General features: G+C 34.7%; 98 protein-coding genes, 2 tRNA genes and 1 pseudogene (2 of these 101 cut by a window edge). 64 read left to right on the forward strand and 37 right to left on the reverse strand.

Translation table 11 applies throughout. From position 1 onward, the window contains the following. Nucleotides 1-81 carry the 5' end (the start) of a T9SS type A sorting domain-containing protein gene (locus tag Y10_RS04365; protein ID WP_281764142.1) on the reverse strand. Its footprint begins 1,554 nt before the window's first position, so 81 of the gene's 1,635 nt are visible here — the first part of the coding sequence; it begins with the start codon at nucleotides 79-81; its stop codon lies off the left edge, out of view. Between the two features lie 258 nt (nucleotides 82-339). Here Y10_RS04365 and Y10_RS04370 point away from each other — a divergent pair, with 258 nt between their 5' ends. Next, a complete protein-coding gene (locus Y10_RS04370) occupies nucleotides 340-1,029 on the forward strand; it encodes a response regulator transcription factor (RefSeq protein ID WP_281764143.1) in 690 nt (229 codons plus the stop codon). A gap of 8 nt (nucleotides 1,030-1,037) precedes the next feature. Beyond that, nucleotides 1,038-2,126: a sensor histidine kinase gene (locus Y10_RS04375; RefSeq protein ID WP_281764144.1), complete on the forward strand. Its 1,089-nt coding sequence runs from the start codon at nucleotides 1,038-1,040 to the stop codon at nucleotides 2,124-2,126. Nucleotides 2,127-2,130: 4 nt separating this feature from the next. On the opposite strand, the gene Y10_RS04380 is transcribed toward Y10_RS04375, so the two are convergent. Then, nucleotides 2,131-3,162, reverse strand: coding sequence for a LacI family DNA-binding transcriptional regulator (locus Y10_RS04380; protein WP_281764145.1), 1,032 nt, complete (start codon nucleotides 3,160-3,162; stop codon nucleotides 2,131-2,133). Between the two features lie 167 nt (nucleotides 3,163-3,329). Here Y10_RS04380 and Y10_RS04385 point away from each other — a divergent pair, with 167 nt between their 5' ends. The 5 genes from Y10_RS04385 (at nucleotide 3,330) to Y10_RS04405 (ending at nucleotide 9,824) form a co-directional block, all read left to right on the forward strand. Next, complete coding sequence (locus Y10_RS04385) at nucleotides 3,330-5,966, forward strand: TonB-dependent receptor (RefSeq protein WP_281764146.1); 2,637 nt, start codon at nucleotides 3,330-3,332, stop codon at nucleotides 5,964-5,966. A 99-nt stretch (nucleotides 5,967-6,065) separates the two neighbouring features. After that, nucleotides 6,066-6,410, forward strand: coding sequence for a glutaredoxin family protein (locus Y10_RS04390; protein WP_281764147.1), 345 nt, complete (start codon nucleotides 6,066-6,068; stop codon nucleotides 6,408-6,410). 1 nt (nucleotide 6,411) lies between these two features. Next, nucleotides 6,412-7,719: an MFS transporter gene (locus Y10_RS04395; protein WP_281764148.1), complete on the forward strand. Its 1,308-nt coding sequence runs from the start codon at nucleotides 6,412-6,414 to the stop codon at nucleotides 7,717-7,719. Between the two features lies 1 nt (nucleotide 7,720). Beyond that, a complete protein-coding gene (locus Y10_RS04400) occupies nucleotides 7,721-8,890 on the forward strand; it encodes a glycoside hydrolase 100 family protein (protein ID WP_281764149.1) in 1,170 nt (389 codons plus the stop codon). 1 nt (nucleotide 8,891) lies between these two features. Further along, nucleotides 8,892-9,824 (forward strand): carbohydrate kinase family protein, encoded by a 933-nt coding sequence (locus Y10_RS04405; RefSeq protein ID WP_281764150.1) that lies wholly within the window; start codon nucleotides 8,892-8,894, stop codon nucleotides 9,822-9,824. On the opposite strand, the gene Y10_RS04410 is transcribed toward Y10_RS04405, so the two are convergent. After that, nucleotides 9,804-10,862 (reverse strand): glycosyltransferase, encoded by a 1,059-nt coding sequence (locus tag Y10_RS04410; protein WP_281764151.1) that lies wholly within the window; start codon nucleotides 10,860-10,862, stop codon nucleotides 9,804-9,806. The two genes, Y10_RS04405 and Y10_RS04410, sit on opposite strands and share 21 nt — an antisense overlap. 70 nt (nucleotides 10,863-10,932) lie before the next feature. On the opposite strand from Y10_RS04410, the gene trmB reads away from it, so the two are divergent. Genes trmB through Y10_RS04425 form a run of 3 tightly spaced genes read left to right on the forward strand, consistent with a single transcriptional unit; the run spans nucleotide 10,933 to nucleotide 12,591 of the window. Next, a complete protein-coding gene (gene trmB / locus Y10_RS04415) occupies nucleotides 10,933-11,607 on the forward strand; it encodes a tRNA (guanosine(46)-N7)-methyltransferase TrmB (protein WP_281764152.1) in 675 nt (224 codons plus the stop codon). Between the two features lie 58 nt (nucleotides 11,608-11,665). Then, nucleotides 11,666-12,241, forward strand: a complete 576-nt coding sequence (locus Y10_RS04420; RefSeq protein WP_309297822.1) for a LysE family transporter — start codon at nucleotides 11,666-11,668, stop codon at nucleotides 12,239-12,241. A gap of 11 nt (nucleotides 12,242-12,252) precedes the next feature. Further along, the gene (locus tag Y10_RS04425; RefSeq protein ID WP_281764154.1) at nucleotides 12,253-12,591 is read left to right on the forward strand and encodes an MGMT family protein; all 339 of its coding nucleotides are present in this window, start codon (nucleotides 12,253-12,255) and stop codon (nucleotides 12,589-12,591) included. A 29-nt stretch (nucleotides 12,592-12,620) separates the two neighbouring features. On the opposite strand, the gene Y10_RS04430 is transcribed toward Y10_RS04425, so the two are convergent. Both Y10_RS04430 and Y10_RS04435 read right to left on the reverse strand, forming a co-directional pair. After that, entirely contained in the window at nucleotides 12,621-13,949 is a 1,329-nt protein-coding gene (locus Y10_RS04430) for a sensor histidine kinase (protein WP_281764155.1), read from the reverse strand. A gap of 4 nt (nucleotides 13,950-13,953) precedes the next feature. Next, nucleotides 13,954-15,300, reverse strand: coding sequence for a sigma-54-dependent transcriptional regulator (locus Y10_RS04435; RefSeq protein ID WP_281764156.1), 1,347 nt, complete (start codon nucleotides 15,298-15,300; stop codon nucleotides 13,954-13,956). 74 nt (nucleotides 15,301-15,374) lie between these two features. Here Y10_RS04435 and Y10_RS04440 point away from each other — a divergent pair, with 74 nt between their 5' ends. From Y10_RS04440 to Y10_RS04495, 12 genes are all read left to right on the forward strand, one after another. After that, the gene (locus tag Y10_RS04440) at nucleotides 15,375-16,694 is read left to right on the forward strand and encodes an efflux RND transporter periplasmic adaptor subunit (protein ID WP_309297816.1); all 1,320 of its coding nucleotides are present in this window, start codon (nucleotides 15,375-15,377) and stop codon (nucleotides 16,692-16,694) included. 14 nt (nucleotides 16,695-16,708) lie between these two features. Next, nucleotides 16,709-17,413, forward strand: a complete 705-nt coding sequence (locus Y10_RS04445) for an ABC transporter ATP-binding protein (protein ID WP_281764157.1) — start codon at nucleotides 16,709-16,711, stop codon at nucleotides 17,411-17,413. A 105-nt stretch (nucleotides 17,414-17,518) separates the two neighbouring features. Further along, nucleotides 17,519-19,867 (forward strand): ABC transporter permease, encoded by a 2,349-nt coding sequence (locus tag Y10_RS04450; RefSeq protein WP_309297817.1) that lies wholly within the window; start codon nucleotides 17,519-17,521, stop codon nucleotides 19,865-19,867. Between the two features lies 1 nt (nucleotide 19,868). Then, a complete protein-coding gene (locus tag Y10_RS04455; protein ID WP_281764159.1) occupies nucleotides 19,869-22,313 on the forward strand; it encodes an ABC transporter permease in 2,445 nt (814 codons plus the stop codon). Continuing rightward, complete coding sequence (locus Y10_RS04460) at nucleotides 22,306-23,604, forward strand: TolC family protein (RefSeq protein ID WP_281764160.1); 1,299 nt, start codon at nucleotides 22,306-22,308, stop codon at nucleotides 23,602-23,604. The genes Y10_RS04455 and Y10_RS04460 overlap by 8 nt, the downstream gene beginning before the upstream one ends. Nucleotides 23,605-23,646: 42 nt before the next feature. Beyond that, nucleotides 23,647-24,009, forward strand: coding sequence for a nuclear transport factor 2 family protein (locus Y10_RS04465; protein WP_281764161.1), 363 nt, complete (start codon nucleotides 23,647-23,649; stop codon nucleotides 24,007-24,009). Then, nucleotides 23,972-24,394 (forward strand): nuclear transport factor 2 family protein, encoded by a 423-nt coding sequence (locus tag Y10_RS04470; protein WP_281764162.1) that lies wholly within the window; start codon nucleotides 23,972-23,974, stop codon nucleotides 24,392-24,394. Before Y10_RS04465 ends, Y10_RS04470 begins: the two co-directional genes overlap by 38 nt. Before the next feature lie 64 nt (nucleotides 24,395-24,458). Beyond that, entirely contained in the window at nucleotides 24,459-25,130 is a 672-nt protein-coding gene (locus Y10_RS04475; RefSeq protein WP_281764163.1) for a YiiX/YebB-like N1pC/P60 family cysteine hydrolase, read from the forward strand. A 268-nt stretch (nucleotides 25,131-25,398) separates the two neighbouring features. After that, the gene (locus Y10_RS04480) at nucleotides 25,399-26,526 is read left to right on the forward strand and encodes an Mrp/NBP35 family ATP-binding protein (RefSeq protein ID WP_281764164.1); all 1,128 of its coding nucleotides are present in this window, start codon (nucleotides 25,399-25,401) and stop codon (nucleotides 26,524-26,526) included. Nucleotides 26,527-26,529: 3 nt separating this feature from the next. After that, entirely contained in the window at nucleotides 26,530-26,769 is a 240-nt protein-coding gene (locus tag Y10_RS04485) for a NifU family protein (RefSeq protein WP_281764165.1), read from the forward strand. Nucleotides 26,770-26,879: 110 nt separating this feature from the next. Continuing rightward, nucleotides 26,880-27,932 (forward strand): NAD(P)/FAD-dependent oxidoreductase, encoded by a 1,053-nt coding sequence (locus Y10_RS04490; protein WP_281764166.1) that lies wholly within the window; start codon nucleotides 26,880-26,882, stop codon nucleotides 27,930-27,932. A 34-nt stretch (nucleotides 27,933-27,966) separates the two neighbouring features. Continuing rightward, nucleotides 27,967-28,296 (forward strand): 2Fe-2S iron-sulfur cluster-binding family protein, encoded by a 330-nt coding sequence (locus tag Y10_RS04495; RefSeq protein ID WP_281764167.1) that lies wholly within the window; start codon nucleotides 27,967-27,969, stop codon nucleotides 28,294-28,296. Between the two features lie 73 nt (nucleotides 28,297-28,369). Here Y10_RS04495 and Y10_RS04500 read toward each other — a convergent pair whose 3' ends face one another. Then, the gene (locus tag Y10_RS04500; RefSeq protein ID WP_281764168.1) at nucleotides 28,370-29,149 is read right to left on the reverse strand and encodes a DUF3050 domain-containing protein; all 780 of its coding nucleotides are present in this window, start codon (nucleotides 29,147-29,149) and stop codon (nucleotides 28,370-28,372) included. Between the two features lie 128 nt (nucleotides 29,150-29,277). Between Y10_RS04500 and Y10_RS04505 the strand changes: the two genes are divergently transcribed. Then, entirely contained in the window at nucleotides 29,278-31,665 is a 2,388-nt protein-coding gene (locus Y10_RS04505) for a GAF domain-containing protein (RefSeq protein WP_281764169.1), read from the forward strand. A gap of 34 nt (nucleotides 31,666-31,699) precedes the next feature. On the opposite strand, the gene Y10_RS04510 is transcribed toward Y10_RS04505, so the two are convergent. Next, complete coding sequence (locus Y10_RS04510) at nucleotides 31,700-32,911, reverse strand: Pycsar system effector family protein (RefSeq protein WP_281764170.1); 1,212 nt, start codon at nucleotides 32,909-32,911, stop codon at nucleotides 31,700-31,702. Nucleotides 32,912-32,960: 49 nt separating this feature from the next. On the opposite strand from Y10_RS04510, the gene Y10_RS04515 reads away from it, so the two are divergent. After that, nucleotides 32,961-36,677, forward strand: a complete 3,717-nt coding sequence (locus tag Y10_RS04515; RefSeq protein ID WP_281764171.1) for a metallophosphoesterase — start codon at nucleotides 32,961-32,963, stop codon at nucleotides 36,675-36,677. Here the strand turns inward: Y10_RS04515 and Y10_RS04520 are convergent. The 5 genes from Y10_RS04520 to Y10_RS04540 all read right to left on the reverse strand — a co-directional run bounded on the left by Y10_RS04520 (nucleotide 36,674) and on the right by Y10_RS04540 (nucleotide 46,297). Further along, entirely contained in the window at nucleotides 36,674-37,519 is an 846-nt protein-coding gene (locus Y10_RS04520) for an NHL repeat-containing protein (RefSeq protein ID WP_281764172.1), read from the reverse strand. The two genes, Y10_RS04515 and Y10_RS04520, sit on opposite strands and share 4 nt — an antisense overlap. 117 nt (nucleotides 37,520-37,636) lie before the next feature. Then, on the reverse strand, nucleotides 37,637-40,441 hold the full coding sequence (locus Y10_RS04525) for an alpha-amylase family glycosyl hydrolase (RefSeq protein ID WP_281764173.1): 2,805 nt from the start codon (nucleotides 40,439-40,441) through the stop codon (nucleotides 37,637-37,639). Nucleotides 40,442-40,501: 60 nt separating this feature from the next. Beyond that, on the reverse strand, nucleotides 40,502-41,707 hold the full coding sequence (locus Y10_RS04530; protein WP_281764174.1) for a SusE domain-containing protein: 1,206 nt from the start codon (nucleotides 41,705-41,707) through the stop codon (nucleotides 40,502-40,504). A gap of 16 nt (nucleotides 41,708-41,723) precedes the next feature. Continuing rightward, nucleotides 41,724-43,349, reverse strand: a complete 1,626-nt coding sequence (locus Y10_RS04535) for a RagB/SusD family nutrient uptake outer membrane protein (protein WP_281764175.1) — start codon at nucleotides 43,347-43,349, stop codon at nucleotides 41,724-41,726. An 8-nt stretch (nucleotides 43,350-43,357) separates the two neighbouring features. Further along, nucleotides 43,358-46,297: a SusC/RagA family TonB-linked outer membrane protein gene (locus Y10_RS04540; protein WP_281764176.1), complete on the reverse strand. Its 2,940-nt coding sequence runs from the start codon at nucleotides 46,295-46,297 to the stop codon at nucleotides 43,358-43,360. A gap of 222 nt (nucleotides 46,298-46,519) precedes the next feature. Here Y10_RS04540 and Y10_RS04545 point away from each other — a divergent pair, with 222 nt between their 5' ends. The 7 genes from Y10_RS04545 to Y10_RS04575 all read left to right on the forward strand — a co-directional run bounded on the left by Y10_RS04545 (nucleotide 46,520) and on the right by Y10_RS04575 (nucleotide 57,549). Then, nucleotides 46,520-47,545 (forward strand): LacI family DNA-binding transcriptional regulator, encoded by a 1,026-nt coding sequence (locus Y10_RS04545; protein ID WP_281764177.1) that lies wholly within the window; start codon nucleotides 46,520-46,522, stop codon nucleotides 47,543-47,545. 185 nt (nucleotides 47,546-47,730) lie between these two features. Further along, on the forward strand, nucleotides 47,731-49,086 hold the full coding sequence (locus Y10_RS04550; protein ID WP_281764178.1) for an MFS transporter: 1,356 nt from the start codon (nucleotides 47,731-47,733) through the stop codon (nucleotides 49,084-49,086). Nucleotides 49,087-49,093: 7 nt separating this feature from the next. Next, nucleotides 49,094-49,756, forward strand: coding sequence for a beta-phosphoglucomutase (gene pgmB, locus Y10_RS04555; protein ID WP_281764179.1), 663 nt, complete (start codon nucleotides 49,094-49,096; stop codon nucleotides 49,754-49,756). An 11-nt stretch (nucleotides 49,757-49,767) separates the two neighbouring features. Then, nucleotides 49,768-52,071 carry a glycoside hydrolase family 65 protein gene (locus Y10_RS04560; RefSeq protein WP_281764180.1) on the forward strand — a complete coding sequence of 768 codons (2,304 nt, stop codon included), beginning with the start codon at nucleotides 49,768-49,770 and terminating at the stop codon, nucleotides 52,069-52,071. Between the two features lie 8 nt (nucleotides 52,072-52,079). Continuing rightward, on the forward strand, nucleotides 52,080-54,194 hold the full coding sequence (locus Y10_RS04565) for a glycoside hydrolase family 97 protein (protein WP_281764181.1): 2,115 nt from the start codon (nucleotides 52,080-52,082) through the stop codon (nucleotides 54,192-54,194). 101 nt (nucleotides 54,195-54,295) lie between these two features. Next, nucleotides 54,296-56,140 carry a glycoside hydrolase family 13 protein gene (locus tag Y10_RS04570; protein ID WP_281764182.1) on the forward strand — a complete coding sequence of 615 codons (1,845 nt, stop codon included), beginning with the start codon at nucleotides 54,296-54,298 and terminating at the stop codon, nucleotides 56,138-56,140. 26 nt (nucleotides 56,141-56,166) lie between these two features. Then, nucleotides 56,167-57,549 carry an alpha-amylase family glycosyl hydrolase gene (locus tag Y10_RS04575; protein WP_281764183.1) on the forward strand — a complete coding sequence of 461 codons (1,383 nt, stop codon included), beginning with the start codon at nucleotides 56,167-56,169 and terminating at the stop codon, nucleotides 57,547-57,549. Between the two features lie 86 nt (nucleotides 57,550-57,635). Here Y10_RS04575 and Y10_RS04580 read toward each other — a convergent pair whose 3' ends face one another. After that, nucleotides 57,636-58,229: a hypothetical protein gene (locus tag Y10_RS04580; protein ID WP_281764184.1), complete on the reverse strand. Its 594-nt coding sequence runs from the start codon at nucleotides 58,227-58,229 to the stop codon at nucleotides 57,636-57,638. Between the two features lie 283 nt (nucleotides 58,230-58,512). Here Y10_RS04580 and Y10_RS04585 point away from each other — a divergent pair, with 283 nt between their 5' ends. Then, on the forward strand, nucleotides 58,513-59,493 hold the full coding sequence (locus tag Y10_RS04585; protein ID WP_281764185.1) for a hypothetical protein: 981 nt from the start codon (nucleotides 58,513-58,515) through the stop codon (nucleotides 59,491-59,493). Nucleotides 59,494-59,504: 11 nt separating this feature from the next. Here the strand turns inward: Y10_RS04585 and Y10_RS04590 are convergent, their stop codons facing one another. The 3 genes from Y10_RS04590 to Y10_RS04600 form a co-directional block, all read right to left on the reverse strand. After that, nucleotides 59,505-60,707 (reverse strand): MFS transporter, encoded by a 1,203-nt coding sequence (locus tag Y10_RS04590; RefSeq protein ID WP_281764186.1) that lies wholly within the window; start codon nucleotides 60,705-60,707, stop codon nucleotides 59,505-59,507. Nucleotides 60,708-60,786: 79 nt separating this feature from the next. Further along, nucleotides 60,787-61,623 carry a helix-turn-helix domain-containing protein gene (locus tag Y10_RS04595; protein WP_281764187.1) on the reverse strand — a complete coding sequence of 279 codons (837 nt, stop codon included), beginning with the start codon at nucleotides 61,621-61,623 and terminating at the stop codon, nucleotides 60,787-60,789. A 129-nt stretch (nucleotides 61,624-61,752) separates the two neighbouring features. Further along, a complete protein-coding gene (locus Y10_RS04600; protein ID WP_281764188.1) occupies nucleotides 61,753-62,211 on the reverse strand; it encodes a GAF domain-containing protein in 459 nt (152 codons plus the stop codon). Nucleotides 62,212-62,298: 87 nt separating this feature from the next. On the opposite strand from Y10_RS04600, the gene xrtF reads away from it, so the two are divergent. From xrtF to Y10_RS04620, 4 genes and pseudogenes are all read left to right on the forward strand, one after another. Continuing rightward, nucleotides 62,299-62,826: an exosortase family protein XrtF gene (gene xrtF, locus Y10_RS04605; RefSeq protein WP_281764189.1), complete on the forward strand. Its 528-nt coding sequence runs from the start codon at nucleotides 62,299-62,301 to the stop codon at nucleotides 62,824-62,826. Next, the gene (locus tag Y10_RS04610) at nucleotides 62,823-63,260 is read left to right on the forward strand and encodes an exosortase F system-associated membrane protein (RefSeq protein WP_281764190.1); all 438 of its coding nucleotides are present in this window, start codon (nucleotides 62,823-62,825) and stop codon (nucleotides 63,258-63,260) included. The genes xrtF and Y10_RS04610 overlap by 4 nt, the downstream gene beginning before the upstream one ends. Before the next feature lie 9 nt (nucleotides 63,261-63,269). Further along, the gene (locus tag Y10_RS04615) at nucleotides 63,270-63,833 is read left to right on the forward strand and encodes a helix-turn-helix domain-containing protein (protein ID WP_281764191.1); all 564 of its coding nucleotides are present in this window, start codon (nucleotides 63,270-63,272) and stop codon (nucleotides 63,831-63,833) included. A 70-nt stretch (nucleotides 63,834-63,903) separates the two neighbouring features. Continuing rightward, nucleotides 63,904-66,379 (forward strand): annotated as a pseudogene (locus Y10_RS04620) (heavy metal translocating P-type ATPase). On the opposite strand, the gene Y10_RS04625 reads toward Y10_RS04620, so the two are convergent. After that, nucleotides 66,374-68,767: a hypothetical protein gene (locus tag Y10_RS04625; protein ID WP_281764192.1), complete on the reverse strand. Its 2,394-nt coding sequence runs from the start codon at nucleotides 68,765-68,767 to the stop codon at nucleotides 66,374-66,376. The pseudogene Y10_RS04620 and the gene Y10_RS04625 overlap by 6 nt on opposite strands. Nucleotides 68,768-68,905: 138 nt before the next feature. After that, nucleotides 68,906-69,838 (reverse strand): alpha/beta hydrolase, encoded by a 933-nt coding sequence (locus Y10_RS04630; protein WP_281764193.1) that lies wholly within the window; start codon nucleotides 69,836-69,838, stop codon nucleotides 68,906-68,908. 208 nt (nucleotides 69,839-70,046) lie between these two features. Between Y10_RS04630 and Y10_RS04635 the strand changes: the two genes are divergently transcribed. The 10 genes from Y10_RS04635 (at nucleotide 70,047) to Y10_RS04680 (ending at nucleotide 78,596) form a co-directional block, all read left to right on the forward strand. Then, a complete protein-coding gene (locus Y10_RS04635) occupies nucleotides 70,047-72,494 on the forward strand; it encodes a TonB-dependent receptor (protein ID WP_281764194.1) in 2,448 nt (815 codons plus the stop codon). Nucleotides 72,495-72,564: 70 nt separating this feature from the next. Next, nucleotides 72,565-73,287, forward strand: coding sequence for a DUF4198 domain-containing protein (locus Y10_RS04640; RefSeq protein WP_281764195.1), 723 nt, complete (start codon nucleotides 72,565-72,567; stop codon nucleotides 73,285-73,287). A 2-nt stretch (nucleotides 73,288-73,289) separates the two neighbouring features. Continuing rightward, nucleotides 73,290-73,619, forward strand: coding sequence for a hypothetical protein (locus Y10_RS04645; RefSeq protein ID WP_281764196.1), 330 nt, complete (start codon nucleotides 73,290-73,292; stop codon nucleotides 73,617-73,619). Continuing rightward, on the forward strand, nucleotides 73,619-73,903 hold the full coding sequence (locus Y10_RS04650) for a hypothetical protein (protein WP_281764197.1): 285 nt from the start codon (nucleotides 73,619-73,621) through the stop codon (nucleotides 73,901-73,903). The genes Y10_RS04645 and Y10_RS04650 overlap by 1 nt, the downstream gene beginning before the upstream one ends. Nucleotides 73,904-73,911: 8 nt before the next feature. Beyond that, entirely contained in the window at nucleotides 73,912-75,450 is a 1,539-nt protein-coding gene (locus Y10_RS04655; protein ID WP_281764198.1) for a PepSY-associated TM helix domain-containing protein, read from the forward strand. A gap of 279 nt (nucleotides 75,451-75,729) precedes the next feature. Beyond that, the gene (locus Y10_RS04660) at nucleotides 75,730-76,386 is read left to right on the forward strand and encodes a DUF2589 domain-containing protein (RefSeq protein WP_281764199.1); all 657 of its coding nucleotides are present in this window, start codon (nucleotides 75,730-75,732) and stop codon (nucleotides 76,384-76,386) included. Between the two features lie 76 nt (nucleotides 76,387-76,462). After that, entirely contained in the window at nucleotides 76,463-77,074 is a 612-nt protein-coding gene (locus tag Y10_RS04665) for a DUF2589 domain-containing protein (RefSeq protein WP_281764200.1), read from the forward strand. A gap of 21 nt (nucleotides 77,075-77,095) precedes the next feature. Further along, nucleotides 77,096-77,293, forward strand: coding sequence for a hypothetical protein (locus Y10_RS04670; protein WP_281764201.1), 198 nt, complete (start codon nucleotides 77,096-77,098; stop codon nucleotides 77,291-77,293). After that, a complete protein-coding gene (locus Y10_RS04675) occupies nucleotides 77,290-77,751 on the forward strand; it encodes a DUF2589 domain-containing protein (RefSeq protein WP_281764202.1) in 462 nt (153 codons plus the stop codon). The genes Y10_RS04670 and Y10_RS04675 overlap by 4 nt, the downstream gene beginning before the upstream one ends. A 2-nt stretch (nucleotides 77,752-77,753) precedes the next feature. Then, nucleotides 77,754-78,596 carry a glycoside hydrolase family 25 protein gene (locus tag Y10_RS04680; RefSeq protein ID WP_281764203.1) on the forward strand — a complete coding sequence of 281 codons (843 nt, stop codon included), beginning with the start codon at nucleotides 77,754-77,756 and terminating at the stop codon, nucleotides 78,594-78,596. On the opposite strand, the gene Y10_RS04685 is transcribed toward Y10_RS04680, so the two are convergent. The 8 genes from Y10_RS04685 to trxA all read right to left on the reverse strand — a co-directional run bounded on the left by Y10_RS04685 (nucleotide 78,588) and on the right by trxA (nucleotide 83,439). Next, complete coding sequence (locus tag Y10_RS04685) at nucleotides 78,588-79,262, reverse strand: response regulator (protein ID WP_281764204.1); 675 nt, start codon at nucleotides 79,260-79,262, stop codon at nucleotides 78,588-78,590. The genes Y10_RS04680 and Y10_RS04685 overlap by 9 nt on opposite strands. Further along, on the reverse strand, nucleotides 79,247-79,972 hold the full coding sequence (locus tag Y10_RS04690; protein WP_281764205.1) for a sensor histidine kinase: 726 nt from the start codon (nucleotides 79,970-79,972) through the stop codon (nucleotides 79,247-79,249). The genes Y10_RS04685 and Y10_RS04690 overlap by 16 nt, the downstream gene beginning before the upstream one ends. A 1-nt stretch (nucleotide 79,973) precedes the next feature. Continuing rightward, a complete protein-coding gene (locus Y10_RS04695; RefSeq protein ID WP_281764206.1) occupies nucleotides 79,974-80,591 on the reverse strand; it encodes a hypothetical protein in 618 nt (205 codons plus the stop codon). A 33-nt stretch (nucleotides 80,592-80,624) separates the two neighbouring features. Continuing rightward, nucleotides 80,625-81,296 carry a hypothetical protein gene (locus tag Y10_RS04700; RefSeq protein WP_281764207.1) on the reverse strand — a complete coding sequence of 224 codons (672 nt, stop codon included), beginning with the start codon at nucleotides 81,294-81,296 and terminating at the stop codon, nucleotides 80,625-80,627. A 232-nt stretch (nucleotides 81,297-81,528) separates the two neighbouring features. Beyond that, a tRNA-Asp gene (locus Y10_RS04705) sits at nucleotides 81,529-81,602 on the reverse strand. A 265-nt stretch (nucleotides 81,603-81,867) separates the two neighbouring features. After that, nucleotides 81,868-81,941, reverse strand: a tRNA-Asp gene (locus Y10_RS04710). A gap of 139 nt (nucleotides 81,942-82,080) precedes the next feature. Continuing rightward, entirely contained in the window at nucleotides 82,081-83,010 is a 930-nt protein-coding gene (locus Y10_RS04715; RefSeq protein ID WP_281764208.1) for a DUF58 domain-containing protein, read from the reverse strand. A 111-nt stretch (nucleotides 83,011-83,121) separates the two neighbouring features. Continuing rightward, nucleotides 83,122-83,439 (reverse strand): thioredoxin, encoded by a 318-nt coding sequence (gene trxA, locus Y10_RS04720; protein ID WP_281764209.1) that lies wholly within the window; start codon nucleotides 83,437-83,439, stop codon nucleotides 83,122-83,124. Nucleotides 83,440-83,684: 245 nt separating this feature from the next. On the opposite strand from trxA, the gene Y10_RS04725 reads away from it, so the two are divergent. The 9 genes from Y10_RS04725 to Y10_RS04765 all read left to right on the forward strand — a co-directional run bounded on the left by Y10_RS04725 (nucleotide 83,685) and on the right by Y10_RS04765 (nucleotide 92,381). Beyond that, a complete protein-coding gene (locus Y10_RS04725; protein WP_281764210.1) occupies nucleotides 83,685-83,870 on the forward strand; it encodes a CsbD family protein in 186 nt (61 codons plus the stop codon). A 124-nt stretch (nucleotides 83,871-83,994) separates the two neighbouring features. Next, nucleotides 83,995-84,846 carry a mechanosensitive ion channel family protein gene (locus tag Y10_RS04730; protein WP_281764211.1) on the forward strand — a complete coding sequence of 284 codons (852 nt, stop codon included), beginning with the start codon at nucleotides 83,995-83,997 and terminating at the stop codon, nucleotides 84,844-84,846. Between the two features lie 451 nt (nucleotides 84,847-85,297). Beyond that, nucleotides 85,298-86,827, forward strand: a complete 1,530-nt coding sequence (locus Y10_RS04735; RefSeq protein ID WP_281764212.1) for a bifunctional GNAT family N-acetyltransferase/carbon-nitrogen hydrolase family protein — start codon at nucleotides 85,298-85,300, stop codon at nucleotides 86,825-86,827. Nucleotides 86,828-86,873: 46 nt separating this feature from the next. Beyond that, entirely contained in the window at nucleotides 86,874-87,434 is a 561-nt protein-coding gene (locus Y10_RS04740) for an HNH endonuclease (protein WP_281764213.1), read from the forward strand. 102 nt (nucleotides 87,435-87,536) lie between these two features. Next, nucleotides 87,537-89,822: a M20/M25/M40 family metallo-hydrolase gene (locus Y10_RS04745; RefSeq protein WP_281764214.1), complete on the forward strand. Its 2,286-nt coding sequence runs from the start codon at nucleotides 87,537-87,539 to the stop codon at nucleotides 89,820-89,822. Further along, a complete protein-coding gene (locus Y10_RS04750) occupies nucleotides 89,819-90,616 on the forward strand; it encodes an NAD-dependent epimerase/dehydratase family protein (RefSeq protein WP_281764215.1) in 798 nt (265 codons plus the stop codon). The genes Y10_RS04745 and Y10_RS04750 overlap by 4 nt, the downstream gene beginning before the upstream one ends. Nucleotides 90,617-90,720: 104 nt before the next feature. Further along, entirely contained in the window at nucleotides 90,721-91,068 is a 348-nt protein-coding gene (locus Y10_RS04755) for a hypothetical protein (RefSeq protein ID WP_281764216.1), read from the forward strand. 104 nt (nucleotides 91,069-91,172) lie between these two features. Then, nucleotides 91,173-91,625, forward strand: a complete 453-nt coding sequence (locus Y10_RS04760) for a hypothetical protein (protein ID WP_281764217.1) — start codon at nucleotides 91,173-91,175, stop codon at nucleotides 91,623-91,625. A 66-nt stretch (nucleotides 91,626-91,691) separates the two neighbouring features. Further along, nucleotides 91,692-92,381, forward strand: coding sequence for a hypothetical protein (locus Y10_RS04765; protein ID WP_281764218.1), 690 nt, complete (start codon nucleotides 91,692-91,694; stop codon nucleotides 92,379-92,381). 49 nt (nucleotides 92,382-92,430) lie between these two features. On the opposite strand, the gene Y10_RS04770 is transcribed toward Y10_RS04765, so the two are convergent. From Y10_RS04770 to Y10_RS04790, 5 genes are all read right to left on the reverse strand, one after another. After that, on the reverse strand, nucleotides 92,431-92,913 hold the full coding sequence (locus Y10_RS04770; RefSeq protein WP_281764219.1) for a nuclear transport factor 2 family protein: 483 nt from the start codon (nucleotides 92,911-92,913) through the stop codon (nucleotides 92,431-92,433). Next, a complete protein-coding gene (locus tag Y10_RS04775; RefSeq protein ID WP_281764220.1) occupies nucleotides 92,910-94,100 on the reverse strand; it encodes a phage head spike fiber domain-containing protein in 1,191 nt (396 codons plus the stop codon). The genes Y10_RS04770 and Y10_RS04775 overlap by 4 nt, the downstream gene beginning before the upstream one ends. Before the next feature lie 53 nt (nucleotides 94,101-94,153). Further along, the gene (locus Y10_RS04780; protein WP_281764221.1) at nucleotides 94,154-95,161 is read right to left on the reverse strand and encodes a S66 peptidase family protein; all 1,008 of its coding nucleotides are present in this window, start codon (nucleotides 95,159-95,161) and stop codon (nucleotides 94,154-94,156) included. A 110-nt stretch (nucleotides 95,162-95,271) separates the two neighbouring features. Beyond that, nucleotides 95,272-95,856: a hypothetical protein gene (locus tag Y10_RS04785; protein WP_281764222.1), complete on the reverse strand. Its 585-nt coding sequence runs from the start codon at nucleotides 95,854-95,856 to the stop codon at nucleotides 95,272-95,274. 85 nt (nucleotides 95,857-95,941) lie between these two features. Further along, nucleotides 95,942-96,106, reverse strand: coding sequence for a hypothetical protein (locus tag Y10_RS04790; protein WP_281764223.1), 165 nt, complete (start codon nucleotides 96,104-96,106; stop codon nucleotides 95,942-95,944). A gap of 142 nt (nucleotides 96,107-96,248) precedes the next feature. Between Y10_RS04790 and metG the strand changes: the two genes are divergently transcribed. Together metG and Y10_RS04800 are read left to right on the forward strand one after the other, a co-directional pair. Continuing rightward, nucleotides 96,249-98,318, forward strand: coding sequence for a methionine--tRNA ligase (gene metG, locus Y10_RS04795; protein ID WP_281764224.1), 2,070 nt, complete (start codon nucleotides 96,249-96,251; stop codon nucleotides 98,316-98,318). Further along, nucleotides 98,318-99,220, forward strand: a complete 903-nt coding sequence (locus Y10_RS04800; protein ID WP_281764225.1) for a histone deacetylase family protein — start codon at nucleotides 98,318-98,320, stop codon at nucleotides 99,218-99,220. The genes metG and Y10_RS04800 overlap by 1 nt, the downstream gene beginning before the upstream one ends. Here the strand turns inward: Y10_RS04800 and Y10_RS04805 are convergent. Further along, a complete protein-coding gene (locus Y10_RS04805; protein WP_281764226.1) occupies nucleotides 99,217-101,757 on the reverse strand; it encodes an alkaline phosphatase family protein in 2,541 nt (846 codons plus the stop codon). The genes Y10_RS04800 and Y10_RS04805 overlap by 4 nt on opposite strands. Continuing rightward, the gene (locus tag Y10_RS04810; protein ID WP_281764227.1) at nucleotides 101,754-101,894 is read right to left on the reverse strand and encodes a hypothetical protein; all 141 of its coding nucleotides are present in this window, start codon (nucleotides 101,892-101,894) and stop codon (nucleotides 101,754-101,756) included. The genes Y10_RS04805 and Y10_RS04810 overlap by 4 nt, the downstream gene beginning before the upstream one ends. A gap of 110 nt (nucleotides 101,895-102,004) precedes the next feature. Here Y10_RS04810 and Y10_RS04815 point away from each other — a divergent pair, with 110 nt between their 5' ends. From Y10_RS04815 to Y10_RS04825, 3 genes are all read left to right on the forward strand, one after another. Next, nucleotides 102,005-102,826, forward strand: a complete 822-nt coding sequence (locus tag Y10_RS04815) for a T9SS type A sorting domain-containing protein (protein ID WP_281764228.1) — start codon at nucleotides 102,005-102,007, stop codon at nucleotides 102,824-102,826. A gap of 118 nt (nucleotides 102,827-102,944) precedes the next feature. Further along, complete coding sequence (locus Y10_RS04820) at nucleotides 102,945-103,556, forward strand: hypothetical protein (protein ID WP_281764229.1); 612 nt, start codon at nucleotides 102,945-102,947, stop codon at nucleotides 103,554-103,556. A gap of 170 nt (nucleotides 103,557-103,726) precedes the next feature. Next, a complete protein-coding gene (locus tag Y10_RS04825; RefSeq protein WP_281764230.1) occupies nucleotides 103,727-104,584 on the forward strand; it encodes a T9SS type A sorting domain-containing protein in 858 nt (285 codons plus the stop codon). Between the two features lie 52 nt (nucleotides 104,585-104,636). Here the strand turns inward: Y10_RS04825 and dnaE are convergent, their stop codons facing one another. After that, nucleotides 104,637-109,016, reverse strand: coding sequence for a DNA polymerase III subunit alpha (dnaE, locus tag Y10_RS04830; RefSeq protein WP_281764231.1), 4,380 nt, complete (start codon nucleotides 109,014-109,016; stop codon nucleotides 104,637-104,639). A 182-nt stretch (nucleotides 109,017-109,198) separates the two neighbouring features. Then, nucleotides 109,199-109,564: an RNA recognition motif domain-containing protein gene (locus tag Y10_RS04835; RefSeq protein ID WP_281764232.1), complete on the reverse strand. Its 366-nt coding sequence runs from the start codon at nucleotides 109,562-109,564 to the stop codon at nucleotides 109,199-109,201. Between the two features lie 200 nt (nucleotides 109,565-109,764). Here Y10_RS04835 and Y10_RS04840 point away from each other — a divergent pair, with 200 nt between their 5' ends. Genes Y10_RS04840 through Y10_RS04850 form a run of 3 tightly spaced genes read left to right on the forward strand, consistent with a single transcriptional unit; the run spans nucleotide 109,765 to nucleotide 111,544 of the window. Continuing rightward, nucleotides 109,765-110,286, forward strand: coding sequence for a 30S ribosomal protein S16 (locus Y10_RS04840; protein ID WP_281764233.1), 522 nt, complete (start codon nucleotides 109,765-109,767; stop codon nucleotides 110,284-110,286). Between the two features lie 11 nt (nucleotides 110,287-110,297). Continuing rightward, on the forward strand, nucleotides 110,298-110,822 hold the full coding sequence (rimM, locus tag Y10_RS04845) for a ribosome maturation factor RimM (RefSeq protein ID WP_281764234.1): 525 nt from the start codon (nucleotides 110,298-110,300) through the stop codon (nucleotides 110,820-110,822). 2 nt (nucleotides 110,823-110,824) lie between these two features. Beyond that, entirely contained in the window at nucleotides 110,825-111,544 is a 720-nt protein-coding gene (locus Y10_RS04850; RefSeq protein WP_281764235.1) for a tRNA1(Val) (adenine(37)-N6)-methyltransferase, read from the forward strand. A gap of 6 nt (nucleotides 111,545-111,550) precedes the next feature. Here Y10_RS04850 and nadB read toward each other — a convergent pair whose 3' ends face one another. After that, the gene (nadB, locus tag Y10_RS04855) at nucleotides 111,551-113,083 is read right to left on the reverse strand and encodes an L-aspartate oxidase (protein ID WP_281764236.1); all 1,533 of its coding nucleotides are present in this window, start codon (nucleotides 113,081-113,083) and stop codon (nucleotides 111,551-111,553) included. 10 nt (nucleotides 113,084-113,093) lie between these two features. Further along, nucleotides 113,094-114,068, reverse strand: coding sequence for a quinolinate synthase NadA (gene nadA / locus Y10_RS04860; protein WP_281764237.1), 975 nt, complete (start codon nucleotides 114,066-114,068; stop codon nucleotides 113,094-113,096). A 149-nt stretch (nucleotides 114,069-114,217) separates the two neighbouring features. On the opposite strand from nadA, the gene Y10_RS04865 reads away from it, so the two are divergent. Continuing rightward, nucleotides 114,218-115,343, forward strand: partial view of a GH92 family glycosyl hydrolase gene (locus Y10_RS04865; protein ID WP_281764238.1) — the beginning only. Its footprint extends 1,166 nt past the window's final position; 1,126 of the gene's 2,292 nt are visible here — the first part of the coding sequence; its start codon is at nucleotides 114,218-114,220; its stop codon lies off the right edge, out of view.

Raw genomic sequence — 115,343 nt, forward strand, 5'->3', positions numbered from 1 at the left:
ATCGCCATTAACAGCAATATCCTGAGCGAAAGAAACAGTAGTTACTAATAATAATAAAAATAATGAGTAGATTTTTTTCATAGTATAATGAAATTTTAAAAATTTTTGTATTCAAAAGTACTAAAATGTAACATGATACCTTTTATATGCCGTGCGTTTTAACGATTTGATAACAATATTTGTAGGTTTCAACTTATCTGCTTTCAAATTGTTATTCAGATAGGCGAGTTTTGCAAGTTTAATTTAATGTTGTCTTTCTAAAAAGAAATAGTTAACCCAAGTTAAATTTTAATATTATATTTACTTTTGGTCAACTTTTATAATAGAAAGAGCAACATTATGAAAAAAAAGGACGTTAAAATCTTATTAGTTGATGATGAACCGGATATTTTAGAAATCGTAGGTTACAATCTATCTCTTGAAGGATATCAAATAAGTACAGCAGCAAATGGTATTGAAGCGGTATCAAAAGCAAAAAAAGAAAAACCACATTTAGTGATAATGGATGTGATGATGCCTGAGATGGATGGAATTGAAGCTTGTGAGCAAATTAGAAAGATCCCGGATTTAGCAGATACTATAATTACCTTTTTAACGGCTAGAGGTGAAGATTATTCTCAAATGGCTGGTTTTGATGCTGGTGCAGATGATTATATTACAAAGCCTATTAAACCAAAAGTGTTAGTTAGTAAAGTAAAAGCACTTTTAAGAAGATTAAAAGATAGTAATGAAGATGTGACTGACGATATTGTAAAAGTTGGTGATATTGTAATTAACAGGGTAGAGTATAAAATTATTCAAAAAGGGAATGAAATTATACTGCCTAGAAAAGAGTTTGAATTACTTTCTTTATTAGCTTCTAGACCTGGTAAAGTATTTAAAAGAGAGGAAATACTAGATAAGGTGTGGGGTAATGAAGTTATTGTTGGTGGTAGAACTATTGATGTTCATATTAGAAAGCTTCGTGAAAAAATTGGAGACGATCATTTTAAAACCATCAAAGGAGTAGGATATAAATTTGTATTGTAATTTATTGAATGAGTAAAAAGCTTAAGACGTCTTATAAGTTTGCATTAAAATCTTCTTTGTTTATAACCCTTTGTTCTTCTGCATTGCTATCTATTATGGTATTATATATAGAAGACTTTGCTTGGTGGCTTATAGTGCCGTATGCTATAGCTATTTTTGCATTTTCATTTTTGGTAATTCAATATAGAGCAGAACGCTTTATTTACAGAAGAGTGAAAAAGGTGTACGACGATGTTTCTTTGTTAGAATCTACTAGTTTTAACGAGCATCCTATTACTACCGATATGTCTACACTTACCAAGGAAATTGAAAAATTTGCAAAGGATAAGAAGTTAGAGATTGAAACCTTGAAGGTACGAGAAGAATACCGTAAAGAGTTTATGGGAAACGTTTCACATGAGCTTAAAACACCCCTATTTACAATTCAAGGGTATTTACTAACGCTCTTAGATGGGGCTATGGAAGATAAGAATATTAGGAAAAAATATTTGCAACGTGCCGCTAAGGGGGTAGATAGGCTTATTTATATAGTAAAGGACTTAGATATGATTTCTAAGTTAGAAGTAGGAAATCTTATTCTTGAAGAAGAGACTTTTGATATTGTAGAGTTAATTCAAGGGGTTTTTGAGATGTATGAAATGAAAGCAGCTAAGAAGAACATTATGCTTACGTTTGATATACCTTATGAACCTATTTATGTGTACGCAGATAAAGAGCGCATACAACAATGTGTTGCTAATTTGGTAGTGAATAGTATTAAGTATGGTAAAACTGATGGTACTACTGAAATTAGTATAGAGAATTTAGTAAAGAATAAAATAATAATTAGGGTTACCGATAATGGTGAAGGAATTGAAGCTCCTAACCTAAGACGCCTCTTTGAGCGTTTTTATAGAGTAGATAAGTCGGGTAACCGTAAAGAAGGTGGTTCTGGTTTAGGACTTTCTATTGTGAAACACATTATAGAAGCACATAAAGAAAAAATTTATGTGGAGAGTGTGTTTGGGGTTGGTTCTGAATTTTCGTTTACCCTTGAAAAATCTACCAAAGAGGCAATGGAAGCTAATGCGGTAGATGATGAGGATGACTATATCTAAGAAATTATTTACTTGTTGATTCTCTTATGATTAAATCTGTATTTAGAGTAATGGTTTTACAGACCCGTTTTCCTGCATTTCTCATGGATTCCATTTCTTCTTTTAATAGTAAAAATGCTTGTGCTCCCATTTTAAAACCGGGTTGGTCTATAGTGCTTAGTTTAGGAGAGATAACGCTAGACATAAACCAATTACTAAAACCTATTACAGCAACCTGATTAGGTATTTTAATTTGCTGATCATTTAAATAAGTAAGTGCACCAACGGCAACTAAATCGGTAATTGCAAAAATACCATCTACATCAGGGTGATCATTCATTAATTGTTTAGTGAAATCATAGCCTTCTTCATAGCAAACCCGCTTACAAGGATATACTAAAGAGGAGTCAAAAGGTATGTTATGATGGTCTAAAGCAGTTTTATATCCTAAAAATCGGTCGATAGAATTTTGTGGGTTTAAGGGGCCTCTAATATGTGCAATCTTTTTACAGCCTATATTAATTAAATGGTTAACGGCATCAAATGCAGCTTTCTTATCATCAATAATAACCTTAGAACAGTCTATTAGTTTCGAAATCTTATCGATAAGGACCAAAGGAATGTTTCGGTCGATAATTTTTTTTAAGTAGTCTTCGTCGTTAGACTGGTTAGATAACGACATAATAATACCATCTACACGTTTACTTATTAAAAGCTCTACTTGCTTTTTCTCCATTTCTTTATTCTCATTAGACTGAAGAATAATTACAAAGTAGTTTTGTCTTTCTGCTTCTTCTATAACCCCGTTAATAATACTAGAAAAAAAATGATGTACCACCTCGGGAATAATAATGCCAATAGTTTTAGATTGCTTAGTTCTAAAATTTACAGCTATTGAGTTAGGAGTATAATTTAACTCCTCTGCTATATCTAACACTTTTTGGCGGGTAACAGGACTTACATCTGAATAGCCTTTGAGTGCTTTAGATACAGTAGTTACAGAAATGTTTAGTTTTTCTGCAATAGACTTTAATGTGGGTACTTTAGATTCTTTCATTTCTATAAATATAGCATAAATGTAATAGAGAAAAAATTATTTCGAAATCGTTTTCGGTGATTTCGAAATCGTTTTCGATTATGAATTTCTCTTTTTTTGTTGACTTCAAATATATATTTACCAAAAACCAAGTGATTCAATTAGTAAATATTTAAAAACAGGCAAATATGAGATTGACATTTATGAATTTTAAAATTACAGCTTTCCTTGTTATACTTACTGCTTTTTATAGTAATGCACAAGAAGGCAGTTTATACGGAAATGTGAAAGATGAAAATGGCGAACCTTTACTTGGTGTAAATGTAACTATTGAGAATACCAATAAAGGATCTTCTACAGATTTTGATGGTAATTATAAAATCACCGATTTAGAAAATGGAGAAACCACTGTAATTGTAACTTATATAGGGTTTGTTACGCAGAAAAAAGTGGTAACAGTTGATGGAGAAACAGCTCTTAATTTTGTTTTACAAGAAGACGCTACTCAATTAACTGATGTAGTGGTAACTGGAGTTTTAAACCCTAAATCTAAATTACAGTCTAGTGTATCTGTAAGTACAGTGGGGCCGGCAAAAGTTAATGAAGCAGCACCAAGGGTTACCGCTGAGGTGTTTAGATCGGTTCCTGGTATTAAATCTGAGTCTACCGGTGGCGAAGGGAATGCTAATATAACGGTTCGTGGTATACCTGTAGCATCTGGAGGTGGAAAGTTTTTACAATTGCATGAAGACGGTTTGCCGGTAATGCAATTTGGTGATGTGGCTTTTGGTAATTCAGATATCTTTTTAAGATATGACCAAACTGTAGCTAGGATAGAGGCTATTAGAGGTGGGTCTGCATCTACACTGGCTAGTAACTCTCCGGCAGGTATTATTAACTTTATTAGTAAAAATGGTAAGGTAGAAGGTGGATCTATCACGCACTCATTAGGTGTAGACTATAAGAATAGCAGAACAGATTTTGAATATGGTGCTCCTATTAATGAAACTTTAAATTTTCATTTAGGTGGTTTTTATCGTCAGGGAGAAGGGCCTAGAAACACGGGGTATACAGCCAATATAGGAGGGCAATTTAAAGCCAACTTAACCAAATCATTTGAAAAAGGATATGTACGCTTATATTTGAAATATTTGAATGATAAAGCAGTTGGATATTTGCCAATGCCTGTACAGGTTTCTGGTACCAATGCTAATCCTGAATGGTCTTCGCTTTCTAATTTTGATATTTTACATGATACTCCGCACAGTGCTTTATTTTTAGATAACTTAAGTGTTGGAGCAGATGGACAACCAAGACGTAGCAATATTGCCGATGGAATGCGACCAGTGGCTACTTCTTTCGGAAGTGAAATTTCATTCGATTTAGGAAGTGGATGGAAATTAGAAGAACGTTTTAGATTAAATTTCAACAAAGGACGTTTTGTCTCACCATTTCCGGCAGATGTACAAACCGCTGGTAACTATGCTACAGAATTTGGGGTGTCTAACTTAACGTATGCGAACGGTGTTAATGCAGGTGAAAATTTTGACAATAATGCATTAGCAATGCGAGTGCATTTGTTTGATGTTGAAATTAACAACTTCAATAATTTTACCAATGATATTAAGCTGTCTAAAAGTTTTGGAGATATAGATGTATCTGCAGGATATTATAGAGCTATTCAAAACATATCAATGTCATGGTTATGGAATTCTTACTTATTAGAAGTTCAAGGAGAAAATGCAGCTTTACTAAATGCAGGAGGTGCTTCTACTAATGGATTATATGCATATGGCGTTCCTGCGTGGGGTAATTGTTGTACTAGAAATTATGATGCAGTATATGATATTTCTGCACCGTATGTTGGAGCTGAGTATGAAGTAACCGATAAGCTGAATATAGATGCTAGTATACGTTTTGATTTTGGTACTGCAAGAGGTACGTATGCTGGGGCAATACAAGCACAAAATTTAGATGTGAATAACGATGGTGTAATTCAAACAAATGAACAAAGTGTATCGGTAGTTGATAATGCCAACCGATTACCTATTAATTATGATTTTGACTATGTGTCTTACTCTTTTGGAGCTAATTATTTATTAACCGATTATCAATCTGTTTTTGCAAGACATAGTAAAGGGGGTAGAGCAAATGCCGACCGTTTGTTATTTGGCTCAGCCGTATTGCCAAGCGGACAAGCTATTAATGGTTTAAGTGCAGATAAAGTAACACAAACAGAAGTAGGGTTTAAACACAGAAAAGGTGATGTTACTCTATATACTACTGGTTTTCTTGCTAATACTTCTGAACAAAACTGGGATTTTGCAGGAGGTTCACCAAGAGAAATACAAAGAGAATACCAAGCGTATGGTATAGAGTTAGAAGCGTATTATACTAGAAGCAAGTTTGATATTGGTGGTAGTGTTACATGGACAGATGCTGAGATAAAAGAAGATTTTTTTAATCCTGATTTTGAAGGAAACACACCAAGACGTCAAGCAGATTTTATCTATAATGCAAATGTAGTGTACAGATTAGGAGAAGCTAATAAACATGCCTTAGGGTTTAGTGTAATTGGTACTACAAAGTCATATGCACAAGATAGTAACGAATTGGTAATGCCGGGCTATGCGTACGTGAATCCGTTTGTTAGATTTCAATTAATAGAAGGGTTAACAGCTTCGGTAAATGTAAATAATGTTTTTGATACCATTGGTATCACTGAAGTTGAAGAGGGTAGCATAACAGAAAATACAAATAATATTGTTAGAGCAAGAGCCATTAATGGTAGAACAACTTCTTTAACCTTATCATATAAGTTTTAGCATAGGTAGTATTTAGAGTTATTTGATGTAGATTGATGAAGAATGGAATGGTAAGTTCTTGATTAATAATCAAGAACTTACCTAAATTAAAATAAGAAAATGAAGGCACTTTATAAATTAATAGGAATTGTATGCGTATTTTTTTGTTTGCAAACAGGCATGGCTCAAACGGTTGATGCTACTAAGAATACGCAACCTATAATTGTATATGGTAGTAACAACTGTCATTACTGTACAGATACCAAAGATTATTTAGAGCGTCATCAAATAGCATATATATTTTATGATGTAGATACGGATACAGAAGCATTGCAAACAATGCTTAAAAAGTTAAAGCAAGCAGGTATAAGTTTGTCTAATGTAGCTATTCCGGTAATAGATAAAAACGGAGCTATATTTATGAATACAGGAGAATTTGAAGTGTTTCTTGAAAAATTAAAGTAATATGCTAGGTAAGGTAAAATTAAGCTTTTGGCAAATTGTAAATATGAATGTTGGTTTCTTCGGAATTCAATATAGCTTTGGTTTGCAACAAAGTGCTATAAATCCTATTTACGATTTTTTAGGAGCCGAACCCCATGAAATACCCTTTTTAAATTTAGCGGGACCCGTTACTGGCTTACTTGTGCAACCTATTATAGGTGCTATGAGTGATAGTACTTGGCATCCTAAATTTGGAAGGAGAAAACCTTACTTTTTTATAGGAGCCATAGTGTGTAGTATTTGTTTGTTTGCGTATCCTTTTAGTAGTTCTTTATGGATGGCAGCAGGTTTATTATGGATTTTGGATGCAGGTAATAATACGGCTATGGAGCCATATAGAGCGTTTGTTGCAGATAAATTGATTAAAGAGCAACAACCTATGGGCTTTCAGATGCAAAGTTTTTTTACAGGTTTAGGTCAAACACTTGCAAATGTGTCGTTATTTATATTTCCCTTATTATTTGTTGGTAAAACAGGATCTTTACCAACGTGGGTGTATGCGTCCTTTTTTTTAGGGGCGGTTTGCTCTATTGGTACTATTTGGTGGTCTATGAAAACCACCACAGAGATTCCTCCAACACCTGAAGAAATTGCTAAAATAAAAGCAAATAAGAAAGGATTGAAGCAGTCTGTATTAGAAATTTTTTCCGCTATTAGAGAAATGCCAAGAGTAATGTGGCAATTGGCTTTGGTGTATTTTTTTCAATGGTATGCGTTGTTTTGCTATTGGCAAAATTCATCTAAAAGTATTGCTCTTTCTGTTTGGGGCGTTACCCCTCAAAGTAACCCGCAATTGTATGAAAAAGCAGTAAGCTGGACGGGCTTAGTAAACGGATGGTATAACATAGTTACTTTTTTGGTAGCCCTTGTGCTAGCAGTGTTTGCTCGTAAAATAGGGGCTAAGAAAGTACACTTTGTGTGTTTATTGTTTGCTGCAATTGGCTTTTTAGCATTCCCCCAAATCACAAATAAAAATTTATTATTTCTGGCCATTACGGGGTTTGGTATTGGTTGGGCAAGCATTATGGGTATTCCTTATTCCATAGTATCGGCAGACATCCCTAAAGCTCGTCGAGGTGTGTATATGGGGATAATTAACATGATGATTGTAATACCTATGATTATTCAAAATCTATCATTTGGTTTTGTATTAAAGAATTATTTGAATAATGACCCCCGTAATGCCATATTATTTGGTGGTGTGTTTTTAGTTATTGCAGCGGTATTAACCATGTTTATTGGTGTAGGTAAAAAACAAAGAAAGGCGTAGTATGAAATATTATAGAGAGGCTATTGATTTATTAAAAAAGGCAAGTACCCCAAACGGATTTTTGGCAAGCGTACAAAATACGGGTAATTACCAACGAGTATGGGCCAGAGATGGTGTTATTTGTGGCTTGGCTGCTTTGGCTTCTCATGATGAAGATTTGATAATTACTTTTAAGAATACCTTAGATACCCTTGCTGCGCATCAACATGTAATAGGTACCATACCTTCTAATGTGTTGGTTACCAATACAGGGTCTGATGTTAGCTATGGAGGATTGGCTGGTAGAGTTGATGCTGTTACCTGGTTTATTATAGGTGTATGTAACTATGCCATTTTAAAGGATGATACTGCCTTCTTTTTAAAGCATAAAAAAGCTATTGAAAAGTGTTTTACTTTATTAGACGCTTGGGAGTTTAACAATAAACATTTAGTGTATGTACCCTTATCTGGTAATTGGGCAGATGAATATGTAACCAATGGCTATGTATTATACGATCAGTTATTGAGAATATGGGCGCTTAAAGGTTATTATTATTTTGAAAATGATAAAAGTACTAAACAGAAAATAGAAGCTATTACGGAGCAGGTTGAAGCTAATTTTTTTCCGAACTCTAGAAAGGATAAGTTTCATGAGAAAGCCTATGATAAAGTTTCCATTGGAGAATATCTACCCTGTTCTTTTTCGCCTAGTGGTTACAAAACATTTTTTGACTCCTTTGCACATTCTTTACTGATTATGTTAGATATAGGTGATGAAGCCTTGCAAAATGCTGTATTGGCATATGCTGATAATTTAAAGAAAGAGAGTGCTTTAAATTTATTGCCCGCGTTTTGGCCTCCTATTTTTGATGGAGACGAACATTGGGGGTTATTAAAAGATAATTGTAAATACGAGTTCAGAAATTATCCGTATGAGTTTCATAATGGTGGTAGTTGGCCTATGGTTAACGGGTTTTATGCGTTGGCTTTAATGAAGAAAAATAAACCAGAAAAAGCCATGAATATATTAGAGCATATTAATGCGGCAAATGCCTTAGAAGGGTTTTCTTTTTATGAAAATTTTAATAGTAAGACAGGAGCACCTAACGGTGTAGCTTATTGTGCATGGAGTGCTGCTGCTACAATTTTGGCACACGAAGCATTATACGATAAATTTAAATTTTTTATTTAGAGTGAAGACTATAGATATCATAAGTATAGGAGAAATATTAATAGACTGCATAGGAAGTGATTTAGGGTTGTCTTTAGAACATACAACTAATTTTCAACGTTATTTAGGTGGTTCGCCAACCAATGTAGCCATTAATGCAGCCAGATTAGGATTAAAAGCATCTTTGGTGGCTACTTGCGGAAAAGATGGGTTTGGAGATTTTATGCTTCACAAACTTCAAGAAGATGGAGTACAGACAGATTATTTAAGACGTAGTGAAGAGTATCCTACCTCTGTTATTTTTGTATCTAAATCGGTAGCAACTCCTGAGTTTATTCCGTACCGCGAAGCCGATTGTGAAATACGTTCAGAACAATTGTCTGAGGCTTTTATTGCGCAGGCTAAAGTATATCATACTACTAGTTTTGCTTTAAGTAAAAACCCTGCACAACAGACTATTTTAGAAGGCGCGAAAATGGCTTTTCAGCAAGGGGTTAAACTAAGTATAGATATTAATTTTTCAGAAAAAATATGGCCTAATAAAGAAGAAGCTACCGAAGTTTTAGGTGCTTATTTAGCCATGAATCCGTTGGTTAAAATTAGTGAAGATGATTGTTATAGGTTTTTTGGAGAGCATAAAACGGATGCAGCTATTTTTGAATATTTTCATGCTGCTGGCGCAGCTACCATTTGCTATACTAAAGGAAAGAATGGAGTAGTTATTTCAGATACTACAGAAGGTATTTATACCCAAAAAGCTATGGAGATACCAAAGGTTATAGATGCAACTGGTGCGGGTGATGCCTTTTGGACTGGTTTTCTATATGGGTATATACATAACAAAACCTTATTAGAAAGTGTTGCTATAGCCCAAAAGTTGGCATCTGTTAAGCTGCAAAACTTGGGGGGCTTACCAAAACAATTTGATGTTGAATTAATCAAAAATGGCAAATAGCTCTGCTAGGTTAATTCCGTTTTGAGGAAGTACACTAAATCCGTTGTAAATATCTATACTATCTAATTTTTTAACTGAGAAGTCTTCTTGTTTGCAGTAAGGTACCATTCCTTTTTTCTTTAGTCGTTTGGCTAAGTACTCTTGTTCGTATTGTCCGGGGGTAGGTATAAAGAAGGCTTTTTTCTCAAGTTTAGCCAAATCCATAATAGTGGTATATCCGCTACGGCTAAGTATGGTAGTGCTTTGGTTAAAGGCTTCTTCTAATTGATTTTTGGTCATATAGTTATAGATAACCATATTGTTTTCAGTAGTATGTGTTTGCTCAGGTTCTATTTTACCTTTTACCAATAAAATGTTACCTGGGTATGCTTTTAATTCTTCTAGTAAAACCTCTTCAAGCATTGTACGTTGAGGTTCTGGACCCGATATGAGCGCCATTACATCGTACACTTTGGCTGTCTCTTTCTTTTCTAACCTGCTTAAAGGTCCTATGTACTTAATATTTTTCTTATCCTTTTTTAAATGCCCAAGTTTACCAGACAGGTTGGGTTTGTCTTTAAAATCAGGTACCCAACACTCATCATATTTTTTTATAATGTTTTGGTGAATTTTAGAGCTTAACCAAGTAGTGTTACCTGTTAATACATTTAATTGGTGGGTAATAAAAACACAAGGAATCCCTTTTGCCTGAATACCTAAACGGTTGTCAGATATAATACCATCTATATTTTTTTCGGCAACCAATTTTTCTACCGCTTTACGCTCTTTGGTTATTGCAGCAAGCATTTTAGGCGAATCCCAAATCATTTTTAATTTAAAATTCTTTCCTTTTTTAGCGTATTCAATGTCGTAAGACGGAAGCTGATGAGCTTCTACCTCCGGAAATTCTTTTCTTAATAATTCAAGAGCTATACCGTCTGAGGCTATAACTGGCTCATAATATTCATCTTGCAAGGCATGTATAATAGGTATACATCTTGTGGCATGCCCCAACCCCCAATTTAGTGGAGCAACTAAAATGCGCTTCTTTTCACTCATAACCACGAAATTAATTAATTTTGAACTCTTAAAGATTTCCATAATTTTGCCAAAAAATTAAATAATTGTTTTGGGTAGTAAAAACAAGCTAAAAAGGTTCAAGGAAAATGAGACATTTTCCAACGTAATTCAGCCAACCAGAGAAGAGGCTGTGAGTGGTGCATTTGACTTAAAGGGAAATTGGAATGCCAATTTTTTTAAGAATGACAACCCTATTGTATTGGAGTTAGGATGTGGAAAAGGAGAGTACACGGTGAACCTGGCTAAAATGTATCCTGAGAAAAATTTTATTGGGATAGATATTAAGGGAGCTCGTTTTTGGAGAGGTGCCAAAACAGCAGTAGAAGATGCTATGAACAATGTGGCGTTTTTGAGAACCCAAATTGAATTGATAGAATATTTTTTTGCAGAGAATGAGGTAAGTGAAATTTGGATTACGTTCCCAGATCCGCAAATTAAATATAAGCGTACCAAGCACCGTATGACTAATACAGAGTTTTTACAGCGCTATAAAAGAGTACTTTCAGAAGATGGTGTAATGCATTTAAAAACCGATAGTGAGTTTATGCATGGCTATACGTTAGGGTTGTTACATGGTGAGGGCCACGAGGTACTTTACGCCAACCATAACATATATAAAAACGAAGGTGCACCAAAAGAGGTAACAGGTATTCAAACTTTTTATGAAAATCAGTATCTTGAGCAAAATAAACCTATCACGTATATTAAATTTAAAATAAAATAGCGGTTTGCATTTAGTTGTCCTTTTTTTTGCTACTTATTTCTCATCATTTGGTGCCTCTGTGTTACCGGGGTTATTAAATATGAACGCCGCTAAAATTAGTGCAGAAAAAGGCAAAAAGTATGCTGTGTATTTTAGTGTAGGGGTATGTATTATAATTGCTTTACAGGCATATATTGCGGTTAATATATCTAAGTTTCTTTTTAAGAATCCGCATATTATAGATTACTTAATGGAGCTTGCTTTGGTGATTTTTGCATTGCTTGCGGCATATTTCTTTTGGCATGCTAAAAAGAAACAAGGGAAGGAGAAAAAGGTTAAGTATGTTTCTGTAAGCCGCAGAAATAGCTTCTTTAAGGGGATGTTTCTAGGTGTTTTAAATTTACTAACCTTGCCTTTTTATTGTGGTTTAAATGCTACTTGGAAAGTAAGCGGATGGATTACCTATAACTGGCAAGACACCCTTACCTTTGTAGTTTCTGCAGCTACGGGTACTTTTTCTATACTTTATATCTATATTTTTTATTTTCATAAACTAGAAGTAAAGTCTAGCAAGTTTTCTAAATACTCCGATTACATTTTAGGGGTATTAATGTTGCTATTAATGGTGCTTACAATTTTTAGACTCTACTCTTAGATGTATAGGTTATGGCGTTAGCTCCTAATTTTTTTGATCGTGTTTATGAAGTAGCAAGACTTATTCCTGCTGGTAGCGTTACCTCTTATGGAGCTATTGCTAAATATTTAAGCGCGCCACGTTCAGCAAGAATGGTTGGGTGGGCTATGAATAACTGTAAAGGTAGAGAAGATGTGCCAGCCCATAGAGTTGTAAACAGAAACGGAATGCTTACTGGTAAATTTCATTTTGAAGGAACCAACCTTATGCAACAACTATTGGAAGCTGAAGGGGTTGAGGTAAAAGAAAATCAAGTGGTTAATTTTAAAGAAGTTTTCTGGGATCCATCCATAGAATTGCTTGAAAAATAGTTTACATATTTCAGATTTGCTTTGATAGCTTAGTCCATTAGGCAAATAACAAAGTGGGTTGTGTTTTCTTTGTTCTGATACACTAAATATCCACCATGAGCCTCAATAATATTTTTAGATAAGGTTAAACCAATACCAGCACCTTCTTTACGAGTGGTGAAAAATGGTAAAAATATTTTGTCTTCAATTTCTTTTGGTACTCCGGGACCATTATCAATAATACTAATATAAAGGCGGTTGTTGGTTTGTGTGGCTTCAATACGAATCTCTTTATTAGTAAGATGCGCTAATGAATACATACTATTGGTAAGCAGGTTAATGAGGGCTTGTTCCATAAGTAACTTGTCTAGTGCTAACCAATGGTTAAAATCTATATGATTGGTAAGTGTAATTTGGTGCTCTTTAAGCATTGGACTCATAAAGTTTATACAGCTGTTTATGAGTTCTTGTAACGATGTTTTTTCTCTTTTAGGAGTTGGTAACATGGCTAGCTTACGGTAGCTCTCAACAAACTTTTGCAAATGGTTACTGCGTTGCAACATGGTAGCTACACTTTGTTTCATATCTTCTAAATCTTCATCGGTCAAATGGTCTTGTGCTACCATTTCTTGCAGGTTTTGCGATAGTGAACGTATGGGGGTAAGCGAATTTAATAACTCATGTGATATTACTTTCATTAGATTGCTCCATGCTTCTTTCTCTTTTCTATCTACTACTTTTTGTATAGAGTCTAACATAATAACATAGTAATTACCATAGAGTGTTTTAGTGTTAGACGTTTGTAGTATAAAGGTTTGCGTGTTTTCATTATCTACTCTAATCTGCAAGGAGGTTTTTACCTCTTTAAAATTCTGTTCCTCTATCAAAGTGGTTAAGGCAGCTGCATGTTGCTTTAAGTACGACCATTTGGATACTTTAGGTGTTTTAAAGTGTTTAGAAAAATAGTCGTTCATTAAAAAGATATTCCAATCTTCCGCGGAATATTCTAAAATTAAAATACCTGTTTCAATATTGTTAAGCATAGAACGGTACACCATATCTTGAGAAAGGTGCTGGTGTTGTTGTACTTTAAATTGGTTGTAAAGTTTAAATAGAAAGGTGTAATTATTTCCCTTTTTATGACTGGTAAAATCGGCAGAGAAGTCATTTTGTAATATGGCATCTATAGTACGCTCGTAAAATCCAAAGGCGTTATTAATATAAGTATAGAGCTCTACCAATAAAAGTATGGTAGAAATACCTAAAAATAAAGCGGTGTAAACATAGCCAGCAGTATATAAGTACCACCCGGTTAATGCACATGCAATAATTAAAAGTGTTTTTAAAAACAGTATTTGGTGTAACTTTAGTTTTTGCATGGTTTTAATTTTCGATGCCGTATTTTTCTATTCGGCGATATAATGCGCCTCTTGATAATCCTAACTCTTCTGCAGTTCTACTGATATTATAATCGTTTTTAGCCAAGGCTCTTTCAATGGCAATTTTTTCAATTTCAGATAAATCTGCTTGTGGTAGTACAGTTTCTTCTATAGGTACATCATCTAAATCAAGATCATCAATTGTAATGGTATTGTTTTCACATAAAATAATAGCGCGCTCAATACGGTTCTGCATTTCACGAATATTACCATTCCAGCTATAGTTTTGCATATGCTCTTTGGCTGTATTATTAAATACCGCTTCAGGGTGTTCATATTTTGCTCGCATATTTTCTAAAAGAAATTCTGCAAGTGGAATAATATCTTCTCTTCTGTCTTTTAACTCAGGAAGTTGAATTTCCATGGTATTAATTCGGTAGTATAAATCTTGTCTAAATTGCTTTGAACTCACCTCTAGCTTTAAATTGGCATTAGTAGCAGAAACAATTCGTACATCTACAGGTCGTGGTTTAGATTCTCCCAGTCTAATCACTGTTTTACTCTGTATTACTTGTAAAAGTTTTGATTGAAGATGTAGCGGTACATTACCAATTTCATCTAAGAAAATAGTACCACCTTGTGCAGCTTCAAACCTACCAGGGGTGTCTACTTTGGCATCGGTAAATGCACCTTTAGCATACCCAAATAATTCACTTTCAAAAATATGCTCGTTTAAAGAACCTAAATCTACGTGTACAAAAGGCGCTGTATTACGTGTAGATTGCTCATGTATGTATTGCGCCATTACCATTTTACCAGTACCATTAGCACCAAGTATAAGTACATTGGCATCGGTTTTGGCTACTTTTTTAGCTAGTGTGTATGCCTTTTGAATTTCTTTGCTTTCCCCTATAAAGTAACGAGGAGTGATGGTAGCAGCTTTTGGAAGTTTCTTTTGCTTTCTGCTTTCTCGTACGGCATCTTTAATGATATCTTGCAGTTTGGTATTGTCCCACGGTTTTAAGATGTAATCAAAGGCTCCTAATTTTAATCCTTCAACAGCAGTTTCAACTTTTCCAAAAGCAGTCATTAAAATAATACTGGTGTTTGGCGATAATTTTTTAATCTCTTTTAAAAAGTACAAGCCTTCTCTTCCGTCTTCAAAGCCTATGCGGTAGTTCATGTCTAGTAACACTACATCTATGGTATTTTCTGCAAGCATATTTACAACCTTTTTAGGGTTGTTTAGTGTGAAAACTCTTTCATAAGACTTTTTTAAAAGCATTTTCAAAGCAAACAGTATATCCTCTTGGTCATCTATAATTAGTATGGTAGCGTCTGTTTTTTTCATAGGTTGTTCACTAGCGGACAAAAGTGTTCATTTTTGAACACTATTTAAATATTGTGTTTTATAAAACACTATTAATGAGCGTTTTATTATTTTTTAAATTTTGGTACGATTATGCCATATACTTAAACAAATTAGAACTTATGGACACAATCATTGAAGGTAAAAATAAAAATAAGAAAAATAAACGGCTAATAATTCTTGTAAGTATTTTTTTAATCTTAGCGGTGTTGAGTTTTTTGGCGCTAACCAAAAAGAGAAGCTTAAATGTAAAACGTGGAGAAATAGCTGTTAAAACAGTTACCGAAGATTATTTTGAAGACTTCATTGTTTTTCAAGCTAAGGTTGAACCTTTAACCTCTACTTTAATAAACATTGTAGAAGGTGGGTCGGTTCAGGAAATTTTTGTAGCCAATGGTGATTATGTAAAAGAGGGGCAACCATTGGTTAGGCTTTACAACCCAAATACAGAGCTTAGTTATATGCAACAAGAAACCTCAATGATTGAGCAAATAAATAACTTACATAAGGCACGTTTAGATCTACGTAATCAAGAATTGAATTTAGAAAAAGACAGGGTAGCTATTGAACATGATTTTAATGATGCAAAAAATGAGTATGAGTTAAATAAAAAACTATACGAAAAGGAAATTATAGCAAAAAACGACTGGACCATTACGCAAGAAAAATACAGATACCAACAAGAGCGTAGAAGCATTATTAAGCAAACGGTAGAGAAAGAGAAGGAAGCAAATGCTATGCAATTAACGCAAATGAATAAGTCGCTAGCCATTATGGAGAAAAGTTTGGAAATTTTAAGACAGAACAAACAGAACTTTTTAATAACGGCTTCGTTTAGTGGTAGGTTATCTTCTTTTGAACCCGTACTAGGGAAAACGTATAATGCTGGTGAAACGTTAGGAAAAATAGATGTTATGGAAGGCTATAAACTATTGGCTAATGTAGATGAGTTTTACTTAGATAAGGTATCTGTAGGTCAAAAAGGCCAAGTAGATTATAAGGGAGCCATGATACCTGTAACGGTAACTAAAGTAATACAAGAGGTAAAAGAAGGGCGCTTTATGGTAGAACTTAATTTTGAAGCAGATAAAGACTTAGAGTTACAACAAGGATTAAGTTTTGGAGTACGCTTAAAACTTTCTGAGAAAGAAAAAGCAGTGGTAATACCTAAAGGAAGTTTTTATAGAGAGACTGCAGGAAAATGGATTTTTAAACTGGAAGGTGATAAGGCAGTTGTGCAACCTATAGAGATAGGAAGAGAAAACCCGTTGTATTATGAGGTGAAAAGCGGCTTAGAACCAGGGGACAAGGTAATTACCTCTAATTATAAAGATTACGAGCGTATAGAGATTTTAAACATAGAAGAAAGCAATTAAAAAACGATACAATTATGATTCAGATTAACCAACTTTCAAAGGTTTTTAGAACCGAAGAGGTAGAAACCAAAGCACTAAATGATGTATCATTAACTATTAAAGAAGGTGAGTTTGTTACCGTAATGGGGCCTTCTGGTAGCGGAAAATCTACTTTGTTAAATATAGTAGGATTATTGGATAGTGCCTCTAGTGGTAGTTACCAGTTACTAGGTAAAGAAATGGTAGGGATTAAAGAACGTGGAAGAGCTAAAATTAGAAAGCAACAAATAGGGTTTGTATTTCAGAATTTCAACTTAATAGATGAACTGTCGGTGTATGATAATATAGAGTTGCCTATGATATACAACGGCGTAGCATCTTCTGAAAGAAGTAAAAGAGTACAAGCTATGGCAGAGCGTTTGGGCATATCTCACCGTTTAAAGCACTATCCGCAACAATTGTCTGGTGGGCAACAACAACGTGTAGCTGTAGCAAGAGCTTTAATTAACGAGCCGAAAATAATATTGGCAGATGAGCCTACCGGAAATTTGGATAGTAAAAATGGTAATGAAGTAATGGAATTATTAACCGATTTGCATGCAGGAGGAGCCACCATTTTAATGGTTACACACTCAGATTATGATGCTTCTTTTTCACAGAAGACCATTCTTATGAAAGACGGTATGGTAATGTCTGAAAAGCAACAAACTAAAAACATAGATATTGTAGTAAACAGCTAAGTTCATCATCAATCAAAATCAATTACATCAATCAGAAAATCAATAGTTATGATTAAAAACTGGATTCACATATTCTACTACAATATAAAGAACAACAAATTATTTATGTTTCTTAACCTAATAGGGTTAAGTATTGGTATCTCAGGACTCATTTTTGCCATTTTGTATTGGAATGATGAGCATGCGTATGATGCTTGGAACACTGAGAAATCAAAGGTATTTGAAGTTATCAACGATATGGGAGAAAATGGCGAGTGGTATACTAATCCGGCTCCTTTAGGACCACATTTGTTAGAGGAAAGTGATTTGGTAGCTAGCTATTGTTATTTGAATAATTGGTACAATGGCGCAAATATTTATTATAACGGAGAGAAAGAGTATAGCGAGAAAATACTAGATGCGCAATCTAACTTTTTTGAGTATTTCCCATTTGATTTTTTACAGGGTGATAAAGCCAGTGCTTTAGAACCTAACTCTATTGTGCTGTCACAAAAATTGGCAAACCGTATTTTTGGAGACGAAGATCCCATGAACAAAGAAATTACTTATAGTAATAGAAAAATGGTTGTAAAAGGGGTGTATAAGTTAAATGAAAAGTCATCGTACAAGCCAGAAGCTGTTATTAATGCAATAGATGAACGGTTAAAACACAATGAGGATGCCTGGGGTAATTACAACTTTGGACTGTTGATAAAGCTGAAAAACCCTGATTCTAAAGAGAAGGTTGCTAAGCAGATGGAAACCATTTATTATAAAAATAAGTTAGAGCCTTCAGCAAGAGATCTAGGGATTACTCCGCAGGAGTATGAAGCAAAATATGGAGGCTTTTTGATAAAGTTACAAGCGTTAAAAGATATTAGATTAGGTACCATTAATTCTGGTGTAGCAGAGGGTCAGGGGAATCGTCAGTTTTTATTAATTATGATGGGGGTTTCTATTTTAATATTAATTCTTTCTATTGTTAATTATATTAATTTGGCAACTGCCAATGCTATTAAACGTGCTAAGGAAGTTGGGGTACGTAAAATTATAGGTGCAACCAAAGTAGATATTATAAAACAGTTTTTGTTTGAAACTGCGCTTATGAGTGCTGTAGCAATTGTAATTAGTTTGGTAATTGTAGAGTTGGTATTGCCAGTTTATAATGACTTTTTGAATAAGGACTTAGTAATACAAGGTGGTTTAATTTATACACAGTTAGTTTGTATTTTTATAGTACTTATTATCATGGCAGGTGTTTTCCCTGCATTATACGTAGCTAATTTTGAAACACTAAAAGTACTAAGAGGTAATTTTGGTAGAAGTAAAGGGGGGATTTGGTTGCGTAACGGAATGCTAGTGTTGCAATTTGCTATAGCAGCTTTCTTTATTGTAGGGTCGTACATAGTGTACCAGCAAGTGCAGTTTATGTCTACCAAAGATTTAGGATTTAAGGGAGACCAAATTATAGAAATTTATTTGCGACAAAAGAATCCGGAAGCTGTTTTTCAGAGGTATGAGACCGTACGTAATGAGGTAGCTAAAATAGAGGGTGTAAAAGAAGTTTCTACAGGAATATTTGACCTAGGGGGTGGTGCCCGATCTTCTTCAAGTTTTGAATATAAAGGCAACAATATTCAGGGGCAAAACATGGCAATGGATTTTGGTATGTTAGAAATGCTTAAAATTCCTGTTATTGAAGGAAGAAATATTTCTACTGAATTTGCTTCAGATACAATTAGTTCTATGCTGGTAAATGAAGCTGCCTTACGTGTAATGGACGAGAAAAATCCGATAGGTAAATCAGTTACATGGAATGGTGAAGACTTAAAAATTATTGGAGTGGTGAAAGATTTTAACTTATTTGGGTTAGATCAAGATATTCCTCCTATGGTGTTCTTTCATGTAAAAACCATTGATTGGATGCAATATAATTTAGATAAGGTTTTTGTGAAAATTGATGCTTCTAAAATGGAGGAAACAATTGCCCGAATAGAAACCTTTTGGAATAGTAAGATAGATGATGAGTATGCTTTTAATTATGATTTTGTAAATAAAAAATACGAGCGTACTTACATGCAATATGTAAATCAGAAAAATTTATTCTCGGTATTAAATATAGTGGTAATTATTATAGCCTTATTTGGATTGTTTGCACTAGCCTCTTTTTCTATAGAGCGTAGAATGAAGGAGATTGCTATACGCAAAACGTTAGGTGCAGATACAAAGCATTTATTAATTACGCTTACCAAACAGTATGTGGTGTTTTGTGTAATAGGTTTTTTAATTGCTATTGTGCCGGTGTACTACCTATTAAGTGGTTGGTTAGAAAACTTTGTGTTTAGAATTTCTATTTCTGTATTACCTTTTGTTATAGGGTTTGTAGCCTTATTGGTGTTAACGCTTATAGTAGTGCTAGGTAGAGCCTACAGAGCTGTTAGTTTAGATATTTTAACCTATTTGAAATACGAGTAAGATGGTTAAGAACTGGTTACATATTTTTATCTATAACATTAAACATAATAAGCTATTTACATTTTTAAATGTATTGGGGCTTAGTGTAGGGGTTGCAGGTCTTATATTCTCTATTCTGTATTGGAATGATGAGCACTCATACAATAAATGGAACCCTGAGCGAAACCATGTGTTTCAGATTATTAATGATTTAAGACCTATAGAACCTAGTTTAGGCTATTGGAATACCAATACAGCAACACTAGCGGAGTATCTAGAAGAAAATTTGCCAAGCCTTACAGATTACTGCTATTCAGATGATATGTACACCGATGACATACTAAAGTATGGTAGTAAAAAGGAAATGGCTAATATCACAGATGCACAGAGTAATTTTTTTAGTTTTTTCCCTTTTACCTTTAGTAAAGGTACACCAGAGTCGGCGTTGGCTAACCGAAATTGTATAGCTATTTCAGAAAACTTGGCTAAACGACTTTTTGGGGATAAAGATCCTATGAATAAGCAGCTTATTTACGGAGAGCATCAATTAACAGTTACAGGGGTTTATCATATTCCGGGCAAATCTTCGTATGCGCCAGATGCTGTAACCAATTTAATAGAAGAGTTTTTAAATAAGGGTGAGAATGCTTGGGGAAATTTCAATTTTAATTTATTGGTAAAACTAACAGATGCTTCGGAAGCTGCTAATCTTAAAAAAGCTATTGAAGCGGCGTATTTAGAACATCGTATTAAGCCAGATGCTAAAGAACAAGGAATTACTGTAGAGCAGTATTTAGAAGAGCAAGGCGTGATTAAAGTGTTAGTAGAACCCCTTGTAACAGCAAGGTTAGAATCTGTTACCGATGGGTACCCAGAAGGTAGAGGTAATATACAGATGCTACTTATTATGATGGGGCTTTCTATATTAATACTGGTATTGGCTATAATTAACTACGTGAATTTAGCTACAGCTAATGCTTTAAAGCGTGCTAAAGAAGTAGGAGTGCGTAAAGTAGTAGGAGCTACCAAGGGTGAAATTGTATTGCAATTTATTTTTGAAAGTGCATTAATGATATTTTTATCCATATTGTTGGCACTCGTGATAGCAGAGGTAGTGCTACCCTTGTATAATCAGTTTTTAAATAAGGAATTGGTTATTGTTGGGAGTCAGTTTTATCTACAGCTTTTAGCCTTGTTTATAATTTTGGTAGCAGTAGCAGGCGTATTTCCTGCATTATATGTAGCCAACTTTAAAACCATTAAGGTTTTAAAAGGTAATTATACCCGTAATGATAACGGTATTATAGTGCGTAATTCAATGCTGGTACTACAGTTTGCCATAGCTGCCTTTTTTATAGTAGGGTCTTACATTGTTTATAGTCAAATAAAGTATGTATCTACCATGGATTTGGGCTATAATAGTGACCAAGTGGTTCAGGTATACTATAGGAATCCGTACAACTGGAGAGAAGAAGGGTATAGAGAACAATTGCTGAGTAAGTATCTAGCGGTTAAGCAGCAAATAAAGGGTATAGAAGGTGTAAAGGAAGTAGGAGCAGGCTCGTTTAGCTTTGACCATGGAAGCAATTCTTCCTCTAGTTATGAATACAAGAATGAAAGTATTCAAGCAAGTAATATGGGTATAGATTTTGGTATGTTAGAGATGATGGGGGTAAAGCTAAAAGAGGGACGGTTTTTATCTGCAGAGTTTGCGTTAGATACCGTAAGCAACATACTTATTAATGAAACTGCTGCCAGATTAATGAAAGAAGATCATCCGCTTGGAAAAGAGTTTCCATGGAGGAATAACAAAAATTTGAAAGTGGTGGGTGTGGTAAAAGATTTTCACGTAAACGGACCACAAGAAGAGATTCCGCCGATGCTATTTTTCCATTTTAAAACAGTAGAGTGGATGATACAAAATACACATCACATTTATGTGAAAGTAGAGACCTCTAAAACTGCTGAGGTGATTAACAAGTTAGAGAAGCTTTGGACTACAAAAGTAGATGTAGATTTTCCGTTTGATTATGACTTTGTAGATAAACGATTTGCTAGAACGTATGAGCAATATACCAACCAAAAAAACTTGTTTTTATTATTAAATATCACAGTGGTTATTATTGCCTTATTTGGGTTGTACGCTTTGGCTTCGTATTCCATTGAGCGCCGGATGAAAGAGATTGCTATTCGTAAAACGTTAGGGGCAGAAACTAAAGGTTTATTATTGGTGCTAACCAAGCAATATATTGTATTTGGAGTTATAGGGTTTCTGTTGGCATTGTTTCCGGCGTATTACTTTCTTACCCTTTGGTTAGAGAATTTTGTATACCGAATAGATATTTCCTATCAGCCATTTTTAGTAGGGTTTATTTGCTTAATGAGCTTAACACTAGCAGTGGTTTTATTAAAGGCATACAAAGCAACTAGTAATGTAGATATTTTAAAATACCTGAAGTATGAATAGATTGTTTTTAGCACTATATTTTTTTCTCACCAGTATTGTTGTTTGGGGCCAACAAGGTAGTTGGACCCTTCAGCAATGCCTTGATGAAGGTTTGAAGAATAACCGCGATATTAAAATTCAAAAATTGGAAGTTGCCAGAGCAATTAAAAGCCATGAGCCTGGCGTAGCAACATTACTACCTACTGTAGGGTTAAATGCCAGTCAGAGTTATAATTTTGGTTCTACAATTGACCCTGCAACCAATGGTAGGGTAAGTTCAGATATTTTGTACGATAGGTTTTATCTAAGTTCTAGTGCCTCGTTGTTAGATTTTAACAACTTAGCAAAATCTAGTGTAGATAGGGTTTCTGTAGATTTGGCTAAGGCAGACGAAGCAGTGCTTGAATATGAGTACAAATTAACCTTGTTAGAAAAATATTTTGACGCCTTATATACCCAAGAGTTGGTAGCTATTCAGCAAGAGCAGCTTGATAATACTCAATTTAATTTAACCAGAGTTACTGATGAGTTTAATTTAGGGAGACGCCCTAAAAGTGATTTGTATGATATGCAATTGAGTTATCAGCAAGAGGTAAAGAGTGTAACAGAAACGAAGCAATTGCTAAAAACCCAATTACTACAATTGTTTCAGTTAATGAATATAGATGAGGTGCCTAAGGCGGTAGTTTTGGCATCTCCTTCGGTAATCTTAGGGGTAGAAGATGCCGCAGTTACTAATAACCCTAAAATGCAACAAAAAGAGGTAGCTTATGAGCGCAGTTTAAAAAATGTACAATTACAAAGAGCAGCGTTATTACCCTCTGTTGATGCCTATTATTCGTTTTCAACGTTTTATTACAAACCACTAACTGCTATGGCAGGGAGTTCGGTTGAAAGTTTCTCATCTCAAATAGATTTTAATAAAAACCATGAAGTTGGGTTTCAACTTTCTATACCGGTTTTTAATGGGTTTAGAAATAGACGAAACATCAATGTAGCAAAAATTGAAACAGAACAGAAAAAGATAGCTACAGAAGATCAAAAGATAAAATTGCAACAAGAAATAGATTTAGAAAGCACCCGTAAAGAGCAGTATACAACCTTGCAAGAAAGTTTAGACCAAACGCTTACCTATGCAGGGAAATCGTATGTTACTTCTGAGGCTAAATTTGAAAGTAACCAAATAGAAGCAGTAACGTTTACTGCGGTTAAAAACCAATTGTTAAGTGCTAAGTACGATTGTTTAAAGAATACACTGCTTTTAAAATACTCAGCATTAAAATTAAATTTAATGCGATATAATAATTTTTAGGTTTGTATTACTATCTTGTGGATAAATTTAATACCACCTATCATGAAATTAAATCTAAAACATATAGCCTGTATATTACTACTAGCTATTAGTATAGCTTCTTGTTCTTCTAACAAACCAGATGCAGTTGCTGTAAAGTTTTTAACTGCTACGAATGATGAAAATTACGCAGAAGCCAAAAAATACTGTGACGAGGCAACTGTGGAGTTATTAGATATGGCAAGTTCTTTTGCCGGACTAAACGAAAAAGAAAAAGAAGCATCTGAGGTTATCATAGTAGCTACAGATGTAAAAGATGATACTGCAGAGGTTACCTATAAAACGGCTCCGGATGCCGAGGAGAAAATGTTGAAACTAAAAAAAATAGATGGAGACTGGAAGGTATCTTTGGCTAAAGAAGATTAAAAGAGTAAAACAGCAATGTGGAAGAAACTTCCTGTTGCTGTTTGTTGTTTTTTTAGTGGTTGCATGTTCATTTACAGCAGCACCTGAAGATGTTGCCTTAAAGTTTTTAGATGCTACTGCTGAATTTAGGTTTGAAGAAGCAAAAGAATACTGCGATGAAGACACTGCTAAGTTTTTAGATTTGGCTGCGGGGTATATTAAAATGTCTAATGAACAACCAGAATCTTTAGATTTTTTTATTACAGAAACTGAAATTGATGGCGATAAGGCTTCCGTAAGTTACACTACTAGTAAAGGTACCGATGAACAAACCGTTTATTTACGAAAGGTAGAAGGCGACTGGAAGGTTTCAATGGGAAAAGAGAATTTAGAGAAAGAGCAGTAGATGGTTGCTAAATTTAGCTAGCAAAAGTATGCAGTAGCTAAGTGTATTAAATGTAAAAGGAATTTTGAAACAGAAGTTTATAAAGGGCATACTATGGCTGTTGGTTACAGTAACAGGGGTGTTTCTTATTTACAAACTTTTCTTCTGGGTAGATGGTACTATAGAAACTACACAAGTATCAAAAGATAAAGCCATTGTTAGATTTTCTGAAACTGAAATGCAGCAATTGCAACCAGGAGATATTATATTGCGTAGGGGGTATGGTTTTATTAGTGACATGGTAGCTAGGTCTTTTACTAATAATGGCTATGAAGTAACCCATGCTGGTATTCTTATAAATGAAAATAACGAATGGAAAGTATATCACTCCTTGTCTAGTGATGTTGCTGATAAAGACGGCGTACAAAAACAATCGTTGAATACTTTTTTAGATCACTCCTATCCTGATAAATTGCTAGTGGTTCGGTTAAAAAAATTTACTACAGAAACGGAGCACCAATTAACAACTTTGGTAAAAGCGTATGAGCAAGCACAGATTCCGTTTGATAAAAATGGTAATTACAATGATGCTTCTGAAATGTTTTGTACCGAGTTTATTATTCAGGTGTATGGTAAAGATTTGAAGTTACTTGAGTTACCTGAAAACGAACAAGACAAAAAAGACTATTATTACTCCTTGTCTAGTTTGTATGATACCCTATGTTTTGATAAGGTAATTAATAAATTCGCTAAATAATAGCATTGTGTACTTCTATAATTGCTTGTGAAAAGCTAAAAAAAGGCCTCTTCTATATCGGGTAACGCATACCTATATTAAAGTAGCAAATAGATGTTACGTTGGTTTTCTGATGTTTTGTAACTTAGGTAACAAACTGATAAAAATCATATAATTATGAGTTTTTAATAAGCTATATTCGCTTACCATCTAATACATAGATATGTTTCTTTTAAAAAATTTAAAGCGTATCTTTGTAGCTTAGAATGAGTTTAAATAATGCAGTAGCATGAAATTAGATAGAAAAGATATAATAAAAGCCCTAGAAAATATAACTGTACCAGGCGAAGGTAGAAATATGGTAGAAAGTGGTGCAGTGCAAAACGTAATGACTTTTGGTGATGAGGTTGTTGTAGACGTAGTTATTGGTAACCCTAGTTTACAGGCCAAAAAGAAAACCGAAGTTGAAATCATGAAAATTATTCATGAGAAAGTATATGAAAAGGCTAAGGTTAAAGTAAATATTAAGGTAGAAGCTCCAGAGAAACCTGAAATTAAAGGAAAACAAGTACCTGGAATAAAAAACATTATAGCAGTAGCCTCTGGTAAAGGAGGAGTAGGTAAATCTACAGTAACCGCTAACTTGGCAGCTTCATTGGCAAAAATGGGCTTCAAAGTGGGCTTATTAGATGCCGATATTTACGGACCTTCTGCACCTATTATGTTTGACGTTGCAGATGAGAAACCTTTGGCTGTAGATGTAGATGGAAAATCTAAAATGAAGCCTATTGAGAATTACGGAGTTAAAATACTTTCTATAGGTTTCTTTACACAACCAAATCAGGCAGTGATATGGCGTGGGCCAATGGCGGCAAAAGCCTTAAATCAGATGATTTTTGATGCTGCTTGGGGAGAGTTAGATTTCTTATTGTTAGACTTACCTCCTGGAACAGGAGATATTCACCTAAGCATTATGCAGTCGTTACCAATTACAGGTGCTGTAATTGTTAGTACACCACAAAACGTTGCATTGGCAGATGCCCGTAAGGGAGTAGCTATGTTCCGTCAAGATAGTATTAACGTACCTGTTTTAGGAATTGTAGAAAACATGGCATACTTTACACCAGAAGAATTGCCAGATAATAAGTATTATATTTTTGGTAAAGAAGGAGCTAAGAATCTTTCTGAAGATTTAGAAATACCTTTCTTAGGAGATATACCATTAGTACAAAGTATTAGAGAAGCTGGTGATGCTGGTAGACCTGCTGCTTTACAAGAGGGTACTCCACTTGTTGAGGCCTTTGAAGAATTAACAAGAAATGTAGTTTCTGAGGTAGTAAAAAGAAATACAAGTTTACCACCAACAGAGGCTATTAAAATAACAACCATGGCAGGTTGTTCAGCTGTTAAAAAATAAATTATGACTACGGAGGAAATAAGATTAAACGTTGAAAAGGCGCTAGATGAAATTCGCCCTTTTTTAGAAAGTGACGGAGGAAACATTTCCTTGGTTTCTATTGATGATGACAGATTGGTGAAGGTTAGATTAGAAGGTGCTTGTGTGGGTTGTTCTGTAAATCAAATGACGCTAAAAAGTGGTGTTGAGATGACCATTAAAAAATACGTACCACAGATTGAAGAGGTTGTTAATATAGCATAATACTAATTACTATATACATAAAGGTACACTAGAATTTTGTGTTGTAGTGTACTGTTATGAATTTTTTCAAATGAAGGAAAGAGGTATTCTTTTCTCCGAAACTTATTTACATGATTACAACAGATATACTTATTATTGGAGCCGGCCCTACGGGATTATTTGCAGTTTTTGAAGCTGGATTATTAAAAATGAAGTGTCATTTAATTGATGCTTTACCACAACCAGGAGGGCAATTGGCAGAGTTATATCCTAAGAAACCAATTTTTGATATTCCCGGATATCCTGAAGTTTTAGCAGGAGACCTTGTAACCAATTTAATGAATCAGATTAAACAGTTTCAACCTGGTTTTACCTTAGGAGAAACTGCTGAAACTATTGATAAGCAAGAGGACGGTACTTTTATAGTTACTACCAATAAAGGAACACAACACCACGCCAAAGCAGTTGCAATAGCAGGAGGGTTAGGTACTTTTCAACCAAGAAAACCGATCATTCCAAACATTGAGCTGTTTGAAGAAAAAGGAATTGAATATTTCGTAAAAGATCCTGAGCAATTTAGAGATAAGAAAATTGTAATAGCTGGTGGTGGAGATTCTGCTCTTGATTGGAGTATCTTTTTATCGGAAGTGGCTTCTTCTGTTACTTTGGTGCACCGTAGAAATGAATTTAGAGGAGCTTTAGATTCTGTAGAAAAAGTACAGGAATTAAAAGCAAAAGGAAAGATTAGTCTAATAACACCTGCTGAGGTAGTTGCTTTAAAAGGTGACGAGCATTTACAGTCGGTTACTATAGAAAAGGCAGATGAAACTGTTTCTTTAGATGTAGATTACTTTATTCCTTTATTTGGGTTAACACCAAAATTAGGGCCTATAGCTAATTGGGGACTAGAAATTGAAAAAAATGCCATTAAAGTAAACAATGCATTAGATTACCAAACCAATGTGGAAGGTATTTATGCTATTGGAGATGTTAATATTTATCCTGGTAAATTAAAGCTTATCTTATGTGGTTTCCATGAGGCTACTTTAATGTGCCAAAGTGTTTATAACCGTATTAACCCTGGTAAACGCTATGTACTTAAATACACTACCGTTTCAGGTGTAGATGGGTTTGATGGAAGTAGAAAAGAAGCAGAGAAAGCAGTTGTAAAAAGTATAGACTAGGTTAACTGTTAAATTGCTATAAAAGAAAGAATTAATGAGTGATATTAAAATAACAATAACTGACAGAGACGGGGTGCCTCACACAGTAGATGCACCAACCGATATGAATATGAATGTAATGGAATTGGTAAGAGCTTATGAGTTGGCTCCTGAAGGTACCATTGGTATATGTGGGGGTATGGCTATGTGTGCTTCTTGTCAGTGTTACATACAGTCAGACCATGACATACCAGAAAAAACGCCCGATGAGGAAGCTATGTTGTGGGAAGCTTTTAATGTGAAAGATAATAGTAGGCTAGGTTGCCAAATACATCTAACAGAAGATTTAGATGGGCTAGAGTTAGAATTGGCTCCAGAAGCTTAATATTGGAAACAATATAAAACAGAAAAGGCTATATCTACCAGATATAGCCTTTTTTAATGCTGTTTGTTTATGCTTATACTGTAGTTTGCTCTGAAATGATGTTGTTATAAATACCATCCCAAAGTTTAATTCTTACTTCAAGGGCATCTATAGATATTTCGGTAGCTTCTTTCCATTTAGTTTCATCAGTACCACATAGTTCACTTACCATTTGTAATGCCATTGGGCCGTGTTCATCTTCATCCAGTTCAATATGTCTGTCAAAATAATACACGAGCTTTTCAATATTCAATTCAGGGAAGTGTAGTTGCATTTCCTTTAAAATGGCGGTAAACATATCTGGTATAAGATCTTCCCTTCCAAAAGTAAAGGCAGCAGCAATTTTATGAGGCTTTCCTTCATCAATTACGTCAAACGTAAATTTCAAGAATTGTTTAATACTTTCTTCCAGGGTGCTATTGGCTATAGCGTCTTGTATGCTAGTGCCGTTTGCTAAAGCACCTAAAAAATCTTTTACGGGTGTTGTATTAGCGCCACATTCTATCATGGCATCTAAATACATTTCGTAATGGCTTTGTCTTTTACCTTCTTTATTTATATCGGTTTCCTCTGCTAAAACAATCTCGTTAATCAAGTAACGTGTTTCAGGATTCCCATAAGGTAGCCAAGGAGTTGTAGTACAAGTTAATTGTTGTTGTAAAGCTTTTAATAAGCTCATAAAGTCCCAAACTGCATAAACATGATGTTCTAAAAAAATCTTAAGGTCTGCAGGGGTTACAATTTTTTTGTATAACTTATGATTTAGTAATCTGTTTCTGTGCGAAGAAATTGATTCATTGAGTTTTGCGATCATTATGAATTTAAATTTTGCCAAAAATAAAATTTATTCATGGCTCGCTGTTATTTTTTAAGAATTTTAACGACAAATAAAGTTGAGAAGCTCCTTAACTAAGGGTGGTGTAATTGTTATATTTGTAGTCTATGAAAAGTTTAGAGCAAAATATGCCGTTTAAGTTTTTGATAAGTTGTGAGAAGTTGTTTGCTCATTACGAAACTTTGGTGGATAGTGATAATGAATTGGTAGCTAATAAGGCTACCTACATAATGGGCATTGCGGAGAAATATCCAATATTGAGGGAAGGTTTTGATGATGTTTCGTTACTTAAAGAATTAAAAGAACCTTTAAATATCTTACTGAAAGATATTTTTGCGCCTACGTTGAGTAGGAATGAAATAAAAATAGCATCCACACCATTTCAAGAGGTGGTGTTATATTCTTCTGATAGGTTTAAGAATATTTTAGAGAATTCTGCTGGAGGCATAGGGTACGAGCCTGAAATACGAAATATGCTTGAGGTAGATAAGTATATTTTTGGATGTTGTGCTATTTTAAAGGCATATTACAATATTACGGTAGATTTTGGTAGGCCATTATATTACGATATACCTGATAAAAATGGTATTATGAGACATTATAGAATAACTCATAATGCTGATTTTATTGAGATTTTCCCAACAGAGAATGCAATTGATTTAACTGAGGATGATATAAGCGTTTTATTAAATAACTTTAATGATATTGAAGTTTGGAAAAAATATTTTCCTGTAAATAGCTATGTGTGTAAAGGGTTTGTCATTTCTAATATGTTTGATGTAACCCTAGATAATGCCATATCAGAGTTAAAAACAAACCTTTTAGCATTAGATAAGAGCAGCCAGTTGTTTGTAAACAACTTTCAGGAGATTTTTAAATCTATGTTTAATATTCCAGATATTAAAATTGGATTTACGCTGTATAATGAAGAAGAGCAGAGTTTTGAGCGTTTGCCATATAATGGGGTAAGGAGTATGATTGTTTGTGAAAAAAGTCATTACGATTGCCATACCGCTCTGTGTGATGAGTCTTATGAGGCCTTGATAGTAAATAACACCTATTTTGCTATTACCAATGTGCCTAAATTTTATAATAAAAACCCAGAGAAAGAGCCTTATAAATCTTTGTATAATGCTGGTATAAAGAGTGCTATTTTAGCTCCTATTTCTAATCAAGGAAAGTTACTAGGTATTATAGAGTTAGGATCTCCTAGAATTTTAGAATTAAATTCTATTAATGCAAATAAGCTAGATGATGTAATTCCGTATTTAGTAATTACTATTTTGAGATCTAAAACGGAAGAAAAAAATCTTATTGAAGCAATTATTCAGCAAGAGTGTACATCTATTCACGAAAGTGTATTCTGGAAATTCGAAAGAGAAGCTAGGCGCTTCCTAAAAGAAGTTAATACCGGTAGGTCTACAAGCTTTCAAGAAATAGTTTTTGAAGATGTGTACCCGCTTTATGGACAGATAGATATTAAAGAATCTTCTAATGCTAGAAATGAAAGTACGAAGAAGGATTTATTGATTCAGTTAAATCTATTGAACAAGATATTTGATGATGTTTCAAAGCAAGAGTCACTTCCTATTTATGATGAAATAAAATATAGGATTAAAACCTTTATTACTGATTTACGTAAGGAATATCAAAATGATAGTGAACAGATTATTTTAGATTTTCTACAAGAGGAAATAGAACCTGTGTTGGATCATTTGGTGCTTATAAATACATCATTACAAAAATCAATTAAAAGTTATAGAGAGTCCCTTAATGAAAGTGGTATTATCTATAAGTATAGAAAAGACTATGATAACTCAGTTGGTAATATCAATAAAGCCATGGCTGCTGTTATTGATGAGAAACAAGTAGAGGCACAAAAAATGTTTCCGCACTACTTTGAACGCTATAAAACAGATGGGGTAGAGCATACCATGTACATAGGAAAGTCTATTTCTAATGATAAGAAATTTAGTGAGCTTTATCTTAATAATTTAAGATTATGGCAGTTGCAGGTAATGTGTGATATGGAAAATGAATTTTACCAATTACAACCAGAGTTGCCTTTTAAAATGAAAGCAGCCTCTTTAATTTTAGTGCATAACACAACCATATCTATTAGGTTTAGATTAGATGAGCATAAGTTTGATGTAGATGGTACCTACAACGCTAGGTATGAAGTAATTAAGAAGCGTTTAGATAAATCTTTAATTAAAGGCACTAATGAGCGTGTTACTCAAGAAGGTAAAATAGCCATTGTGTATGTTTCTAAAAAAGAAGAGCATGAGTATCTACGTTATATAAAACTATTACAAGTACAAAAGTACATTTCTGAAAATGTAGAAATGGTAGAATTAGAGTCTTTACAAGGGGTAAGTGGTTTAAAGGCTATTCGAGTAGAAGTACTTTATACAAGCAATGACCCAGAGCAAATGAATAAGTATTTTACGCTACAGGAATTGCCAGAATTAAAAACTAAATCGGTACTGAAATAATATTGAATAAAATTACTTCAACTTTCAGATCTTGCTAATTAGCAAGATCTGAAAGTTCTCTTATATTTCCATATAAATTATAAGCCACACCAAAGGCAATTACAGAAATAACTATACCTATCATGAATATGGTGTAGGTAAGTCTTAATATTTTGTATTTTTTATGAAGCACTAACCCTAAGTAATATAAGTCACGGGTAAGACTGGTGTATAAATAATCTTTGTCTTTTACCAATTCTCCAACTGCCCACTCATAATCATTTAATTTCATTTTATGAAAATTACCAAAGAATAATAGGTTTACCTTTTTGTTGGTAACATCTTCTTTAGAGAATTCTCCTTGCGTAACATTGGGTCTAGTAGCTAGTACCGAAAGTATCATGGAAATAACACTAAATAATAAGAAAATACCTGTTGGAATTACTAAGTAACGATTATAGGGGTTGTCTAGTTTAGGAAAAATACTAGATAGTGCAAGCGAAATAATAATGGCATTTACCGATAATAAAATATTTGCCTTAGAGTCTGCAATAGCACTCAATTCCATATGGTTTTTAAGAGCTACCCTAAACATGGTTTGCACCCCACGTTCTGGGCTTTCATTTTTGTATTTAACCTTTAGTTTCTCTTTTTTAGCACGCTTTTTTGCTTTCTTCTCCTTTTTAATTAAAGATTGAATGTTTTTATCTTTTTGCTCTTGCCATAAATCTATTGCGCAATTGGTATAGAAACGGTGTTTAGAGCTTAACATTTTAATGTTTACGGTACGCCATTCTTCAATAGATAATTTTTTAATATCTCTAAGAATAAGCTCTTTTCGTAAAAGTTCTGTAGTTTCAAGATAAGACTCTTCTCCAAAGTGAGAAGTATCTGCATCTCTAATAATCATCTCAGGTAAGTTTTTGGGTTCGTGCCCAAATTTGGTTGCTAAAATTAAGCTACAAATCAACTCAACTTGGTCTTCAGGATGATTATGCTCTGTTAAGTATGCTTTAGCAATTTTACTACTCTCTTCCTCATGGTTTTTGCCACCATCTACCGTATAGCCGGTATCATGAAACCAAGCGGCTATAACTAAACTTTCACGCTCTTTATCATTTATTTCACATTTTTCAATCAATACTTTAGTACCTTTAACTACCTGATGTGTATGACGTAGGTTATGGTATAAAAAAGTCTCATCTAGCCCTTTGGTTAGAAGGTCTGTTACATAATTACTTATGTTATCTATCAATTGTTGATTCATTTTCAGCAAGAATTTCATCCAAATTATAAAAAAAAAAGATATACCCTTTATGAAACTGAAAAGATACTCCGTTTTTGGCTTAGTTTTAATAATTTTTAACGCTTGTGCAACATATAAAGCACAGTATCTTGATGAGGAAGAGACCAAACAGGTTTCGTATCCGGTAGATAGAAAATTGGAAAAACGTTTTTTTCTAATTGGCGATGCCGGGAATGCACCTATGGGTGGTACTACCCCTGGATTAAAAGCCTTGCAATCGGTATTAGATACCATGCCAAATCAAGACTACGCCTTATTCTTAGGAGATAATTTATATCCGTTAGGTATGCCTAAAAAAGACGATCCTGATAGAGCTCTGGCAGAATACCGATTGGATATTCAAATAGAAACTATGAAACAATTTCCTGGAGAAATTATGTTTATACCAGGTAACCATGAATACTATAGTGGTGGCATAAAGGGATTAGAACGCCAAGAAAAATACATTAATAAAAAGTTAGAAGATAAACAGAAACAGAGCTTTTTCCCAGAGGATGGATGTGGATTTACTCGTGTAGAAATTAGCGATGATATTCATCTATTAATATTAGACTCTCAGTGGTTTTTAGAAGATTGGGATAATAACCCAACCATTAACGATAAGTGTGATATTAAAACAAGAGATAAATTGTTTTTAGAAATTGAAGATGCACTAAAAGATTACCAAGATAAAACAATCATTTTTGCTATTCACCATCCGTTATACACAAATGGACCACATGGCGGGCAGTTTGCTTTTAATAAGCAAGTATATCCTTTTCAGTCGGGTATACCAATGCCTGGAGTGGGTAGTTTAATTACCCTAGTAAGAAAATCTGGTGGTATTTCTATTCAGGATCGTATTAATGAACGTTACAAGCAATTAGCGGATAGAATTATAACACTAACCAAAAACTCTGATGTAGACCGTATCATATTTGTTTCTGGGCATGAGCATTCTTTACAATATAGTAGAGATGGTAAGATAGCCCAAATTGTATCTGGCGCGGGGTCTAAAACTTCTGCTACTAAAATTTCAAACTTTGCTGAGTTTACTTATGGAAAAGAAGGGTTTGCTATTTTAGATGTTTTTGAAGATGGATCTTCTTGGGTACGTTATTACGGAGCCGAAGGAGAGGGTGCTAAGTTAATGTTTGAAACGGAAGTACACCCTGCTGAGTCTACCTTTAAAGTAGATACATTGCCTACTACTTTTCCTCAAACTATAAAAGCTTCTGTTTATAATACAGACGACACAGAGAAATCTAAACTTTATAACGATTTATGGGGTTCTCACTACAGAGAAGTTTATGGTACTAAAATTACTGCTAAAACAGTAGATTTAGATACATTAAAGGGTGGGCTTACTCCGGTTAGAAAGGGAGGAGGTCATCAATCTAAAACTTTGCGGTTAGTAGATAAAGAGGGAAGAGAGTTTAATATGCGTGCTTTGGAAAAAAGTGCGGTTAGATTTCTGCAAGCAGTAGCTTTTAAAGATACATATATAGAGAATGATTTAGATAATACCCTGCCAGAAGATATCTTAAAAGACTTTTATACAGCACAGCACCCGTATGCGGCCTTTTCTGTGGCAGATTTAGCAGATGCCATTAATGTATACCATACCAACCCTAAATTATATTACGTTCCTAAGCAACAAGCATTAGGTAAGTATAATGATGAGTATGGAGACGAGTTGTATATGATTGAAGAAAAACCAATGGATGAGTTTTTGTATAAGTCAGACTTTGGGAAGCCTGATGATATTGATAGTACTGATAAGTTTTTTGAAAATCTAAGAGATGATGAAAAGTACAAGTTAGATGAGGGGGCTTATATAAGAGCTCGTTTGTTTGATATGGTACTAGGCGACTGGGACAGACACGAAGACCAATGGAGATGGGCACGATTTGAAAAGGAAGATGAAGAATTATATGAGCCTATTCCAAGAGATAGAGATCAGGCTTTTTCTAGCTATGATGGTAGTTTATTAGGAACTATCAGAGGAATGGTTACCGCAGCCCAAATGTTTCAGGTATATGATGGTGAGTTGAAAAACTTAAGATGGTTTAATAAAGAACCATTACCAATGGATAGAATTCTATTACAAAACTATACTAGAGAAGATTTTAAAAGAGAAGGGGCTTATATAAAAGAGCACTTAACTGATGAAGTTATAGATGAAGCCTTTGCTAAGTGGTTCCCAAAAGAAATTCAAGATGATCATTTTGAAAAGTTAAAGAGTACTTTTAAAGAGCGAAGAGATAATATGGTAGACATTGCTAGCCGATATTATGATTTAATGAGCGAACTGGTTATTTTAAGAGGAACAGATAAAGATGATATTTTTGAAATAAATAGAAGTGGAGATGGTGAAACTACCATTAAAATTTACCGTAATATAAAAGGTGAAAAGGAGAAAAAAATGGTAGAGAAAGTTTTCTATACAAAGGAAACGAAAGAGATTTGGATTTACGGCTTGGATGATGGAGATATATTTAGAGTTACTGGTAAAGGAAAGAATCCGGTAAAGATTAGAATTATAGGAGGTCAGAACAACGATATTTATGATATTGAAAATGGTAAAAACATTAAAGTGTATGACCATAAAACTAAAAAGAACACGGTAGAGAAAAAAGGGGGAGCTCGTTTTAAGTTTACCGATGATTATAAAATAAATCTGTTTAATTATAAAAAGGATAGATATAGTTCTGCTACGTTTTTGCCTGCGGTAGGTTTTAACCCTGATGACGGAGTTAGTTTAGGCGTAAAAGCAAGTAAAACTTTTTATGGTTTTGAAACCAATCCGTTTACCTCGAAGCATTCGCTAACTGCGGGGTATTATTTTGCTACTAATGGTTTCCAATTACTGTATGATGGTGAAGTAGCTAATGTATTCAATAAAACTAACATCATGTTTGGTGGTCGTTTTACTAGCGATAATTTTGCACAGAACTTTTTTGGTTATGGTAGTGACACCCCAAATTATGATGATGATAATGGGATGGATTTTAACCGTGTTAAAATGCGTTACTTATCTGCATACGGTGGGTTAGTAAGACGTTCTAATTATGGTAGCGATTTTCAGTTAAAAGTAAAGTTTGATGGAGCAGAGGTACATAAATCTGAAGGTAGATTTATAGATAATTACGATGCAACCGCACCATTTTTTGATTGGCAATATTTTTCTTCTATAGAAGGTAATTATCACTTTGAAAGCTATGATGATAAGTTAATACCAGGCAGAGGTATGCTATTTAACCTAACTACAGGTTTTACTGCTAACTTAGAGGGTATGGATAGCAACTTTGGGTATTTAAAATCGAATGTAGATTTTTATAATGCTATTTCAAGAAGCAAGCGATTGGTTTTAAAATCTTCAGCCGCTACACATATCAACTTTGGAGACGGATTTCTATTTTATCAGGCAGCTAATTTAGGTGGTAATACAGGTTTACGCGGTTTTAGAAATCAACGTTTTACTGGTAGAAATAGTTTAGTTTTTAATGAAGATATACGTTACAGCCTAAGAGATATAAAAACTAGATTCTTACCACTTAAGATAGGGATTTTTGGTGGAGTTGATTACGGTAGAGTATGGGTGAAAAACGATACTGCTAATAAGTGGCAACATTCTTACGGAGGAGGAATGTGGGTAAATATTCTAGATTCTGTAAATACCGATTTAATGTTGTTTAACTCTGATGATGGTTTACGTTTCTCTTTTGCTTTCGGATTCAAATTTTAAGGAAGTGTAACTTCGTATAATTTGGCATCTTTTTTAGATGCTTCATCACTAATTAATAAAGTTCGGTTGTCTTTAAAGGCAACCGATTCTTTTTGTGAGTTGTCCTCTAAATCTAAAACAGTTAACTTTCCTTCAAAGAATTTACTACCCGTAAAATCACTATATATATATAAATGTTTATGGGTTAATAAGGCAACTTTAGTTTTGTCTGGGGAAATATCTGCAGCAGTAATACTTCCTGTATGGTAATCTTTACCAAAGTTATGGGTTGCCAAATAAGTAGCTTTATAATCTCCTGGAGTTGCAGGGATTGTGTATAAGAAACATCTTCCGGCGTATGGATTACTTCTATCTTTTGTAAATAAATAAAGTTGTCCGTTTAGATAAAAGAATGCTTCGCAATCAAAAATCTTGTCTTCGTCTTTTGCAGGAAAGTCTTTTTGCTCAGGGTAACTAAATGTTATTTTTTTAGCTTTCGTTTTCTTTTTTTCTATCTTATCAGGGTTGCTAATAATATAAATGGCCAAGTTTTTACGTTCACTACGGTTGTTTCCAAAATCTCCAATGTATACATTGCCATCATCATCCATGGTAAGTTCTTCCCAGTCTACATTTTTAGCATTTTCAATTTCTATTTCACGTGCCATTTTTCCTTTTTCAGAAAGTTTGTAGATGGCGTTATCGTTACCAGAATCTTCAATTACCCAATAGGAGTCTTTACCAGTAATAGCTAGTCCGCTGTTTTCTTTAAGTTTTTTAGTTATTTTGGTAAGGGTATGTATTTGCCCGTAATTAGTACAACTTGTTAGTATTAAAAATGCTATAGCAATTAACTTTTTCATGGCTTAATTTTTTTGCAAGATAATGGATGCAATATACTTAGGCGAGGGCTTTAAGAATCTTTAACGCAAAAAAAAGGCTGCCCTAAGGCAGCCCTAACTAAACAAATCAATACAAACTTAATTTTTAAACAACTTAAAGCTATTGTATGAACCGTTAGTTCCGATAACCTTTATAATGTAGAATCCGGTGTTTAAGTGGCTAATATCAAATTTGCTATGAGCTTCAAAATCACCTTCATAATTACCAAGAAGTTGTCCGTTTGTGTTAAATAACTGCACTTTATTAGTGGCAGCAGATAAACTAAAATAGTTTTGAGCCGGATTAGGATATAGTTTTATGTTTTCAACTTCAGGGTTGTTAGTGGCTAACCCTGGTTGCTGATTTCCATAAATTCTATATTCTCCGGGAGCTAAATTCAAAATATAATCAGTTCCTGTAGAGGTTACATTTATTGTAGATCCGTCTAATAAATTATACCATGTTCCTGTATACGGGAATGTTGGTGCTACGTTTGAAGACGTAACATTAAAATTAGCTAATACTACTACATCTTTTAAATCGGTAGCTGCTAAATCATCATTCCAAACGTGTATTTTAGGTAATAAGTTACCTTGGTTAGAAGTAATGGTAAATGTTTCAGTATCAAAAACTTCTTCTGTTAATCTTAAATCTATAATTTCTGCCCAAGTATCGTATACAGATGTTCTGTTGGCATCGGTAGTATAGCCAATTTCAGAAGGAATTGGTTTAGGATTGGTACGGCAATCATTATTAATGGTTCCGTTTTCACAGTAGTTAATGCTATAGTCATACCCTAACTCTCCAAACTGCCAGAACATTTTAGGACCAGGGATGGTAAATAATACAGCCCCTAAGGTTTTCATGCGTTCTAATCCGGTTGCAGTGTTTTGCACGTTGTAAGTACCAGATGCATTTCCATAAGCAGTATTTTTAAACATCATGCGCTCCTCATCATGGCTTTCTGCAAAACCTACTAATCTAGGCTCAGCATATCCATGGTTTTCAAAGTCCATTCCGTTAAAGTTACTGTCAGATGTATATCCCATAGTGTTTTGGTTGTATGGGTCTGTATATTTACCCCAAACCATAATACCTTTATCTTCATTAATACGGTAGTCTGTCCATTCAACTTGTTCAGCATCCGTTCCTAGGTGTTCAAAAATCACATAGAAATCTGGGTCTAAAGCCCATTGGTAATCTGCGTATTGCTTTAAGATAGCTACGCGGTCTGCTTGGTAAGCATTGGTACAGTTTTCATCACCAGAAGTACAGTTGTTTGTAAATCCTTTAGTTAAATCCCAACGGAATCCGTCTATATGAAATTCATTAATCCAATGTTCTATAGTTCTTTCCACGTAGTATTGTGTAGCTGTAGATTGGTGGTTTAAGTCGTACCCTACACTATACGCATGCATAGCATTTACGTTAAGGTAAGGGTTAGCCGCTGTTGGCGAGCCATAACCATCTCCGTCAGGGTCATTCATCCACATTCTAACTAAAGGAGATCTTCCGTATACGTGATTTAAGGCAACATCAAGAATCACGGCAATACCATTTTCATGGCATAAATCTATAAATTCTTTCATGGTATCTGCAGGTCCGTAAGCTTTGTCTAAAGCTAAGTGAAACGCAGTGTTGTATCCCCATGAGATATTACCTTCAAACTCCATAACCGGCATAATTTCTATAGCGTTTATGTTTAAGTTTTTAAAGTAATCTATTTGGTTGCTTAAAGAAGTCCAGGTTTTCTCTGTGTTAAAGTCACGAATTAGTAGTTCGTAAATAATAAGGTCTTCTTTATCAGGTCTGTCAAAGTCTGTAGTTTGCCAGTTATAATCTGCTTGATTGGTTTGTATTACCGATACAGCAAATTCTTGACCACTAGGGTATACTGGCATATTAGGGTAAGTAATATTATCAATATAAGGGTCATCATTTGGTGAAAGTATTAAATCAGAGTATGGGTCGGCTACTTTTACACCATCATCAGTTCTGTACTGAAAGCTGTATACATCACCAGCAGTTAAGCCTGTAATTTCAATCCAGAATAGATCTGAATCACTGGTATCTCTGTGCATTAAATAGCTATTAGAAATTTGCCAGTTGTTAAAGCTACCAATTACGTGTACATAATTTTTGTTGGGCGCATATAAAGCCAAGGTAACTTTTGTTGGGTCTGTATCATCATAGTTAATCCCTTGAACAATACCTGTTGGTATTGCTTGCGAAGTAACGTTAGGGGTTGTAATAGCAGAGAATTGTTTGGTAATTACTTCTGAGGTTGCTACACTTGTTGCAGTAAGTTCAAAACTTGAATCTCCTGTAATGGTTTGGTTGCTTGAAAACGTTGTGGTGTTAGTAGCAGTAGCAACAGAAGTTCCGTTTCTGGTTAAGGTCCAATTAGCCGCTAATGATGTAGCAGCGCTAATAGGTAAGGTACCGCCAGAAGGTACAATAGTATTACTGTCTTCATCTGGAGATAAAGCTGTCATTTGAAAACCACCTACTTCAATAAAGTAGTCTGGTGATGTTTGTTGGCTACCATCTGCACTTCTTAATACCATTGAAATTTGGCTAATAGTACTTGTGGTAGGTACACCAAAATAGGTGTAAAGGTCTGGTGTAATATCTAACGAATACGTTGTACCAGATACTAAGGTAAAAGAAGGTTGTGTAGTGTTATTACCCCAAGAACCTACTACATTTTGCCATACGTTACCATCAACCGTAACTCCCATATGCGCATATATGGTTCCGGTGTAACTAGCTAAACCAGTTCCGGCTTTGTCAAAATATATAGTTACTGCCTGATCTGCTTCTGGTGGATTGGGAGTAGTAGTTATTTGGCTCCATCCGGTTAAAGCACATAAGAACAGTAATAATGTAGTTATGTTTTTCATAGATGTTATTTTAATTAAAAAAAGGCTGTCGTTAGACAGCCTTTTTTATAATGTTATTTATTACTCTAAAGTAATTGTAAGGTTAACAGTGTCAATGGTTAAATAATAAGTACCATCTGTACCAATAAAGGCAAAGTTACTATCTCCATCTGCAGCATTTGCAAAGTTAGCATCGATAGTATATCCTGCTGTTTCATAGTAAGGGTAGTTTAAACCAGAACCCCAGTCACCTTCAACAGTAAAGAATCTAAAGTTGTTAGCGTCTGTAGTAGATTGGAAAGTTACAGGACCACCATATACACCATCTCCTAAACAAGAAATAGTAACTAAGTTATCCCATCCCCAACCAGCGTCAGGAACACCAGCACCAACTAAGTATAATTGCTCGTTATCACATCCTTCAGATGGAGCTGGAGCAGAAAGCGTAATTACTTTATCTACTGTATTAACAGTTAATAAATATGTACCGTTAGCACCAACAAAACCAAAGTTGTTATCTCCGTCACCAGCATCTACAAAATTAGCATCAATTGTATATCCTTCAGTAGTACTGTAGTAAGGGAAATTTTGTCCAGAATTCCAGTCACCTTCAACAGTAAAGAATCTAAAGTTGTTGTTATCTACAGTATTTTGGAATCTTACGTTACCAGAGTAAATACCGTCACCAGAACATGGTAAAGCTACAGGAGTAGACCATCCCCAACCAGCATCAGGAACACCAGCACCAACTAACCAAAGTTGATCTAAGTCACATACAGGAGCACCAGTATCTACAGGAGCAGGTAAGGTTACATATAAAGCTTGAGAAGTACTAATCATTTCAGTAGTTTCTGTTGGCTCACCAACGTAGGCTCTTACTCTAAAGTAGATGTAACCAGCATCAGGAGCATCTGTATCAGGGTCGTTATCTAAACCTGCTTCAGCAGCATAGCTCATTAAGTTCCCGATAGTTACTACTGCTTCATTTCCAGAAATGTTCGTAATAACACTTTCTGCATCGGTAAAATCACCAATAATAGATTTTTGTAATTCAAATTCTACCGGAGTTTGAACATCAAAATCTGGAGTTTCCCAAGTAAAACGTTCTCCAATGTTAGAAGAAGTTTCTTGTGTTAATGTATATTCTGATAAGAATGAATTGGTAAATTCAAACTGACCAGCTGTGTCAGGTGCTGCAACAAATGAGAAGTTATCTTCATCATCAATACAAGCATTAAGTAAAAAGATACTTAAAATAAAGGCTGATATAAATTTTATTTTTTTCATGATCTGTTTCTTTATATTAATAACCAGGGTTTTGCGTTAAATTAGTATTTACTGATAGTGTGGTACTAGGCAATGGGAATAAAACTCTGAAAGCACTTGTAGCAGCACCATTAGCAGACCCTGCTTTAAATGGCCACAAATATTGTGCTGTAGTATAGTAGTTGTATCTGATTAAGTCAGTTCTACGTTGCCCTTCCCAATACAATTCTCTAGATCTTTCATTCAGTACAAAGTCTAATGTAAGATCGCCTGCATTAATGTTTCCTGAAGTATTACCATACCCACGCTCACGTAATTCGTTAATTAAGTCAACGGCTGTATTGGTATTACCTCCAGCACCACCTCTTAGGGTTGCTTCAGCATAGTTTAAATAAATTTCTGCTAAACGTATAATAGGTAAATCAGTATCTACAAAATCTCCACCTTCATCATTACCTTGGTTACCAAAACTGTCAACGTTTTTAAATTTAGTAACGGCGTATCCATCTGTAAATGTATTAGCGATGGTTGAAATGTTATAGTTTTGATCTTCAGTAAAGAACATTGCTCTAGAATCAGCCCAAGCTACTGGGTATCCATCAGTGTCGGTAGCAGTAATTGCGTCGTCAAACTTACTTACTAAAGCACTTGTGGTACGTAAACCACTCCATCCACCATTAACTCCAAAGTCAGCTGCATTCATAGAACCACCAATGGCAGCATGTACTAAGAAAGTAGTACCACCATACGTTCTTGAAGAATTACCGTCAAAATTTAAAGCAAAAATGAACTCGTTTTGCGCTCCGTTAGAATCGTTGTCTGCTAAAAATAATTCATCGTAAGCAGAACCGTTTCCGTTGGCATCGGTAGTATTAATGCTGTAAGAAGAGTTAATAACCATATTAGAATAAGTTAAACTTTCAGTATATAAGTTTTGACCAATATATACTTCAGCATTTAAGTATAATTTAGATAACAATGCCCAAGCAGCAACTTGGTCTACTCTACCATATTCATTAGCCCCGCTAGTAGGCAATAAATCTTGAATGGCTAATAATTCAGTTTCTACAAAAGAAAAGATTTCCTCTCTAGTGTTTTGTAACGGAAGTTCAGTAGAAACTACTGTTACTAGTGGAACATTAGCATACATATCCATAAGGTTGTAGTATGCAAACGCTCTTAAAAATCTTGCTTCTGCAATGAAGTATTCCACTTGCTGATCTTCGTTTAAAGCAGTTGCTTTTTCTATAAATGAATTACAGAAAGAAACTTCTTGACCTAAACGGTTGTACATAGCAGTAGAGAAGTCATTGCTAGCCCCCCAACTCATAGCGTGTAAATCAGGTAATCCTGGGTCTCCCCAGCCTACCACAGCATGGTCTGTAGTCAATTCGTTTAAGCTGAATAACATACGGGTAAATTGAGAAGTACCTTCATCAATACCACTAATATCAGGGTTACCTGCAGGTCCTGTTTGCCCTGTTAAAGCCAAACTGGCATATAATTTTGCCAAAGCTCCTTTTGCTTCAGAAGCATTTGCAAAAACATCAGTTTCGGTAAAACTATCCGGGTCAATAGGTGTTTGGTCTAAGTCTCCTGTACAAGAAGCCATAATTAACACCGCCGGTAGTACCTTTAATATATTATTAAAATATCTCATCATTGTTTTTTTTAAAAGTCTACATTAACACCAAATACAAAAGAGGTTGGTCTTGGATAGAAATTGTTATCAATACCACCAGAAATTTCAGGGTCTAGTCCGTCATAATCTGTAATAGTAGCTACGTTTTGTACAGAACCATAAAAACGCATTTTGTCAATACCTTTAATAGCTTCTTTTAAAGAGTACCCTAAGGTAATGTTATCTACTTTAAAGAACGATGCTTCCTGAATATAATAATCACTTAATAAACCTTGATCGGTTAACGATGTGAATTGAGTGTTGTAATAGTCAGTATGCAGGTTGGTAAGAATGTTATTTTCGGTAGCTCTTATAGTATGACTTTTAGCGGATGCCATATTGTTATACGCATAGTTACCAATATTAGCTCTTGTTACTACAGATAAATCCCAGTTTTTATAATTTAAATTGGTGTTGAATCCCATAATAATATCAGCATACGGATCTTTGTAGATATAACGGTCATCATCGTTAATAATGTTATCTCCGTTTCTGTCTACGTAAGCACCTTCAATTGGGTTACCATTAGTATCGTATACTTGTTTGTACACATAGTAACTAAATGGAGCATATCCCTCTTGGTGAATTTGAATTTGGTTACCAGTACCACCGTTAATTCCACCAGTATCTACAGGAACTGGTAAGCTTGTAATCTCATTATCGTTAAATGCTAAGTTATACCCAAAACTCCATGTGAAGTTTTCTGTTTGGACAGGTGTTACATTTAATTCTAATTCGATACCTCGGTTTTCCATATCACCAATGTTATCGTTGATACCATTTGAGAAGTTAGTAAAAGGAGAAACGTTTACATAAGAAATAAGGTCTTCTGTTTTCTTAAGGTAAGCACTAACCGAACCACTTACACGTTCGTTGAATAAACCAAAGTCTAAACCAACATCTAAAGTTTTACCAATCTCCCAACGTAAATCTTCGTTGTAAGCATCTGGTCTGTAAGTGTTATAATATACAGGATCTCCGTTAGCATCTACTCCCAATTGGTAATTAGCGGTGTCTTGGCTAATAGAGTAGTTTTGTAAGAATTGGTAAGGAGCTAAACCATTAACGTTACCAATTTCACCATAACCAGCACGTAATCTTAAAGTGCTAAACGTTTTAGAGTTTTCTAAGAAGTTCTCATTGTCAATATTCCAAGCTACCGAAGTTGCAGGGAAATAACCCCATCTGTCATTTGGATTTAATACGGAAGAAGCATCTGCTCTAAAGGTTACTTTTAATACATAACGGTCGTCATAAGAATACGTAGCTCTACCGAAATAAGATAGTAATACATTTCTAGACTTATCAATAAACTTAGCTATTAAACCATCTTGTTCTCTTTGGCCATCATAACTAAAGTTATCATATTCAAATTTTTGGTATGAATACCCAGCTACAGCAGTTAATGAATGCTTATCTGCCTCTCCGGTATAGGTTAAATACCCGTCAAATAAGCTATTAGTTGTTCTGTTGATATAACTATTAAGTGCTCCGCTCCAGTCTAATTGAGAAGAAGGCATTAATGGAGAAGTAATGTTTCTACCATGTGCATTAGATTTGTCTAAACCAACATTTACAGTAGCTGTTACGTTTGGTAAAAAGTGTAATTTATAATCAAATTTAGCACTACCAATAAAACGTCTCACCTCTGCAGTATCTCTGTATAGGTTTAATAGTGCCAGTGGATTTGTTTGTGCTAAGTTGTTTTGTACGGTTTCTCCATTTTGTATGTCATACCATCCCCAATAGTTGGCAACATCATCTGGACCACCATATATAGATTGAGTAGGATCAAAATCTACAGCCGACCCAATAGCTCCTCTATTAGCAAAACGGTTTTCAGTATACATTGCTCTACCATTTAATTCAATTTTTAAATGGTCGTCAAATAAATAAGGTCTTAAGTTTAACGAAGCCGTAGTTCTGTTAAAGTTATCCGTTCTTAAAATACCATCATGGTTAGAGTATGCTATAGATGCTCTTACTGGCATAAAACCTTTAATGTTACCCATAGCACTTAAAGAGTGTTCGTACCCTACAGCCTCTGTGTAAATTTCTTCTTGCCAATTGGTATTACTGTTACCTAATAAGGCTATTTGAGCATCAGTACCGTTAGCATTTACAAAAGTTCTAAACTGATCAGCGTTCATAACATCAACGTAATTTGTTGGTTTATATAACGTTGTAGAGCCGTTGTAGTTAAACTTAAATTCTTTTCCTTTACCCTTCTTAGTGGTAATCATAATAACCCCGTTAGCTGCTCTAGAACCGTAAATAGCGGTAGAAGAAGCATCTTTTAATACGGTCATACTTTCAATATCGTTCGGGTTAATAAAATCAAGTACGTTTCTTGATCCACCTACAGAACCATTATCTAAAGGAATACCGTCAACCACTATTAATGGAGAACTGCTTAATGATAAAGATCCGTTACCACGAATAATTATGCTTTGGCTTTCACCAGGAGCACCACCACCAGAGGTTACAGCAACCCCGGCAATTTTACCTGTAATTAATTGGTCTGCCGATACAATAGGTCCTTTGTTAAAATCTTCGGTACTAATTTTATTTACCGATCCGGTTATCTCTGTTTTCTTTTCAGAACCATAACCAACCACAATTACTTCGTCAAGTTGTTGTGTGTCTTCTACTAACGCAACGTTAATAGTACTTGAGGTCACTTTAACAGTTTGAGTGATAAACCCAATATACGAGAACTCAAGCATTTCGCCATCGTTTGCGTTAATTTGGTATTTACCATCAAAATCAGTTGTAGTACCTGTAGTGGTTCCAGGAATAACTACGTTGGCACCCGGAATGGGCATGCCTGTAGCACTCTCGGTTACCACTCCACTTACCGTTGTTTGCGCCCAAAATGTAATTGGGATACAAAACAACAGAAATAACATGTATTTTTGTAAAGTGTTCATACAATTGTGTGTTAAATTCATTTGTTGTTTAAAAAGATATATTTCATTTCTCGGTGTTAAATTTATGTAAAAAACTGAGGTAATCTTAATGTACGCGTGCGCGAAACATTACTTAAACGATTGAGTGTTGAAAACTTTCTTAAATTTAACATAATTAAATTTAATGAACTTTTAAATATTGATGTTTTAAAAGAATATATTGATTTTTGATAATAATATAATATGAGAAGAAAGCTTACCCTTAAACAAATAGCAAAAGAGATGGATGTTTCTATTGCAACGGTGTCTAAAGCCTTAAGAGATAGTTCAGACATTGGATTAGAAACAAGAGAGAAAATTCAAGCCTTTGCTAAGTTGTATAATTACAAGCCAAATAACATAGCTTTAAGTCTCAAAAACAGAAAAACTAAAAATATAGGGGTTATTATTCCTGAAATTGTGCATCACTTTTTTACTACCGTAGTTAGTGGAGTAGAAAGGGTGGCAAATAAAAGAGGGTACAATGTTATTGTATGCTTGTCTGATGAATCTTTTGATAAAGAGGTGATAAACATGGAGATGCTTGCCAGTGGTAGTATTGATGGGTTTATTATGTCGCTTTCTAAAGAAACACAAGCCAAAAAAGATTTTCACCATTTAAAAGAAGCTATTAATCAGGGGATGCCATTGGTGTTGTTTGATAGGGTAGCTGAAGAAATTTATTGTGATAAAGTGGTAATTGATGATGCTCAAGGAACCTACCGTGCAGTGAACCATTTAATAGATACAGGTTGCAAGCGTATAGCCCTTATTACCACTGTAGATTATGTAAGTGTGGGTAAACTAAGAACCCAAGGCTACTTAAACGCTATAGAGGATGCAGGTTTTGAGATAGATGAAAACCTTATCATAAAAATTGAGGATACCGAAGATTGTGAAGAACCTATAAGAAACCTGTTTGAAACCCAAGAGTTTGATGCAATTTTTGGGGTGAATGAAACCTTTGCTGTTAGTGCTATGCGTGAGGCACAAGTACGCGGACTCAAAATTCCTGAAGATGTTTCTGTAATTGGTTTTACCGATGGTATTTTGTCTAAATACTCTTACCCGCGTATGTCTACCATCAATCAGCATGGGGTAGAAATGGGAGAAAAGGCGGCAGAAATGCTTATTGATAAATTAGAAGAAGTAGAAGAAGACGAATACTACCGTACTGAGGTAGTGAAATCTAGCTTAACCATAAGAGAATCAACAAAAAAGATTTCTTAACATTTTCCATTCAGAAAAAAGTTCTATCTTTGTGGCATCGAAACTTATATATATTTCATTTCTCACCGTATTAAGTTTTGATAAGCAAAGCGCTTATCGTAATGTTTAATAATTTTTACGATAGTCTTCTGCGTGCTTTGGTCGCATACAGATTACCTTCTGTAAAACAATTTTCATAAATACAGATGAAAAAGCGTCATTTGAGTTTGTGGGATATTATTAGTATGAGCTTTGGGTTCTTAGGTATCCAGATGGGATTTGCCTTGCAAAATGCTAATGCTAGTAGAATCTTACAAAATTTTGGAGCAGATGTACATGAACTGTCTTGGTTCTGGATTGTTGCTCCCGTTACCGGTTTAATAGTTCAGCCCATAATAGGTCATTATAGTGATAATACCTGGACCCGATTAGGTCGTAGGAAGCCTTTCTTTTTGACTGGTGCTTTACTAGCAGCTGTAGGTTTAGTTTTAATGCCTCAGGCAGACTTGTTTATTTCTATTATGCCTGCTCTTTGGGTAGGGGCTGGAATGCTTGCCATTATGGACGCCTCTTTTAATGTGGCTATGGAACCTTTCAGAGCTTTAGTAGCAGATTGTTTGCCTTCTGATCAACGTACGCTTGGATTTAGTGTGCAGACAATATTAATTGGTATAGGAGCTGTTGTAGGTTCTGTACTTCCTTATATATTAACCAATTGGTTTGGAGTGTCTAATGTTCAGGTTAGTGGCGCAGTACCTTTAAATTTATTATTATCATTTATTGTAGGTGCCGTTGTATTGGTGGGCAGTATAATGGTTACCATTTTAAGAACCAAGGAATACTCTCCTGAAGAATTAGCTCAATTTGAAGAGAATACTAATGAAGAACCTATAGTAAAGGAAGAGAAACCTCGTTTATCAGATATTTTTACCGATTTTGGAAATATGCCTGCTACTATGAAACAGTTAGGAGCAGTGCAGTTTTTTAGTTGGTTTGGGTTATTTGGTTTGTGGGTTTTTACCGTTCCTGCTATTGCACATCACATATATGGGCTTCCTATTACAGATACAGATAGTGCCACTTATAATGAAGCTGCAGATTGGGTAGGTGTTCTTTTTGGAGTCTATAATGGTGTTTCAGCAGTATTTGCTTTTTTATTGCCAGCTATTGCTAAAAAAGTAGGACGTAAAACTACACATACTATTTGCTTATTGTTTGGAGCGCTTGGTCTTATCTCTGTTTATTTTATGCCAGATGAAAATTGGTTGATACTTTCAATGGTTTTTGTAGGTATTGGTTGGGCTAGTATTTTGGCTATGCCTTATGCGATACTTTCAGGAGCTATACCAGCCAAGAAAATGGGAGTATACATGGGTATTTTCAATTTCTTTATTGTGATACCACAAATTTTGAACGCACTAATTGGTGGTCCATTAGTAGAGTGGGCTTACGGAGGTAATGCTATCTATGCCTTACTTACGAGTGGAGTTTCTTTAATCATTGCTGCAATACTAATGCGCTTTGTTAAAGATGAAGATGATACAGCAATACAAACCAAATAAAAAATTCATGAAAACTTTAGGACTCATTTTTGACCTTGACGGGGTAATTGTAGATACAGCTAAATTCCATTTTTTAGCATGGAAAAAGGCAGCAGAAGAAGTAGGTTTTGAACTTACAGAAGAACTGAACGAGAAATTAAAAGGGGTGAGTCGTGTAGATTCACTAAACAAGATTTTAGAATGGGCAGGTGCTACTGTTTCTCAAGAGAAATTTGATGAAATGGCGGCTAATAAAAATGCTGATTATCTAACCTATGTAGATAAAATGACTGCAGATGATATTCTTCCGGGAGTAGAATCATTTATTAGAGAGGCTAAGGCTAAAGGGTATCCTATTGCTTTGGGTTCTGCTAGTAAAAATGCACCAAGAATATTAAAGCACGTAGGTATTTTTGACCTATTTGACACCATTGCAGATGGTAATAGTGTAACCAAAGCAAAACCAGACCCTGAAGTATTTCAGGTGGCGGCTAAAGCTTTGAATGTACCGTATGCGCAATGCGTAGTATTTGAAGATTCTGAAGCCGGAGTAGAAGCAGCTAATAACACAAATATGCTATCTATAGGTTTAGGAAGTAAAGATGTACTTATAGAAGCAGATCATGTTTTTGGAAGTTTTACAGAAATTACACTGGAATTTATTGAAACACAAGCAACAACAAATACATAACAACAACAAAGATGAATCAGGATTATATCATACCAGATAACTGGTCTATTATAGAAGAGGGCTTTGAGCCGGAAAGAGTTTGTTCTTCCGAGAGCCTTTTTAGTATAGGAAATGGTGCTATGGGACAGCGTGCCAATTTCGAGGAATACTATTCCGGGAACACCTTTCAAGGAAGCTATATAGCTGGAGTTTATTACCCAGACAAAACCAAAGTTGGTTGGTGGAAAAATGGATATCCGGAGTACTTTGCTAAAGTATTAAATGCACCAAACTGGATAGGGATTAATGTGAAGGTGAATGGTGAAATGCTGGATTTGAATACCTGTACATCGGTAACTGAATTCCGCAGAGAATTAAATATGAAAGAAGGGTGGCACAACCGTACTTTTAAAGCAACAATGCCTAACGGTATAGAGCTTAAAGTAGATGCGCTACGTTTCTTAAGTTTACAAGAAGATGAAGCAGGAGCTATTAAATATAGTGTTACCCTTTTAAATAGTGATGCAGAGGTTACTTTAATACCGTATGTAGATGCGGGTATTGAAAATAAAGACACCAACTGGGAAGAAAAATTCTGGGAGCCTTTAGCGGTTAACGAGAATGGGGTAAGAGGTTTTGTAACAGCACGTACGTTAAAAACCAAGTATACCGCTTGTACTTTTATGAGTAATAGTATTACTGTAGATGGAGAAGTAAAAGAGCTTACACCAGTTGCTGAAGCCACTAAAGATTTATTAAGTCATACCTACACTACTAGTGTTGCTAAAGGTAGTACCGTTAGCATCTATAAATTTGCAGGGTATGTAACTTCTATGAACCATGAAGTAGAAAAGTTAGAAGAAGCTGCTAATGCAGTTTTAGATACAGTTACCACACTTGGTTTTGACGGATTGTTACAAACACAAAAAGATGCATGGGCTAAAGTTTGGGAAATGGCCGATATTACCATTGATGGTGATGTAAAAGCACAACAAGGTATTCGTTTTAACATTTTCCAATTAAACCAAACCTACACAGGGGCAGATGACCGTTTAAATATTGGTCCGAAAGGATTTACAGGTGAAAAATACGGGGGAAGTACCTATTGGGATACCGAAGCGTATTGTATACCTTTCTATATGGCAACAAAAGATGAAAATGTTGCGCGTAGCTTACTAAAATACCGTTACAATCAGTTAGATAAGGCTATTGAAAATGCAGGTAAATTAGGGTTTACTAACGGAGCTGCATTATACCCTATGGTAACCATGAACGGAGAAGAATGCCACAATGAGTGGGAAATTACCTTTGAGGAAATTCACCGTAATGGGGCTATTGCATTTGCTATTTTTAACTATGTACGTTACACAGGAGATTATAGCTATGTACCAGAAATGGGCTTAGAGGTATTAATTGCTATTGCACGTTTTTGGCACCAAAGAGCTACGTTTTCTACCAACCGTAACAAGTATGTTATTTTAGGGGTTACCGGACCAAATGAGTACGAAAACAACGTAAATAATAACTTCTACACTAATTATTTAGCACAGTGGTGTATTAACTACGCTGCGGAAAATGTTGCTAAGATTAAAGAAGAGTATGGAGACGATTATGCTCGTATTATGGAGAAAGTAGCCTTAACAGATGCCGAAATTTCGGAGTGGAAAAAGGTAGCTGATAATATGTATTTCCCATATTCTGAAGAGCACAATGTATTCTTACAACAAGATGGTTTCTTAGATAAGGAATTAATTACCGTAGCAGATTTAGATAAGAGTCAAAGACCAATTAACCAGAAATGGAGTTGGGATAGAATTTTACGTTCTCCATATATTAAGCAGGCAGATACGTTACAAGGATTCTATTTCTTTGAAGATCAGTTTAGCAAAGAAGATTTAAAACGTCACTTTGACTTTTACGAGCCATTTACAGTACACGAAAGTTCATTGTCGCCATGTGTTCACAGTATTCAAGCTGCGGTATTAGACAGAATGGAGCAGGCATATACGTTCTATTTAAGAACCTCTCGTTTAGACTTAGATGACTATAACAAAGAAGTACACGAAGGGTTACACATTACCTCTATGGCAGGTACTTGGATGAGTGTTGTAGAAGGTTTTGGAGGAATGCGTGTAAAAGACGGTATGTTGTCTTTTGAGCCTAAAATTCCGGCACAATGGAACGGATATACGTTTAAAGTAAACTTTAGAAACCACGTATTGAAGGTAAACGTTACACAAGGTGGAACTACTATTACAGTAGACGGAGATCAAGATCTTACCATTTTGTTAAACGGTGAAAAAGCTACTGCTAAGGCAGCATTAAAAACAATATAAATTTATCTATGAAATATTTAGCAATTATTTGGTGTACTTTGTTTTTGGTTACAGCAGGAGTAGCTGCTCAAGAACTTACATCGCCTAACGGAAACTTTACTATGGAGTTTACTGTGTTAGCAGATGGTACACCAACGTATCAATTAAGTTACAAAGACCAAGAGGTTATTAAAACCAGTAAACTTGGTTTAGAGCTTAAAGATGATGCACAATCTCTTTTAAACGGATTTCGTGTAGCCGATACGGAAACTGCTAGTTTTGATGAGACTTGGACACCTGTTTGGGGAGAAGAGTCTGAAATTAGAAATCATTACAATGAGCTAGCAGTTACCTTAAATCAAACTGAAACTGATAGAACCATGATTGTTCGATTCCGTTTGTTTGATGAAGGATTAGGATTCCGTTATGAGTTTCCACAACAAAAAAACTTGGTGTACTTTGTTATTAAAGAAGAGCGCACTCAGTTTGCTATGACAGGAGACCATACAGCACTTTGGATTCCGGGTGATTATGATACACAAGAATACGATTATAACAAATCTAAACTTTCTGAAATTAGAGGAAAGTTTGATGCTGCTGTAACGGGTAATGCTTCACAAACTCAGTTTTCTAAAACAGGGGTGCAAACCGCTTTAATGATGAAAACCGATGCAGGTTTATATATTAACCTACACGAAGCAGCCTTGATTAATTATGCGTGTATGCATTTGAACTTAGACGACAAGAATATGATTTTTGAGTCGTGGTTAACACCAGATGCAAGAGGCGATAAAGGACATTTACAAGCTCCTTGTAAAACTCCTTGGAGAACGGTGATGGTAAGTGATGATGCTAGAGATATTTTAGCTTCTAGAATTACCTTAAACCTAAATGAACCAAATGCTATTGAAGATACATCTTGGATTCACCCTGTGAAATACGTTGGGGTTTGGTGGGAAATGATTACAGGTAAAAGCTCTTGGGCATATACCAATGATTATCCATCAGTGAAGTTAGGTGAAACTGACTTTGAAAATGCGAAACCAAACGGTACGCACGCTGCTAATACAGCGCATGTAAAAGAATATATAGACTTTGCTGCAAAGCATGGTTTTGATGCCGTATTGGTAGAAGGTTGGAATGTTGGTTGGGAAGACTGGTTTGGTCATTCTAAAGATTACGTATTTGATTTTGTAACGCCTTATCCAGATTTTGATGTAGAAGGAATTCATGAGTACGCAAAATCTAAAGGAGTGAAAATGATTATGCACCACGAAACTTCGGGTTCTACAAGAAACTATGAGCGTCATATAGATACTGCTTATCAGTTTATGAATAAGTATGGGTACGATGCTGTTAAAAGTGGATATGTGGGAGATATGTTGCCAAGAGGTGAATATCACTACAGCCAATGGATTAACAATCACTATCAATATGCTTTAGAAAAAGCGGCAGATTATCATATTATGGTAAATGCTCATGAGGCTGTACGCCCAACAGGTATTTGCAGAACGTACCCTAACTTAATTGGGAATGAGTCTGCGAGAGGTACCGAGTACCAAGCGTTTGGTGGGTCTAATGCAAACCATGTTACTATTTTACCATTTACACGTTTAGTGGGTGGGCCTATGGATTATACTCCGGGGATTTTTGAAATGGATATTGAGAAATTAAACCCAGATAACCATTCGCATGTAAACAGTACTATTTGTAATCAGTTGGCGTTATACGTTACCTTATATAGCCCATTACAAATGGCAGCAGATTTACCAGAGCACTACAATCAATTTATGGATGCGTTTCAGTTTATTAAAGACGTAGCAGTAGATTGGGAGCAAAGTGTATATGTAGAAGCTGAACCGGGAGATTATGTAACGATTGCCCGTAAAGCTAAAAATTCAGGAGAATGGTTTGTTGGTAGTGTGAACGGATATGACAAACGTACCTCTGAAATTAAGCTAGACTTTTTAGAAAAAGGTAAAAAGTATGTAGCTACTATTTACAGAGATGCTAAAGATGCACATTATAAAACCAATCCGCAGGCTTATGAAATTGATACCAAAACGGTGAAAAGCAATTCAAAATTAAAAATTGATGTTGCGCCGGGTGGAGGATATGCAATAAGCATTGTAGAGAAGAAATAATTTTTAAAGACAGGCTACCGTTGGTTGTCTGTCTTTTTTAATAGTATTCGTATCGCTAATCGATAGTAATACTATTCAGTAATCAGTTTAAACATACACATATGAATTTTAAAATATACAATCTATTTGTGCTTTGCATGTTGTTAGCAACAGTAGCAGTAAATGCTCAGATAGAAAAAGTAGAGCCGCCATTTTGGTGGGAGGGGATGCACCGTAGCAGTGTACAAGTAATGGTATACGGAGAAGATATAGCTACCTTAACGCCAGAGGTTAGCAATGTTACCGTAACTGCTATAACAAAAACAGAAAACCCAAACTATGTATTTTTAACATTAGATACAAAAGGGTTGCCAGCAGGTAATTATCCTATTCAGTTTAAAAAGAAAAACAAAGTAAAAACAACTTATAACTTTGAGTTAAAAGAGCGTAGAGAAGGGTCTGCTTACCGTAAAGGTTTTGATAGTTCTGATATGATTTACTTAATTATGCCAGACCGCTTTGCTAACGGAAATCCTGATAATGATACTATGGAAGCCGTGGTAGAAAAAGGAAACCGTGACGATTTGAATGGTAGACATGGTGGAGACATTGCTGGGGTTATTGAGCACTTAGATTATTTAAGTGAATTAGGAGCTACAGCACTTTGGAGTACACCTTTATGTGAAGATAATGACAAAGCTTATTCATACCATGGGTATGCGCAAAGCGATGTGTACAAAATAGACCCACGTTACGGTACTAATGAAGAGTACGTGCAGTTAGGTAAAGAGTTGCACAAACGAGATATGAAATTGATTTTAGATTATGTAACCAATCACTGGGGATTAGAGCACTGGATGATTCAGGATTTACCAACCTATGATTGGATTCACCAATTCCCTGGGTATGCACAATCTAACTACAGAATGTCTACACAAATGGACCCAAATGCTGCTGCGGTAGATGCTAGATATTGTATGGATGGATGGTTTGTACCTACCATGCCAGATTTAAACCAATCAAATCCGTTAGTAGTAAACTACTTAATCCAGAATGCTATTTGGTGGGTAGAGTATGCAGACTTAGATGGGTTTAGAGTAGATACCTATTCGTATAACGATAAAGAAGGTATTGCTAAATGGACAAAAGCTGTAATGGATGAGTATCCTAACTTTAACATTGTAGGAGAGGTTTGGTTACATGACCAAGCACAAATTGCATACTGGCAAAAAGATAGCCAAATAAGTGCTATACAAAGCTATAATACTTATTTACCATCGGTAATGGATTTTACGTTACATGATGCTATGAGTGCTTTTGGTAAAGAGCATGCAGGTTGGTTTGATGGAACTATTCAGTTCTATGAAAATTTTGTAAACGACTTCTTGTATCCAGATGTAAACAATTTATTGGTGTTTGCAGAAAACCATGATACCGACCGTTTTAACCAACGTTTTCAAAATGTAGCAGACTATAAATTAGCAATGACTATTATAGGTACCGTACGTGGTATACCACAATTATATTATGGTTCTGAAATAGGAATGGCAGGAGATAAAGGTAAAGGAGATGGAGATATTCGTAGAGACTTCCCTGGCGGATGGGCTGGCGATACCAACAATGCCTTTACTGCAAACGGGCGTACAGCTGAGCAAAATGAATACTTTGACTTTACTTCTAAGTTATTTACTTGGAGAAAAGATGCAGAAGTTATTCATACAGGTAAAACTACACAATACATTCCGCAAGATGATGTGTATGTATACTTTAGATACAATGAAGAAGCTACTGTTATGGTGGTAGTAAACAATGCTAAAGATGCACGTACGTTTAACTTGAACAGATTTGCTGAGAACATCAAAGGGGCTACTAAAGGTACCGATGTAATTAGTGGAAAAACAATGGATGTGGCAGCAGAGACCATGACTATTGAAGGGAAAACTTCATTTGTTTTAGAATTGAAGTAGTTAACTTAATATAACGATATTTAGTAATGAAAAAAATAGTTTTAAGCTTAGTAATGCTTGCATTTTTAGCTTCATGTAATGAAAATGCAAAGCCAAAGGAAACTAAAACAACTGAAGAAACTGAGGTGTTAGCTCCTATTTCTGATAGTGTATTGGAAACGGCTACCATTTACGAAGCTAATATTCGTCAGTATTCAGAAGAAGGTACATTTGATGCCTTTACAAAAGATATTCCGGCGCTTAAAGAAATGGGGATAGATATTATTTGGGTTATGCCTATTTATCCTATTTCTAGCACAAAAAGTAAAGGGAGTTTAGGTAGCTATTATGCTATTACAGACTATACTAAAGTAAACCCTGAGTTTGGTACGCTAGAAGATTTTCAGGAGTTGGTAAAAACAGCACATGATAATGGTATTTATGTAATTTTAGACTGGGTGGCTAACCACACAGGTTGGGACCATGTTTGGATTACAGAGCACCCAGATTATTATACACAAGATAAAGATGGAAACATTGTAGACCCGTTAAACCCTGAAACAGGTGAATCTTGGGGATGGACCGATGTTGCAGATCTTAATTATGATAATAAAGCGATGCGTAAAGAAATGACAGAGGATATGGCTTACTGGATTAAAGAACAACATATTGATGGTTTCCGTTGCGATGTTGCTGATAATGTACCTACCGATTTTTGGGAAGAAGCAATTCCTGCATTAAGAGCTGAGAAAGATATTTTTATGCTTGCAGAATCTGCGAAAGCAGAATTGGTACCTGCTGGGTTTGATATGCTGTACAATTGGCCAGGGTTACACACCATGAACGATATAGCTAAAGGAGAAAAAACTGCAGATGCTTGGAATGCCTTAAAGGCAGAACAAGATAGTACATATGCTAAAGGCACTATGTTTATGAACTTTATTACCAACCATGATGAAAACTCATGGAATGGTACTGTGTTTGAGCGTTATGGTGATGGTGTAGAAACTTTTGCAGCTTTGGAGTATATGACGCCTGGAATGCCTTTAATTTATAGCGGACAAGAATATGATATGAACAAGGCTTTGTTGTTTTTTGAAAAGGATACAATTAATAAAACCAAAGGAAAATTTTATCCTATTTACGAAAAGCTAAACAAGTTAAAAGCTACACACCCTGCCCTAAACGGTGGTAAAAATGCGGCTGCCTATGAAGTGTTACCTACTACTGCCGATGCAAAAGTATTAGCATTTAAACGCAGTAAAGAAGGTGATGAAGTGTATTACATAGCCAATTTAACAGCAGCACCTGTAACCGCTAAAGTAGATTTAGAAGGTAATTTTACAGAGTATATGTCTGGTAAACCTATACAAATGGGAGCTACTGCCTTAGAGTTAAAACCATGGCAGTACATGATTTTGGTTAAATAAAATAGAAACGTACTTTTCCCCCTTAACACATTATTTATAATGTAAAACGCAACCTAAGAGTTCTTGGGTTGCGTTTTTTTATTGTCTTAACTATTTAACTGCCGTATTACGTTGCCTAAGGCTATTTCGTTTTGTTTGTTACTTTCTAATGCTACAATATTGGCTTGTATAAAGGCTACAAACAATTCATCTAATTGGTTAGAATGGTTGAACCTTTTACGCATTTTTCGGTTTTTATAGAAGGTTCTTAAACTATGTATAGGTCCCCAAGGGATACCCCACCATCCTAAAAAGAAAGTGTGTATGTTGGCACTTCTGTGTAAGCCATCTAAGCAGTTAGAACAACCTATTTTTGGTTTATTAGTTCGGTGTGTTATAATAATTGCACTGGTAGTTTTACGTACCATGGTTACGTTGTTCTTAGCCGTTTTAGAGTTACAATAAGGGCAAGGCATTTTACTTAAAAGCTCGTAGTATGCTTTGTAATCTTCTTCAGTAATTGGTTTTCTAACAATATCAATAGCTTGAATTAGGTGGTCTCCTAATTTTCTGCGAGTAATCTCTGATTTTAAAATTTCTATCACCTCATCAGGTAATTCTTTCGCATCGTTTTCTGCAATGCGTAACAGTTTAGTGTTAGAAAAACGTTGGTAGTTGTTTCTAATTTCTTGTAAGCTCATATAGTGGTTACGGTTGGTTTATACATAAGCAATATACATTTATTTATCAAAATTCGCATAAAAATAAAACCAAGCGTTTCGTTTTTTCGTAGATAGAATGTAAAGCGGTTAAGCATAGATTTAAGTTATCACACTTAACATATATAACGATACGTAAGTTCATTACAGATTGCCCCTGAAAAACGGAGGGTTGGTACTACAAGTTGGTCCAGCCCTTTTTTTATATTGGTATGTTATTTTTTAACTAAATAGACTATATTTATAAGTGCCAAAAATAAACCACATGAAAAGCTTTACCATCGTACTTATTTTTCTTATTTCTTTGTTTAGCAATGCACAATCAGATGCGTTAAAAGGATGCTGGATTTTAGATAGTATTACCTATACCAATGGAGAGCCATTAGAGATTAATCATGCGTTATATACTATCTTCATGGAGTATAGGATAGAAAAGAATAAGCTTGTAATTAATAACAGTACATTTTTTAAAGCAACATTTACAAGCAACCAGATTTTAACGCCTTATAAAAAGTCTAATTATAAACTAGAGGGTAATTACTTGCAATTAACGGAATGGGGAGATGATAAAACTTATTACTATTTAAAAGAGGAAGATTATTTAGCAAAATATCCTGAGTTTATACCAAGGCAAGTAACGTACAGGGGGAAAACGCTGCTACAAGAAAATGCCGTAGTAAACCCCTTTTTTGATGAAGATATTTCTTTACATGAGTTTTTAATAAGCCATATGAAAGAATACAAGAACATTGTTCCTAGTAATAGCTATTTTAAGGCTAAATTTATTTTAACAGCCGATAATCAAATTACCGATGTAACCATTGTAGATAGTATAAATAAAGAGTTTGATGGTAAATTTTTGAAAGCTCTAAAAAAAGCGAAAGGGAAGTTGATAAATACAATTGGTAAAGATATGTTGGTTGCACATGAGTTTCGTTTTTTAGCTAGGGGGAAGTTTGTTACCTCAGAAGAACGAAAGGTTGCAGAATTAATGCTTAGGGCAGATGAACATTATTCGAAAAATTATTTTCAGGAGGCTCTTGTATTATACGAGAAGGCTTTTGAAACAGAAGAAAATAGAGCAATTATAGAAAAGCATAAACACTTTTTTTCAAGCTCAATAATTTATATGGGAGTGTGTTATTTAGTTTTAGGCGATACTGATAATGCTTGTAAAGCTTTTGGTAAAATAGGTGATAGTACCAATTTTCATGTTAGAAATTATCTGCGAAATTTCTGCCAATAAAAAATAAGTGCTTAGCTTACAAAAGCACTCTTACTTCTTTTTGTTAGTAATAGGAAAATTAATATGCCAGCTGCTAATACAAAATAGGCAATAGAGAGTCCAGATTGTTCTTGCGGATTAATACCCCATGTGAGTCCGTAACTGAAAATAGAACATAAAATATAGTTCATACCACCTACAAGTCCACCTGATAATCCTGCCATATTAGGGAATCTTCCTAAGCAGTATGCAAAGTAGTTGTTAAACATAAACCCTGAGCACACATGTACTGCAAAAGCAAAGAAAACAAGCGTAAATATATCTGCTCTAAGCGGGGTAGTTAATAACATAGCAACTATAAATAGAAACTGAATAGCATTGCCACGCTGTATTTTAGGTAAAAAATCTTTTTTCATTAATGCCTTTCCAATAAAACCTCCGGTCATCCATGCAAATCCTAAAATTAGAGAAACGTAGCCTGCTACTACTGGAGAAAACCCCATTCGGTGCTCTACTATAAATGGAGAAACAAGTCCGAATAAAATAACCATAGCATAGCAAAGACTACAAATAAACACACCATATATAAAATCAGGAGTTTTAATCATTATAAGAGACTTGTCTAGAATAGGCTTAATTTTTAGTTCGTGATAGTTGTTAATCGTTTCACCGGAAAATATAAGTTCTAAGATGAGTATAATTAAGGCATACACTCCTAAGAAAGCAAAACAAGCACGCCAGTTTACTAAATGTTCAAGGTAACCACCAATAAAAGGAGCAATAATAGGGCCTAACGACCATACAATACTCATAATACTTAAGTAGTGTTTTAGTTTTTCACCGTCGTGTACATCTATAAATAAGGTTCTTTTAGCAGTAGCAATAGCACCAGCACTAATACCTTGTATAAAGCGAGCTATCAAAATTAGTTCTATAGAGTCACTAAGTATAATTATAACATTACTGGCTATAAAAACCAACATGCTAATAATATTGAATTTATACCTTCCCCAAGCGTCTACTAAGGCGCCAGATATAAATTGAGATAGTCCATAACTTACTAGAAACAAGGTGATACTTAATCTGATAGTACTTTCTGTAGTATGCAAATCTTTTACCATAGTAGGTAAAGAAGGAATAAAAATATCGGTAGCTACTCCTGATAAGGGGATAATAGCCAATGCCAAATACGTAGCAATTTTTTTATAGCGGGGTTGTAATTTTTTCTCTAACATGGTCTGTAATTCTTTAATACAAAAGTAGACCAGTTTTTATAATTGGTAATTTAGATGATGAAACCACTTATGTTGTAAATCAAACATTTTTCAACCTTGATTGACCGGGTGTAGTGCCTGTTTGTTTTTTATAGAACTGATTAAAATAAGAGGTGTTTTCAAATCCTAGGGCATAGGATATTTGAGAAATATTCCATTCAGAGTGCATTAAAAACTCATTTGCCTTTTCAATTACCCTTTCAGAGATAAGAATAGAAGTGGTTTTACCTGTAGATTTTTTAAGTACTCTATTTAAATGATTTGGGTGCACAGCCAACATGTTAGAGTAATCAGATGGTGTTTTGTAAAGTAGCGGAGTATCGTCATCTAACAAGCTAAAGTGATCTTCTAGTATTTTGAAAAACCGATTGCTCAGGGAGTCTTTCTTCAAGCTTTTACCATCAATAACTTCAGGGCACTTAGGTAGTACCTCGTATATAATTAATTGAATAAGTGCAAATACCTTCTCTTCTGCAAATGAATAGTTTGTGGCAAGTATATCTTTAATGTCTTTAAAATATCCCTCTAGTTTTGGAAGCTGTGCTTCTTCAATAAAAATAATCTTTTGCTTACCTGGCTGAAATACAGAAAAGTTTAATAAAGCTCTATTGTTCCTTTGTGCAAAAGTTTCATTAAATACACACCGGTAACTTTCTAATAGAGGTTCTTTTGAATCCCATGCATAAGGTGTTCCTGGTTCAGTAAAAATTACGGCAGGCTTATTAATATGTACTATTTTTTCGGCATACGTAATAGTAGCTTCGTTTTTGCAAAGCGTAACTTTATAGTAGTCTCTGTGGCCAAATGGTACATGACATGAACATCGTACACCTTCAAAATTGGCAACATTTCTATTTTTTAAGTAGGGTAATGCCATAGTGTAAAGTTATAATATTCAAACGTATTTACAATAGTCTTAATTATATAAGAAAGAAAAAAAACCGGGATCATACCGGTTTGTAATGTGTGTTTGCTTTTTCTCTATACGTAAGCTTCAATACGCAGTTTAAGCTAATATTTTAGCTACTTCTTGGTTTACAAATTCTAAGAAACGTTCGTCCTCTTCAGTAAAGGGGTCTGGGGTATGAGAATCAATATCTATTTGCCCAATATTTTCTCCATCTACAAACAACGGAATTACAATTTCTGCTTTTACATACATACTACATGCAATGTAATTGTCTTGTGCTTTTACATCTGGTACCACAAAATTGGCATTGCTTACTGCTACTTGTCCACATATTCCTTTTCCAAAAGGTATTATGGTATGGTCTGTTGGTTCACCGGCAAATGCTTCTAATTTTAATTCTGGCTTATCTCCGTTTTTAAAATAGAAGCCTACCCAATCGTAATAGGCAACTTCACTTTGTAATAATTCGCATACCAAGGTTAAACGCTCGGCAATTCTTAGATTTTCATTATTTAAAAGTAAACTTACTTTTGGTTCTAGTGCTGCTAACTTCATAATCCTCTATTTTTTGGCAAAAGTAGGAGAAATAAAAATTAAGAATAGATAATTATTATAAATTTGTGATATACCAGTATAGATAGTTTGAAAGATTTTTTAACCAAATACGGAGCAGCCTTAGGTTTTTTACTTAGGTTTTTAGGAGTATATATAGTGCTAACTATGGCGTATACCTTCTATATAAACCAGTTTACTAGTACTCCAGATGGTATTACAACTTTGGTAGCTAACCAAAGTAAATGGTTGTTAGATGCTTTTGGGTATCCGGCTACTATGGTAAAAGATGCGGCAGAACCTTTTTATAAGGTAATGGTAGGTAACCACTACACAGCTCGTATTGTGGAAGGATGTAATTCGGTAAGTGTACTTATTTTATTTGTAACTTTTATAATAGCCTTTAAAGGAAGTTTAAAGCATACACTATTATATGGTTTGGCCGGTATTGCTTTTTTGTACGTGGTAAATGTGTTACGTATTGTAATTTTAACCATAGGGGTATATGAGTTGCCTACGTATACGCATACACTTCATGGGTTGGTTTTTCCGGCAATTATTTATGGTACTATGTTGGTGCTTTGGGTTTTTTGGGTAAGAAGATTTGCTAAGAAATGAGACAGTCAGTAAGAACATATATATTGGTAGGGTTATTATTCCTATTTTTGGTAGCCATTAGGGCTTTTGAAAATGTATTGTTCTACGACCCGTTTACAGCATATTTTGAGGGAAACTTTTTAAAAAAGAATTATCCAGATTTTAACGGCCTGCATCTATTTCTTTCATTACTTTTTAGGTATGCACTAAATGCCGTTATATCTTTAGGGGTATTGTATTTGTTGTTTAGAAATAAAGCGTATACCAAAGTATCACTGTATATTTTTATAGGTGCTTTTGTGTTGTTGTGTCCTGTTTATTTTGTGCTACTTTCAGGGTCATCAGACAATTACTTACTTACTTTTTATATCCGTAGATTTTTAATACATCCCGTATTTGTACTCATTTTAATACCTGCTTTCTATTATCAGCAAAAAAAGCAAAAGGTTGCGTAACTTTGCTATATGGAATTTCATATAAAAAATATGGTATGCGACCGCTGCATTATGGTGGTGCAAAACGATTTTGAAAACGCGTCTATTGCAATAGATTCCATAGCACTTGGTAAAGTGTCTACTGTAAATAAGTTGGTTGAAGCTGCTAAAATTCAACAATTAAAACAACAGTTAGAATTGCATGGTTTTGAGCTTTTAGAAACGGAAGAGGCCATATTATCAGATGCTATAAAAACGGAAATACTCAACTTTGTAGCACAAGCGGATATGGAAAGCGAAAAGCTTTCGGTGTATTTAACACATAAACTTCATAAAGATTATGGTGTGCTTAGTAAGCATTTTTCTAAGTATAACGATAGTACTATAGAGCGCTATTTGATAAAATTGAAAGTAGAAAAAGCAAAGCAATATATTAGAGAAGGCCGTTTTAACTTTTCTGAAATAGCTGCACAGCTAGGGTATCATTCTTTAAGTCATTTGTCTACTCAATTTAAAAAAGAAACAGGGGTAAGTCTATCAGAATTTAAAAGTAATCCTGATCTTCAAAGAAATACGCTTGACAAAATTTTATAAGTTTTATACATAATTTTAAAAGTAAGAGTTTGAAGCTTTCATTACTTTTGAAGTATAAAATTTGATACTAATGAAACATACCTATAAAGTTACCGGAATGACCTGCATGGGATGTAGCTCTTTTGTAGAGCGCGCATTGAATGATGTAGAAGGCGTAACCAAAGCTACTGTAGACCTTGAAAAGGCAGAGGCTGAGATAGAAATGGAACAGCATGTACCGCTAGAAACGTTACAAAAGGAACTGGGTAGTCATTACCACATACATACTACTGCAGAAGAGGCCCACCAACACCAGGAGGCTTCAAAAAAAAAATAATGTAAAGGGAAATGGGGTATACTATTGCCCCATGTTTTGCGAGGGCGATAAAACCTATGACCATCCTGGTGATTGCCCGGTTTGTGGAATGGATTTGGTAGAGCAACCTTCGCAACAAACTACTATATATACCTGTCCTATGCATCCTGAGATTGAACAGGATGAACCCGGTAGCTGCCCTAAATGCGGTATGGACTTAGTACCTAAAGAGTCTGAAAGTGCCGAGCAGAAAACCTATAAAAAATTACTTAAAAAGTTTAAGATAGCAGTAGCATTTACACTTCCTGTATTTGTTATTGCTATGTCTGGTATGCTTACCAATAATCCGTTATATGATGTAATGGATATTGCCTATTGGAACTGGGTACAGTTTGCTTTATCACTTCCGGTAGTATTTTGGGCAACACGTATGTTTTTTGAACGTGCTTGGCGTTCAGTGGTTACTTGGAATTTGAATATGTTTACCTTAATTGGTATAGGTGCTGGGGCGGCTTATGTATTTAGTATTATAGCCTTGTTAGTACCTAGTGTTTTTCCAGATCAGTTTAAGACAGACGAAGGTACCGTGCATTTATATTTTGAGGCTACGGTGGTTATCTTAACACTTGTATTATTAGGTCAGTTATTAGAGGCTAAGGCACATTCTAAAACTAATGGTGCCATAAAAGAACTGATGAAACTAGCACCTAATAAAGCAACTAGAATAGTAAATGGAGAAGAAGAGGTAATTGCTATTGATAAAATAGCGGTAGGAGATGTGTTAAAGGTAAAACCAGGAGAGAAAGTACCGGTAGATGGTAGTATTGAAAAAGGAAATGTATTTATAGATGAGTCTGCTATTACAGGAGAGCCGGTACCTGTGGAAAAAGGAAATGGAGATACAGTAAGTGCGGGTACTATTAACGGGAATACTTCTTTTACCATGAAAGCTGAAAAGGTGGGCGCCGATACGTTGTTGTCTCAAATTATAGACATGGTGAACAATGCTAGTAGATCACGCGCACCTATTCAAAAACTGGCCGATAAAATAGCAGCCTATTTTGTGCCAACCGTAGTAGGAGTTTCTATACTAACCTTTTTTGTTTGGTATTTCTTTGGTCCGCAACCTGTATTGGTCTATGGTTTTGTAAATGCTATAGCAGTTTTAATTATAGCATGCCCATGTGCCCTAGGGTTGGCTACGCCAATGTCGGTAATGGTTGGCGTAGGTAAAGGGGCTAGTAATGGTGTGTTAATTAAAAATGCCGAGGCATTAGAAGTACTCAATACCATTGACACGCTAGTAATTGATAAGACCGGTACCATTACTGAAGGAAAACCATCTGTAGAGAAAGTAGTGCCGGTAAAAGGGCAAGAGCAAGATGAGGTAGTAAAAGTTATAGCATCTTTAAATAACCATAGTGAGCACCCGTTAGGAAAAGCCATTGTAGCTTTTGCTAAAGAACAGAAGATGAATTTGGATGAGGTACAGGATTTTGAATCTAAGACGGGTAAGGGTGTTGTAGGGCAAGTAGATGATGTTGCTGTTGGGTTGGGGAATGTAAGCTTGCTGGAAGATGTAGGTTTGCAAATAGGTAGTGCTATGAGCACTGCTATAGAAAAGGAACAGAAAGATGGTAAAACAGTTTCTATTGCATATGCCAACAAAACCATTATAGGGTATGTAGTAATTACCGATGCGATAAAGAAAACTAGTAAAGCAGCCATAAAAGCGTTACAGGAAAAAGGTATTGCAGTAACCATGTTAACGGGTGATAATAAGCTTACTGCTGCTGCTGTGGCAAACACGTTGCAACTTACAGATTATATAGCTGAGTGTTTACCCGAAGATAAATTAAAAGAGGTTGAGCGTTTACAGCAGCAAGGGAAAAAGGTAGCTGTGGCAGGTGATGGTATTAATGACGCTCCTGCATTGGCTAAGGCAGATGTTGGTATAGCTATGGGAACCGGAACCGATGTTGCCATAGAAAGTGCCGGACTAACCTTAGTAAAGGGTGATTTACAAGGCATTGTTAAAGCCATTACCTTAGGAGAAAAGGTGATGAAAAATATAAAGCAAAACCTATTTTTTGCACTTATTTATAATACCATTGGTGTACCTGTGGCTGCCGGGCTGTTATATCCATTTTTTGGGATACTCTTATCTCCTATGATAGCAGCATTGGCTATGAGCTTTAGTTCGGTATCTGTAATTAGTAATGCGCTTCGATTAAGAAGCACTAAATTATAGTTTAGAAACTTTGGTGTTAACGGTAAGTACTTCTGAAAATAACTTACCGTTTTCATCCATACCTTCAATATATAAGTTGATATTGCTGTAATGTTTAGGAATAATAACATAATATTCTCCTGCTTCATTTTGTTGAACATTCGGAATCCAATTTAATACCCCGTAAGATTCAAAAGTATCTATGTCTGATTTGTTGTAAAGAGGGCTATAATACTTTTTTGACGGAGTATATCCATAATTAGTTGCATAATTTTTAAATACTTTTTGTCCATTTTTTTGTGAATCTGTGCCTCTTTTGGTAAAAATATGTATCACTCCTCCTCGTCCTCCCATACCAAAAATGGCAGCATTTTTATTAAAGAATATTTCTTCTAAGTCCCTTACCTGTAAATTAGTGAGAGAATATTGGTTGAAATCATCTACAGGGACGTTGTCTAAAAATAATACAGTACGGGCTCTTCTAAGACCACGTCTATCGAAAACATTGAAGGTTGAAATACCATCTGAACTTACTTCAAAGCCATTTCTTCGTATTAAATTTTCAAGTGATTCAGGACTGTTTTTGTATCTTGGATGATCAAAATCTAAATATGTTCCAGTTACTCTTGAATACCCTAAAGGAAAGTGGTCTGGTTCTCCATTGATTTTATTTTCGGTAACTACTACATCAGACAATATTACGTCTGATTGAATAAAGCTGTAATTATTAGCAACAGTGTCAATAATGTGGTTAGATGGAGCTGTTACGTATATATCATTTTCTAAAAAACTTAAAGGGAGTTTGTTAGTAGTATGAGGTTGTGGTAAAACGGTAAAATAAACTTTCGGTTTTTTATTTTTTTCGCGCTTGTTTATGAGTGAGAAATTAATTTCAGAGGAATCTATAACTGCTATGTTGTGTACTTCAAATTTATTGTTTTCATCTAAAGGTGCTTCTATAAAAAAACCATTTTCAGGAGAGAACAGTACCAGTTTGTTTTCGGGGTCATAAGAAAAATTGTTAATACCTCCTTTTATAGAAAAACCGTTTTCGAAAGGATAGATAGCCTTGTTTGTGTAAAAAATGTCTTTCCAATCGTAACTACTCCATCCTTGTGTTAGTAGTAATAAATCTAAATTGTAAAGTGTTTTTCTGTCTGTATTTTTAAAATAATAACTTGGGTTTTCAATAGCGCCTTTAATAAATGGAGCTAGTATAAAAGTGCTGTGGATGTTATTTTTAAAGCTGTAAGATTCTGTGTTTTCTGGTAGCGCAGACACGCTTAGGTTAAGTGAGTCCGTTGGGTTTTTAGTTTTTAAAGTAACTAAAATACTATCAGCTTCTGTAACAATATTGTTAATAGTTAGAGGTTCTATTTTAGTTCCTATAGGGTTATAAATAAGTCTTTCAGCAATAGGGTTTCCAGAAGCATCTAATAGCGTTACAATATTAATACCAGCAAACAGTTCGTCTTTTGAAATGGCAAAATCATAGGAGCTTTTGTTTTTTTCAATAGGTATATCTATAGAAGTACCTGTTCCTTCTTTATGAATAAACAGCGTGTAGTGTTGTTTGTTTAGTTTTTTACTTGTAGCAGTGTTAGTTTGAACATTAATGTTTACTAGGTCATGAATAACAGCTTCGGTTTGAATTAAAAAACCTTCTTTTTCAATATGGTTAATACTTTTTGTAATTACAGAATCATTACTTAAAGTAGCTTTCACTATATAAGAATTGTTTGTTTTAAGCTCTAGTGAAAATTTACCCAACCCAAACTGATTGGTTTTAAATGTGGTAATAACCTCATTTTTTTTATTTGTTACCTCAGCGTTTTTAATTACCGCTGGTTTACCATTGTCATCAATAATTTTTACACCAATAGTATTTTTAACACCTTCTAGAAAATGGCCACTTTCTGGTAATAGTTGTAAATCATAGGCTATAACTTCTTTCTGTTTATACTTTACCGACGATGAAATTATATTAAAGCTAGTGATATATGATCTGTCTTGCTTGAAGTTTTTCATATACTCTGTGGATGCTTTAAAATAATACGTGCCGGGAGTCAAGGTAGAGTCTATTTTAAAATTACCGTAAGAGCTACCGTTTTCTGTATAAAATGTTTTTGTAGTTATGGGTGTACCTTCATTATTAAATAAGGTAACTTGTAAATTGGAGGTAGCTAAGTATGGTTTTTCTGTTTTAGTGTTATAGATATAGGTTTTAAACCAGAGTTCTTCTCCTGGTAGGTAGGTGCTTTTATTTAGTTGTGCATAAATAGTTTCCTGCTCCAAGTTAAAATAGTTTTCATAATGTTCAATGGTTTTTGAATTAGGATTATCGCTTTGAGAAAAACAAAGTATAGGTATTATGAAAAGTAGAATAACTAAGTGGTGTTGGAATTTCATCTTAACATATTGAAAGTTGTTTGCTAAAAATAACGAAATAAAATCTGATAACAAGATAATGTTTATGCTAACAGATTTTATTTAATGTTTTTAACATTACACATCGTAAATCTAGTTTTATAATAAACATTCGTTTATTTACTTAGAAGAAGAAAGTGCTTGTATCCAATTATAGCATAAAACAGTCCATTCGCTTAATCCTTTTGTATCATATCCAAATGCAAAACCATGTCCACCTTTTGGAAATAAATGCATTTCTACAGGGACCTCTTTTTTTGTAAGTGCATCAAAAAATAATAACGAATTTTGAACAGGAACAGCACCATCATCTGTGGCATGTATTAAAAATGTAGGAGGTGTATCTGTGGTTACTTGCAATTCATTAGAGTATTGATTAATGAGTTTCTCGCTAGCATCTTTCCCTAAAAGATTTATTTGAGAACCTTCATGGGTAATGTCTTTCTTCATACTAATTACAGGGTATACCAAAGCCATAAAATCAGGGCGTGCACTTAGCTGATCTAAACTATCTGACTTAGGGTAAACTTCTCGGTTATACTGAGTACCTAAAGTACTAGCCAAGTGGCCACCAGCGGAAAATCCCATTACGCCAATTTTACCTTCTTCTAAGTGAAATTCGGTCATACGTCCTTTAATAATGCGCATAGCTCGTTGTGCATCTTGTAACGGAGCTAGGTTAGGAGTTTTTACAGAAGCATCTCCAGGCAATCTGTATTTTAAAACAAAAGCTGCAATGCCTTTAGCGTTTAACCATTTTGCAATATCGGTGCCTTCCCAATCATACGCTAAACCGCCGTAACCACCTCCCGGGCATATAAGTACTCCGGCTCCCGTAGCAATTCTTCTTGTGGGTAAGTATACATCTATGCTTGGAGTTTGTACGTGGGTAATCCAAAGAATATGGTTTGCATTAGAGGCCTCTTCTTTAGAGCTGCTGGTTACGTGGTTAGGTATATCGTTAGGCCATAGGTTTATAGTGTATTCATTTGTGGTTTGAGCATGTAATGCACTTCCTAGTACAGTACAAGCTATAAGAATAAGCGTTTTCATAAAAAGTGTATTTATTGATGCTTATAAAAGTACAGAAAACGCTGTAGTAGTTGTTTTGAAAAGCCCTAATTTTTTTGAGTCGGATTACTTTAGTCTCTTATTTTAAATTATTCTAAATAAATTTTGTGTAAGTCGTTTTTGCATTATACATTTGCCGTGTTTATTTAAACTAATTCTAAATAATTTACAGAACTCAAAAATATAACTAATGAGAAATGTGTTAGCCATTGTGTTTTTATTATTAGGGGTATATTCAGCCTCAGCACAATCAGGGAAGATTACAGGTAATGTGCAAGACGAAAAAATGCAAATGCCAATTGTATATGCTAATGTTACTTTAGTAAATACAGCTATTGGAGCAACTACCGATGTAAATGGAGATTTTACATTAAATAACGTTCCTGTTGGTAGTTATAAACTAAAAATTACCGCTATAGGGTATACCTCTTTTAGCCAATCTATAGAGGTTTCTGCAAATGAGACTGTTACTATAGGAACTGTTAACTTAAAAGAGGATACAGAAGTATTAAATGAGGTAGTGGTTCAGAATAGCAGAGCTAATAAATTTACAAAAGAAAAGAGTGTTACTGTTGCTAAAATGGACTTGAAGGATATTGAAAACCCTCAGGTGTATAACGTAATTTCTTCAACAGTGTTAGAAGAGCAGATAGTAACTAATTTTGATGACGCTTTAAAAAATGCTCCAGGTATTGATAAATTATGGGAGTCTACTGGTAGAGGTTCAGATGGTGCTGGATATTATTCTTTAAGAGGTTTTTCTGTACAACCAACTATGGTGAATGGATTGCCCGCTTTGACTAACGGAAGTCCTGACCCTGCAAATATTGAAAGTATAGAAGTAATTAAAGGACCTTCAGGAACTTTATTTGGTAGCTCACTTATCTCATATGGTGGACTTATTAATTTGAATACCAAACAACCTTTTTACGGGTATAAAGGTCAAGTTTCTTATACAGGAGGTAGTTATGGGTTAAACCGTGTAACTGCCGATGTAAATGCATTGTTAAGTGACGAGAAACAAATTGCTATGCGTGTTAATACGGCTTACCATACGCAAAATAGTTTTCAGGATGCAGGTTTTAGAAAATCGTTCTTTGTAGCTCCGTCTTTAGCGTATCAGGTAAACGATAAGTTATCTTTTCATATCAATACTGAGTTTTATACAGGGAAGAGTACCAACCAAACCATGTTGTTTTTAGATAGAGGTACCGAGTTAAGAGTACATAATCTTGATGAGTTAGGGTACGATCATAAAAGATCTTATACTAGTAACGATTTATATATAGAAACACCTTCATACAGCCTACAGGGGCAAATGCGTTATAAGATTAATGATCAGTGGACATCGCAAACAGCGTACTCACGTTCTAGCGCAAAATCTGAGGGTATCTACTCTTATATTTACGAGATTACACGATATACCCCAATGACAGAAGGGGTGGTTTTTCAGCGTTATTTTAACGATCAGAATTCTGAAACACTTGGTACAGACATTCAACAGAACTTTATTGGTGAGTTTAACATAGGTTCCGTTAAGAACAAAATGGTAGTTGGGTTAGACTACTTTAACCAAACAGTAATTAATAATGGTTCTGGCTATGTATCTAATGGTATGATTTATATTGGAGATGATCTTGCTGGTTTTAACCAAAATGTATTAGGTGTTACAGATGCAAGTCAGTATACAGATGATACAGGTGTGCTAACACACGCAGGTAGTTATGCTTTATTGGCTAATACTTCGGCTAATATATCAAAATCAAGTCAGGAAATTTATAGTGCTTATGCTTCTGATGTGGTATACATTTTACCTCAATTATCTGCTATGGCAAGTTTACGTGTAGATCATTTTTCTAATGATGAATATAACCAAACGGTATTATCTCCAAAATTCGGAATCGTTTATCAGCCTATACTAGATAAGGTTTCTTTATTTGCTAATTATATGGATGGTTTCTCTAATGTAGGGTTTGCATCAGACCAAATTGAGGGGCAAGAGGTTGTTAGAAGCTTTGACCCTGAGCATGCTACGCAGTTAGAGTTTGGTACAAAGTTAAATCTGCTAGATGGTAAACTAGCAGCTACATTTAGTTACTACGATATTAATGTGAAGGATATGGTTTATAGTATTACACAAGATGCTGTAGACCCTAATATAGCTTACAACACTATAAACCTTCAAAATGGAGAGCAAGAGAGCAAAGGTTTTGAAGCAAGTGTTATAGCAAACCCTTTTAAAGGATTCAATATTATTGCAGGTTATAGTTATAACGATAGTAAGTTGGTAGAAGGAGATGCAGACTTTATGGGAAGAAGACCAGAAAGCGCAGGTCCGCAGAACTTAGCAAACCTTTGGGCTAGCTATAAATTTACCGGAGGAACTTTAAATGGTTTCGGACTTGGATTTGGTGGTAACTATGCAAGTGAGAACAAAATTTTTAATAGAAACCTTGGGGGTACGTTTGCCTTAGATTCATACACTGTATTAAACGCTTCTGTATTTTATGGGAATGAAGACTTTAGACTTGGTTTAAAGCTTGATAATATTGCAAACAAAGAATATTATAAAGGATGGTCTACTATTAGCCCACAGATGTTAAGAAGTATATCCGCCAACTTTACATATATGTTCTAGATTATTATTTGGTGGTAAGAGTCGGATGTAACACTTGTTCTCCGGCTCTTTTTTATATAACTATAGTATGATGAGAAAAACAATTTTTTTAAGTGTATTGTTTCTATTAGTAAGCCTTCCGGCTTTTTCGCATTTTATGTGGATAGAAACCAATGCAATAGGTAATAAAGACAAAGAGCATATTGTAAAAGTACATTACGGGGAGTATTCTTATGGGGTGTATGAAGAAGTAGGAGGGGATACCTTTAATAAGGTTAAAAACTTTACTTTGTGGTTGGTAGCACCAGATGGAACCAAAGAGGTTTTAGAGGTTTCGCCAGAAGCTAATTTTTATAAGGCTACTTTTAAACCTTCTCAAAAAGGAGTATACACCGTATTGTTAGATAATAACGACATAGAAGTTATTGACTTTACGAAATATGATTTTGGTATTTTTAAAACTCATTATCACTCGGCAACTACTATAGATGTTGGAAGTGGTAACATAAACTCAGTAGCTGATAATGCTTCGGGAATTGCAGTAAAGAGAGTTGAGGCAGAAAAAGGTAAAGTGAAGTTTCAAGTGCTATACAAAGGCACACCATTAGCTAAAAATGAAGTAGCTATTTATATGGCAGACCAATGGTCTAAGAAGTTAACAACCGATGATGAAGGGTATATTACTTTTACATTACCTTTTAATACCCAGTATGTTTTAGAAACTACTATTAAAGAAGAAGTGCCAGGAGTTTTTAGAGGTAAAGCATATGAGTTTATTTGGCACTGTGCAACGTATACTATTTTAAATAATTAAAGATGTTTACCATAAGCTGTTTAATTTTACTACTTGGTTTTTTAGGCCTATACAGCACTTCTCAAAGAGCTGTGTTTGTGGTTTCTGATAATCTTTTGGCAGCACTAAAAAAAAATGTAATGACCACAAAATTAATAAGTGGTGTATTATTGTCGGTAGCACTAGTATTGTTTACAGTAGCTTTTGGCTTAGGAAGTGGCATATTATTGTATGTTATTGCCTTGATGACACTTGGGGGAATGGTAATTATTTTACAGCCTTTAGGTTTGTTTAAAACAGTACCCCTTGTTATTTTTTTAGTATGTTGTGTTATAATTGAATACATAGTATAATGCCTGCAAATAAAAAATATTTATCGCAAAGCAGAGGGCAACGCATAGCCAAGTTTACTGCTGGTTTTATTGGTGGTTATCTAGTGGCAATGTCATTTCATTTAGCCGTTGCAGCTTGGTTTCATACTGTAAATGTTGTTATAACATCTACTTTTTCAGCTTTTTTACTTTGGGCAGGTTTAATGATAGTGGCCTACTTAGGTAAAAACGGGTGGAAAATGTGGGGCTGGTATTTATTAGCTACAGCCATATTTTTAGGGATTATGTATTTAGGAATTAGTTAGCTTATCATATGAAAAACAGACCATATAATATTTTTTTCCATTTACACACCGTTAGCGGTATTGTAATTAGTGTATTGCTGTATGTTATTTTCTTTACAGGCTCGTTTTCATTTTTTAGAGATGAAATTGTGAACTGGGAGCGAAACGACCCAATGGTTTCTTCAACAGAAATGCACTTGAATATAGATGAGGCATTAGATACGTTGGCTACTAGATATGTGCTTAAAGGGAGAGATATTACTTTTAAAAAGTATTATGAAGAGCACCAGCCTGCGGTGAGTTTAGGAGCTTCTAAAGACACCCTTATAGCTGAAGCCGATAGGGCAGGAGCTTTTTTCTATCTGCATGATGAAAAATTTACAGAGCAAAGTTATCCTGAATCGTATAATCTAGGAGAGTTTTTATATCGTTTACATTTTTTTGCACAAATACCTTATCCGTATGGATATTATTTAAGTGGGTTTACAGCTTTCTTTTTTCTGTTTGCGCTTATTACAGGTATCCTAATACACTGGGATAAAATTGTAAGCAATTTTTATATTTTCAGGCCTAAAGCTAAGCTAAAGGTGTTGTGGACAGATGCCCATACTGCTTTAGGTACCATTGGCTTTCCGTTTCAATTGGTGTATGCTATTACAGGTGCTTTTTTCATGATTCAGCTATTGTTAGTAGCTCCTTATGCCGTAGTTTTTTTTAATAAAGACAAGCAAGAGTTAATGCAAGCTTTAGAATTTACAGATCCGGTTTATGAATATGCGGGTGAAGATTTAGGGAAACCATTTTCAGTAGAAAAATACATTACAGAAACCAAACAAAGCTGGCGAGATTTTAATGTAACAAAAATAGGTGTGTTTAACTATGCCGATGCTAATATGCATGTATATGTAGAGGGGCAGTTAAACCCCGATAGTAGGTTTACCGGAATAGGAAAAGTAAGTTATAAGGTAGCGGATGGTAGTGCAACAGTTATTAAGAACCCATATACAGGTAACTCTTATTTAGATGGGGTTAAAACTGCCGTCTACAGATTGCATTATGGAGATTATGCAGGCTACCCTTTACGCATTATTAGTTTTGTAATGGGTATTATTGGGTGTGTGGTTATATTATCTGGTGTATTAATATGGTTAAATGCCCGTAATAAAAAGAATACTCCTGAAAAGGAGAAAAGGTATAATAATAGTGTAGCAAATATATACCTCTCTATTTGCTTAAGTATGTATCCTATAACAGCGCTAGCCTTTTTGGTGGTGAAAATAAAAGGGGGGAGTGGTATGAGCTTTCTGTATTGGTTTTATTTTATAGGATGGTTGTTACTAAGTGTATTATTTATGCTGAAGAAAAACAATACGTTTACTAACAAATATACGCTTTTATTAGGCAGTTTTTTTGGTTTAATGGTTCCTATAGTTAATGGGGTTATGACTGGAAATTGGTTTTGGTTGGCGCTTGCAGAAAATAATATACACTCGTTTTTTATAGATGTATTTTGGTTGGTATTGTCTTTACTTACTTTTTACGGCTTTTTAAAGGTTAAAAGTACATAGAATAGATTGTCAATATTATTGTAATAGAACTAATAAAATGCCCTTTGTGGGCATTTTTTTGTTTTATAAAGGGAGTGTTTTTAAATACTTAAATGTAGGTAGCGACTTTTACCTATTTTTTTCAAATACATATTATTACGTACAAAATTCTGGTAAGATATAGAGACCTTAGCTATGTCTTTAAAGTTTAATGTAGCTACAAAATTAATTAAGGCAGGGCGGTAACCGAAAAGCCTGTTAATAGAGTAGGTATATTAATAACCTTAAAAATTCTACGTTATGGATTCTAATTTAGTCTCTATGGCACAGCAGTTTTCAGGTTTGCCAATGGGTGCGCTTATTGGTGGTCCTTTAAATGCTGCAGCTCAAGCAAATGCAAATATGGCATTTACGCAGACGCAATATTTACTTAACACCTGTTTTGTAAAAGAAGATAAAGGAGGGTATTCTCCTATTATGATTGACATGACTTTGAAGAGAGGTGTAATAACACCTCCTGCAAAAGAAGGGGATGACCCAAAAATAGATATCGTTGATACTACATTTAACCTACCAGTATTAACAATTTTACCACTTAATTCATTAGCAGTGGAAACCGTTGATATCAATTTTGAGATGGAGGTAAACTCTAGTTTTAGTGAACAACAAGAGAAGACTTCTTCTACTGAGAAGCAAGGAACTGCTTCTTTTGAAGCTAAAGCAGGTTGGGGGCCATTCTCTGTAGAAATTAAAGGGTCGGCTAGTTATGACTCTAAAGATTCGGAAACTCATAGTACACATTACCAAAAAAGTAACTCAGCTAAGTATACAGTTAATGTACATGCTGGCCAACTTCCGCTTCCTAAAGGCGTAAATACCATTATTGAAGCGTTTACAAACTCCATTCAGCCTATTGAAATGCCTAGTGTAAGTAAAGACAGTGGAGGAAATAGTTAAGACAAGATGTTTTAATATGGTTTTATGTTAATATATAAGGCTCATGGTTTCATGAGCCTTATTAAACCAAAGAATTATGAATCAGGATCAGCAAAAAGAAACAGACATACAATCGTTATTATCAGCACCTTTTGTAGCAGCTGCTAAAGCGAGTTCTGAGATGGCTAAAAAACAAGCTTCATTTCTGATAGAGAATAGTTTTGATGTAGAAGGAGATAAGTATAAGCCTAAGATGATAACCATGGCTATTACTAAAAATGTTTTGGTAGAGGGAGAAATGAAATCCATTGTTTCTCATTTTGAGTTGCCTTTGTTAACGCTTCTACCTGTAAATACACTAGCTGTAACAGATATTAATTTGAAGTTTGATTTAGAAATACTAACTGCTATCAACCATAGCAATGATGATGGCGATAAGCATGTTACACTACACGGAGGTTTAACTTACCATGCCAAGAATGAAAATAGTAAGCCAGCAGGTAAAAATGCTTTTAATAGCAATAGTAAAGCTAATTTATCGGTAGAAATGAATGGAGGAACGGTACCCTTACCAATGGGTTTTACTACCATATTAGATTTATATACCAAGAATATTTCATTATCAGGCACCGGGACTGCCTCTTCTGCAGATAGTAATACTGCTTCAAGTTCTACAACGGAACGTGAAAAACCAACTGAAAACGAATAATAACTAATAAACAATACTATAATGACACAAACGTTACCATGCCCAGTTTGCAAAAGCACTATATATTTTGAACCAACTCAATTACTACAAGGAGTAGGGTTTCAATGTACCAATTGTTTTTCTGAAGTAAAGATTTCAGGACAAAGTTTAGACCAAGCTAAAAAGCTTTATGACGATTTTAAAAGAATGAAGACAGAAGTTTTAAATGCGAAAAAATGATACAGTTTAAACAATTAGTAGAAGCTATTTACGAAGCTACGGTAGTAGCTAATAATGCCAATAATTCTCATCAGCAAATATTTGATACGTATTTTGAAAAGGAAGGAAATGGTTTTAAAGCGCGTACCGTAACCATACAACATCCGGTAAATACAAAAGAAGGATTGAAAACAACCAGTATAGATGTGCCTTTAATTACATTAGTGCCTATTAGTACTGCTGCTATTGAAAATTTAAAGTTTACCACCGATATTGAAATTGCACTTGACGGAGATGATAACTTATTAGTGAGCTTTGGCAAAAAAGAAGATAATGAAGGAATCAATCCGTTTAAGAAAAAGGCAAGAAGCGCCGATGCTCAGTTAGAACTTACACTGTCTCCGCAAAGAGTATCGGATGGGTTGGGGCAACTGATTGAAGGATATGAGCGTGTGTTACGTTCACAAATACCAACATAATTATGAGAAAGCTATCTAAATGGCAAGACTTTATTATTAAGTGTGCGGTAATATTTTTACTCTGTTATCTCTTGTTTTATGTTATTAAGGGAGATGTGTCTTTTTTTACCAGAAAAGATGTAAAGAGCTTGCTTGATATTCAAAAAACCGAAATTGTGCATGAGCTTTCAAATGTAACAACTGCTAAAAAAGATAGTACTGTAAACGGATTAGATTTGTCTCATTTTCAAAATTTCGCAGTCAATAGTGCTAACTATGATGAAATTGATTTTGTGATTTTTAAAGCTACGCAAGGAACTATTTTTGAAGACCCTAAGTTTGCTTATAATTATAGAGAAACACCAAAAGAGATAGTGAAGGGCGCGTATCATTTTTATGATACTGGTAAAGACCCGGTTGAACAGGCTCAGTTTTTTCTAAAAGTAGTGAAAGCACAAGATAGTTTACATGCTCCGTTTTACAATATGTTACCGCCTATATTAGATATTGAAAGAGGTAGTATAGAGGTAGATGATATATCTAAAAAGGAGTTTCAAGACCATCTAAAACAGTGGTTAGAAATAGTTGAAAAAGAAACAGGTAAAAGACCCATAATTTATGGTAGCCTAGTTTTTTTAGAACAGTACTTAGATGATTTTTATTTTAAAAAATATGCTTTATGGATTGCCGAATGGCGTAATGTACGAGCGCCTGTAATCCCATGGATTTGGGATAATAAATGGACCTTTTGGCAAAAAACCGATAGTTATCAGTACGGAGTAGAGTTGGTAGATTATGATGTGTACAATGGTTCACGTGCAGGTTTGCAAAAGCTAACTACCACCACTCAATCCTCGTTACAGTAACGGAAATTCATCTAAGTCTATCAGTTTATTTTTTGCTGCAAATATGACTAACCCGGCGGTATTTTTGGTGCCCGTTTTGAGTATAAGGTTGGCCTTATGTGTTTCTACTGTTTTCTTACTTATAAAAAGTTTATCTGCTATTTCCTGAGCGGTCATTTGTAAACATAAAAGTTTTAATACATCCATTTCTCGTTCGGTAAGTATTTCTTTGGTGTCGGTTACAAGCTCGGGAGTTTTTTTTGATATCTGTTTGCGTAAAGTAAGCATTTGTTCATTATCAAAATAAAACCCCTTTTGTTTTACTTCTTTTATAATGGTTACCAGGTTTTCCTTTGGGAGTTCTTTAGGTAAAAAGGCATGTACGCCTAATTGAAACATAAATCCTAGGTAATTGGGCTGATAAAAGGAGGTAAGTACAATAATCTTAATCTCCGGAAATTTTTGGGTTATAATAGCAATTACCTTTTTTCCATTTCCATTTTGCATTTTTAAATCCAGTACAAGAATATCTGGTGCGGTATGCTCATTTAAATGATCTAGAAAGTCGTTGCCATTATAAAATGCATTGGTTACCTTAATTTCGGGTGTTTTATTAAGGTAGTCCTTCAAAAGGTCTGTTACCAATTGATGGTCATCTACTAATGTTACATTTATTTTAGTTTGCATAGCAAGGTAAATTTGGTGCCTTTTGGTGTGTTGTTTTTAAATTTATACATAGCATTAAGTCCAGAGGCCCTTAGGGCAATGTTCTTTAATCCTAGTCCGGTCTTATGCTCTTCTGGTAAGCCTTTTCCATCATCGGTTACTACAAGGGCTATATAGCGTTTGTTACATTTTAATAGAATGGCAATGTTATTAGCTTTGGCATGCTTTTCTATATTGGTTATCACTTCTTGAAATATTCTAAATACAGCCAGTTTAATTTTGGTAGCAATATGGGTGTCTGTAACGCATGAGCAATGTAAACTTATGTTGTAATAATTTTCTATTGGTGCTAAAAAATACGCTAACAACTCTTCTAGGTTGGTGTCGTTAATTAATGGGGGAGATAAATCGTGCGATATATTTCTGGCGGTAGTAATACACTTGGTTAGCTCGTTAGTGATAGTTTCGTTGGTGCTCATAAACTGTAAGTGTCTTAATTTACCAATTAAATCATCATGTATATCTGCGGCTATTCTTTTACGTTCGTGTTCCTGAATATCAATACTGTTTTTAATAAGCTGGTCATGGTGAATTTTTTGCAACGTAAATTTATGTTGTTCATTTTCTCTAATTCTTTTAATGTGCGTTTTGGTTAGCACAATAAAAGCCAAGAGTAAAATGCTACACAGTAGCAGGCTTCCAAAAATTAAACTGTCTGGCGAAAAATTCATATCAGGTAGTTTTTTGTGACAGTTTGGTGGTAGTAGTAACATAGACGGTGGTACCGTAGTAAATTAATAAAAAGGTAAGCCTAAATAACCAGAAGTAGCCAACCAGGTCTAAATTTTCCTTAATCAAGTAATTAAAGGATAGAGCCAAGATAAAGTCTATTGAAAAAAACGCAATAATACTTAGCATCATGGTAATAACGGAAGATGCCATGTTAATAGTGCCGTTAAAGTAACCTACAAGTACATTGATAGCTAATATAATAAGCGTAAAATTGTATATAACCCTATCTAAAGCTATGTATGATTTAAAGAAGTAGGTGCTTACTAAAGTAGCTATCATGGGTATTGCCATGATAGCTATAAATATGTTAGAAGTACTGGCTTTCCATTTTAATAGTGGTACATTAATGTAGTTACACAGAAAAATAAAATGAATATAATACGATATTGAGATTAGGAATAAATTATCGGCTACTACATGAGACAAACACTCAATAAGTAAGATGCATAAAAAATACCATAAAAAATTATATCGTTTTTTTCTTACTATACTAAAGGTACAACCAGCTAATAAAATTAGAATGCCTAAGCTACTTAATGTAATGCTTACGGTTTCCATAATTATTAGGTAAAAGGTAAATAGGTACGCTACTTAAGAATCTAATAGGTTTAAGCCCGATTGACCAAATGGTGGTTTGGGTCTACAAACATCATAAAAGGCTATAAAGCTTTGGTTGGTATCATCTACCGTATTAAACGGAGAATTACTTACCACTATCAAATCCATATTATACCCTTTATAAGCTTCTTCATTATACTTATTAAGCGCTAGTATAATGGTTACATTGGTAACATCTTTTGAAAATGCTTCTTTTAAATCTACAAACGGAATAGAAATGGCTCGTGGTATTTCGGTTGCTTTATCTTTTATTTCGGTAAACCAAGATTCTGCAAATAATACCCAATTTAAAATTCGGGTTTTGGCTTCAGTAGCAGATATTTCATCTACTGCATTTTCTATTAAGGATAATGCAATGGGAGTTTCTTCTGAAACTTCTCTAAATAGGTTTTTCTTAATAAGATTAGTTCCTGGAGTATAACTTTCGTTTTTATCGGTTACACTATCAGTAATATAAAAGAAGATTTTAGAGTCTTCAACAGCTAGGTAGCAATTAAGAGTTTCGGGTTGCAATGCTTCCCATATTAAAAACTGATCTTCAGTAATACTAAAACTTATTCCTTGGGTTAATAATGGAAGAGCTTGGTTGGTAGTACGCACCTCATTCCACTGGCTAATGTGTTGTTTAATGTCTTCAAGTGTCATTGTAATAAAGTTTAGAGCTAATTAAAGTAGGTTAATAGCTACAAGGTAAGGAAAACCATATTACGAATCTATACACATTAATAGTTATTTTTATGAATAGCGTTATTTTTTATTATTTAATAATCAGGTGTTTATGTTTGGTGTGTTTTTGGTTGAAGGTATATCTGAGTAGTAGTAGTATAGGAATATAAAAAAAGCCTTAAAGATAACTTTAAGGCTTTTGCAATTTCTGCGGTCTGGACGGGACTCGAACCCGCGACCCCCTGCGTGACAGGCAGGTATTCTAACCAACTGAACTACCAGACCATTCCTGTATTGCGGGTGCAAATATACACGTATTTTTGATATTTCAAATAGTATTGAATAATTTTTTACTCAATATTTAAAATTTAGATGTTCACTAGCTTTTCCGGGATTTCTTAAAAGCAAAAAAGCCTTCCAGATATAAGGAAAGCTTTTCATTGGTTTAACTACTAAACCAAAGATAAACTTGCAATAAGCTTATCTAAACAACACAACTACTTTTTATTGCCAAAAAAAGCCCCAAGTTCTTGGAGCTTTATGCAATTTGCGGTCTGGACGGGACTCGAACCCGCGACCCCCTGCGTGACAGGCAGGTATTCTAACCAACTGAACTACCAGACCATTCCTGTATTGCGGTTGCAAATATACATCCAATTATGTTATTGCCAAATTAAATGGATGTTTTTTTTAAATAAAATGTGTTTTTAAGATGAAAATTTGTTTAATTAATTGGTTTACAGGGGCTAAATTTTATAAACAGTTATGCAAAAATATGGCGCTCTATTAAATAGGTAAACAATACTTTATTAATATCGTTTTTAATATTAGCATCTACATACTTAATTCGGTACCTAGCACATTGTAGTTTTATTTCCTTAATATATGCTTCCATTTGTTGTTTGTATACGTCTCTTACATTTTCAGCGTACAGGTCTATAAAATCTCCTGTTTCAATATCTGTAAATCGTTTTGGTTTGTCGGTAAAATCAAACTCTTGCTCTGTGGCGGTATCTATGGTATGGAAAAGTATTACTTCGTGCTTATTGTATTTAAGGTGCTTTAAGGCTTCAAAAAGCGCCTCGTTGTCGGTTTCTGTCTGCAACATATCTGTAAAAAGTATAATCATACTTCTACGGTGTATTTTTTCAGCTATTTGATGCAGGTAGGTGTAAGTTTTAGTGGTTTTGTCTTGCTGCTGTTTAACGGTCATATTACTAAGGTAATGTAACAACATTTGGTGATGTCTTTCACTACCTTTTTCAGGCGCATAAAATTCATATTCATCAGAGTATACACTTAAACCAATAGCATCTCGTTGTCTTTTTAATAAATTCATTAAAGCTGCTGATGCCAATACGGAAAATCCAATTTTGTTCAAATTTTCAAAGGTATTGTTGCGTATAATGGGGTAATGCATTGAAGAAGAGTTGTCTATAATAATATGACATCTTAGGTTGGTTTCTTCTTCGTAGCGTTTGGTATACAGTTTATCTGTTTTTGCATATAATTTCCAGTCGATGTGCTTGGTGCTTTCGCCTTGGTTATAAATAGCATGTTCAGCAAATTCAGATGAAAAACCATGAAACGGGCTTTTGTGCATACCGCTTATAAACCCTTCTACTGCTTGGTTGGTAAGCAAATCTAGGTTTTTAAAAAGTTGAACATTCTGAAGTTCTTTTTGTATATCCAAAGTAAGTATAGAATTAAAACCTTTATAAAAGGTTACAGTTGTTGCATCTAAAATACAAAAGGTTTGGCATATGCCAAACCTTTTGTGTTTATAAGAATAATGTCTTACGTATTATAATAAAGAATCTAATGCTTCTGCATAAGTATCTTTCGGAGCAACACCAACTTGTCTTCCAACAACTTCTCCGTTTTGGAATACTAATACTGTTGGAATGTTACGCACTCCGTATTTTTCAGCAAATTCTTGATTTGCATCTACATCAACCTTACCAATTACAGCTTTACCTGCATATTCTTCATTAAGTTGATCTATGATAGGAGCAACCATTCTACAAGGCCCACACCATGCAGCCCAAAAATCTACCATTACTGGCTTATCACTTTTAAGTACTACTTCTTCAAACGTAGCGTCTGTTATTTCTAATGCCATGTTTTTTTGTTTTTAAATTTATATGCGAAATTAGTCAATATTTTTTCTGAACCTTACAATTCTAAAATAAGTTTTCCTTATTGTGTAATTAGTATTGTTAATAATTCATCTACAATATAGACATTTATTAAATACGATTACTGCTATTGGCTATAACTAACATTGTTTTAACAAAGATTAGTAAAGCCTTAAAACCTGGTAGCGCTTAGCTGTTGTAACTTTACATCAAACAAAAAAAGAAAGTTATGAATTCATTAGAGTTAAAAGGAAAATGGAACCAGGTAAAAGGAGATTTGAAAAAGAAATATGCTTCTTTAACAGACGATGATTTAAAGGCTGCGGAAGGAGAATATGACAAATTAGTTGGAATTTTACAAGAGAAAACTGGTAAAGGAAAGGAAGAAGTAGAGAAAGAATTACAATCTCTTTAAGAGCCTGAATTAGAGAATAACACAAAATAGATGAGTCTATTTTGTGTTATTTTTTTGTGTTAACTAAGAATAGGTTGTTAAATTTGAATTCAATTATTAAAAATTAAAAATTAAAAAATAGAAAATGGAAGATAAAATTAACTCTTTAAGTGAATACTGGGATAAAGCTATAGCTGTTACGGTAGAATATGCTCCTAAAATAGCGGGTGCTTTAATTTCTGCAGTGTTAACGTTAGTTATAGGTTTATGGATTATAAAAATTATAAACAGACTAGTTAAGAAAATATTTGAAAAGAGAGATGTGGATCTTTCTTTAAGAACATTCTTAGGGAATCTTATTAACTGGTCGTTAAAAATAATGCTCTTTATTGTAGTGGTAACACAATTGGGGGTTCAAACTTCTACTTTTGTAGCAATTATTGGTGCGGCTGGTTTGGCTATTGGTTTAGCGCTTCAAGGTTCGTTATCTAATTTTGCAGGGGGAGTACTTATTTTAACCTTAAAGCCTTTTAAGGTTGGAGATTATATTTCTTCAAGTAGTGGAGTGTCTGGTACAGTAAAGTATATAGATATATTTAATACCAAATTAAACACCCCACAGAACCAATTAGTAGTAGTGCCTAACGGTGAGCTTTCTAATAGTAGTATTACTAATTATACAGAGCTGGGTACTAGAAGAACTTGGTTTGATATAGGAGTTTCTTATGATGCTGATTTACGCCAAACAAAAGAAATTTTAATGGGTGTAATTAAAGCAAATCAGCATGCAATGGACGATCCTGCGCCACAGGTGATAGTGACTGAACTAGGGGATAGTGCAGTAAACCTATCTGTTAGGGTTACCGCAACCACCGATGTGTTTTGGGATATGAGAGAGCAATTAATTATAGACTGTAAAGCAGCTCTTGATAATGCGGGTATTTCGATTCCCTTTCCTCAGAGGGATGTCCACTTCTTCGATGCATCCAAGAAATAAAAAAACATTTAATGTTAAAAAGGGCCCTTTTAAATTTTAAAAGAGCCCTTTTTTTATTTGTTAAAGTGTTGAATTTCAGTAATGAATTTAGAATGTTTTTAAATAATTACTTTGTATTTGTAATTATAAAACAAATATTTGCTTAGAGCTTTATTGTTTGAATTTAAAGCATTAACAAAATTTTATAGGTTCATGCCTGATTGTGATTACAAATCAATTGATTAATTAATTATATTTGTAAGAGAAGGCTTTATAAAGGTTAATATCTTTTAATGTTCTTCAGATCCTATACCTTTTTGATTATTAAGTAAGTAACCTCATTTTACTATGATTGCAGTGTTAAAATGAGATTAGGTGTTCTTTGTCTATTTGAAGAGGTTATAGTAGAATTGACACTTACAAGGGGGAGAGGGCTAAACAGTACAAAGTTTAAAATGATAGTGCAGATTATATGCAGACCACAATACACAAGATTGATTTACGAAATTTATACCTAGACGATTTTAGGGCTTTAAGAGCATCTATGAGCAAGGCTTATAGTGCTACTTCAGATTTACTTTGGGAAGAGGATGAGATAGAAAAGCTGTTGACAGTTTTTCCTGAAGGACAATTGGTAATTTTAGCAGATGGGAAAGTAGTTGGTGCAGCACTTTCTATCATTGTGAATTTGCGCGATTTTAAAGCAAATCATACGTACCAAGAGATTACTGGAGATTCGTCTTTTAGTACACATAATGCAGAAGGGAATGTGCTATATGGGATAGAGGTATTTATTCATCCTGAGTATAGAGGCCTAAGATTGGGTAGAAGATTGTATGATGCTAGAAAAGAGCTTTGTGAAACGCTGAATTTAAAGTCTATAGTTTTTGCAGGGCGTATTCCTAATTACAATAAAGTATCTGACCAGTATACACCTAAAAAATATATTGAAATGGTACGTATGAAGGAGTTGTATGACCCTGTGCTTACCTTTCAGTTAAATAACGACTTTCATGTTAAGAAAGTTATGAAAGGTTATTTAGAAGGCGATACCGCTTCTGAAGATTATGCCGTTTTAATGGAATGGAATAATATCTATTATGAAGAAAGTCCGAAACTGATTAATGCCAAAAAATCGATTGTAAGGTTAGGTTTAATTCAATGGCAAATGCGTCCGTTAAATAACTTAGAAGCATTGTTTGATCAGGCTGAGTTTTTTATTGATGCAGTTTCTGGTTACGGAAGTGATTTTGCGTTGTTTCCGGAGTTGTTTACAGCACCTTTAATGGCGGATTATAATCACTTATCTGAGAGTGATGCTATTAGAGAGTTGGCTAAATATAGTGGTTCTCTTAGAGAGAAGTTTCAAGAGTTTGCCATTTCATATAACATTAATATAATTACAGGTAGTACCCCTCATATAGATGAAGATGGTAAGCTTTATAATATAGGTTTCTTGTGTAAGAGAGATGGTACTTCTGAAATGTATAAGAAGATACATATTACCCCAAATGAGGTGGCACATTGGGGAATGGTGGGAGGAGATACCATTCAAACTTTTAATACCGATTGTGGAAAAATAGGTATTATGATTTGTTATGATGTAGAGTTTCCTGAATTGTCTAGAATTATGGCAGACCAAGGTATGCAGTTGCTATTTGTGCCTTTTTTAACTGATACGCAAAATGGATATACCCGCGTAAGAAATTGTGCCCAAGCCAGAGCTATAGAGAACGAATGTTATGTGGCGGTTGCAGGTTGCGTAGGGAATTTGCCCAAGGTTAATAATATGGATATTCAATATGCACAGGCAGCGGTATTTACACCATCAGATTTTTCGTTCCCTACAAACGGTGTAAAAGCAGAGGCTACCCCAAATACCGAAATGACACTTATTGTAGATGTAGATATGGATTTACTAAAAGAACTACATGAGTTTGGAAGTGTGAAAATTTTGAAAGATCGAAGAAATGACCTTTATGAAGTTAAATTAAAAAAATGAGTATGAAATAAATCAAACAATTAATAATCCCCTAAACACAGTTAAAATGAATTTGATTAATCTAAGAAACGAGGAATGGAAGGAGTTCCGAAAGAAAAATTGGAAAGAAGGACAGGTTTTTAAGGTGTCTAATTACGGTAGAGTAATTGGTCCAAAGGATTTTAAAGATCCTAAATTATTAAAAACATATCAGGTGTCTGGTTACGAATATTTTATGGCCAAGAAAGAGAATGATAAAAACGAATTGGTATATATTCACAGAGCCGTTGCTGAACTTTTTTTGCAAAATGAAGAAGGTAAAAAGTTTGTTATTCATAACGACTTTGATAAGGTAAACAACCATGTTGATAACTTGGCATGGGTAACTCGTTCAGAGTTAACCAAGCATAACATGAAGAATCCGTCGGTGATTGCTGGTAAAGAACGTAAAAAAACGCAGCCTAGTTTTAGTAAGTTAACAGAAGCCAAGGTAAAACTTTTAAAACGTAAAATTAACGACCCCAATAGAAGAACCAGATTACGTATTTTAGCAAAACAGTTTGGTATTTCTGAAATGCAATTGTATCGAATTAAATCTGGTGAAAACTGGAGTCATGTAGAGCCTTAAATATGAATACAATTACTTATATAAAGCCTTTTAGTATGTTCTAAAGGGCTTTTTTTATGCACACCTTGGTAGAAGGGTTACTTTTATTTGTACTTTTAAAGTATGAAAGTCTTATCTCAAATTATTACAGCGGTTATAATTGTATTGGCAATATACCTTAGTTTTAGCGTCTTAATGCCCTCTAAAGATAGTCTGGCAAAAATTCCTAGAACAGAGTTTTCTACCAATAGAGCACTTGAGTATGTAAAGGCTATCTCAGAAAAGCCTCATTATGTTGGAAGCGAAGCCCATGAAAGTGTAGTTGCCTATCTAGAGGAAGAGCTTAAATTAATGGGGTTGTCTCCAAAAATTCAAAAAGGATATACCGCAGGAGATTGGGCTAATTTAAGTAGAGCTACTAATATAATGGCACGTATTAAGGGGGCTGGAAATGGAAAGGCTTTGTTGTTATTATCTCATTATGATAGTCATCCACATTCTTCTTACGGAGCTTCTGATGCAGCAAGTGGAGTAGCTACCATATTAGAAGGGGTGAGGGCTTATTTAGCACAAGGAAAAACGCCTAAGAATGATATTATTATTCTGTTTACAGACGCTGAAGAATTGGGTTTAAACGGAGCTCAATTGTTTGTTAATGAAAACAAATGGGTGAAAGATGTGGGACTTGTACTCAACTTTGAGGCAAGAGGTAGTGGTGGCCCCAGTTATTTGCTTATAGAAACAAATGCGGGTAATGAAGGTTTGGTGCATGAGTTTAAAGAGGCGAATCCAGAATTTCCTGTAGGTAATTCGTTTATGTATAGTATTTATAAGCTATTGCCTAATGATACAGATTTAACTGTTTTTAGAGAAGATGCAAATATTAATGGGTTTAATTTTGCTTTTATAGATGATCATTATGATTATCATTCGCAACTAGATACATATGATAGATTAGATAAGGAAACCTTAGCACATCAGGGAAGCTACTTAATGCCTTTAGTAGCATATTTTGCCAATGCAGATTTAACAAAGGTTGTAGCAGATGACGATGCGGTGTATTTTAATATGCCTCTTTTAAAATTTGTTAGCTATCCTTTTTCGTTTATTATACCTATGCTGGTGGTTGGTGCAGTACTTTTTGTATTAGTGTTATTACATGGTAAAAGAACACGAAAATTAGCTTATAGAAAGGTTCTCCTGGGGCTAGTGCCGTTTCTATTGGTTTTATTAATTAACGGTGTATTAGGCTATTTTATGTGGCCCGTTCTAAAAGGAATGTATCCAGGTTATAATGATATGTTACATGGTTTTACCTATAATGGTCATTGGTATATAGTGGCAGCCACCCTATTTAGTTTAGGTAGTTGCTTTTTGGTATACAGAGCATTTCGTAAATTAGGAAGTGTGCACTTGTTTGTAGCTCCAATATTCTTTTGGTTGTTGCTATCAATTGCTTTAGGTATTCACTTAAAAGGAGGTGCATTTTTCATTATTCCATTTTACTTTAGTCTATTAATGTGGTATTTAAAAATTAGAGACAGAAAAGTAAGTGTGGTTTTATTAGCGCTATTAACGGTTCCCGCGATTTTTATATTGGCTCCGTTTGTACAAATGTTTCCCGTGGGATTAGGGTTGAAAATGATGATTGCCACTACCTTGTTTGTAACATTAATTTTTGGTTTAATGTTACCTGTTTTTATGAGTTTTCAAAAGAAAAAATGGTTAGGGATAGTAACCTTAATTTTAGGGTTTGTTATTGTGGGTGTTGCTCATTTTAAAAGTGGTTTTACTAAAGAAACTCCTAAACCATCTAGTCTGGTTTATTGGTATGATGCTGATACCAAAAAGTCTTTTTGGGCTACGTATGATAAACATATGACTCCTTGGGTGAGCAACTATGTGAAAATAGGAAAAGATGCTTCAACGAATATTAAATATAACTTTAGCAGTAAATATGGTACAGAGCTACAGACGGTATCTGAAACTAAAGATAGGTTAATAGGTCAGGAAGCTGCTGTAACCAAATTAAGAGATACTGTTTACAATAATAGAAGACATTTGCAAGTACAAATAACCCCTTCTAGATTACTTAATAGGGTTGAGGTTTTTTCTGAAAATATAAATTTACAAAAGGTAAAAGTGAATGGAGTAAAATTGGGTAGTGAGTTTTTATCTAAAAGAACAGCAAATTCAAAATTGATTACGCATTATATGAGTAATAATGATAGCACTATTTTAGAGGTAACTTTACCCGTGCAAGAGGTTTTTCAAATGACATTATTAGAAGAAGCTAATGACTTGCTTGCAACGCCAGCTTATAAGGTGCCAGAGAGACCTGAGAGTGAAATACCAATGCCTTTTGTGGTAAATGATGCCACTATAATTAAAAAAAGTTATCAGTTTTGAAAATAGCAGTATTAGGATGTGGTTGGCTTGGCTTGCCATTAGCAGAGCGATTAATAGCGGAAGGGCATACGGTTAATGGGTCTACAACTACGGAGGCTAAAATGGAAATGTTACAGGAAAAGCAAATAACTCCTTTTCTATTAAGCTTGCAAGAGGATACCATTGAAGGAGATATAGAAGGACTGTTACACGATATAGAGGTTTTGATAGTTAATGTTCCTCCGGGTTTAAGGAAGAGTACCGCTACTAATTTTGTTGCTAAAATAAAAGTGCTTATTAGTGCAATAGAGAAATCGGGGGTTCAAAAAGTGGTTTTTGTAAGTAGTACCTCTGTCTATGGAGCTAATCAGGGTGAGGTTACTGAAGATACCATTCCAGAACCTAATACTGAGTCGGGGAGACAATTGTTAGCAGTAGAGAATTTGCTAAATAATACGACTTCATTTAAAACAGCCATTATTCGTTTTGCAGGTTTAATTGGGCCAGATAGACACCCTATCAAATTTTTATCAGGTAAACGTGATTTAAAGAATGGAAAGGAGTTAATACACCTAATTCAGTTTGAAGATTGTATTAAATTGATTCTTAAAATTTTAAGAACAGATGAGTTTCCTTTTTTGTTAAATGCTGTATATCCTTCTAGCTTAACAAAGCAAGAATATTACACTAAAATAGCTGAGGTTAAAAATGTGGAGTGTCCTTATTTCACTGATAATAAGTGGAATAGTGAGGTGAAGGTAGTTAGGTCTAAGTTTTCCCAATATTCTGTTAACGTCTCTATTTTAAAATGTTAAAATACTTCATCGGTAGTTTTGTTTAACATAGTTAAATATAGGTTAAACACATTTTAAGCCTGTAAGGCAATAACAAATGTGGTTATCTTTGAGAAAAAATTGCTATGAAAACTAATTTATCTAACGAAGTAATACTTCAAGAAATGAGGCATTTGTTACATTATAGTTGTAACGATATGTCTTTGGAAAAACACCATTATGAAAGTCTTCACGTTGCTATCTTAAAAAAGCATTTTAAAGCGGAAGAAGTAAGAATAGATCATACAAATCAAGTAATTCACTTACACCTTAGTGTTGATGGGAGTACTGATTTTTTAGGTAGAAAAAGTTTGGTTGATGTAGAAATGAACTTTACTGATATTAATGAGTTTCTTCAAAATTGTTTAGAAGACTCAGATCAGAATATTATGTTCTATAAAAACATCTTAAACTTTTACAGTACTAAGAGATAAAACTTTTATCTCTCTTTAGCTGTGTAATTTCTGTGGTTTGCTTACTCGTTAAGCAAGCTATTGCGTGAAATGTTTTGCTCTTAAATTAACTTAAAAATCTATATATGAAAACTAACGCCAACACTATTAACGCCCTTAACGATCTTCTTAAAAAATTAATGGAATCTGAGTACAATTATATGAATTGTGTGAATCAGGTTTTTCATAGAGGGGTAAGAAATTTTGTAGTTACTCAAACACAAACCAAGAATACTTTTGTACATCAATTGGCATTAGAAATTCAAAAGTTGGGAGGAGAAATTTATTTATTTGAAGCAGAAAGTGTAGTTCCTTTTTCTTTCTACGAAGATTTAAGAACTATCGACTTTTTGAAAATGCTTGATTTATGTGTAGCATCTGAGAAAGAGTTAATTGATTTTTATGACGCTATTTTAAATGAGCACGACTTGGAAGAAACAACAGCTTATTTGCTTACAAAACAAAAAACAGAGTTACTAACACTGCTTTCTGAAGAAAAACTTAAACTTTTTAGAACTCACGAGCGTTTAGTTTCATAAACTTTACAAAAAAAATGGCTATTTCATGTTTTTTTTTGATAGTTTTGGCTGTCTAAATTTCTAAATATGAAAAAAATAGTTTTTTTAATAGCATTTATAGCTGCTTCAGTTGGTGGTTACGCTCAAACAAATAGTGAACTTTTAAATCATTATGAAAAGTTCTATAAGCAAATGAAGTTGCAAGGTGATTTGCAAGGCTCTATTAACGCGCTTACACACATTATTGTTTTAGAACCTTCGCAAGCCAGAAAAGATACTTTAGCATATTATTATTTAAGCGCAAACCAATTTGTACAAGCATTAAATGTTATTGGAATTGAAAAGGATGAAAATGCATCTGCTATTGCAGTTGAAGTAAAAGCAGCATCATTAAAATCTTTAAACCAAGGAGAAAAAGCTTTAGAGCAATATGAAATTTTGTTTAAAAAAGAGCCATCAATTTATGTAGCATATGAGTTAGCCGATTTAAAAACTCAACTAGGTAAGTTTAATGAGGCTATGGTTAACATAGAATATGGTTTAAAAAACTCTAAAGATGAAGATAAGATTGGTTTTTATGAAACACAACAACCTTATGAGGTAAATGCTAAAGCAGCTTTCTTATATCAAAAAGCTATTAGTCAGTTTAGTTTGAATAAAGAAGATTTTGATACTCCAATCAATACTTTAAAAGAGGCTCTTATTGAAGACCCTAACTTTAGTTTAGCTAAAACTATTAAACAAGCTTTATTGCAGAAAAAAGCAGGAGTTAATTAAGAACAAAGATTATATAAGTTAAAAAAAATAAGAGCTTGATTTCAAGCTCTTATTTTTTTTGCAATATTTTATCTTCTATAGGTGCTTTAATTGTAATTACTTCACTTACGTTTTCATTGGGTATGGTCATAGATAAAACATAATGCTGTATTTTCCAGATCCCTTTTTCCTTAATTAAAACTCCAGATCCTCTACAAATTTTCATCTGTGTGTTTAAAAGTTCATCAAACCAAGCAATGGTTTTGTCTTCATTAAAGAATATATGTCTTTCAATAGCTGTAAAGCTCCATGCGCTTCCTGCATCAAAATAAGGCTTAGCATATGCCATAAACTCTTTTTTATTCCAGTTTTCTGTAGCATCGGTACCAATAAAAATGGCATCTTCGCTCATTAAATCAAAGTATGTTTTAAAATCGGTATCCGCAGCAGCTTTATGCCATTTGTCTAGTGTTTCTCCAACACTTTTAGAATCGGTAGCTTGTGCGTATATGCTAATAGTTAGAAATAAAAATAGGTAAGTTAACTTTTTCATTCTTGCTGTCTTTTTAGAATAGCATCCATATTTTGTTCCAATGAAGTGTCATTCAGGTTATTAATTTGCCAAAGAATACTGTTGTATGTTTTGTAGATGTCGTTCAACATCTTATTAACCTCTTCGTTTGTTAAGAAAGAGTTGTTTTGTAAAGCATCAGTTAATAAAAGTGTGTGTGTTTTTAGATTACGAAGCCTACTTAAAATAAAGGGTGTTTTATATTTTTCAGGCATATTTTTAGTTTCTACATCTACAACATTTCTGTAAATGTCATCTACTTGAAAGTAGAGCTTTTGGTAAGAGCTATTTATAATTTGCAGTTCTTTTTCTTTAGGAACATAGTTAATACGCTCTTCAACACTATTATAATCTTGAGTGGTAGGTAAATAATTTCCAACAGATGTATTGTTTTCTAACTGAGCACCCCATGTATAAATATCTATAGCATCTGTACTTTCAAATACAAATTGCGATGATGATTGGGAAGCTCCGATAACAGCTCTACCTCTAGGGTTAGATAAAAAAGTAAAAGCACATAAATACCAGCCATCTCCTTTGTCTTCAATGCTAGAATAAAATCCGTCTGGAGTAAAAGCAACGGTACCATTAGATAAATCAAAAACACCAGTTTTTTGCTCTGTAGGGTCTACTGTTTCACCAGAAAGGTATAGAAAAGAAGCCTCACCGGCTTTAGCAAATACAGATAAGGTAACCGTATCTTTTTCTCTAATAGCGTATGATTGGCTCATATAATGGTAAGAACTCATGTTGTTAGCGTTAAAACCATCTGCGGTTTTACCATTTTTACCAAAAGGTATTAATGTATCTTTTACAATGTCAGCCGACTTTTTAAGCCATCTGGCATTGTCAAACTGTTCAGACCATATTAAATAATTGGTACGCTCAATTTTTATTTTTTTAGTGTATTCATCAGCTCCAATAGTTAGTACTGCATTGTTTAACTCTTTAAAGGTAATCCAGTTTTTAATATCTTCAGTAGCAGCTTCATTTAGCTTTTCAGGCGTGTATTTAGGTATTACAATGGTGTCTGACTCTGAGATAGGTGTTTTGTCATGGTGTAAGTTTACCTCGGTAGAAGAAGTATTTTTATCACAACTTATAGCCCATAGTGCACTTATACATACAACTAAAAGTTCAACAATACGTTTTTTCATGTCTGTTTTCATATCAAATTGCCGTTGCAAAGATAGTACTATTTGTATGCCTAAAAGATTGCATTTTAAAATTCAACAGTACAAGTATCTTCAGATACTTTAAGCGCAATATTCTTACCAAAAATTAAGGCTCGGTTATCAGGTTCATGTCCTGCCGGAAAATTAAATAATACAGGTACTTTATATTCACGTACTACATCTAATATAAGTTCGTATATATTTTTACCAAAATAAGTAGTGTTGTGCCTTACTTTACTAATGTCGCCAATAATAATGCCTTTGCAGTTTTCAAAATAGCCAGCTCTTTTTAAAGACTGTAGCATTCTGTCAATATTATAAGCATATTCTCCAATTTCTTCTATAAAAACAATTTTATTAGTGGTGTCTAAGCTTGTTTCAGAACCTAACATATTGCTAAGTAATGTTAAGTTACCACCAACAAGTTCACCTTCCACACTACCATTTATATTGTATTTACTTGGTTCAATGGTATAGGAAAGTTGTTCGCCAAACAAAGCCTTTTTAAAAGATTTTAAGGCTTCAGTAATACGGTTTTCACTACTTTCTAAACTTGTAGGCATTAAGGCTTGCATAGACATTACTCCCAGACCATTTAACTGGCAATGTAGTGCAGTAATATCAGAGTAGCCAATAACCCATTTGGGTTTAGCTAAAAATTTAGTGTAGTCTAGTTTATCCATTATTCGTACACTACCATAACCACCTCTGGCACACCAAATAGCTTTTATTGAGGGTTCATCCAAGGCGTATTGTAGGTCTTCACAGCGTTGCTCATCAGTCCCTGCAAAATGTCCGTTCTGAGCTAGTACATGTTTGCCAACCCAAACGTGTAATCCCCAACTTTCCATAAGTTCTTTAGCTTCTGTAATAACATCAGCTCTATCAAGTTTAATAATACCTGCTGGTGCTACTATGGCAATAGTGTCTCCTTTTTGTAAAGCGGGTGGTTGGATAAGAGTGTTAGTGTTTTTCATTTTTTGAAGTGCATACGAATTTCCTAAACTAATAAACCCTAGGAAAAAACATACAATTAGGGGTTTTAAAATTTTCATTTCCAAATAGCTTTTTAGGTTAAACCTAGTTTATATTTGGTAATAAAACAAATAAAAAGCCTCTTGTATTTTGTACAAGAGGCTTTGTTTATAAAGAAAAAGTGTTTTTCTTACTTTAATGCTTTTTTCTTAGCTTTAGGAGACATAGCTCTGTTTTCGCCATTGCTTAAAATGTAAGTTTTACCTTTGTAGTAAGCAGAAACATTAGTACCATCTGCTGTAGTACCTTCAAAAGTGATTTCATAAGTGTTTCCATCTCTTAAAATAGTAAGTGTTCCGGCATTTACATTCATAAAATCTTCTCCCATAACATCAAATGTTACATCGCCATAATCAAAGGTAAATGCGTCACCTGTAAGACTATAAGTGTAAATACCTTCGCTTAGGGTAGCTGCATTGTCTGTAAATACTTCTAAATATAAATCTGCAATTGGACTTCCGTCCATAATTGGTTCTAAAGTTTCCTCATCAATTTCAACAGATGCTAATTCTAAGTCTATATTATAAGATGTAGCCGTATATGGGCCATAAGGAGTAAGTAGAGCACTTTCTAAATCTACAGTGGTTGTACCAACGGTTAATGTACCTCCTGCTTCAGGTGTATTAGAAGAGTTGTCATCGTCTTTACAAGAAGTAAATAAAACAATTGATGCCATTAATGTTAGTGCTAACCCTTTTGTAAATAAATTTTTCATAATTAAGTTTAAATTTTTGTTCAAAGCGCAATAATACTACTTCTTTTTAAGTATAAAAATACTTATTAGTAATGATTAATGTTTTTTAATTTTTATGTTCTGGTTTTGTAGCTGTGTGCTTGGTTAAAGACTCACCATCATGAGCACTTAACATTTGACCTCTATAGTTAGCCATTACGGTAACCCCTTCTGTAGTAATGCCCTCAAAAGATATTTCATAATAATCGCCATCTTTTGTTACAGTAAACATTCCGTCAACAACTTTATCATAATCTTTTACTATTATGGTAAAAGTATCTTCTGCTAAATCGTTATGGTTTTTATCATGATAATTTAATAATCCTTGTTAAAATGCGTATTTTTGTAGTTTTGAAAAGAATATATTGTAACCTATGAGCAATTTGCAACAGCGATATACTATTACAGCGGCTTTACCATATACTAATGGGCCTATACATATTGGACACTTAGCAGGGGTGTATGTACCTGCAGATATTTATGCACGTTACTTGCGTTTAACTAATAACGATGTAGCTTTTATTTGTGGAAGTGATGAGCATGGTGTAGCCATTTCTATGAAAGCTAAGAAAGAGGGAGTTACGCCTCAAGAAATCATAGATAAATACAACGCTATAATTAAAGACTCTTTTAAAGAATTTGGAATTTCTTTTGATAATTATTCCAGAACTTCTTCTGAGATTCATCATAAAACGGCTTCGGAGTTTTTCAAGAAGTTGTACGATAATGATAAGTTTATTGAGGAAGTAACAGAACAGTTGTATGACGAGGAAGCCGGGCAATTTTTGGCAGATAGATTTGTAACGGGTACTTGCCCTAAATGTGGAAATGAAGAAGCATACGGAGACCAATGTGAAAAATGTGGTACTTCTTTAAATGCTACCGATTTAATAAATCCTAAGTCTACCATTACAGGGAGTAAGCCTACGTTAAAACAAACAAAGCACTGGTTTTTACCTTTAGACCAATACGACGCCTTCTTAAGAGAATGGATTTTGGAAGGTCATAAGAACGACTGGAAGCCTAATGTATATGGACAGGTAAAAAGCTGGTTAGATGATGGTTTAAAACCACGTGCTGTAACCAGAGATCTTGACTGGGGTATTCCGGTGCCTGTAGATGGTGGAGAAGGTAAAGTTTTATACGTTTGGTTTGATGCGCCTATAGGCTATATTTCTAGTACTAAAGAGTGGGCAGAAAGAGAAGGTAAAGATTGGGAGCCTTACTGGAAAGATGAAAATACCAAATTGGTACACTTTATTGGTAAAGATAATATAGTGTTTCACTGTGTAATTTTCCCATCTATGCTAAAAGCCGAAGGAAGCTATATCTTACCTGAAAATGTACCAGCTAATGAGTTTTTAAATTTAGAGGGTAATAAACTTTCAACTTCTAAAAACTGGGCGGTATGGTTGCATGAGTATTTGAATGATTTCCCAGAGCAACAAGATGTTTTACGTTATACGCTTACGGCAAATGCACCAGAAACAAAAGATAACGATTTTACTTGGAAAGATTTCCAAGCCCGCAATAATAATGAGTTAGTTGCTATTTTTGGTAACTTTATAAACAGGGTAGTAGTACTTTCTAACAAATACTACGATGGGGTGATACCGCAACCTAATGAGTTCTCTGAGATAGATATGGCTACTTTAGAAGAAATGAAAAAGTATCCGTCTATTATAGCATCGTCTATAGAGCGTTACCGTTTCCGTGAGGCTAGCCAAGAATTAATGAACTTAGCACGTTTAGGAAATAAGTATTTGGCAGATGAAGAGCCTTGGAAATTGGTAAAAACTGATGAGGCTAGAGTACAAACAGTTATGTTTACAGCGTTGCAAATAGCTGCAGCGTTGGCAACATTGAGTGAGCCTTTCTTGCCATTTACATCTAGCAAGTTAAAAGAAATGTTGGCTTTTGATGCCTTAGATACGGTACCAACTTGGGATACTGTTGGAGCAGTTAGTACCTTGTTATCAGCAGCGCATACTATAGGTAAAGCTTCATTACTATTTAGTAAGATTGAAGATGCTGCTATACAAGTACAACTAGATAAATTAGAGGCAACTAAGAAAGCTAATGAGGCTGCTAATAAAACAGCAGAACCACAGAAAGAAACCATTACGTTTGATGATTTTTCTAAATTAGATTTACGTGTAGGTACTATTATAGAGGCTGAGAAAATGAAGAAGGCGAAAAAGCTTTTAGTGCTAAAAGTAGATACAGGAATTGATGTGCGTACTATTGTTTCAGGAATTGCAGAGAGCTTTTCTCCAGAGGAAGTTATAGGTAAAAAAGTAACCGTTTTGGTAAACTTAGCGCCTAGAGCTTTAAGAGGAGTAGATAGTGAAGGAATGATTTTAATGACGAATGATACGAACGGAAAATTAATATTTGTAAACCCTGATACAGATGGGGTAGTTAATGGAGAAACCATTAATTAATGCTAAAGATAGCTTGGCACCCTATATACCAACATCCTTTACCGGAAAGACATAGGTTTCCTATGATAAAATATGATTTGCTTCCTAAGCAATTACTCCATGAGGGTACTTGCTCGGAAGCAAATTTTTTTGAACCTACAGTTCCTGATACTTCCCACATTTTAGCAGTACATACGCAAGATTATGTACAGCGTTTGTTTAATTTAGAGTTAACTGCCAAAGAAATAAGACGTACTGGCTTTCCGTTGTCTAAAGAACTTGTGGATCGCGAGGTTATTATTGCAGATGGTACTATTAAAGGTGCCGAGTATGCGTTAACCCATGGTATAGCATTTAATATAGCAGGGGGTACCCATCATGCGTATTCAAATCATGGGGAGGCATTTTGTTTGTTGCACGACCAAGCAATTGCGGCAAGGTATTTACAACAACATCAGTTAGCTCAAAAAATTTTAATAGTAGATTTGGATGTACACCAAGGTAATGGAACCGCTGAAATTTTTGCTGGTGATACTTCTGTGTTTACCTTTTCTATGCATGGTAAGAGTAATTATCCTTTTAGAAAGGAGCAAAGCGATTTAGATATTGCTTTAGAAGATAATTGTACTGATGAGGTTTATTTGAATACCTTATATAAAACACTGCCTCAGCTTATTGATAAGGAAAAACCTGATTTTATTTTTTACCTAAGTGGAGTAGATGTGTTGCTTGAAGATAAATTAGGTAGAATAGGTATGAGTATTCAAGGGTGTAAAGAGCGTGATAGGTTTGTGTTAAGTACTTGCAAACACAATGATATACCTGTGCAATGTAGCATGGGAGGCGGCTACTCACCACATATTAAAAATATTATAGAAGCCCACGCCAATACCTATAGGCTGGCGCAGGACATTTATTTTTAACTTTTGGTAACCGATCTGTTTCTGTAAAGTGACGTGTCTATACTATTTTTCATAGCTTTTTTATCTAAGTCACTACCTATAAACTTACAGATGTTTTCAATCTCTTTATCAGGGTTTTTCAGCATATCGGTATAGTTTACATACAATAGTTCTACACCTGGTTCATTGTTTTTCCAAAAAGCAATATCGTTTAATTGTTTGGTAAAAGCATTCAATAATTTTACAGGTAGGGTTCCTGGGTCTTTACCAATCATTTTTTGTTGAGATTGTACTACTTCATGAATATCTCTATTCATAAAAATTACTTTGTATCTATACTTTCTGTTTATAAATTTAAGTAGTGGCGCTACAATCTTTACCACTTTATTTTGTGCTTCACCTAACCAAGAATTATCATTGTGCAAGTTCATTACTGGCTTATACTCAAAATATCCTTTAGGGTTAGAGGTGTCTGCTTTTCTTAAGTCATCTGTCATAGGAGTTAAACCTCCATTGGAGAGCACTTGCATCATCATAGAAGTTCCAGACCTAGGTAAACCAGATACTACTACAATTTGATTATCGTAGTACTTATAAGTAGCTTTAGATTCAAAATCGGTAGGTGCAGCCAATTGCTCTTCTATATTTTCAATGGCACGTTCTGCTTTATGATAGGTTTTAGGCTTTAATTTGGCAGCAGTTTCAAAAGCTATTTTGGCATTTTCTAAATCGCCTAGTTTGGTCAAGGCTTCTCCTAAAGTATAGTGTGCCTGCGGAAAATATTTAATAAGTTCAATGCTAGTTAAAGCATGTTCGGCTGCTTCTTCATAATTTCCTAATTGAATATATACTGCCGCTATTGCCTGATGATATCTTGCGTTATCTGCTTCTAAAAAGATGGCTCTTGAAAAACATTCTTCAGCTTCTTCAAAGGCTTTTAATAAAACATGAGCTCTTCCTTTTTGATAGAAAATTTCGGCATTAGGTTTGGTCTTTATAGCTTCTTCTAAAAGTTCTATAGCCATTTTATACCTGCCTTTACCTATATGTATTTTGGCTTCTGTAATAGTGGTGTTTAACTCTAATTCAGAATCTTTTTCTCTAATAATATTTAGATACTTCTCTGCAGCGGTAAAGTCTTTTTCTTGAAGTGCTATGGTAATTAAATCTAGATAAAACGGAATGGTATCGTAATCTTTAGGTATTTCAATAAGTTCTAATAGTACTTCTTTGGCACTTTCATAGTCTTTTTTACCTAAAAATACCCTTGCTAAATTGTGCTTTAAATCTATTTCTGTTTTTCTTACCGCATTTTCTATTTTATCATCGGGTTTGTCTACATAGCCCAGCTCAATTAATTGTTGCATGGTCTCTTGGTCAGACAAGGTATTAATTTCGTTCTTACCAGAGTGTTCTCCAAAATCTCCAGGCATGGTTTCCCAGCTATCAATGTAACTAGGTTGGGTTGGGTTTTTGAAAATTTCTAATGCTGGTTTACCATCCATATCTCTACCTATAGGTAAGCCATACATGTGCAATAGGGTAGGTGCAATATCAATTAAGCTTAATCCAAATACTTTTTCGTTCTTTTTAATATTGGGGCCAGAAGCTACAAAAATCCCGAATTTTCTGTGTTCTAAGGCTGGGGCAGCTTGGTATTTTGGCATTTTTAAAATACGCTTGTTCCCAGATTCATATCCGTGGTCAGACATTACTATAATGTTGGTGTTTGGGCCAGCTAGTTCAATAAGCCTTTCTAACATCATATCTTGGTATTTATAAGCCCCTTGGATATTGTTTTTATAAATTTCAAACAACTTAGGGTTAATACCTTTTAGCTTTGGCGGATAGTATTTCATAAAGGCATGGCAAAAATGATCTATTAAATCATAATATACTGCCATAAAATCCCACTCAGTAGTGCGCATTAAATTGGTTGCTGCGGCATGTACAGAAGTGTTCTCTGCCATAATTTTAGCAAAACTAGTAAGTCCTTTATCCTTTTCCTGGTCAATTTCTCCAGCTTTCGGCATAAAGGTTAAAATATGCTCGTCATTGATATCTCCTGGTAACACCTTAAGGTCTCCAATAGTATAAATAAGTTCTTCTGGGTGTGTAGTGCCGGGTTTAAACTGCTGGTTGCTTTTAACCTTTCCGTTGGTAGATACTTTTTGAAAAGCATCAGACACTATATGACCATTAATAGGTTCTGCAGGAAAACTAGGCCACCAACCAGTAAGGTTACATTTGTAGCCTTGGTTGTGTAAAATATTCCAGATGGTTCTAGATTTTCTAGATTTAGCAGTAACTGGTCTAATACCTTTTCTATCTGGTAATACTTCAATAAAACCAAGTATACCGTGTTTATCTGGGGTTTTACCAGTAGCAACACTTGTCCATAGCATAGGGGAGAAAGGAGGGTTCATGGTACTCATGTTTCCATATACTCCGTTGTCAATTAGTTTCTTTAAGGCGGGTAATTCTCCTTTCGCTAGCATGGGGCCTATAATTTTCCAATCTGCGGCATCCCATCCTATTAGCAAAGTTTTCTGTTTCATTTAGTAGGTTTTGTAGTGTTCTTTTTAGCTTCTTTCCATTTTCTAATGCCAATATCGCCTAAAGCTAAAAGACCTAATGGTCCCTTTGCAAGAATTTTCTCGTTAACAGTATCCTTATTGTTATCATAAAGTTTCATAAGATTTCTTTTTGAGGGATTGCTATGTGGTAAATTTAGGCAAAAGAAAAATGATAGGCTCTAGAACCAGTATTTAAAAATACATAGAGTTGAACTAAAAAAAAAGAACTATGAAAAAATCAACTACTCAAAAATTATTGAAATATGGAGCTCTTACTGCCGTTTTGGGTGGAGCTTCTGAAGTGAACGGACAAATTATATATACCGATGTTGACCCAGATGTTGGTGGTGCAGGGGTATTGTATAGTATTGATATGGATAATGATGGCAATGATGATTTTCAAATAAGACATTGGGACCAAAGTGCTAGTGGTGGTGATATGGATTTGCTAGTGGCTGGGCCAGCTGTTAATTCTAATTCTTCTTTTAGTAATAGTATTATTGCTAGTTCTAATCCTTACTTTGTATACCCTATGGTGCTAAATGCCGGAGATGCCATTTCTGCGGGTGCTACAGGTTGGAATAATGAGTCTTTTCAATCTTTAGATGAGGATGATTGTTATGTTGGTAACTGGTGTAATGTTACCGATAAGTATTTGGGCTTAAGATTTAAAATAGGTTCCGATACTCATTACGGTTGGGCACGTTTAAGTGTAGGAGCAAACGCCTCTGATTGGGTAATTAAAGATTATGCTTATAACGGAACACCAGGTGAGGCTATTGATGCAGGTGAAACAGATAACTTATCATTAGCTGATAATTTTGAAAGTAGCGTGCAAATTGTAGCGCTAGATAAAAGCATTGGGTTGTATAACTTACCTAGTAAAACATCCTATAACATTTATGAAATGACTGGGAAAAGAGTGCTAAATGGAGAAATAGGTGAAGAATCTTATGTAATTGAAGCAAACGGATTAAATACGGGTATATATATAGTTGAACTTAAAGACGATTTAACTGGGGAGTTAAAAAGAGAAAAAGTGATTTTGTAGAATTACTTTAGTTGGGTGATTTAGATTTAGAGAAAACCGAAAGAAATTTCGGTTTTTTTTATGGGTATAGGTTAGGTGTTAAAATTAATTTTTATTTTTATACGGATACCTTACCACCATGAAAAGAAATAAAAATAAAAAAGACTTTGCGAAGAAGATTTTAAATTATGGAACCATTGCTACTGTAATGGGGGTAACTATAGATGCTTCTGGACAAATTGAATATACCGATGTGAATCCTGATTTTGGAGGAAGCGAAGTAATTTATGAATTGGATTTAAATAATGATAATCAAGTAGATTTTACTGTTGTGCATACCATAAGCTCTGGAGAAAATGTTTTGTATTTTGATACTAAAAGTCCTGGAGCGGAAGTGATGGGTGAGGTTTATAAGATTTCAGAAAAAGATGATTATGGTTTTGCTTTAGGTTTAGACAATGGAGATGTAATTAGTTATAGGCAAAAAACCTGGCTAAAAGGCACCGATGGTATTCTTTTGAATAGTGCTAGTTGTTATTCTGGCTTTAGTAATTGGTGTGGTGTAGAAGATAAGTACGTTGGATTGAGATTTAAAATAGATGGTAATGTTCATTATGGCTGGGCAAGATTAGATGTTTCTTTAAGTGGAGCTAAATGGGTAATTAAAGATTATGCCTATAACACTGAGCCTAATGCCTCTATACGTGCTGGAGAAAAGGAAGAGAGGGCTATTGATGGAATTGAAGATTAATTGATTGATTGCTTTATACTTAGTATAAATTAGTTTTCTGTGATTTTTCAATTTTTTGAAATTAATATTTTTAAGAAATTGATAAAAATGAGATGGTTGAAGTTTTATTTTTAGGGAGGCTGTTTATCGAAGGCGGTTTTTTTCTAATTTAGCGAAAAACCTTACCTATTATGACAAAAACTACTTTTAAGAATACTTTATCTTCAAAATTGGCTCGTTATGGGGCGCTTACAGCTGTCATTGGTGGTGCGGCAGAAGCATCAGGACAAATTGTTTATACCGATATTAACCCTGATGAAGGTGGTGCTGATGTTGTTTATTTTTTAGATATGAACAATGATGGTGCTCCAGATTACGGTTTTATAAATTATATGTCTTCCTCTAGTATATATGGTTACACTTTTTCATTTGATTTACTATATGGAATTCAGGCTAGTAGTAATATGATCATTGGATCTTCTATGTCTACTGGAAGTAATACTATAGGATATCCATTTGTGTTGAATGCTGGCGATGTTATTAGTAGTGGTAATACCAACTGGAAGGACAATTATTATCAATTAATGAATTTCAATAGTTGTGGGTCTTTTAGTGGTATGGGTGGAAATGCAAATTGGTGTAATGAAACCGATAAGTATATTGGAGTTAAATTTTTAATAGGTACTAATTACCATTATGGTTGGGCAAGATTTGATGTAAGTAATGCACATACATGGTTAATTAAAGATTATGCCTATAACAGTACACCAGGTGCATCTATTGAAGCTGGGCAAACTAGTTTAAGTGTGCAAGATAACTTTGTAACAAGTGTAAATGTGGTTGCTTTACATAAAACTATAGCCTTAAGTAATTTACCTTCTTCTAGTGCTTATAAGCTGATTAGTATGACAGGGCAGGTGGTAAATTCAGGAACCACCAAAGAAGCGTCTTATGTAATAGAGGCTAGTAATTTACAAACAGGTGTTTATATAGTAGAAGTTACCGATGAGGTTTCGGGAGCTCAAATACGTAAAAAGGTTACTTTGTAATTAAGATATAATATGATAACTAAAAAGGATGCCATTGGCATCCTTTTTTTTATTAATTGAGTTTATAAATGATTGATTGTTGTTTTAGTATCTGCAAAAATTCAGCGGTAATGTTAACCTTTCGCTTTCTGCTTTGCATGGTAAGTTTTAAATCTTCATCTGGTTGATGAATTACAAAGCTTACTTGGTTTTCTCCTGGGTAATCATTAAATAAATTACTTATTTGCTGAATAGTGTTTTCTTTAAGGTCAACAATATTTAAGTGAATGGCTATTTTTCTAGCCATTTCCTCCATTACGTCTTGTAATTGTTGCATACTGTTTATTTGAACACGCGGTTCTCCTCTTACTCCAGTATCTTTTTTAATCCATCCTTCTCTCACAAATAGTTTAATGAATAAAAATTCATTCATTCGCATATATTGACGGAAGTTTAGATAATCTTCATTGAACAATCTAAATTCATAAGAATCATTGTAATCTTCAATGATAAAAGTTCCCCATCCTTTACCGTTTTTAGTTTCACGGTGTTGGAAATCGGTCATTACTCCAGCAATGGTAATTTCTCTGTTTACTACCTGATTTAGATCTTTTAAATCGGCTAATGAGTTTTTACAGAAATGCTCCATTGTAAGTTTAAAATCATCAAGTGGATGCCCTGAGATATAAATACCAACAACATCTTTTTCCTTTTTAAGCTTTTCCAAAGTTCCCCATGTGTCACAATTAGGAATTACTGGTTCAGGAATTTGTACATCACTGGCTTCACCAAATAAACTTACTTGTGATGAGTTTTCGTTTTCTTGATATTTAGCGCCGTATTTCACAGCCTTTTCTAAAAACGTAATACCGTCGGCTTCTGAGTGAAAATATTGTGCTCTGTGTGTACTAGTAAAAGAATCAAACCCTCCGGCCAATGCTAGGTTTTCAAATGCCTTTTTATTGGCAGCACGTAAATCTATTCGTTTGGCCATGTCAAAAATAGAGCGGTATCTGCCATCTTTTCTATTTTCTACAATGGTTTCTACAGCACCTTTACCAACACCTTTAACAGCTCCCATACCAAAACGAACGGCGCCTTCATCATTTACCGTAAACTTATAGAAAGATTCATTAACATCTGGGCCTAATACTTGTAGTCCCATACGTTTACATTCTTCCATAAAAAAGGTAACCTGTTTTATGTCGTTCATGTTGTTAGACAATACCGCTGCCATATATTCAGCAGGGTAGTGTGCTTTTAAGTAGGCCGTTTGGTAAGCAACCCAAGCATAACAGGTAGAGTGACTTTTGTTAAATGCGTAAGCCGCAAAAGCCTCCCAGTCTTTCCAAATTTTCTCTAGTTTAGTTCTATCGTGTCCGCGTTCTTCACCACCATTTAAAAACTGAGGTTTTAGTTTGTCTAGTAAGGCAAAAATCTTTTTACCCATAGCTTTACGAAGCATATCGGCATCACCCTTAGAAAAACCTGCTAATTTTTGCGATAGTAACATCACCTGCTCCTGGTATACGGTAATACCATAGGTTTCTTTTAAGTACTCCTCGCAGTCGTCAAGGTCATATACAATAGGCTCTTCTCCGTGTTTTCTACGGATGAAACTTGGTATGTATTCCAAAGGTCCCGGACGGTACAATGCGTTCATTGCAATTAAATCTGCAAAAACTGTAGGTTTCAGTTCACGCATGTACTTTTGCATTCCAGGAGATTCGTACTGGAACACCCCAACGGTTTCTCCTCGTTGGAAAAGTTCATAGGTTTTTACATCGTCTAACGGAAAACTATCAGGGTCTAGCTCTATATCATGTTTATGTTTTACCAGCTTAACGGTATCTTTAATAAGGGTTAATGTTTTTAACCCCAAGAAGTCCATTTTTAGTAACCCGGCATTTTCTACCACCGAGTTATCAAACTGGGTAACGTATAAGTCAGAATCTTTAGCAATGGAAACCGGAACGAATTTGGTAATATCGTCTGGGGTAATAATTACCCCGCAGGCATGAATACCAGTATTACGTACCGAACCTTCTAAAATTCTAGCTTGGTTAATGGTGAGTGCTTCTAAGTTATCTCCCTCAGAAAGATTTTTAAGCTCGTTTACTAAGTCTATTTCTTCAGAGCGAAGTTTTGCTTTCAATCCAGCATCATCTAGGGAGAAAATTTTCCCTAGTTTCATGTTTGGAATTAACTTGGCAATACGGTCTGCATCACTAAGTGGTAAATCTAGTACACGTGCGGTATCTCTAATAGATGATTTAGCAGCCATGGTACCATAGGTGATGATTTGAGCCACCTGGTTGGCACCATATTTATCAATTACATAGTCCATTACGCGGCTTCGGCCTTCATCATCAAAGTCAATATCAATATCGGGCATACTCACACGATCCGGATTCAAGAAACGCTCAAAAAGTAAATCGTATGCAATAGGGTCAAGGTTGGTAATACCTAAACAGTAGGCTACGGCAGATCCTGCTGCCGATCCACGTCCGGGTCCTACCGAAACACCCATTTCTCTTGCTGCTGCAATAAAGTCTTGTACAATAAGGAAGTATCCCGGATACCCAGTGTTGGCAATTACATCTAGCTCAAAGTCTAAACGTTCCCTAATATCGTCGGTAATTTCTTCGTATCGTCTGTTGGCACCTTCATAGGTAAGGTGGCGTAAAAACTTGTTTTCACCACGTTTACCACCGTCTTCATCATCTTCTGCTACCTGAAATTGTTCAGGAATATCAAACTTAGGTAACAGTACATCTCTTGCTAAAACAAAAGGTTCTACTTTGTCAACTATAGTTTGAATATTGGTAATGGCTTCAGGAAGATCTTTAAAAAGCTCCTTCATTTCGTCACCACTCTTAAAGTAGTATTCGTCATTAGGGAGACCATAACGGTAACCGCGCCCTCTACCAATAGGGGTGTCTTTTTTCTCACCATCTTTCACACATAATAAAATATCGTGTGCGTTGGCATCGTCTTTATTAATATAATAGGTGTTGTTGGTGGCAACTAATTTTACATCGTGCTTTTTGGCAAACTGAACTAAAACATCATTCACACGGTTTTCGTCCTCTTGATTGTGGCGCATTAATTCAATGTACAAATCATCACCAAAGTGTTCTTTCCACCAAAGTAACGCTTCTTCTGCCTGGTTTTCACCAACGTTTAATACTTTACTTGGTACCTCACCATATAAGTTACCAGTAAGTGCAATAAGATCGTCTTTATATTCTAGTATAGTGCTTCTACTAACTCGGGGTACATAATAAAAACCTTCTGTATACCCAACAGAAGATATTTTAGCCAAGTTATGGTATCCCTTTTTGTTTTTAGCTAATAAAACTACCTGATATCCATTATCTTTTCTAGATTTATCGGTATGGTCTTCACATACGTTTAAAGTACATCCAACAATGGGTTTAATAGGTACTTCAGTAGGTTCTTCGCCATTGGCAATGGCTTCTTCATTCTTAGCTTTAACACCTTTATTATAGTTGTCTACGTCCCTTACAAAGTGAAACGCCCCCATCATATTACCAACATCAGTCATGGCAACAGCAGGCATTTTATTTTTTGCCGCTGCTTTCACTAGGTCAGGAATGCTAGAGGTAGCCTGTAGAATAGAAAACTGTGTGTGATTGTGCAGGTGTGCAAAATCTACATCAGCTAGTTCTGCAATATTTTGTCTAATTTCTTCCTTAGAGAGTCCGTCGTCTTTAGCTTTTAACGTTTCTCTAATTTTTTTAGACTCTTGTTTAAGGTTAATGTGTTTTAACCCTATTAATTGTATGGTTTGCGGGTTAGCCTCAGAAAATCTTCTAAAATAATCAGCAGGTACATCTAGCTCTTCTTGTGTAAAGCCTTCCCCAATACGAATTAATTCTAAGAAACATCTGGTAGTTGCCTCTACATCGGCGGTTGCATTGTGGGCTTCAGAAAACCCTACGCCAAATAAATGCTGGTGTAACTCGGTTAAGGTAGGTAGTTTAAATTTACCTCCTCTACCACCAGGTATTTTACAAAGCTCAGCAGTTGTTTCTGTACAGGTGTCTAAAACAGGGAGTTCCATCATATCGGTTCCAAAACCCAAACGGTGAAATTCGGCCCCCATAATATTTACGTCAAACCCAACATTTTGCCCAACAATAAATTTAGTTTTAGAAAGGGCAATATTAAACTTCTCTAAAACGTCGGCTAATGAAATCCCTTCTTGTTCGGCTAATTCCGTAGAAATACCGTGAATTTTTTCAGCATCAAACGGAATGTTGAAGCCTTCGGGTTGTATAAGATAATCTTGATGTTCTACAAGATTTCCCATTTCGTCGTGTAGCTGCCAAGCTATCTGAATGGCTCTTGGCCAGTTATCAGAGTCTGTTACAGGCGCGTCCCAACGTTTCGGTAAACCGGTAGTTTCTGTGTCAAAAATCAAATACATAAGCTTCCTTCCTCTTTTAAAATGTACAGTATGAAACGGTTACCAAAAGAATGAGTGGTAACATTTAAAAGCTTAAAAGTAGCTATAATTTAGGGGTAAGTCAATATAATAACTGCTAGAGTTATTAACTAAAAATAAAAAGCCACCTTAATTAGGTGGCTTTCAGCTATAGTGAAAAAACGTTAGTATCTGTCTTTTTTGTAACCTCCGTTGTTTCCGCCACGGTCATATCCGCCACGGTTGTTTCCACCACGGTAACCACCTTGACTATTACCACGGTTAAAATTTCTTCCGCCTTGCCCTTGTGGTTTAGGCTCCGATTTCTTCACAACTATAGTACGTCCTTCTACAGATGCACCATTAAGAGCGTCAATAGCATTTTGAGCTTCCTCGTCATTTGGCATTTCAATAAATCCAAAACCTTTACTTTTACCAGAAAATTTATCTGTAATTACTTTTACTGATTCTACAGTTCCGTAGTCACTAAATGCCTCTTCAAGGTCTGCTTCCACAATACTATACGGAAGACTTCCAACAAAAATGTTCATATAAAAAGATAAAAATTAATTTTGCTACTAAGGTATACTATAAATGCTTACAATGAACGTTTTAATATAAAATAATTGTGAATTTTTTTTGCCTGTTTATTTAATAATTTCAGGTTTATAGTTAATTGAAAATAAAGTTTTTATATATTTGCAGCCTTAAATTAATAATAGAGGTCGAGAACCTCACTAATTAATGTATTATGCCAGTTAAAATTAGATTACAAAGACATGGTAAAAAAGGGAAACCTTTTTACTGGATCGTAGCAGCTGACAGCCGCGCAAAAAGAGATGGTAAATTTTTGGAAAAATTAGGTACTTATAACCCTAATACAAATCCTGCTCAAATTAACTTGAGTTTAGAAGATTCTGTAAGATGGTTAGAAAATGGTGCTCAACCAACTGATACCGCTCGTAGAATTTTATCTTACAAAGGAGTTCTTATGAAGCATCACTTAAACGGTGGTGTAAGAAAAGGAGCTTTAACACCTGAGCAAGCTGAAGAAAAATTTGCTGCTTGGTTAGAAGGTAAAGAAGGTGCTGTTACCGCTAAGAAAGATGATTTAGCTAAAGCTAAAGAAGAAGCTAAAGCTAAAACATTAGCTGCAGAGAAAGAAGTTAGTGATAAGCGTAAAGCTGCTGCTGCTGAGGCTGCTGCCGAAGCAACTGCAGAAGAAGCTGCTACTGAAGAAACAGCAGAAGAAAACAACGAAACAGAAGCTTAATTCAATTTTTTATGAGAAAAGAAGATTGCTTCTATCTCGGTAAAATTGTATCAAAATTCAGTTTTAAAGGCGAAGTTCTTATCAAATTAGATACAGACGAGCCTGAACTTTACAAAGAATTGGAATCAGTGTTTCTCTCTATTGGGAGAGATCTGGTTCCTTTTTTTATTGATAGAATTTCGCTACATAAGTCTGACTTACTACGTGTAAAGTTTGAAGATGTAGATACCGAAGCAGAAGCCGAAGGAATGTTAAAAACAGAAGTGTATTTACCGCTGTCGTTTTTACCAGAGCTTACTGGAAATAAGTTCTATTTTCATGAAATTATAGGTTTTACCATGAAGGATGTAAATTATGGAGTGGTAGGACTTATTAATGCTGTGAATGAAAGTGCTGCACAACCACTTTTTGTTGTAGAAAATGAAGGTAAAGAATTACTAATACCTATGAACGATGAGTTTATAGTGGAAGTAAGCAGAAAGGAAAAGTATATTCTGGTAGAAACACCAGAAGGACTGATAGATTTATATTTATAATAATGGCTGTTTTTCAATTCAAACAATTTGCGGTAGAGCAAGATAAGTGTGCTATGAAAATTGGTACCGATGGTGTGTTGCTGGGTGCTTGGGCAAAGTTAGGAGAATACCCTGGTACCATTTTAGATGTTGGTGCAGGTACCGGACTTGTAGCTCTAATGGCAGCGCAAAGAAGTGATGCTCCTACTATAGATGCTGTAGAAATTGATGATGACGCACATGAACAATGTGTTGAAAATTTTGAAGCGTCTAATTGGTCAGATCGTTTGTTTTGTTACCATGCCGAGTTTACCGAGTTTGTTGCAGAAATGTATGAAGAGGAAGAGGTGTATGATGTTATTATATCCAATCCTCCGTTTTATGCAGAGGACTATTCTTCTGGAAATACCCAAAGGGATATAGCTAGGTTAAATGAGGCTTTGCCTTTTGAAGATTTGATTGAAGGAACCTCTTTACTCTTAGCAACAGAAGGGGTGTTTAATGTTATTATTCCGTATAAGGAGGAAGTTGTTTTTATTGAAACTGCAGCTAAATTTAATATGTATCCTTTTAAGATGACCAGGGTTAAAGGAAACCCCGATGCCGAAGTAAAAAGAAGCTTGTTAGCATTTTCATTTCAAGAACAAGACTGTGAGATGGATGAATTAACTATTGAACTAGCTAGGCATGAATATACTCCCGAATATGTAAATCTTACCCGGGAGTTCTATTTAAAAATGTAAGCTGTGTTAACAAAGGCTTATGTTGTAATAGGCCCCTTTATTTTCATTTTGTTTTATAGATTGTTGTGTAATAAGCAATGCTACGGTAAGTAGGTTTCTTATTTCGTTTAGTTTTGGAGTTGTTTGGTAAGATTTATCAAATAAATCTACTACACGTTGTAAATACAACAACCTACTTTCTGCTTTTTCCAGGCTTTCATTAGAGCGTATAATGGAAACTTTTTTGCTCATAATTTCCTGAATTTCTTTTTTTACAACTTCCAATTCAGTAGTTATATTTTTAACGGTCTTATTTCTTGTATACGTATAATTGATAGGGTCTGATATTGAATTGTTAAGGAGTTCTACCGTTTTTAAGTAACCTCGGTGCGCAAATACCAAGGCTTCTAGTAACGAGTTGCTAGCTAACCTATTTGCACCATGTAAACCGGTACAAGAACATTCTCCGCAAGCCAATAAATAACTGATAGAAGTTTCACTGTGCTGGTTTACAGCTATACCTCCACATAAGTAATGTGCAGCAGGTATTACCGGTATAAAGTCTATTTGAGGGTCTATACCAATACTCTCTAAAGTGTCGGTAATTACTGGGAAATGTTTTCTAAATTCATACGCGTCTAGATGTGTGGCATCAAGGTATACACATTCAGATTTGGTTTCTTGCATTTCTTCATGAATGGCTCTGGTAACAATATCTCTAGGAGCTAATTCTTTTCTAGTATCATACTTGTGCATAAAGGCAACCCCAAACTTATTACGTAAAATGGCACCAAAACCTCTAACTGCTTCAGAAATTAAAAAAGCAGGATTAAAGCCATCATAATACAGTGCTGTTGGGTGAAACTGAACAAACTGCATATCTTTAATGTTGGCTTTTGCTCTATGCGCCATAGCTATACCATCTCCTGTAGCTATAGCAGGGTTGGTAGTATATAAATAGGCTTGCCCACTACCACCAGAGGCTAGCATAACCACCTTTGCATTAAAGGCTATTATAGCATTTTTCTCTACATCAAGCACATAAGCCCCTTTGCATTTTTTGGTAACCGGAGTTGTAATTAGGTCTAAAGCAAAATGTTTAGTAAATAGTTGTATATTTTGTTTGTTATGAATTTGTTTTAGTAATTTCTGTTCAATTTCTAAACCAGTAAAGTCTTTGTAATGTAAAATACGTTCGTGTGAGTGTCCGCCCTCTAAACCGTAATCATATTCACCTTGTGTATTCTTATCAAAGCGGGTACCCCAAGCAATTAATTCACTAATTCTTTCAGGGGCCTCCTTTACAACCAAGCTCACTACCTCGGGGTCGCAATGACCATCACCGGCAATTAGTGTATCTACAATATGCTTTTCAAAAGAGTCTTTTTCAAAGTTCATTACAGTAGCAATACCTCCTTGTGCATATTTAGTATTAGACTCTATTTCATCTGCTTTGGTACAAATCACAATAGACTTATCAGGAAAATGATTCGCCGTTTTTAAAGCATAGGTAAGTCCTGCAATGCCCGATCCAATTATCAAAATATCAACTTGTTGCATACGGTTTGTTTTAAAGGTTCATCATCTTTTCTATGGGTACTAGTGCTTTTTTAGCAATGTCTTTATCAAGAGTTACCTCGGGAGTTTCATTTAACAAGCAAAAGAAAATTTTCTCTAAGGTTATTAATTTCATGTAGGCACATTCACTACAAGCGCAAGTGTTATTTTCGGTTACAGGGGCTGGTATTAAAATTTTATCAGGTACTTGTTGCTGCATTTTATGTAGAATGCCAACTTCGGTAGCTACTATAAATTTTTTGGTTTCACTTTCTTGTACATAGTGTAACATACCAGAGGTAGAACCAATGTAAGTAGCTAAATCTAAAATATGAGAGGGAGACTCTGGGTGCGCAACAAGTCGGGCATCGGGGTGTTCTTTGAATAGGTTGATGATTTTATCTAATTCAAAAGCTTCATGCACTAGGCATGATCCATTCCATAGCACTAAATTTCTACCTGTTTTTTTAGCTAAGTAATTTCCTAGGTTTTTATCAGGCCCAAAAATAATAGGATATTCTTCTGGGATAGCCTCTAATACTTTTTCTGCATTAGACGAGGTACACACCAAATCACTCATGGTTTTTATCTCGGCATTGCAGTTAATGTATGTAACTACTTTGTGGTTAGGGTGTTCTTTTACAAAGGCTTCAAAAACTTCAGGCGGACAAGATTCTGCCAAAGAGCAAGAGGCATCTGCATCAGGAATTAAAACGGTTTTGTCAGGGTTTAGAATTTTAGCAGTTTCTGCCATAAAGTAAACGCCTGCAAATACAATAATATCGGCATCAGTTTTTGATGCTTTTTTAGAAAGTTCCAGACTATCCCCAACAAAATCAGCAATTTCTTGAATTTCCGGATCTTGATAATAATGGGCAAGAATAACCGCCTTTTTAGTTCTTTTTAAATGAGCAATTTGCTCAATTAATCGACTCTTTTTAAGGTGTAATTGATGCTTTGAGGTGCTGTTAATATTGCTTGTTTTCATTTTTTATACTTGAGATAAAAAATGAAGTATGTGTTGTGTTAAATATCAATGCAAATTTAAGCATTAATTTTCATTAACAAATGATTAAGCGTCTATTCCACAAAAACATTTCAATAATTGATATCTTTAACAATCTAAACTATCCAAGCATGAAAAATATTGTATATGCCATAGTTCTTATGGCATCTATTTCTTTAAAAGCACAAAATGTAATTGTAGAAGAGGTAAAAGACCCTGTAGAATGGGTGAACCCCTTAATGGGAACCGATTCTAAACCGAGTTTATCTAACGGAAATACATATCCTGTAATAGCAATGCCATGGGGTATGAACTTTTGGACACCACAAACAGGACCTATGGGGCATGGTTGGGCATATACCTATAGTGCAGATAAAATTAGAGGTTTTAAACAAACACATCAGCCTTCTCCCTGGATGAATGATTACGGACAGTTTTCTTTAATGCCAGTAACAGGTAGTTTAAAATTTACAGAAGATGATAGGGCTAGCTGGTTTTCACATAAAGCAGAGGTAGTAAAGCCTTATTATTATAGTGTTTATTTGGCAGACCATAATGTAACTACCGAGATAACGCCTACAGAGAGAGCTGCTATGTTTCGTTTTTCTTTCCCAAAAACCGATAGTGCCTATGTAGTTATTGATGCTTTTAATAAAGGCTCTTATGTGAAAATAGATAAGGACCATAATAGAATTGTTGGCTATACCACTAAAAATAGTAGAGGAGTGCCAGATAATTTCAAAAACTATTTTGTTATTGAGTTTGATGCTCCGTTTGTGAGTGAACAAGTATTTAGTGAAGATGCTATAGTGCCCAATACAACTTCATTAACGGATGAGCATGTAGGCGCTGTAGTAAGATTTAAGATAAAAGCAGGTCAAAAAGTGCATGCTAAAGTAGCTTCTTCTTTTATAAGTGAAGACCAAGCATTTTTAAATTTAAAAGAACTTGGTACAGATTCTTTTGATACGCTTAAACACAAAGGAAAAGAATTATGGAATAAAGAATTAAGTAGAATTGAAGTTTCTGGCGGAACAGTTGACCAAACAAAAACATTCTATTCTTGTCTATATAGAACATTATTATTCCCTCGTAAATTTTATGAAGTAAATAAAGAGGGCGAAATTGTACACTACAGCCCGTATAATGGCAAGATATTACCTGGATATATGTTTACCGATACTGGTTTTTGGGACACATTTAGGTCTTTGTTTCCATTTTTAAATTTTATGTATCCTGAGTTAAATACGCATATGC

The sequence above is a fragment of the Neptunitalea lumnitzerae genome (assembly GCF_027924185.1).
Taxonomy (GTDB): domain Bacteria; phylum Bacteroidota; class Bacteroidia; order Flavobacteriales; family Flavobacteriaceae; genus Neptunitalea; species Neptunitalea lumnitzerae.

Coding starts and splice junctions, on each gene's coding strand:
- Y10_RS04370 (WP_281764143.1), top strand. CDS start 340: ATGAAAAAAAAGGACGTTAAAATCTTATTAGTTGATGATGAACCGGAT.
- Y10_RS04375 (WP_281764144.1), top strand. CDS start 1,038: ATGAGTAAAAAGCTTAAGACGTCTTATAAGTTTGCATTAAAATCTTCT.
- Y10_RS04380 (WP_281764145.1), bottom strand. CDS start 3,162: ATGAAAGAATCTAAAGTACCCACATTAAAGTCTATTGCAGAAAAACTA.
- Y10_RS04385 (WP_281764146.1), top strand. CDS start 3,330: ATGAGATTGACATTTATGAATTTTAAAATTACAGCTTTCCTTGTTATA.
- Y10_RS04390 (WP_281764147.1), top strand. CDS start 6,066: ATGAAGGCACTTTATAAATTAATAGGAATTGTATGCGTATTTTTTTGT.
- Y10_RS04395 (WP_281764148.1), top strand. CDS start 6,412: ATGCTAGGTAAGGTAAAATTAAGCTTTTGGCAAATTGTAAATATGAAT.
- Y10_RS04400 (WP_281764149.1), top strand. CDS start 7,721: ATGAAATATTATAGAGAGGCTATTGATTTATTAAAAAAGGCAAGTACC.
- Y10_RS04410 (WP_281764151.1), bottom strand. CDS start 10,862: ATGAGTGAAAAGAAGCGCATTTTAGTTGCTCCACTAAATTGGGGGTTG.
- Y10_RS04425 (WP_281764154.1), top strand. CDS start 12,253: ATGGCGTTAGCTCCTAATTTTTTTGATCGTGTTTATGAAGTAGCAAGA.
- Y10_RS04430 (WP_281764155.1), bottom strand. CDS start 13,949: ATGCAAAAACTAAAGTTACACCAAATACTGTTTTTAAAAACACTTTTA.
- Y10_RS04435 (WP_281764156.1), bottom strand. CDS start 15,300: ATGAAAAAAACAGACGCTACCATACTAATTATAGATGACCAAGAGGAT.
- Y10_RS04440 (WP_309297816.1), top strand. CDS start 15,375: ATGAGCGTTTTATTATTTTTTAAATTTTGGTACGATTATGCCATATAC.
- Y10_RS04445 (WP_281764157.1), top strand. CDS start 16,709: ATGATTCAGATTAACCAACTTTCAAAGGTTTTTAGAACCGAAGAGGTA.
- Y10_RS04450 (WP_309297817.1), top strand. CDS start 17,519: ATGTTTCTTAACCTAATAGGGTTAAGTATTGGTATCTCAGGACTCATT.
- Y10_RS04455 (WP_281764159.1), top strand. CDS start 19,869: ATGGTTAAGAACTGGTTACATATTTTTATCTATAACATTAAACATAAT.
- Y10_RS04460 (WP_281764160.1), top strand. CDS start 22,306: ATGAATAGATTGTTTTTAGCACTATATTTTTTTCTCACCAGTATTGTT.
- Y10_RS04465 (WP_281764161.1), top strand. CDS start 23,647: ATGAAATTAAATCTAAAACATATAGCCTGTATATTACTACTAGCTATT.
- Y10_RS04470 (WP_281764162.1), top strand. CDS start 23,972: ATGGAGACTGGAAGGTATCTTTGGCTAAAGAAGATTAAAAGAGTAAAA.
- Y10_RS04480 (WP_281764164.1), top strand. CDS start 25,399: ATGAAATTAGATAGAAAAGATATAATAAAAGCCCTAGAAAATATAACT.
- Y10_RS04485 (WP_281764165.1), top strand. CDS start 26,530: ATGACTACGGAGGAAATAAGATTAAACGTTGAAAAGGCGCTAGATGAA.
- Y10_RS04490 (WP_281764166.1), top strand. CDS start 26,880: ATGATTACAACAGATATACTTATTATTGGAGCCGGCCCTACGGGATTA.
- Y10_RS04495 (WP_281764167.1), top strand. CDS start 27,967: ATGAGTGATATTAAAATAACAATAACTGACAGAGACGGGGTGCCTCAC.
- Y10_RS04500 (WP_281764168.1), bottom strand. CDS start 29,149: ATGATCGCAAAACTCAATGAATCAATTTCTTCGCACAGAAACAGATTA.
- Y10_RS04505 (WP_281764169.1), top strand. CDS start 29,278: ATGAAAAGTTTAGAGCAAAATATGCCGTTTAAGTTTTTGATAAGTTGT.
- Y10_RS04510 (WP_281764170.1), bottom strand. CDS start 32,911: ATGAATCAACAATTGATAGATAACATAAGTAATTATGTAACAGACCTT.
- Y10_RS04515 (WP_281764171.1), top strand. CDS start 32,961: ATGAAACTGAAAAGATACTCCGTTTTTGGCTTAGTTTTAATAATTTTT.
- Y10_RS04520 (WP_281764172.1), bottom strand. CDS start 37,519: ATGAAAAAGTTAATTGCTATAGCATTTTTAATACTAACAAGTTGTACT.
- Y10_RS04525 (WP_281764173.1), bottom strand. CDS start 40,441: ATGAAAAACATAACTACATTATTACTGTTCTTATGTGCTTTAACCGGA.
- Y10_RS04530 (WP_281764174.1), bottom strand. CDS start 41,707: ATGAAAAAAATAAAATTTATATCAGCCTTTATTTTAAGTATCTTTTTA.
- Y10_RS04535 (WP_281764175.1), bottom strand. CDS start 43,349: ATGATGAGATATTTTAATAATATATTAAAGGTACTACCGGCGGTGTTA.
- Y10_RS04540 (WP_281764176.1), bottom strand. CDS start 46,297: ATGAACACTTTACAAAAATACATGTTATTTCTGTTGTTTTGTATCCCA.
- Y10_RS04545 (WP_281764177.1), top strand. CDS start 46,520: ATGAGAAGAAAGCTTACCCTTAAACAAATAGCAAAAGAGATGGATGTT.
- Y10_RS04550 (WP_281764178.1), top strand. CDS start 47,731: ATGAAAAAGCGTCATTTGAGTTTGTGGGATATTATTAGTATGAGCTTT.
- pgmB (WP_281764179.1), top strand. CDS start 49,094: ATGAAAACTTTAGGACTCATTTTTGACCTTGACGGGGTAATTGTAGAT.
- Y10_RS04560 (WP_281764180.1), top strand. CDS start 49,768: ATGAATCAGGATTATATCATACCAGATAACTGGTCTATTATAGAAGAG.
- Y10_RS04565 (WP_281764181.1), top strand. CDS start 52,080: ATGAAATATTTAGCAATTATTTGGTGTACTTTGTTTTTGGTTACAGCA.
- Y10_RS04570 (WP_281764182.1), top strand. CDS start 54,296: ATGAATTTTAAAATATACAATCTATTTGTGCTTTGCATGTTGTTAGCA.
- Y10_RS04575 (WP_281764183.1), top strand. CDS start 56,167: ATGAAAAAAATAGTTTTAAGCTTAGTAATGCTTGCATTTTTAGCTTCA.
- Y10_RS04580 (WP_281764184.1), bottom strand. CDS start 58,229: ATGAGCTTACAAGAAATTAGAAACAACTACCAACGTTTTTCTAACACT.
- Y10_RS04585 (WP_281764185.1), top strand. CDS start 58,513: ATGAAAAGCTTTACCATCGTACTTATTTTTCTTATTTCTTTGTTTAGC.
- Y10_RS04590 (WP_281764186.1), bottom strand. CDS start 60,707: ATGTTAGAGAAAAAATTACAACCCCGCTATAAAAAAATTGCTACGTAT.
- Y10_RS04595 (WP_281764187.1), bottom strand. CDS start 61,623: ATGGCATTACCCTACTTAAAAAATAGAAATGTTGCCAATTTTGAAGGT.
- Y10_RS04600 (WP_281764188.1), bottom strand. CDS start 62,211: ATGAAGTTAGCAGCACTAGAACCAAAAGTAAGTTTACTTTTAAATAAT.
- Y10_RS04610 (WP_281764190.1), top strand. CDS start 62,823: ATGAGACAGTCAGTAAGAACATATATATTGGTAGGGTTATTATTCCTA.
- Y10_RS04615 (WP_281764191.1), top strand. CDS start 63,270: ATGGAATTTCATATAAAAAATATGGTATGCGACCGCTGCATTATGGTG.
- Y10_RS04625 (WP_281764192.1), bottom strand. CDS start 68,767: ATGAAATTCCAACACCACTTAGTTATTCTACTTTTCATAATACCTATA.
- Y10_RS04630 (WP_281764193.1), bottom strand. CDS start 69,838: ATGAAAACGCTTATTCTTATAGCTTGTACTGTACTAGGAAGTGCATTA.
- Y10_RS04635 (WP_281764194.1), top strand. CDS start 70,047: ATGAGAAATGTGTTAGCCATTGTGTTTTTATTATTAGGGGTATATTCA.
- Y10_RS04640 (WP_281764195.1), top strand. CDS start 72,565: ATGAGAAAAACAATTTTTTTAAGTGTATTGTTTCTATTAGTAAGCCTT.
- Y10_RS04645 (WP_281764196.1), top strand. CDS start 73,290: ATGTTTACCATAAGCTGTTTAATTTTACTACTTGGTTTTTTAGGCCTA.
- Y10_RS04650 (WP_281764197.1), top strand. CDS start 73,619: ATGCCTGCAAATAAAAAATATTTATCGCAAAGCAGAGGGCAACGCATA.
- Y10_RS04655 (WP_281764198.1), top strand. CDS start 73,912: ATGAAAAACAGACCATATAATATTTTTTTCCATTTACACACCGTTAGC.
- Y10_RS04660 (WP_281764199.1), top strand. CDS start 75,730: ATGGATTCTAATTTAGTCTCTATGGCACAGCAGTTTTCAGGTTTGCCA.
- Y10_RS04665 (WP_281764200.1), top strand. CDS start 76,463: ATGAATCAGGATCAGCAAAAAGAAACAGACATACAATCGTTATTATCA.
- Y10_RS04670 (WP_281764201.1), top strand. CDS start 77,096: ATGACACAAACGTTACCATGCCCAGTTTGCAAAAGCACTATATATTTT.
- Y10_RS04675 (WP_281764202.1), top strand. CDS start 77,290: ATGATACAGTTTAAACAATTAGTAGAAGCTATTTACGAAGCTACGGTA.
- Y10_RS04680 (WP_281764203.1), top strand. CDS start 77,754: ATGAGAAAGCTATCTAAATGGCAAGACTTTATTATTAAGTGTGCGGTA.
- Y10_RS04685 (WP_281764204.1), bottom strand. CDS start 79,262: ATGCAAACTAAAATAAATGTAACATTAGTAGATGACCATCAATTGGTA.
- Y10_RS04690 (WP_281764205.1), bottom strand. CDS start 79,972: ATGAATTTTTCGCCAGACAGTTTAATTTTTGGAAGCCTGCTACTGTGT.
- Y10_RS04695 (WP_281764206.1), bottom strand. CDS start 80,591: ATGGAAACCGTAAGCATTACATTAAGTAGCTTAGGCATTCTAATTTTA.
- Y10_RS04700 (WP_281764207.1), bottom strand. CDS start 81,296: ATGACACTTGAAGACATTAAACAACACATTAGCCAGTGGAATGAGGTG.
- trxA (WP_281764209.1), bottom strand. CDS start 83,439: ATGGCATTAGAAATAACAGACGCTACGTTTGAAGAAGTAGTACTTAAA.
- Y10_RS04725 (WP_281764210.1), top strand. CDS start 83,685: ATGAATTCATTAGAGTTAAAAGGAAAATGGAACCAGGTAAAAGGAGAT.
- Y10_RS04730 (WP_281764211.1), top strand. CDS start 83,995: ATGGAAGATAAAATTAACTCTTTAAGTGAATACTGGGATAAAGCTATA.
- Y10_RS04735 (WP_281764212.1), top strand. CDS start 85,298: ATGCAGACCACAATACACAAGATTGATTTACGAAATTTATACCTAGAC.
- Y10_RS04740 (WP_281764213.1), top strand. CDS start 86,874: ATGAATTTGATTAATCTAAGAAACGAGGAATGGAAGGAGTTCCGAAAG.
- Y10_RS04745 (WP_281764214.1), top strand. CDS start 87,537: ATGAAAGTCTTATCTCAAATTATTACAGCGGTTATAATTGTATTGGCA.
- Y10_RS04755 (WP_281764216.1), top strand. CDS start 90,721: ATGAAAACTAATTTATCTAACGAAGTAATACTTCAAGAAATGAGGCAT.
- Y10_RS04760 (WP_281764217.1), top strand. CDS start 91,173: ATGAAAACTAACGCCAACACTATTAACGCCCTTAACGATCTTCTTAAA.
- Y10_RS04765 (WP_281764218.1), top strand. CDS start 91,692: ATGAAAAAAATAGTTTTTTTAATAGCATTTATAGCTGCTTCAGTTGGT.
- Y10_RS04770 (WP_281764219.1), bottom strand. CDS start 92,913: ATGAAAAAGTTAACTTACCTATTTTTATTTCTAACTATTAGCATATAC.
- Y10_RS04775 (WP_281764220.1), bottom strand. CDS start 94,100: ATGAAAACAGACATGAAAAAACGTATTGTTGAACTTTTAGTTGTATGT.
- Y10_RS04780 (WP_281764221.1), bottom strand. CDS start 95,161: ATGAAAATTTTAAAACCCCTAATTGTATGTTTTTTCCTAGGGTTTATT.
- Y10_RS04785 (WP_281764222.1), bottom strand. CDS start 95,856: ATGAAAAATTTATTTACAAAAGGGTTAGCACTAACATTAATGGCATCA.
- Y10_RS04790 (WP_281764223.1), bottom strand. CDS start 96,106: ATGTTTACTGTAACAAAAGATGGCGATTATTATGAAATATCTTTTGAG.
- metG (WP_281764224.1), top strand. CDS start 96,249: ATGAGCAATTTGCAACAGCGATATACTATTACAGCGGCTTTACCATAT.
- Y10_RS04800 (WP_281764225.1), top strand. CDS start 98,318: ATGCTAAAGATAGCTTGGCACCCTATATACCAACATCCTTTACCGGAA.
- Y10_RS04805 (WP_281764226.1), bottom strand. CDS start 101,757: ATGAAACAGAAAACTTTGCTAATAGGATGGGATGCCGCAGATTGGAAA.
- Y10_RS04810 (WP_281764227.1), bottom strand. CDS start 101,894: ATGAAACTTTATGATAACAATAAGGATACTGTTAACGAGAAAATTCTT.
- Y10_RS04815 (WP_281764228.1), top strand. CDS start 102,005: ATGAAAAAATCAACTACTCAAAAATTATTGAAATATGGAGCTCTTACT.
- Y10_RS04820 (WP_281764229.1), top strand. CDS start 102,945: ATGAAAAGAAATAAAAATAAAAAAGACTTTGCGAAGAAGATTTTAAAT.
- Y10_RS04825 (WP_281764230.1), top strand. CDS start 103,727: ATGACAAAAACTACTTTTAAGAATACTTTATCTTCAAAATTGGCTCGT.
- dnaE (WP_281764231.1), bottom strand. CDS start 109,016: ATGTATTTGATTTTTGACACAGAAACTACCGGTTTACCGAAACGTTGG.
- Y10_RS04835 (WP_281764232.1), bottom strand. CDS start 109,564: ATGAACATTTTTGTTGGAAGTCTTCCGTATAGTATTGTGGAAGCAGAC.
- Y10_RS04840 (WP_281764233.1), top strand. CDS start 109,765: ATGCCAGTTAAAATTAGATTACAAAGACATGGTAAAAAAGGGAAACCT.
- rimM (WP_281764234.1), top strand. CDS start 110,298: ATGAGAAAAGAAGATTGCTTCTATCTCGGTAAAATTGTATCAAAATTC.
- Y10_RS04850 (WP_281764235.1), top strand. CDS start 110,825: ATGGCTGTTTTTCAATTCAAACAATTTGCGGTAGAGCAAGATAAGTGT.
- nadB (WP_281764236.1), bottom strand. CDS start 113,083: ATGCAACAAGTTGATATTTTGATAATTGGATCGGGCATTGCAGGACTT.
- nadA (WP_281764237.1), bottom strand. CDS start 114,068: ATGAAAACAAGCAATATTAACAGCACCTCAAAGCATCAATTACACCTT.